The 113,277-nt window shown below is 61.7% G+C and carries 104 protein-coding genes (2 of these 104 running past the window's edge); 43 read left to right on the top strand and 61 right to left on the bottom strand.

The genetic code is table 11. The features are described 5' to 3' along the window. The 4 genes from AB4Z25_RS24120 to AB4Z25_RS24105 all read right to left on the bottom strand — a co-directional run. On the bottom strand, window positions 1-1,245 hold the 5' portion of the coding sequence (locus tag AB4Z25_RS24120) for a sugar ABC transporter ATP-binding protein (RefSeq protein ID WP_442209556.1). 306 nt of this gene lie to the left of the window's left edge; the window shows 1,245 of its 1,551 coding nt (coding positions 1-1,245); it begins with the start codon at window positions 1,243-1,245; its stop codon lies beyond the left edge, outside the window. Between the two features lie 62 nt (window positions 1,246-1,307). Further along, window positions 1,308-2,318, bottom strand: coding sequence for a sugar ABC transporter substrate-binding protein (locus AB4Z25_RS24115; protein ID WP_442209554.1), 1,011 nt, complete (start codon window positions 2,316-2,318; stop codon window positions 1,308-1,310). Between the two features lie 116 nt (window positions 2,319-2,434). Beyond that, window positions 2,435-3,493: an ABC transporter permease gene (locus AB4Z25_RS24110; protein ID WP_442209552.1), complete on the bottom strand. Its 1,059-nt coding sequence runs from the start codon at window positions 3,491-3,493 to the stop codon at window positions 2,435-2,437. After that, window positions 3,490-4,962 carry a sugar ABC transporter ATP-binding protein gene (locus AB4Z25_RS24105; RefSeq protein WP_442209663.1) on the bottom strand — a complete coding sequence of 491 codons (1,473 nt, stop codon included), beginning with the start codon at window positions 4,960-4,962 and terminating at the stop codon, window positions 3,490-3,492. Before AB4Z25_RS24105 ends, AB4Z25_RS24110 begins: the two co-directional genes overlap by 4 nt. A 231-nt stretch (window positions 4,963-5,193) precedes the next feature. Here AB4Z25_RS24105 and AB4Z25_RS24100 point away from each other — a divergent pair, with 231 nt between their 5' ends. Both AB4Z25_RS24100 and AB4Z25_RS24095 read left to right on the top strand, forming a co-directional pair. Further along, entirely contained in the window at window positions 5,194-6,240 is a 1,047-nt protein-coding gene (locus tag AB4Z25_RS24100; protein ID WP_442209550.1) for a substrate-binding domain-containing protein, read from the top strand. 75 nt (window positions 6,241-6,315) lie between these two features. Next, entirely contained in the window at window positions 6,316-7,524 is a 1,209-nt protein-coding gene (locus AB4Z25_RS24095; RefSeq protein ID WP_442209549.1) for an acyl-CoA dehydrogenase family protein, read from the top strand. 63 nt (window positions 7,525-7,587) lie between these two features. Here the strand turns inward: AB4Z25_RS24095 and AB4Z25_RS24090 are convergent, their stop codons facing one another. The 4 genes from AB4Z25_RS24090 to AB4Z25_RS24075 form a co-directional block, all read right to left on the bottom strand. Further along, window positions 7,588-8,805 (bottom strand): SfnB family sulfur acquisition oxidoreductase, encoded by a 1,218-nt coding sequence (locus AB4Z25_RS24090; protein WP_442209662.1) that lies wholly within the window; start codon window positions 8,803-8,805, stop codon window positions 7,588-7,590. Between the two features lie 340 nt (window positions 8,806-9,145). Next, window positions 9,146-9,994: a serine O-acetyltransferase gene (cysE, locus tag AB4Z25_RS24085; protein WP_112598988.1), complete on the bottom strand. Its 849-nt coding sequence runs from the start codon at window positions 9,992-9,994 to the stop codon at window positions 9,146-9,148. A gap of 181 nt (window positions 9,995-10,175) precedes the next feature. After that, window positions 10,176-10,484, bottom strand: a complete 309-nt coding sequence (locus AB4Z25_RS24080; protein ID WP_442209547.1) for a BA14K family protein — start codon at window positions 10,482-10,484, stop codon at window positions 10,176-10,178. 97 nt (window positions 10,485-10,581) lie between these two features. Further along, entirely contained in the window at window positions 10,582-11,196 is a 615-nt protein-coding gene (locus tag AB4Z25_RS24075; RefSeq protein WP_442209660.1) for an HAD-IA family hydrolase, read from the bottom strand. Between the two features lie 268 nt (window positions 11,197-11,464). On the opposite strand from AB4Z25_RS24075, the gene AB4Z25_RS24070 reads away from it, so the two are divergent. Together AB4Z25_RS24070 and AB4Z25_RS24065 are read left to right on the top strand one after the other, a co-directional pair. Further along, window positions 11,465-11,677: a hypothetical protein gene (locus AB4Z25_RS24070; RefSeq protein WP_442209545.1), complete on the top strand. Its 213-nt coding sequence runs from the start codon at window positions 11,465-11,467 to the stop codon at window positions 11,675-11,677. Then, window positions 11,667-12,017: a hypothetical protein gene (locus AB4Z25_RS24065; protein WP_442209543.1), complete on the top strand. Its 351-nt coding sequence runs from the start codon at window positions 11,667-11,669 to the stop codon at window positions 12,015-12,017. The genes AB4Z25_RS24070 and AB4Z25_RS24065 overlap by 11 nt, the downstream gene beginning before the upstream one ends. Before the next feature lie 25 nt (window positions 12,018-12,042). On the opposite strand, the gene AB4Z25_RS24060 is transcribed toward AB4Z25_RS24065, so the two are convergent. The 4 genes from AB4Z25_RS24060 to AB4Z25_RS24045 all read right to left on the bottom strand — a co-directional run bounded on the left by AB4Z25_RS24060 (window position 12,043) and on the right by AB4Z25_RS24045 (window position 14,556). Next, entirely contained in the window at window positions 12,043-12,312 is a 270-nt protein-coding gene (locus tag AB4Z25_RS24060) for a hypothetical protein (protein WP_112390002.1), read from the bottom strand. Window positions 12,313-12,512: 200 nt separating this feature from the next. Further along, complete coding sequence (locus AB4Z25_RS24055) at window positions 12,513-12,689, bottom strand: hypothetical protein (protein ID WP_162702836.1); 177 nt, start codon at window positions 12,687-12,689, stop codon at window positions 12,513-12,515. 122 nt (window positions 12,690-12,811) lie between these two features. Further along, window positions 12,812-13,762 (bottom strand): hypothetical protein, encoded by a 951-nt coding sequence (locus tag AB4Z25_RS24050; protein WP_442209658.1) that lies wholly within the window; start codon window positions 13,760-13,762, stop codon window positions 12,812-12,814. 134 nt (window positions 13,763-13,896) lie between these two features. After that, window positions 13,897-14,556, bottom strand: coding sequence for a DUF1007 family protein (locus tag AB4Z25_RS24045; protein ID WP_442209541.1), 660 nt, complete (start codon window positions 14,554-14,556; stop codon window positions 13,897-13,899). 178 nt (window positions 14,557-14,734) lie between these two features. Between AB4Z25_RS24045 and AB4Z25_RS24040 the strand changes: the two genes are divergently transcribed. Beyond that, window positions 14,735-14,947: a hypothetical protein gene (locus tag AB4Z25_RS24040; protein ID WP_112599070.1), complete on the top strand. Its 213-nt coding sequence runs from the start codon at window positions 14,735-14,737 to the stop codon at window positions 14,945-14,947. Window positions 14,948-14,968: 21 nt separating this feature from the next. On the opposite strand, the gene AB4Z25_RS24035 is transcribed toward AB4Z25_RS24040, so the two are convergent. Genes AB4Z25_RS24035 through bioB form a run of 5 tightly spaced genes read right to left on the bottom strand, consistent with a single transcriptional unit; the run spans window position 14,969 to window position 20,001 of the window. Beyond that, the gene (locus AB4Z25_RS24035; protein ID WP_442209539.1) at window positions 14,969-15,958 is read right to left on the bottom strand and encodes a beta-ketoacyl-ACP synthase III; all 990 of its coding nucleotides are present in this window, start codon (window positions 15,956-15,958) and stop codon (window positions 14,969-14,971) included. Then, the gene (locus AB4Z25_RS24030) at window positions 15,955-17,226 is read right to left on the bottom strand and encodes an adenosylmethionine--8-amino-7-oxononanoate transaminase (RefSeq protein ID WP_442209537.1); all 1,272 of its coding nucleotides are present in this window, start codon (window positions 17,224-17,226) and stop codon (window positions 15,955-15,957) included. The genes AB4Z25_RS24035 and AB4Z25_RS24030 overlap by 4 nt, the downstream gene beginning before the upstream one ends. Then, entirely contained in the window at window positions 17,223-17,861 is a 639-nt protein-coding gene (gene bioD, locus AB4Z25_RS24025) for a dethiobiotin synthase (RefSeq protein WP_442209536.1), read from the bottom strand. Before bioD ends, AB4Z25_RS24030 begins: the two co-directional genes overlap by 4 nt. Further along, complete coding sequence (locus AB4Z25_RS24020; protein WP_442209534.1) at window positions 17,858-19,003, bottom strand: 8-amino-7-oxononanoate synthase; 1,146 nt, start codon at window positions 19,001-19,003, stop codon at window positions 17,858-17,860. Before AB4Z25_RS24020 ends, bioD begins: the two co-directional genes overlap by 4 nt. Next, entirely contained in the window at window positions 19,000-20,001 is a 1,002-nt protein-coding gene (bioB, locus tag AB4Z25_RS24015) for a biotin synthase BioB (protein ID WP_442209532.1), read from the bottom strand. The genes AB4Z25_RS24020 and bioB overlap by 4 nt, the downstream gene beginning before the upstream one ends. 196 nt (window positions 20,002-20,197) lie before the next feature. Here bioB and AB4Z25_RS24010 point away from each other — a divergent pair, with 196 nt between their 5' ends. The 5 genes from AB4Z25_RS24010 (at window position 20,198) to AB4Z25_RS23990 (ending at window position 26,331) form a co-directional block, all read left to right on the top strand. Continuing rightward, entirely contained in the window at window positions 20,198-20,758 is a 561-nt protein-coding gene (locus AB4Z25_RS24010) for a helix-turn-helix domain-containing protein (RefSeq protein ID WP_442209530.1), read from the top strand. Window positions 20,759-20,962: 204 nt separating this feature from the next. Further along, window positions 20,963-22,333, top strand: a complete 1,371-nt coding sequence (locus AB4Z25_RS24005) for an LLM class flavin-dependent oxidoreductase (protein ID WP_442209528.1) — start codon at window positions 20,963-20,965, stop codon at window positions 22,331-22,333. Window positions 22,334-22,364: 31 nt separating this feature from the next. After that, window positions 22,365-22,877, top strand: coding sequence for a flavin reductase (locus AB4Z25_RS24000; RefSeq protein WP_442209527.1), 513 nt, complete (start codon window positions 22,365-22,367; stop codon window positions 22,875-22,877). Window positions 22,878-22,905: 28 nt separating this feature from the next. After that, entirely contained in the window at window positions 22,906-24,132 is a 1,227-nt protein-coding gene (locus AB4Z25_RS23995) for an MFS transporter (protein WP_442209525.1), read from the top strand. Window positions 24,133-24,264: 132 nt separating this feature from the next. Continuing rightward, a complete protein-coding gene (locus AB4Z25_RS23990; RefSeq protein WP_442209523.1) occupies window positions 24,265-26,331 on the top strand; it encodes a carboxy terminal-processing peptidase in 2,067 nt (688 codons plus the stop codon). A gap of 58 nt (window positions 26,332-26,389) precedes the next feature. Here the strand turns inward: AB4Z25_RS23990 and AB4Z25_RS23985 are convergent, their stop codons facing one another. The 4 genes from AB4Z25_RS23985 to AB4Z25_RS23970 form a co-directional block, all read right to left on the bottom strand. After that, on the bottom strand, window positions 26,390-26,881 hold the full coding sequence (locus AB4Z25_RS23985) for a hypothetical protein (protein WP_442209521.1): 492 nt from the start codon (window positions 26,879-26,881) through the stop codon (window positions 26,390-26,392). Between the two features lie 103 nt (window positions 26,882-26,984). Continuing rightward, on the bottom strand, window positions 26,985-27,779 hold the full coding sequence (locus AB4Z25_RS23980) for a transporter (protein ID WP_442209520.1): 795 nt from the start codon (window positions 27,777-27,779) through the stop codon (window positions 26,985-26,987). Window positions 27,780-27,819: 40 nt separating this feature from the next. Then, window positions 27,820-28,608 carry a hypothetical protein gene (locus AB4Z25_RS23975; RefSeq protein ID WP_442209518.1) on the bottom strand — a complete coding sequence of 263 codons (789 nt, stop codon included), beginning with the start codon at window positions 28,606-28,608 and terminating at the stop codon, window positions 27,820-27,822. Between the two features lie 27 nt (window positions 28,609-28,635). Continuing rightward, the gene (locus AB4Z25_RS23970) at window positions 28,636-30,564 is read right to left on the bottom strand and encodes a mechanosensitive ion channel family protein (RefSeq protein WP_442209656.1); all 1,929 of its coding nucleotides are present in this window, start codon (window positions 30,562-30,564) and stop codon (window positions 28,636-28,638) included. 305 nt (window positions 30,565-30,869) lie between these two features. On the opposite strand from AB4Z25_RS23970, the gene AB4Z25_RS23965 reads away from it, so the two are divergent. Together AB4Z25_RS23965 and AB4Z25_RS23960 are read left to right on the top strand one after the other, a co-directional pair. Continuing rightward, complete coding sequence (locus tag AB4Z25_RS23965; protein WP_112515068.1) at window positions 30,870-31,169, top strand: hypothetical protein; 300 nt, start codon at window positions 30,870-30,872, stop codon at window positions 31,167-31,169. A 127-nt stretch (window positions 31,170-31,296) separates the two neighbouring features. Continuing rightward, the gene (locus AB4Z25_RS23960) at window positions 31,297-33,036 is read left to right on the top strand and encodes a tetratricopeptide repeat protein (RefSeq protein ID WP_442209517.1); all 1,740 of its coding nucleotides are present in this window, start codon (window positions 31,297-31,299) and stop codon (window positions 33,034-33,036) included. 25 nt (window positions 33,037-33,061) lie between these two features. Here AB4Z25_RS23960 and AB4Z25_RS23955 read toward each other — a convergent pair whose 3' ends face one another. From AB4Z25_RS23955 to AB4Z25_RS23905, 11 genes are all read right to left on the bottom strand, one after another. Continuing rightward, complete coding sequence (locus AB4Z25_RS23955) at window positions 33,062-33,325, bottom strand: DUF982 domain-containing protein (protein WP_442209516.1); 264 nt, start codon at window positions 33,323-33,325, stop codon at window positions 33,062-33,064. Window positions 33,326-33,438: 113 nt separating this feature from the next. Continuing rightward, window positions 33,439-34,449 carry an HAD family hydrolase gene (locus AB4Z25_RS23950; protein WP_442209514.1) on the bottom strand — a complete coding sequence of 337 codons (1,011 nt, stop codon included), beginning with the start codon at window positions 34,447-34,449 and terminating at the stop codon, window positions 33,439-33,441. 11 nt (window positions 34,450-34,460) lie between these two features. Beyond that, window positions 34,461-35,414, bottom strand: coding sequence for a formylglycine-generating enzyme family protein (locus AB4Z25_RS23945; protein WP_442209513.1), 954 nt, complete (start codon window positions 35,412-35,414; stop codon window positions 34,461-34,463). A gap of 80 nt (window positions 35,415-35,494) precedes the next feature. Continuing rightward, window positions 35,495-36,820, bottom strand: coding sequence for a BatD family protein (locus AB4Z25_RS23940; protein ID WP_442209511.1), 1,326 nt, complete (start codon window positions 36,818-36,820; stop codon window positions 35,495-35,497). Next, window positions 36,817-38,370, bottom strand: coding sequence for a VWA domain-containing protein (locus AB4Z25_RS23935; RefSeq protein WP_442209509.1), 1,554 nt, complete (start codon window positions 38,368-38,370; stop codon window positions 36,817-36,819). The genes AB4Z25_RS23940 and AB4Z25_RS23935 overlap by 4 nt, the downstream gene beginning before the upstream one ends. Further along, complete coding sequence (locus AB4Z25_RS23930) at window positions 38,367-39,356, bottom strand: vWA domain-containing protein (protein WP_442209507.1); 990 nt, start codon at window positions 39,354-39,356, stop codon at window positions 38,367-38,369. Before AB4Z25_RS23930 ends, AB4Z25_RS23935 begins: the two co-directional genes overlap by 4 nt. Beyond that, a complete protein-coding gene (locus tag AB4Z25_RS23925) occupies window positions 39,343-39,855 on the bottom strand; it encodes a DUF4381 domain-containing protein (protein WP_442209506.1) in 513 nt (170 codons plus the stop codon). The genes AB4Z25_RS23930 and AB4Z25_RS23925 overlap by 14 nt, the downstream gene beginning before the upstream one ends. Then, window positions 39,855-40,808: a DUF58 domain-containing protein gene (locus AB4Z25_RS23920; RefSeq protein ID WP_442209504.1), complete on the bottom strand. Its 954-nt coding sequence runs from the start codon at window positions 40,806-40,808 to the stop codon at window positions 39,855-39,857. The genes AB4Z25_RS23925 and AB4Z25_RS23920 overlap by 1 nt, the downstream gene beginning before the upstream one ends. Beyond that, window positions 40,805-41,782 carry an AAA family ATPase gene (locus AB4Z25_RS23915; protein WP_442209502.1) on the bottom strand — a complete coding sequence of 326 codons (978 nt, stop codon included), beginning with the start codon at window positions 41,780-41,782 and terminating at the stop codon, window positions 40,805-40,807. The genes AB4Z25_RS23920 and AB4Z25_RS23915 overlap by 4 nt, the downstream gene beginning before the upstream one ends. Window positions 41,783-41,845: 63 nt before the next feature. Continuing rightward, window positions 41,846-43,477 (bottom strand): arylsulfatase, encoded by a 1,632-nt coding sequence (locus AB4Z25_RS23910; protein WP_442209500.1) that lies wholly within the window; start codon window positions 43,475-43,477, stop codon window positions 41,846-41,848. 185 nt (window positions 43,478-43,662) lie between these two features. Then, the gene (locus AB4Z25_RS23905) at window positions 43,663-44,874 is read right to left on the bottom strand and encodes an alpha/beta hydrolase (protein ID WP_112389975.1); all 1,212 of its coding nucleotides are present in this window, start codon (window positions 44,872-44,874) and stop codon (window positions 43,663-43,665) included. Between the two features lie 169 nt (window positions 44,875-45,043). Between AB4Z25_RS23905 and AB4Z25_RS23900 the strand changes: the two genes are divergently transcribed. Continuing rightward, on the top strand, window positions 45,044-46,450 hold the full coding sequence (locus AB4Z25_RS23900) for a DUF1254 domain-containing protein (RefSeq protein ID WP_442209498.1): 1,407 nt from the start codon (window positions 45,044-45,046) through the stop codon (window positions 46,448-46,450). Window positions 46,451-46,485: 35 nt separating this feature from the next. Here the strand turns inward: AB4Z25_RS23900 and AB4Z25_RS23895 are convergent, their stop codons facing one another. Both AB4Z25_RS23895 and AB4Z25_RS23890 read right to left on the bottom strand, forming a co-directional pair. Next, window positions 46,486-47,790 (bottom strand): aspartate aminotransferase family protein, encoded by a 1,305-nt coding sequence (locus AB4Z25_RS23895; protein ID WP_442209496.1) that lies wholly within the window; start codon window positions 47,788-47,790, stop codon window positions 46,486-46,488. After that, window positions 47,787-48,839: a phosphotransferase gene (locus tag AB4Z25_RS23890; RefSeq protein ID WP_442209495.1), complete on the bottom strand. Its 1,053-nt coding sequence runs from the start codon at window positions 48,837-48,839 to the stop codon at window positions 47,787-47,789. The genes AB4Z25_RS23895 and AB4Z25_RS23890 overlap by 4 nt, the downstream gene beginning before the upstream one ends. Before the next feature lie 110 nt (window positions 48,840-48,949). On the opposite strand from AB4Z25_RS23890, the gene AB4Z25_RS23885 reads away from it, so the two are divergent. Then, window positions 48,950-50,167, top strand: coding sequence for an ROK family transcriptional regulator (locus AB4Z25_RS23885; RefSeq protein WP_442209494.1), 1,218 nt, complete (start codon window positions 48,950-48,952; stop codon window positions 50,165-50,167). A 2-nt stretch (window positions 50,168-50,169) separates the two neighbouring features. On the opposite strand, the gene AB4Z25_RS23880 is transcribed toward AB4Z25_RS23885, so the two are convergent. Continuing rightward, window positions 50,170-51,195, bottom strand: a complete 1,026-nt coding sequence (locus tag AB4Z25_RS23880) for an SIS domain-containing protein (protein WP_442209492.1) — start codon at window positions 51,193-51,195, stop codon at window positions 50,170-50,172. A 28-nt stretch (window positions 51,196-51,223) separates the two neighbouring features. Continuing rightward, window positions 51,224-52,114 (bottom strand): N-acetylglucosamine kinase, encoded by an 891-nt coding sequence (locus AB4Z25_RS23875; RefSeq protein ID WP_442209491.1) that lies wholly within the window; start codon window positions 52,112-52,114, stop codon window positions 51,224-51,226. Window positions 52,115-52,253: 139 nt separating this feature from the next. Here AB4Z25_RS23875 and AB4Z25_RS23870 point away from each other — a divergent pair, with 139 nt between their 5' ends. From AB4Z25_RS23870 to AB4Z25_RS23840, 7 genes are all read left to right on the top strand, one after another. Continuing rightward, a complete protein-coding gene (locus AB4Z25_RS23870) occupies window positions 52,254-53,504 on the top strand; it encodes an extracellular solute-binding protein (RefSeq protein WP_442209490.1) in 1,251 nt (416 codons plus the stop codon). 1 nt (window position 53,505) lies between these two features. Then, window positions 53,506-54,441: a carbohydrate ABC transporter permease gene (locus AB4Z25_RS23865; RefSeq protein ID WP_442209488.1), complete on the top strand. Its 936-nt coding sequence runs from the start codon at window positions 53,506-53,508 to the stop codon at window positions 54,439-54,441. Between the two features lie 29 nt (window positions 54,442-54,470). Next, window positions 54,471-55,301 carry a carbohydrate ABC transporter permease gene (locus AB4Z25_RS23860; protein WP_112389966.1) on the top strand — a complete coding sequence of 277 codons (831 nt, stop codon included), beginning with the start codon at window positions 54,471-54,473 and terminating at the stop codon, window positions 55,299-55,301. A 20-nt stretch (window positions 55,302-55,321) separates the two neighbouring features. Then, window positions 55,322-56,374 carry an ABC transporter ATP-binding protein gene (locus tag AB4Z25_RS23855; protein WP_442209487.1) on the top strand — a complete coding sequence of 351 codons (1,053 nt, stop codon included), beginning with the start codon at window positions 55,322-55,324 and terminating at the stop codon, window positions 56,372-56,374. 9 nt (window positions 56,375-56,383) lie between these two features. After that, entirely contained in the window at window positions 56,384-57,148 is a 765-nt protein-coding gene (locus AB4Z25_RS23850; RefSeq protein ID WP_442209485.1) for an SDR family NAD(P)-dependent oxidoreductase, read from the top strand. A 112-nt stretch (window positions 57,149-57,260) separates the two neighbouring features. Next, window positions 57,261-58,265 carry a GlxA family transcriptional regulator gene (locus AB4Z25_RS23845; RefSeq protein ID WP_442209484.1) on the top strand — a complete coding sequence of 335 codons (1,005 nt, stop codon included), beginning with the start codon at window positions 57,261-57,263 and terminating at the stop codon, window positions 58,263-58,265. 110 nt (window positions 58,266-58,375) lie between these two features. Next, window positions 58,376-59,341: a diguanylate cyclase domain-containing protein gene (locus AB4Z25_RS23840; protein WP_442209482.1), complete on the top strand. Its 966-nt coding sequence runs from the start codon at window positions 58,376-58,378 to the stop codon at window positions 59,339-59,341. Between the two features lie 4 nt (window positions 59,342-59,345). Here the strand turns inward: AB4Z25_RS23840 and AB4Z25_RS23835 are convergent, their stop codons facing one another. Then, on the bottom strand, window positions 59,346-60,359 hold the full coding sequence (locus tag AB4Z25_RS23835; protein WP_442209480.1) for a LacI family DNA-binding transcriptional regulator: 1,014 nt from the start codon (window positions 60,357-60,359) through the stop codon (window positions 59,346-59,348). 221 nt (window positions 60,360-60,580) lie between these two features. On the opposite strand from AB4Z25_RS23835, the gene AB4Z25_RS23830 reads away from it, so the two are divergent. The 5 genes from AB4Z25_RS23830 to AB4Z25_RS23810 all read left to right on the top strand — a co-directional run bounded on the left by AB4Z25_RS23830 (window position 60,581) and on the right by AB4Z25_RS23810 (window position 66,041). After that, window positions 60,581-61,720, top strand: coding sequence for a sugar ABC transporter substrate-binding protein (locus AB4Z25_RS23830; protein ID WP_112389961.1), 1,140 nt, complete (start codon window positions 60,581-60,583; stop codon window positions 61,718-61,720). Between the two features lie 78 nt (window positions 61,721-61,798). Further along, window positions 61,799-63,337: a sugar ABC transporter ATP-binding protein gene (locus tag AB4Z25_RS23825; RefSeq protein ID WP_442209478.1), complete on the top strand. Its 1,539-nt coding sequence runs from the start codon at window positions 61,799-61,801 to the stop codon at window positions 63,335-63,337. Then, window positions 63,334-64,329, top strand: coding sequence for an ABC transporter permease (locus AB4Z25_RS23820; RefSeq protein WP_112389959.1), 996 nt, complete (start codon window positions 63,334-63,336; stop codon window positions 64,327-64,329). Before AB4Z25_RS23825 ends, AB4Z25_RS23820 begins: the two co-directional genes overlap by 4 nt. Then, window positions 64,326-65,309, top strand: coding sequence for an ABC transporter permease (locus tag AB4Z25_RS23815; RefSeq protein ID WP_442209476.1), 984 nt, complete (start codon window positions 64,326-64,328; stop codon window positions 65,307-65,309). The genes AB4Z25_RS23820 and AB4Z25_RS23815 overlap by 4 nt, the downstream gene beginning before the upstream one ends. Window positions 65,310-65,684: 375 nt before the next feature. Continuing rightward, window positions 65,685-66,041, top strand: coding sequence for a hypothetical protein (locus AB4Z25_RS23810; RefSeq protein ID WP_112389957.1), 357 nt, complete (start codon window positions 65,685-65,687; stop codon window positions 66,039-66,041). Here AB4Z25_RS23810 and AB4Z25_RS23805 read toward each other — a convergent pair. Next, window positions 66,025-66,576, bottom strand: coding sequence for a ribonuclease H family protein (locus AB4Z25_RS23805; protein WP_442209474.1), 552 nt, complete (start codon window positions 66,574-66,576; stop codon window positions 66,025-66,027). The two genes, AB4Z25_RS23810 and AB4Z25_RS23805, sit on opposite strands and share 17 nt — an antisense overlap. 139 nt (window positions 66,577-66,715) lie before the next feature. On the opposite strand from AB4Z25_RS23805, the gene AB4Z25_RS23800 reads away from it, so the two are divergent. From AB4Z25_RS23800 to AB4Z25_RS23785, 4 genes are all read left to right on the top strand, one after another. Then, window positions 66,716-66,985, top strand: a complete 270-nt coding sequence (locus AB4Z25_RS23800; protein WP_442209472.1) for a hypothetical protein — start codon at window positions 66,716-66,718, stop codon at window positions 66,983-66,985. A 152-nt stretch (window positions 66,986-67,137) separates the two neighbouring features. Beyond that, entirely contained in the window at window positions 67,138-70,110 is a 2,973-nt protein-coding gene (locus AB4Z25_RS23795; RefSeq protein ID WP_442209471.1) for an autotransporter outer membrane beta-barrel domain-containing protein, read from the top strand. Window positions 70,111-70,226: 116 nt separating this feature from the next. Continuing rightward, window positions 70,227-71,048 (top strand): bifunctional allantoicase/(S)-ureidoglycine aminohydrolase, encoded by an 822-nt coding sequence (locus tag AB4Z25_RS23790; RefSeq protein ID WP_112389954.1) that lies wholly within the window; start codon window positions 70,227-70,229, stop codon window positions 71,046-71,048. Window positions 71,049-71,122: 74 nt separating this feature from the next. Further along, a complete protein-coding gene (locus AB4Z25_RS23785) occupies window positions 71,123-73,117 on the top strand; it encodes an ABC transporter ATP-binding protein/permease (RefSeq protein WP_442209469.1) in 1,995 nt (664 codons plus the stop codon). A gap of 63 nt (window positions 73,118-73,180) precedes the next feature. Here AB4Z25_RS23785 and AB4Z25_RS23780 read toward each other — a convergent pair whose 3' ends face one another. The 5 genes from AB4Z25_RS23780 to AB4Z25_RS23760 all read right to left on the bottom strand — a co-directional run bounded on the left by AB4Z25_RS23780 (window position 73,181) and on the right by AB4Z25_RS23760 (window position 78,987). Continuing rightward, a complete protein-coding gene (locus AB4Z25_RS23780; protein WP_442209468.1) occupies window positions 73,181-74,575 on the bottom strand; it encodes an amidohydrolase family protein in 1,395 nt (464 codons plus the stop codon). Window positions 74,576-74,681: 106 nt separating this feature from the next. Then, a complete protein-coding gene (locus tag AB4Z25_RS23775; RefSeq protein WP_442209467.1) occupies window positions 74,682-75,542 on the bottom strand; it encodes a LysR family transcriptional regulator in 861 nt (286 codons plus the stop codon). A 70-nt stretch (window positions 75,543-75,612) separates the two neighbouring features. After that, window positions 75,613-75,897 (bottom strand): hypothetical protein, encoded by a 285-nt coding sequence (locus tag AB4Z25_RS23770; RefSeq protein ID WP_112389950.1) that lies wholly within the window; start codon window positions 75,895-75,897, stop codon window positions 75,613-75,615. A gap of 76 nt (window positions 75,898-75,973) precedes the next feature. Next, window positions 75,974-77,800 carry a bifunctional diguanylate cyclase/phosphodiesterase gene (locus AB4Z25_RS23765; protein ID WP_442209464.1) on the bottom strand — a complete coding sequence of 609 codons (1,827 nt, stop codon included), beginning with the start codon at window positions 77,798-77,800 and terminating at the stop codon, window positions 75,974-75,976. 164 nt (window positions 77,801-77,964) lie between these two features. Further along, window positions 77,965-78,987 carry an NADP-dependent oxidoreductase gene (locus tag AB4Z25_RS23760; protein WP_442209463.1) on the bottom strand — a complete coding sequence of 341 codons (1,023 nt, stop codon included), beginning with the start codon at window positions 78,985-78,987 and terminating at the stop codon, window positions 77,965-77,967. Between the two features lie 174 nt (window positions 78,988-79,161). Here AB4Z25_RS23760 and AB4Z25_RS23755 point away from each other — a divergent pair, with 174 nt between their 5' ends. From AB4Z25_RS23755 to AB4Z25_RS23705, 11 genes are all read left to right on the top strand, one after another. After that, window positions 79,162-80,154, top strand: coding sequence for an MsnO8 family LLM class oxidoreductase (locus tag AB4Z25_RS23755; protein WP_442209461.1), 993 nt, complete (start codon window positions 79,162-79,164; stop codon window positions 80,152-80,154). 20 nt (window positions 80,155-80,174) lie between these two features. After that, the gene (locus AB4Z25_RS23750) at window positions 80,175-81,524 is read left to right on the top strand and encodes an LLM class flavin-dependent oxidoreductase (RefSeq protein ID WP_442209460.1); all 1,350 of its coding nucleotides are present in this window, start codon (window positions 80,175-80,177) and stop codon (window positions 81,522-81,524) included. Between the two features lie 18 nt (window positions 81,525-81,542). Next, window positions 81,543-82,742 (top strand): M20 aminoacylase family protein, encoded by a 1,200-nt coding sequence (locus AB4Z25_RS23745; protein ID WP_442209458.1) that lies wholly within the window; start codon window positions 81,543-81,545, stop codon window positions 82,740-82,742. A gap of 7 nt (window positions 82,743-82,749) precedes the next feature. Further along, window positions 82,750-83,295, top strand: a complete 546-nt coding sequence (locus tag AB4Z25_RS23740; RefSeq protein WP_442209457.1) for a GNAT family N-acetyltransferase — start codon at window positions 82,750-82,752, stop codon at window positions 83,293-83,295. Between the two features lie 18 nt (window positions 83,296-83,313). Continuing rightward, window positions 83,314-85,092 carry an amino acid ABC transporter permease/ATP-binding protein gene (locus AB4Z25_RS23735; protein ID WP_442209455.1) on the top strand — a complete coding sequence of 593 codons (1,779 nt, stop codon included), beginning with the start codon at window positions 83,314-83,316 and terminating at the stop codon, window positions 85,090-85,092. Between the two features lie 89 nt (window positions 85,093-85,181). Next, window positions 85,182-86,126, top strand: coding sequence for an ABC transporter substrate-binding protein (locus AB4Z25_RS23730; RefSeq protein WP_442209453.1), 945 nt, complete (start codon window positions 85,182-85,184; stop codon window positions 86,124-86,126). A gap of 112 nt (window positions 86,127-86,238) precedes the next feature. Then, entirely contained in the window at window positions 86,239-87,129 is an 891-nt protein-coding gene (locus AB4Z25_RS23725; protein ID WP_442209655.1) for an ABC transporter substrate-binding protein, read from the top strand. Window positions 87,130-87,138: 9 nt separating this feature from the next. Further along, entirely contained in the window at window positions 87,139-88,212 is a 1,074-nt protein-coding gene (locus tag AB4Z25_RS23720; RefSeq protein WP_442209451.1) for an LLM class flavin-dependent oxidoreductase, read from the top strand. 2 nt (window positions 88,213-88,214) lie between these two features. Beyond that, a complete protein-coding gene (locus AB4Z25_RS23715; RefSeq protein ID WP_442209449.1) occupies window positions 88,215-88,811 on the top strand; it encodes a 2-hydroxychromene-2-carboxylate isomerase in 597 nt (198 codons plus the stop codon). Between the two features lie 141 nt (window positions 88,812-88,952). Beyond that, window positions 88,953-90,272, top strand: coding sequence for an LLM class flavin-dependent oxidoreductase (locus AB4Z25_RS23710; RefSeq protein WP_442209447.1), 1,320 nt, complete (start codon window positions 88,953-88,955; stop codon window positions 90,270-90,272). Between the two features lie 79 nt (window positions 90,273-90,351). Next, window positions 90,352-91,740 (top strand): FAD/NAD(P)-binding protein, encoded by a 1,389-nt coding sequence (locus tag AB4Z25_RS23705; RefSeq protein WP_442209445.1) that lies wholly within the window; start codon window positions 90,352-90,354, stop codon window positions 91,738-91,740. Here AB4Z25_RS23705 and AB4Z25_RS23700 read toward each other — a convergent pair. From AB4Z25_RS23700 to AB4Z25_RS23690, 3 genes are read right to left on the bottom strand one after another with little or no spacing between them, the layout of a single operon-like run. After that, window positions 91,726-92,217 (bottom strand): Lrp/AsnC family transcriptional regulator, encoded by a 492-nt coding sequence (locus AB4Z25_RS23700; RefSeq protein WP_112389936.1) that lies wholly within the window; start codon window positions 92,215-92,217, stop codon window positions 91,726-91,728. The genes AB4Z25_RS23705 and AB4Z25_RS23700 overlap by 15 nt on opposite strands. 46 nt (window positions 92,218-92,263) lie before the next feature. Next, window positions 92,264-93,334 carry an LLM class flavin-dependent oxidoreductase gene (locus tag AB4Z25_RS23695; protein ID WP_442209444.1) on the bottom strand — a complete coding sequence of 357 codons (1,071 nt, stop codon included), beginning with the start codon at window positions 93,332-93,334 and terminating at the stop codon, window positions 92,264-92,266. A 54-nt stretch (window positions 93,335-93,388) separates the two neighbouring features. After that, complete coding sequence (locus AB4Z25_RS23690) at window positions 93,389-94,234, bottom strand: NADPH-dependent oxidoreductase (protein ID WP_442209442.1); 846 nt, start codon at window positions 94,232-94,234, stop codon at window positions 93,389-93,391. Between the two features lie 386 nt (window positions 94,235-94,620). Between AB4Z25_RS23690 and AB4Z25_RS23685 the strand changes: the two genes are divergently transcribed. Further along, a complete protein-coding gene (locus tag AB4Z25_RS23685) occupies window positions 94,621-95,517 on the top strand; it encodes a fructose bisphosphate aldolase (RefSeq protein WP_442209440.1) in 897 nt (298 codons plus the stop codon). 68 nt (window positions 95,518-95,585) lie between these two features. Here AB4Z25_RS23685 and AB4Z25_RS23680 read toward each other — a convergent pair whose 3' ends face one another. The 6 genes from AB4Z25_RS23680 to AB4Z25_RS23655 all read right to left on the bottom strand — a co-directional run bounded on the left by AB4Z25_RS23680 (window position 95,586) and on the right by AB4Z25_RS23655 (window position 101,525). Continuing rightward, window positions 95,586-96,407 carry a carbohydrate ABC transporter permease gene (locus tag AB4Z25_RS23680; protein ID WP_442209439.1) on the bottom strand — a complete coding sequence of 274 codons (822 nt, stop codon included), beginning with the start codon at window positions 96,405-96,407 and terminating at the stop codon, window positions 95,586-95,588. Then, complete coding sequence (locus AB4Z25_RS23675) at window positions 96,404-97,276, bottom strand: carbohydrate ABC transporter permease (RefSeq protein WP_442209437.1); 873 nt, start codon at window positions 97,274-97,276, stop codon at window positions 96,404-96,406. Before AB4Z25_RS23675 ends, AB4Z25_RS23680 begins: the two co-directional genes overlap by 4 nt. A gap of 53 nt (window positions 97,277-97,329) precedes the next feature. Continuing rightward, window positions 97,330-98,655: an extracellular solute-binding protein gene (locus AB4Z25_RS23670; protein WP_442209435.1), complete on the bottom strand. Its 1,326-nt coding sequence runs from the start codon at window positions 98,653-98,655 to the stop codon at window positions 97,330-97,332. A 42-nt stretch (window positions 98,656-98,697) separates the two neighbouring features. Then, on the bottom strand, window positions 98,698-100,242 hold the full coding sequence (locus AB4Z25_RS23665; RefSeq protein WP_442209433.1) for a putative N-acetylmannosamine-6-phosphate 2-epimerase: 1,545 nt from the start codon (window positions 100,240-100,242) through the stop codon (window positions 98,698-98,700). A gap of 46 nt (window positions 100,243-100,288) precedes the next feature. Continuing rightward, complete coding sequence (locus tag AB4Z25_RS23660) at window positions 100,289-101,038, bottom strand: GntR family transcriptional regulator (RefSeq protein ID WP_442209431.1); 750 nt, start codon at window positions 101,036-101,038, stop codon at window positions 100,289-100,291. Window positions 101,039-101,171: 133 nt separating this feature from the next. After that, on the bottom strand, window positions 101,172-101,525 hold the full coding sequence (locus tag AB4Z25_RS23655) for a hypothetical protein (RefSeq protein ID WP_112389927.1): 354 nt from the start codon (window positions 101,523-101,525) through the stop codon (window positions 101,172-101,174). A 415-nt stretch (window positions 101,526-101,940) separates the two neighbouring features. Between AB4Z25_RS23655 and AB4Z25_RS23650 the strand changes: the two genes are divergently transcribed. Then, window positions 101,941-103,077 carry a calcium:proton antiporter gene (locus tag AB4Z25_RS23650; protein ID WP_442209429.1) on the top strand — a complete coding sequence of 379 codons (1,137 nt, stop codon included), beginning with the start codon at window positions 101,941-101,943 and terminating at the stop codon, window positions 103,075-103,077. Between the two features lie 32 nt (window positions 103,078-103,109). On the opposite strand, the gene AB4Z25_RS23645 is transcribed toward AB4Z25_RS23650, so the two are convergent. The 9 genes from AB4Z25_RS23645 to AB4Z25_RS23605 all read right to left on the bottom strand — a co-directional run. Further along, entirely contained in the window at window positions 103,110-103,811 is a 702-nt protein-coding gene (locus AB4Z25_RS23645; protein WP_442209427.1) for an SDR family NAD(P)-dependent oxidoreductase, read from the bottom strand. 170 nt (window positions 103,812-103,981) lie between these two features. Further along, window positions 103,982-105,166 carry a M20 metallopeptidase family protein gene (locus tag AB4Z25_RS23640; RefSeq protein WP_442209426.1) on the bottom strand — a complete coding sequence of 395 codons (1,185 nt, stop codon included), beginning with the start codon at window positions 105,164-105,166 and terminating at the stop codon, window positions 103,982-103,984. After that, complete coding sequence (locus AB4Z25_RS23635) at window positions 105,153-106,334, bottom strand: M24 family metallopeptidase (RefSeq protein ID WP_442209425.1); 1,182 nt, start codon at window positions 106,332-106,334, stop codon at window positions 105,153-105,155. The genes AB4Z25_RS23640 and AB4Z25_RS23635 overlap by 14 nt, the downstream gene beginning before the upstream one ends. Before the next feature lie 336 nt (window positions 106,335-106,670). After that, the gene (locus tag AB4Z25_RS23630) at window positions 106,671-108,032 is read right to left on the bottom strand and encodes an NAD-dependent succinate-semialdehyde dehydrogenase (RefSeq protein ID WP_442209423.1); all 1,362 of its coding nucleotides are present in this window, start codon (window positions 108,030-108,032) and stop codon (window positions 106,671-106,673) included. Window positions 108,033-108,080: 48 nt separating this feature from the next. Beyond that, a complete protein-coding gene (locus AB4Z25_RS23625; protein ID WP_112596557.1) occupies window positions 108,081-108,749 on the bottom strand; it encodes a copper chaperone in 669 nt (222 codons plus the stop codon). Between the two features lie 42 nt (window positions 108,750-108,791). Further along, a complete protein-coding gene (locus tag AB4Z25_RS23620) occupies window positions 108,792-110,765 on the bottom strand; it encodes a primary-amine oxidase (protein ID WP_442209422.1) in 1,974 nt (657 codons plus the stop codon). A gap of 94 nt (window positions 110,766-110,859) precedes the next feature. Next, window positions 110,860-111,897 (bottom strand): extracellular solute-binding protein, encoded by a 1,038-nt coding sequence (locus tag AB4Z25_RS23615; protein WP_442209420.1) that lies wholly within the window; start codon window positions 111,895-111,897, stop codon window positions 110,860-110,862. A 21-nt stretch (window positions 111,898-111,918) separates the two neighbouring features. After that, window positions 111,919-112,725, bottom strand: a complete 807-nt coding sequence (locus AB4Z25_RS23610) for an ABC transporter permease (protein WP_112388185.1) — start codon at window positions 112,723-112,725, stop codon at window positions 111,919-111,921. Next, window positions 112,722-113,277, bottom strand: partial view of an ABC transporter permease gene (locus tag AB4Z25_RS23605; RefSeq protein WP_442209418.1) — the 3' portion only. The gene runs 314 nt beyond the window's last position; the window shows 556 of its 870 coding nt (coding positions 315-870); the start codon falls outside the window, past its right edge — the gene reads right to left on this strand; the stop codon is at window positions 112,722-112,724. The genes AB4Z25_RS23610 and AB4Z25_RS23605 overlap by 4 nt, the downstream gene beginning before the upstream one ends.

Genomic DNA, 113,277 nt, shown 5'->3' with positions numbered 1-113,277 from the left:
CTGGTTTCCGCCTGACAGGGTGCGTACCAGCGCATTCCCGCCGGCCGTCTTGATCTGCAGGCGCCGGATCAGGTCATCCGTGTCTCGCCGTTCGCCGGCCAGCTTGAGGAAACCGAAGCGGCTGTAGTGCGACAGGCTTGGAAGCGTGATGTTTTCGGTGACGCTGAGGTCGAGGCTGACGCCGTTTCCGCGCCGGTCCTCGGGAACGAGCGCGATATGGCTCTCGACCGCTGCCGAAGGGCTCTTCGGGTCGATGGTCCGTCTGCCCGTCTCGATCGTGCCGTCTGCGGCGCGCTGGAGGCCGAAGAGCGACCGCAGCACGTCCTTGGCGCCGGAGCCGAGAAGCCCGGTGATGCCGAGCACCTCGCCGCGGCGCAGGGTGAAGCTGACATTGTCGAAGCGGCCGGGCGCCGATAGGCCGCGAACGTCTAGAATTGCGTCTCCGAGTTCGACCTTGCGCTTGGGGAACATCTCGCCGATATCGCGTTCGATCATCAGGCCTGCGATCGTCGTGGCAGGTGCCTCGCTGATCGGCAGGGAAGCGACGCTGAGCCCGTTGCGCAGCACCGTCACATGATCGCAGAGGTCTTCGATCTCGTTGAGATAGTGCGAGATGTAGATGATGGTCACACCTTCGTCGCGAAGGCGGCGGATCAGCCGGAAGAGGATGTCGGCTTCGCGCCGGACGAGGGCAGCAGTCGGCTCATCGAAGACGAGAACCTTCGGCTTATGGAGCAGCGCCCGCGTGATCTGCACGATCTGCCGTTCGGCGGTCGATAGCTGGCTGATCAGTGCATTTCTCGGCAGATTGATGCCGAAATAATTCGCAAGCAGTTCCTCGGCGCGCTTCTGCATCGCGCGGCGATTGAGAAACGGAGTTCGCGCGATGCGCTTCTCGTGACCGAGAAACAACGCCTCGCCGACCGTGAAGGTTGGAACCAGCAGCCGGTCCTGGTGGATGAAATGGATGCCGAGTTCGTCGCAGAGATGCGGCGTGAGCCTCTCGTACGGCTTGCCATCGACCTCGATCGACCCCCCGTCCGGCAGATGGAAGCCGGCAAGAAGCTTGATCAACGTCGATTTTCCGGCGCCGTTCTGGCCGACAAGGCCGTGTACCGTGCCGCGCCGGACAGCGAGCGATGTTCCGGCCAGCGCCTGCGCACCGCCGAAGCGTTTCACGACCCGGTCGAAGCGAATGATGATATCGCCGGTTTCAGCTGTGGGCGCCACTGCGGATGCACTCATGTTGGATTGTTCCAGAATTCGGAGCGCGGCCCCTCCCGCAATCGAAAGGGTCCGCCTCAAGATCAGCCGATGCCGAGCTTCTTGATGATGTCGGAGACATTCTCCTTGTTGGCGAGCAGCGCCGGGACATAGCTTTCGCGCGGCAGCGTCTGGCCCGACAACAGTTTCGCGACGTTGCGGATGGCGACGCGGCCGATCTCGGCCGGTTGCTGCGCCGCGTCGGCGCCGGCGGGCGACTTCGGATCGGCAACGAGCTGTAGAACCTCGGGGCTGCCATCGACACCATAGGTGCGGATTTCATTGCGTCCGGCGGCTGCGATCGCCTGCGTGGCGCCGAGCTGCGGGATATCCCATGCAGACCAGACCGCCTTGATCGAACCCTTTTCCGGATACTTGTTCAGGATCGCGGTGATCTGTGTGAAGGCGTCCTGCACAGTGTTGGGGATGACGTCCCGCAGTTCCGGCTGGATGATCTTCACCTTCGGGAAGTACTTGACGACGTTGACGAGCTGGTCGTAGCGGATGGCGCAGGGTGTCACGCCGTAGAAGCCGTTGAAGACGACGATATTGCCTTCGCCGCCGATATCGGAAACCAGCTGCAGCGCCAGGTCCTTGCCGATACCCCAGTTATCCGAAGTCGTGTTGTTCAGCGAATTCGTCGAGCCGACATCGACGGTCAGGACGGGGATCCCGGCATCGCGCGCCTTCTTAAGCCACGGATCGATGACGCTCAACGTCCCCAGGATCTGCACGAGCGCGTCGGGCTTCTGTGCCACGAGCGTCTGCAGTTGGGCGATCAACTTGCCGTCGTTGCGGCCCGCGTCGACGGCGATCGGCTCGCCGCCGAGGCGTTTCACCTCTTCGATCTGGGCATTGTAGACCTGCAGATCGAAGTAGTGGTCGGTGCCAGTCGCGCTGATGGCAACCCGCTTGCCCTTCAGCGAGAGCGCCGCATCACCGGCGCGCGCTACCGGCGCCGTCAGCAGGCTGCTACCTGCAAAGGTCGCTCCTGCGACCGCTGCAAACTTCAAGATTTCGCGGCGTCCAAGGCCGTCCCCAATTTCCTTAGTCATGGTCATATCCCTCAATTTCAATAGTTTATAAAATATATGGAAATAAACGACAAAGGAGGTACGTTATTCCAAAAGTTCAGAGTGTTGACGAAAATTTCGCGGGCCGGGCAGGGCCGTTAGCGATCAGCATTGCGGCCCAAGCCGAAGGTCAGTGCTAGCGCGCCGACCAGGACGGCGCCCTTGACGAAGTCCTGCGTATAGTAGGGCGCATTGAGCATCGTCAGCCCGTTAAGCAGCACGCCCACGAAGACTGCACCTGCAACGGTTCCAAGCACATTCGGGCGGCGCAGGTTGAGCACGGCAAAGCCGATCAGGGACGCGGCGACGGCATCCATTAGCAGTGAACCGCCCGATGAGACATCGCCGCGCCCGACACGTGCGGCAATGACGATGCCGCCCAATGCGGCGAGTGCTCCCGATATGACGTAGGCAAGCGTCTTCAGCCGTGTCGTTGAAGCACCGGCGAGCCGCGTCGCCAGTTCATTGCCGCCGGTGGCAAAAAGCAGGCGGCCTATGCGCGTGTGTTCCGTCAGCAGGTATAATGTGACGGCTGCGGCTACCATCAGCACGACCGAGACCGGCAATGTGGCGAACAGGCTGTATCGGCCGATCATCAGGAATGCCGGATCGAAGGCGCCTGATGCCTTCGATCCGTCGGGCAGGATGAGCCCGGGAGAGATCGAGCGGCCAGCAGTCGGAATAAGCTGCAGGCCAGACAGCAGAAACATCATGGCGAGCGTCGCCAGGAGATCAGGCACCCGCAATCTGACGATCAGCAGGGCGTTGATCAGCCCGACCGTTGCGCCAAACATCAGCACCAGCGGCACCGTGACGAAGGCATCGAGTTGCCAGACGATCATCGCGTAGCTTGCCGCCATGACGCTGGAGGCGGCGATGGCACCGATCGAAAGGTCGAAGCCGCCGACGGCCAGCGTCACCGTGACGCCCGCGCCGAGAATCGCGACGACCGAGACGGCCTGGAGGATGCTCATCAGATTGGCGACGTTCACAAAGGCCGGTTCGGCAATGCCGAAGCCGATCACCATCAATCCAAGCAGGATGAAGACGGCGCCGGAACGCAGCGAGCGGCCTAGCGCGGTGGCACGGTCTGCAACGTCTTGGCGTGCACTCTCCTTGCTCTGCGTTGCAAAGGCGTCATCGTCGATGCTCGTCATATCGTTGGTCCATATAAGGTGAGGGTTTCGCTGGCCGGAAGGAGCGTATGGCTGTCGATCGTCACTATGCGATCGGCCACCTCGAGCGCTTCTTCCGGATCCGACGTGGCAATCAAAGTGGCGCGGTCCCGGCGCGATCGGATCGCCTTGATGATGTCGTGCCGCGCGCCGACGTCGACGCCCTGGAAGGGCTCGTCGAGCAGCAGCAGCCGGCTCGGCTCGGCCTCCCAGCGGGCAAGAACCGCCTTTTGCTGGTTGCCGCCGGAAAGGGTCCAGACCGAAGCAAAGGGACCGGCAGCCTTGATGCCGATCCGGGAAATGGCGATCGTCGCTTCCCGCGTTTCGCGCCCGCCCGCGATCAGGCCGAACGGATACCATTTCTTCAGATGGGGAAGGCTGATGGTGGCGGCCAGCGAGTTTCCCGGCCAGGCGGCAGGCATGAGAGAAGAGCGATGCCGGTCTTCACCCGCCATCGCAACGCCTGCCGCAATCCCATCCGCTGGTGACCTCGGGCGATAGACTTTGCCCTCGAGTTCCATCGTCCCGCTTGCGAGGGAGGCCGCGCCGAAGATCGCCGACAGAAGCCGGCTCTTGCCGGCGCCGAGCACGCCGGTAAGAGCCACGACCTCGCCTTCGGCGATCTCGAGATCGAACGGTACGCTCGACGGCAGTAGCCTGATATCGCGCATCGCCAGAACGGCTGGGCCAACAGCCTCTCGCGCCGCGGGCCGTGCCAGTTCGAGCTTGCGGCCGATCATGGTCTCAAGCGCACGGGAGAAGTCGATCGGCTGCGAGAAACTCTCGACGACCCGCCCGCCGCGCATGACGACGGCGCGGTCGGCAATGGCCTTCAGATCGGCGGTTCTATGAGAGATATAGAGGATCGCGAGACCCTTTGCGCGCAAGCGGCGCAGAACATCGAACAGGCGCTGGCTTTCGTCTCCCGAAAGACTTGAGGTCGGCTCGTCGAGGATCAGCAGCTCCGCATTGTTTGCAAGCGCGCGTGCGATGGCGACGAGCTGACGGTCGGCGGTGCTGAGATCTGCAAAATCCCGGTCGAGCGGCAGGTCGAAGCTGGCAGTATCGAGAATTGCGCGCGCCTGCCTGCGCACGCTCCGTCGCGAGATGAAGAACGGCGCCGAGCCCTCGGCGAAACGGTTCAGAAGCAGGGTATCTGCGACCGTCAGCCCGGCCGCTCCGGCGAGATCGGTCGATTGATGCACGGTCACCACCCCGGCTCGCGCCGCTTCCGATGGCGTCTTCGGGGCGAACGGCCGGCCGTTCAGTTCAATCAGGCCACTGTCTGCGGGAAATAGGCCGGAAACGATTTTCACCAGGGTCGATTTGCCCGCGCCATTGGCGCCCATCAGCGCAACGATCTCGCCGCGCTCGATCGACAGGCTCGCGTCGGCGAGCGCAACTGTCGATCCAAATCTGTGGGTGATGTTTTCGACGCGAAGAAGCGGCATCATTCATATCCGGGCTTTCGAGCCGGCATATTGGACCGGCGGGGGCGTCCCGTTCCAGGCAAGCGATTGCCCGTGCGGCCTGTGTTGCGAAACAAAGAATCTCCCGGAGCTCCGAAAATCGGATGATTTAATCTACTAAAAACATAGAGTTTATATCTAATAATTTCATGCGCCGCCGGGATCGTTCTGCCCGTCAGACGGTGCCTGCCATCGATCACAAGGACAGCGACGATGAAATCTCTTGCACGGCTTGCTTTTTCTGCAGCCGCCCTCTCCGCATCTCTCTCCTCCGCAGCCTTTGCCGGTGGCCTGAGCGGCGCCCCGGCTCCCTTCGACAAGGGCGGGGTCAAGGTGGCGCTGATCAGCTACATCTCCGCTGGCGATTTCTTCCAGGCCTATCAGGCCGGTGCCGAGGCGCAGGCGAAGGCACTCGATATCGATCTTCGCGTCTTCCCGGGGAGGCAGGACGCAGCCCAGCAGCGCGAGCAGATTCTGCAGGCGATCAATCTCGGCGTGGCCGGTATCGTCGTCGATCACGGCTTGCCGGAATCGCTGAGCGACGTCGTCCAGCAGGCAGTGGACAAGGGCATCAAGGTCGTTGCCTTCGACGTCAATCTCAACAACCCAAAGATCCCGCAGGTCGAACAAAGCGACCATGAGCTTGCCGAACTTGCCCTGAAACAGGCAGTCAAGGACAATGGCACCAGCTTCAAGGCGGGCTATGTCTACGTCGCGGGCTTCGCGCCGCTCGACCGCCGCAACGAGGTTTGGGACAAGTTCAAGGCCGAGAATTCAGGCGTCACCGAGAAGGCCCGGTTCGGCAATGTCAGCGACACAACGGCGACCTCGACGGCCGACCAGGCAAAGGCGGCGCTGACCGCCAATCCCGACATCAATGTGGTCTTCGCGCCCTATGACGAGTTCGCCCGCGGCGTGAAGCTTGCGGCCGGTGACCTCGGCATCTCCGGCAAGCTGAAGATCTATTCGGCCGACGTTTCGACCGCCGACATCCAGGAAATCACCGAAGAGGGCAGCCCGTGGGTTGCAACGGTTGCGACCAATCCGGCCGTCGTCGGTGCCGTGTCGGTTCGCGCAGCAGCCCTGCAGATCGCCGGGCAGGACGTTCCCCACCAGATCACCGTCAGGCCTGTGCTCCTGACGCAGGAGGGCCTGCGCGCCGCCGGTGTCAAGACGATCGAGGACCTCGCCCAGAAGATCCCGGAATTCAGCGCCAGCGATGCGGTGACCGCGAACTGGATCCCGGCAAAGCTTTTCTAGGCTGACATTCTCGATCTCCCGGCGGGGACCACGAGGCGCCGCCGGCTTCAATTTCATAGAACCGGAGTTTTCATCATGAGCCAGTCCAATGTCGTCTTTGCGGCCAATCGCAGCACGACGCGCGAGGACCTTTTTACCCGTGCGGAGGAGATCTCGGCTGATCTTTCCGCCCGCGCAGGCGAACTTGACCGCGATGGCCGTCCGCCGATCGGCGAGATCGTCAAGCTGAAGAACGCCGGCCTCCTAAACGCACTCCACGATATCAAGATCGGCGGAGGCGGGCTCGATTGGGTGGATGGTCTGCGGCTGGTGCGTATCCTCGCGCGCGGCGAAAGCTCCATCGGCCAGCTGCTCGGCTACCACTACGTCAACAGCCAATATATCAACTGGGCATTCGACGAGCCCCGGGCGCAGGCACTGAGTTCCGAGACGGTGGCAAAGAGCCTCTATTGGGGAGCAGCGGTCAATCCGCGCGATCCGGGCCTCGTGCTGACGCGGCGCGGCAACGGCTATGTGCTGAACGGTCGCAAGTCCTTCTCCACGGCAGCGCACGTGTCAGACTATATCAATGCCAATGCCGCGCTTGATGACAAGATTGCCGGTTTTGCAGTGCCGACAAGCCGGCCGGGATACAAGGCGAATGATGACTGGGACAATTTCGGCCAGCGTCTTTCCGACAGCGGCAGCGTCGAGTTTCATGATTTCCCCGTATATGAGGACGATTTCGTCGCCGCACCCGCGCCGGCAGATGAGGCTCCGCCGGTGCTCTCGACCTTCAACACGCCGCTGATCCAGCTGGTCTTTGTCAATTTCTATCTGGGAACGGCAGAGGGCGCGCTGAACGCTGCCGTCGACTATGTCCGCACGACGACCCGCCCCTGGGTGACGTCGAATGCGGCCCGCGCTGCCGACGATCCCTATATTCTTGAAAGGGTCGGCGAGCTCACAGCGGCGGTCAAGGCATCGGCAGCACTTGCCGATGTCGCAGCCGCGGTGGTGCAGGAGGGGCTGGCGAAGGGGCATGCGGTGACGGCGCGCGAGCGCGGCGAAGCTGCCGCCGAAGCCTATGCCGCCAAGGTGCATGCGACCCATGTGTCGCTGGATGTCACCTCGCGGGTCTTCGAGCTGATGGGCGCCCGTGCGACAGCGGAGAAATACCGCTTCGACCGCTTCTGGCGCAATGTGCGAACGCACACGCTGCACGACCCGGTCTTCTACAAGGCTAAGGAAGTCGGAGAGTTCGTGCTGAACGGCCGGATACCCGAGGTCAGCCTCTATAGCTGAGGCCTGTATCGCGCAAACAAGAAAACCCCTTCGCAACCTTGCGGAGGGGTTTCCTTTTGTTCGTCAGAGCGCACCGTTTTTCGGTGGAATGACGCCGTTCAGATGGTAATTGCCGACGACGTGATATTTCCACCGGATGGGGTCATGAAGTGTATGGGTGCGGGCATTGCGCCAGTGCCGGTCGAGATTCAGCCCCGTCTTCACCGAGCCAGTTCCCGCCAGTTCGAACAACGTCGTGCTTGCTTCAAGCGCGATCTCCGTGGTCAGCACTTTTGCCGCTGCGACAGCGAGGCTCGCCTCGACGACCTTCTCTTCGCTTGTGTCGGCCTGCGCGGCATCGACCTTGCGCCCGGCACGTTCGAGAAGCGCGCTGGCGGCTTCCAGCCTGATAGCGATCTGGCCGGCCTTGGCGATCGTCAGCGGATCGTCGCTGGCGCGCTCGGCGCCGCTGTTCATCCAGGGGCGTGCCTTGTGCGAGACGAAATCGACCATCTCCTTGAAGGCAGCCCGGGCGATACCGAGATCGACGCCGGCGTGAATGATCTGCCCGACAGAACCGATGGTCGAGGGCCGCTCGAAACCGCGGTGATGCGACACGACCGCGGCGCGCTCGACGAAGACGTTGTTCAGGATCGTGGTGCCGCTGCCCGTGGTGCGTTGGCCGAACCCATCCCAGTCATCGACGATGTCGATACCCTCGGTTCCCTTGGGCAGAAAGGCCATGACCAGGTGATCGTCTTCATCCAGTGCAAAGACGGTGATCCAGTCCGCAAAGATCACTCCAGTCGAATAGTATTTCGTGCCGTTGATCCGGTAGCCGCCGCCATCGCGGGTAATGCGGGTCTCATAGTGCCCAACCGTCTTGGTGCCGCGTTCGGACAGCGCGTTGCCGAACCGGCGCCCGGCCAGGGCTTCGGCGAAGAAGGTTTTCTTCTGGTCTTCGCTGCCGTCGGTCCGCAGCGCCTCCAGAATGTAGAAATGGTTCTGGGGGATCTGGCCGAGCGAACCGTCCGCTTCCGAAATGATGGCGGTGATCTCAGCGAGAACTGCGTTGGAAATGCCAAGACCGCCGAAGTCTTTCGGCACGGTGATTGCCAGAAGACCGGAGGACGAAAGCCGGTCGAGCTCTTCGAAGGGCAATATCCTTTCGGCATCCCGCTGCGACGCAGTTTGCGCGAAGCGCTCTGCAAGCTCACGGGCGGTCCGGATGGCCTCGTCTTCCGTTGCAATGCGGTGCGCGGCAGGTCTTGCCGCGGGAGGTGAAAAGGGCGCGTTCATCATCGCTTCCTGTGGAATATGCCGTAGCACCGTGCGTGGTGGGCCGGGGTTGATTGTCCCGCGCATCTAGGCACCAAAGCATAGGGCCTCACAACAATATAAATTCCATAAAAATTATGGAGAATAGAATTGCATTTCTCCCCGGCAGCCGGGCTCCGGCATAGTGTCTATCGATTGCAGGCTGGCGCCGGTCGAGACAAGACGGGACCGGTGGTGTTTTAGCCGGGCGCTTTGGAGGGCATGACGGATATGATGGGCGCGAAGACGGAAAAGACGATCGTCCTGCTGCTCTGCGCCGGAACTGTTGCCTCGCTGTTTCTGGCCTTCAGCTAGGGGAGCGCTTTCAGATCACGTAATCCGGTTCGGAAAGGCTCTGGTCCATAGTGACGCCGGGCAGGCCGGAATGGGGCTTGCCGACCACCCGTGCCGGGACACCGGCAACGGATGTGTAGGGAGCCACCGATGCGATTACTACGCTGCCAGCGCCAACCTTTGCGCCCACGCCGATCTCGATATTTCCCAGAATCTTGGCACCCGCGCCGATCAGGGCGCCCCTTCGGACTTTGGGATGCCGGTCGCCATCCTGCTTGCCGGTTCCGCCGAGCGTGACGTTCTGGAGAATGGAAACCTCATCTTCCACCACGGCGGTTTCGCCGATAACCAGCCCGCTGCCGTGGTCGAGCATGATGCTCTTGCCCATCTGTGCTGCCGGGTGGATATCGACGCCGAAAATTTCCGAAACCCGGCTCTGCAGATGCCTTGCCATATGCAACCGCTTCTCGTGCCAAAGCCAGTGGGCGACGCGATGCGCCTGCAGGGCGGCGAAACCCTTGAAATACAGAAATGGCGTCAGGATCTCGGCGTTTGATGGATCGCGCTCGCGCACGGCGATCAGGTCGGCAACGGCTTGCTCAATGATATCCGGCTCCGAGACGAAGGCTTGCGCGACCGCGGCCAGAAGTTCGTGCTGATCCAGATCGTGATCGGCAAGTTTGTGAGCGATGCGGTTTGCAAGCGCCTCGGCAAAACTGGAATGATAGAGGATCGCCGCATTCATTGGGCGTACGAGCGCCCGGTCCTTCGCCGCCGCGTCGGTTGCCTCCCGGCACAGCGCGCTCCAGATCTCGGCTCTCGCGAGCGACAAGGGCGCAAAATTCGAGAGCTCGTTCAACATGGCATGCGGACTTGCCATGCCTTTTCCTCCAGCCGGCCACTCAGGACTTCAGATTAGGGCCGCCGCGTCGGGGACAGAACGCATAGAGTTCGCGCATTGCAGACCAGAGGATAATTTTCGTCCCGGATTGGCGCGAAGCGCGCAAAAAACAATCCCGATATCGCCGCCTTGTCGACAGCGGGCGGTAGCGTCTTCACGCTTAACGCGGTGAACGGCACTCCGCCTGCCCGCCCTTGCCAGTGGCGTAGGTGTTGTCGGTCGGATTGTAGGACGGGAATTTCTTGGCGCACCACTTGATGTGGGCAATCTCCGCGGGAGACAAAAGCCAGTTTTCAGCTGCCGCCGCCTTACCGGTTTCGGCGGAATAGGCGGCAACGGATGCGTTGGTTTCGGAATTGCCGGCGACGGCCGGGGGATCAATGCGGAAGGCAAAGGCGGAGGATGCGCCGGACATCACAATCGCGGCGGTTACCGCGCATGCTGCCAGAGATTTCGCCACCGTAGACATTTGCCAACTCCAATCGTCGATCTGCACATCAACGGAGAGACCAGCGGTTTTGTTCCGGAACTGCTGCTGGGCAGGCAAACGGGGCCGGGCAGGGATGTTACTTTTCGACGACCGAGATCTTGCCGTCTTCGGAGATCAGCGGGAACACGCCGGTATAGTCCCCGATCGAGGGATGATCTGGAAACACCGCCTTGTGGCCGGCGGCGGTGATCACCATGACTTCGGCTCCGGCAGCCTCTCCAGCCTTCACCCCGGCTTCGACATCTTCGAACACGAGGCAGCTTTCCGGCGGCACGCCGAGCTTTCTGGCGCCAAGAAGATAGCATTGCGGATCGGGCTTTCCGGAGGTCACGTCATCGCCGGTCACGATCTGCTGCGGGACAGGGAGCCCGGCGGCTTCCAGCCTGCGGATCGCCAGCGCCTTCGTGGACGAGGTAACGATCGCCCAGCGTTGTGGCGGCAGCGCCGCCAGAAATTCGGCGGCTCCGGGAATGGCGACGATACCATCGACATCCTCGATTTCGGCCTGTGTGATCTTTGCGGCCTCAACCTCGGGATCGACACCAGGAAGGTTCAATTGGCGGATCGTATCGACGCTCCGCTTTCCGTGCATGGTCGGCAAGAATTCGACGGGATTCAGTCCGTGACGTTCGGCCCAGGCGCCCCAGACCCTTTCGGCGGCAGCCGTAGAGCTGAGGATGGTTCCGTCCATATCGAAGAGAAAACCGGAAAAGCGTCTTTTGCTGTCGAGAGGCACGTGCAGACCCTCCAATCGGTTTTGGGCGTTCCACCTTATCGCCCGCCGAAGGTGTATTGAACAGCGCAGGATCGGAGAATCTTCCGCTGCACCAGAGTGAACCAGCGCATTGCGTATTTACGGCTGGTTCACCATGACCGCCGCATCTGCCTTCGCAGACCCCGAATGCCGGTTAAGTGTTTCCTGAAACTCGCTCCCGAGTCGCCTCAAGAATAGGAACGTGATGAGCTATCTGACATTCGACGTTCAATCGCTTCTGCGCGAGCTCGACCAGTTCGCGTCGGAGCTTTCGAGCCTTGCGAAATCGGTCGAAGTGACGGCCCTCGAACTCCGGTTCGCCATGCTGCGCGCGATGATCGAAGACTGCATGGGCATCAGCTCTTCAAACGACAATCTTGCCCGCGAAAGCCTGGATGGAGCCGGACATGCGAGCTGACACCGCGGTGCTCCGCACCTCGCTTGCGCGCATTCGGGCCGAAGCGCAGCAGATACAAGCCGCCGACCTGCCGGCGAAGGCCACGGCTTTCATTACCGAGCTGGAGCGCCTTGCCGTGTCATTGCCTGAGATGACCGATATCGCCAAGCGCAACGAGCTGGTCAGGATCGGGGAATTGGCGACGGCGCTTTCCAGCTGGATCGACGATCGCGATCCGGGTGCCTCCGCCGCCTTCGAAGAGGCGGCCCTTTCGCTAGGCATGACCCAGTCCAGCGAAAGCGAGCTGCTGGAAGCCATCGTCGGCGTGGCGCGATCGGCGCTCGCGCTTCTTCGCAGGTAAGCGATCCAACGGTACGGCAGCGGGCTCAATGCCCGCCGCGGGATTCGGGATTGATGGTCAGGACGGTTGCCGCCAGCGCATCCCTGACATTGTAGCCGATGTCGCCCTCGGCCTTGATCAGAACATAGAAAACCCGCACCGCCTTCAATTTGGCATCGACGGCATCCGTTTCGGCATCGCTGACGAGCGTGACGATATGGGCCCTGTCGGTCTCGGCTGTGCCGAGAGCCTTGAGCTGGGGCAACACTTTCACCCAGTCCTGAAGTTCGGGAAGATAGACTAAAAAGCGATTCACAGTGTGCTCCTTCAATAAGGAGCAACGTCCTATCACTATGGCCCGTGACGCCAGCGTGACACCACCAAAGGTCTTCGCTGAGCCGCCGGACGGAGCCTGGCGGCTACCGGGGATATGCAAGCCGGGATGCAGGAGCGATCAGCGCTGCCGTTCGGGCGAATCGATCAGCTATGTCCGTCCGTCTTCCCGATACGCTGGCGCTAGGCGGCCAGCGCATCCTCATCGTCTGCCAGATAGTCCAGCAGATCGTACAGCACCTCCGTCTCGTCCTCGGTCTCAGGACGTTTCGTCGGCGGAACATTCTTGACGGGCGCCTTGGCCCGTTGCCGGAAGGTTGCCCGGGGAACCCGGACTGTATTTGCGCGTCTGTTTGCCATCTGCTGCCTCACGCGTAACAAGGAGGATCAAAAGCTTAAGGCCTCACTTAATCACCAAACGCTTGAATAGTCGCGTGACGCCGGCGTGACATGGGGATGCTGGAGACGGGCGGACGCCGCCGTCAGTTCACGTTGCCTTCGCACATCGGCACCGGCCGCGCCGGCTGAGGGGGATGATCCGCCTTGTACTGGGCGATGACCGGCTCGAGCTTTTCCTTCGGCCAGAATGCCGGCGTGCCGATCGCCTTGAGGCAGGAGGCATTCCAGTAGGGGCCGTTCGGCGCCAGTGTGCGCCCACCGCCGACGGACTGCGCGACGGCTTTGATATCCTTGGATTCCGGGTAGATATAGAGCGTCGTCGGATTGCCATCGATCATCGAAAGCACCTTCGGCGCGTCCGATGGCGACCAGCTGGTGCAGCCGTCGCTCCGTCCGCCTGCATAGGTGACGAGCTTTCCGAGCGGAACATAGCCCGTGCTGTTCGCATAGGTGCTCTCAGGCTTCTTCTGCATGCAGATCCCTGAGACCAGGGCCGCAGCATGGCCGCCGATGGCGCGTTGCCTTGCATTGGCCGTCTCTCCGATACCGTCGAACTGCACGAAGGAGCGGATGAAGGCGGCTTCGCGATCGGCACTCGTGCGGTAATAGCCCTTGAAAGACGTCTTGATCTCGCTGGTCAGATAGGCGCCGCCGGCGGTCAGATTGGAATCGAGGGCGTTGCCAAAGTTTTTGGCGCATTCCCGGCCGTTGGAAAAGTTCGCCACGCCCTGGAGATTGCGGCCGCCGCCATGGCCGGCGGAAATGACGCGAAACGATCTGTCGGCCTCGCAGATCACATAAAACCGGCCATCCGATAGGTCACCCGGGTCATTCGGCCGTGTCGCGTCCATAGCGAAATAGCACTCGTTTCGAACCTTGCCTTCGGCGACTTTAGAGAGATAGAGGCGGCGTGCCCGCTCCAGCACCGGCAGGGCGATCTGGCTATTGGCCTCGCCGACATAGGTCATGAGCCAGTCCGGAATCGGCAGACGCCCGTCGGCCCCGGATGCCTGTACTGCCGTCGTGGCCGACATGAGCAGGCTCGCAAAGCCAAGGAGCAGGGATCTTTTAGGCACGGCGCATTCTCCCGGATAGTCTCTCGGCGCATTCGGCCGCCGAACGGTTTGATAGATCTGACCCACGCTCATCCATCAGGGTTGAAGAAGTCTTAACACCGCACTTCCAGTCTTGTCGCGACGATCTGCGAGTAGTCGCTGCCCATAGGGTCGTTGAAGAACAGCGTGGTCAGCATTGCCTGGTTTTCAGCCAGAATCTGCTTTGAATCGGGCCGGACGACCTTTCGCGTGCAGCGGTTGAAACCGTCGCCGGATGTTTTCAGATCCGCGTCACTTCCGAAATCGAGCGCCGTGTAGAGCGACGGATCGTAAACGCCGAATACCATCAGGCCCTTCAGCGGTGTCCGTTCCGCGGGCTTCTGCGTGAACGACAGGATCAGCGATCCATCCTCATAGGTCGCATGCATCACATCGGGCTCGGCAAGTTTGATCGCTTTGCCGTTGATGGTAATCTTGGTGTAATAGTCGTATTGCGCCAGTGACTTGCGCACCGTCTTTGCGACAGCCGTCAGTTCGGCAGGTTCCAGCTTCGAATTGCCGTTCTTGTCGAAATCCAGCAGCACAGAGGAAGAGAAGACCTCGTCGAAGCGCCAGGTATCGCGCAATTCGCCGAGGCTGCCATCGGCGCCCGCTACTGCTTCGAACTTGGCATCGACGAAGATGTGTGGGTGGGCAAGCGCACCCGTCGGCATCCCGCCAATAACAAGCAGGGTTGCAGCAGCAATTCGGCGTCGAAACGATCGGGAGCTCATATGACGTGACTGCGCGGAGATTGTGCCCGATTTAAGTTGAACCGATCCCGATAACGGTCTGTTTTTTCTCGCCACGCTAACGGATGGCGGACACGGCTTCAGGAAACACTGTTCCATCGCCATAAGTCTTGGTAATGAGGCGCCCTATATCATTCAGCCGGCTCAATCAGGTGCTATCATGGACGAAAACAAATTCCTTTCACTGTGCAAGGGCGGAAAGTTCAAGGAAGCGCTGGCGCTGGCGATCGAAGGCGGCGAGAAGCAGAAATACACCCCCAGCCGCTTTTCCATGGACAAGAAGACCGGAAAGCCGATTTTCTATCGCGGTAACAAGCGCGTCGAGATGGATGAAAACGGCGAGTGGCTGATCTCAAAGAACACGCAGGTTTGATGCGGGCTGCGGGAAGGCCGGTCACGTCGCAAGAACGACTGCCCCGCCAGCCAGACCCGCGCCTGCCGCGGTCATCAGAAGATTCTCTCCTGGCGCGAGCGGCCGTCTGCTGTTCTCGACCGAGAGTGAAAGCGGTATGGTTGCAGCGGAAGAATTGCCGTATTCGGCGATCGTGCTGACGGCCCTGCTTTCCTCGATCGCTAGATTGCGGCGAATGGCATCCGAAAGACGCGCATTCGCCTGATGCGGAATGAAGCGGTCGATGGCTGAGACGGTCCCGACCGACTGGGCGACGGCTTGAAGCGACGTTCTTGTCATCAGATCGACGGCACGGGAGAAGACCTCGCGCCCGTCGCGCATCGACATCAGCACTTCGTCGCCCGGCGTCTGCCGCGTGAACGGTTTGGAGCTCCCGCCCGCCGGAATGCCGATCAGATCATAGCCGCTGCCATCGGACGCCAGCACGGCTGCCTTTAGGCCGCTTCGGCCATCACTGCAGGGCGCGAGCACGATGGCTCCCGCTCCGTCGGCGAAGAGCACAGCGCTGGCGCGTTCGGCAGGATTGATCCGGCGGCTGAGAATGTTGGCAGCGACGACAAGAACCGGCCGCCCCTGGGCGCGCACGAAACCATCCGCCAGCGTCAGCGCATAGAGAAAGCCGGAACAGGCGCCGGCAAGGTCGATCGCGCCGGAATTCCCGAGTCCGAGCTTGTGTGCCAGAAGCGGCGCAGACGGCGGCAGCAGATGATCCGGGGTCGAGGTCGCAAGCAGGGTGAGGGCCACATCGTCAGCTGCAAGACCGGAATTGCCGATCGCCATCCGGCCGGCTGCCGCGGCAAGGCCAGTCAGCGTGTCACCCTCGCTTGCCCAGTAGCGCGATCGGATGCCGGTGCGCCGTTCGATCCAGCCGTCCTCCAGGCGGAGCCGGTTTTCGATCTCCGCATTATGGACAATGCGCGACGGGACGGCGTGGCCGAAGCCTGCGAGCCTGGAGGAAAGAAGCGCCGTCACAACCCCACCTTTGCCAGCGCGAGCGAAGCCACCTCGTCGATGGCGTCATGGGCGGCAGCAAGGTCGGCCGCAGTCGTGCAATAGGGCGGCATCAGGTAGATGACATTGCCAAGCGGCCGCACGAGCAACCCGCGCTCGCGGAATAGCCGCCGCAGATGCGGGCCGGCCTCGGCAAGATAGCCGCCCGCGGGGACCACCAGATCCAGAGCTGCGATCGTTCCGCATTGCCTGACGCCCGTAAATCGCGGGTCGTTTTCGAAGCGTTTCAGGTGGGCCGAATGCTGCGCGGCCAGCGCGTCGATCCTTTCGTTGACAGGCTCGTCGCGCCAGATCTTCAGGTTGGCCACAGCCGCGGCACAGGCGATCGGGTTTGCCGTGTAGGAGCTCGAGTGAAAGAAGGTCTTGCGCCGGTCTGAGGACAGATGCGCCTCGAAAATATCCGGCGTGCAGAGCGTTGCCGCCAGCGGCAGGGCGCCACCGGTCAGGCCCTTCGAGGTGCAGAGGATATCCGGGCTGACGCCTGCCTGCTCGCAGGCGAAGCGGGTTCCAGTCCGGCCCCAGCCGGTCATCACCTCGTCGGCGATAAACAGCACGCCATACCGCCCGGCGATTTCCTTCAGAGAGGCGAGAACGCCGCTTGCATAGAATTTCATGCCGCCTGCGCCAAGCACCAGCGGCTCGATGAGAATGGCGGCGGTCCTTTCGGCGCGGCAGAAGCGTTCGAAAGCATCGAGTGTTTCCTGCTCGCGGCCGGCTTCGGGAAAAGGCAGGCGATCGACGCCGAAAAGCAGCGGTTCGAACGGGGCGTTGAAAACGCCGCGTTCTCCCGCCGACATCGTGCCGATCGTGTCGCCGTGATAGGCGTGTTCCATCACCACGACGCGGTCGCGTGCGATACCGCGATTGTGAAAGGTGCCAAGCGCCATCTTGATCGCGACTTCCACGGCGGTCGAGCCGCTGTCGGAATAGAAGACGTGCTGCAAACCGGGTGGAGCGAAGGCGAGCAAGCCTTCCGCCAGCGCTTCAGCTGGCTCGTGCGTGAATTCAGCAAAGATCACCTGGTCGTAGACCTCTGTCGCCTCGCGGATCGCGGCCATGATGGCCGGGTGGCGATGGCCATGGGTGATGACCCACCAGGAAGAGATCGCATCCAGAATACGATTGCCATCCTCGTCGTAAAGGTAGCTACCTTCTGTTTTGGCGACGCGCTTCATCGCTGGTTCGAGGGCGTGCTGGGTGAATGGGTGCCAGACGGGAGAGGGGCTCATGCGCAGTTCTCCAGCATCAGCCGTGCGTTGAAATTTTCTCGAAATGCCTGAGCGAGGCTTTCAGGCGTCAGATTGTCCAGCGTCGGCAGCCGCCCGAGAATCTCGACCTGCCCGATCGTCGCGATCGTCGCCTGCGTCTCGGCGTTCTCGGGCCCGATGAAGGCGACGCCGCAAATCGGGATGGCGCGGCGGCGCAGCGCCTCGAGAGAGAGCAGCGTGTGATTGATGGTGCCAAGTGCCGTTCGTGCGCAGAGAATGACGGGAATGCGCCACTGCGCGAAGACATCGGCAAAGACAGTGGTAGCCGTCAGCGGCACTAGCAGGCCACCCGCGCCCTCGATGACCAGCGGCCCTTTGCATTCGGGTGGCAGAAGCTTGCCGGTATCGATCTCGATCCCATCAAGCCGCGCGGAAAGATGCGGCGATAAGGGCGCTGTGAGACGATAGGCTTCGGGTACGATATGGCCTGATGGCAATTCGCTGAGCCGGGCGACGGTCTGGCTATCAGTCTCATCCTCGAGGCCGGATTGCACCGGCTTCCAGTAGTGCGCGCCGAGCGCACCGGCTAGGCCCGCCGCAAAGACGGTCTTGCCGATGCCGGTATCCGTGCCGGAGACCACGAAACGCGGTGTCATCTATTGTTTTCCTCCATGACGGCGGCGAGGCAATCGACCATGCGGGCGATCTGATCGCGGTCCGTATTCAGCGTGATCGACAGGCGCAGCCGCGCCGTGCCATCGGGTACCGTGGGCGGGCGAATGGCGCGGATGTCGAAACCATGATCCTGCAGACAGTCCGCAATTCGGACCGCCTGCGAATTGCCACCGATGATCACGGGCTGGATCTGCGATCCACTCGGCTGGACGCCAAGCCGACTCTTCAGTTCGTCGCCGGCGAAGGAAACCAGTTGCTGAAGGCTGATGCGCCGCTCCGGTTCATCCTCGACCATCCGCAGCGCCTCGCGCACGCCGGTCGCCATGAGCGGTGAGGGCGCCGTCGAATAGATGAAGGCGCGGGCGCGGTTGACGAGGTAGTCGGCAAGCGCCCGGGGAGCGGCAAGCAAAGCGCCGGAAACGCCGAGCGCCTTGCCGCAGGTATGAAGCGCCAGCACATTCTCCCGGCCCTCAAGCCCGGCCGCCAGCCCCCGTCCGCCTGGACCGAGCACGCCGGTCGCGTGCGCCTCGTCGATGACAAGAAAGCCGTCGTGACGTTCGGCAATGTCAGCAAGGGCCGCGAGCGGTGCGTGGTCGCCATCCATGGAATAGAGGCTTTCGACGGCAATCCAGGGATGGCCCCGGCCACCCTGTCTGCGCCATTTCCCGATCGCGTCGTTGAAGGCATCGGCATCGTTGTGGGCGACGGCGGTCGAAGCCGCCTTGCTGGCTTCGATGCCTTCATGCGCGCTCGCATGGATCAGCGCATCATGGACGATCAGATCCTCGCGCTTCGGAAGCGTCGAGAAAAGAGCGGAATTGGCGGCATAGCCGCTGCCAAAATAGAGCACGCGCTCCGCCCCGAAGAAGGCTGCTGCTTCGGTCTCCAGCGCCTCGTGTTCGGGATGATTGCCGCGTAGCAGCCGAGATCCCCCGGCGCCAACGGGAATGCCCCGCTCCATGGCCGCAGCGATCGCCGCCTTGAGACGTGGCGCACCGGCCAGAGCGAGAAAGTCGTTGGAGGTGAAATCGGCGCCGCGCTGCGGGGCCAGACGGCGCAGGCGTGTCTTTCGCTGCAGGCCATCCAGTGTCGCAATATAGCCGGCGAGTATCGCTGCGGTCACAGCGTCGGCTCCAGTTGCATTGGCGACAGGCCGAGGCGTCGGAAGAGCGCCGTGTCGTGGTCTTCGCCGGGATTATCCGTCGTCAGCAGCGTATCGCCGACGAAGATCGAATTGGCGCCGGCGAAGAAACAGAGTGCCTGCATTTCGTCGCTCATCTCCGTCCGTCCGGCCGAGAGCCGCAGGTGGGACGTGGGCATCAGAATGCGGGCGAGTGCTATCGTGCGGATGAAATCGATCGGGTCGACAGGGGCGGCATGTTCCAGCTTCGAGCCGGGGATCGCGATCAGCTGATTGATCGGAACGCTCTCCGGCGCCACCGGCAGGTTTGCGAGCGTCAGCAGCATGGAAATCCGGTCATCGACCGTTTCGCCCATTCCAAGAATCCCACCGGCACAGACCTTGATGCCGGCAGCCCTGACGGTCTCCAGCGTATCGAGCCGGTCTTCGAAGCTCCGTGTCGTGATGATTTCGGAGTAGAAGCGCTCGGACGTATCGATGTTGTGATTGTAGTAGTCGAGGCCCGCTTCTGCGAGCCTGTCTGCCTGCGTGGCCGAGAGCATGCCGAGCGTCATGCAGCTTTCCATGCCAAGCGCCTTCACGCCCTCGACCATGGCGGTCAGCGTGTCCAGATCGCGATCCTTCGGGCTGCGCCAGGCGGCCCCCATGCAATAGCGAGTCGCCCCGGCATTCCTTGCCTTGCGCGCCTCCGCGAGAACGCGCTCGACCTCCATCAGCTTCGACGCCTTCAGCCCGGTCGGATTATGCGCCGACTGACTGCAGTATCCGCAATCCTCCGCACATCCCCCCGTCTTGATCGAGAGGAGCCGGCTCATCTGCACGGCATTGGGATCGAAATTGGCGCGATGAACGGTTTGCGCCCGGAAGAGCAGATCATTGAAAGGCAAATTATAGATAATTTTTGCATCGTCTAACGTTTTGGTCGGTTTACGCGGAGCGTGGCGTGCTTCAAAGTCGGTATTCCGAACGATTTCTGGCATTAATCTCGCCTCAAGATTCAAATTGTGGATAGAAAATATATTTTATCGATAATTTGGCAAGCCGTAATTCCGGAGTGTGATTTCTGGCCGGTTGAGACGGAAGCTTGCCCGCTGGCTTTACTATCGTTAGCGCGGCTGCAGCCCCGCGGAACCCGAGTTGTTGCGGCGGCCGGTGGCACGCGTTAGTGATGTCGTCATGCTGGATAAAGTCGATGAGCGCCTCGGCGCGCGGGTGCGTATTGAACGGGAAATTCGCGGCTGGTCGCTGACCGAGCTCGCGAAACGTTCAGGTGTTTCCCGCGCGATGATCCACAAGGTCGAGCGCGGCGAGGCAAGCCCGACGGCAATGCTTTTGGCCCGTTTGTCTGGCGCTTTCGAGATCAGCATGTCGACACTGATGGTGCGTGCCGAGATGCAGGAAGGGCTGTTGCTGCGCAAGGACGACCAGCCGGTCTGGATCGATCCGGTTACCGGTTATGCGCGCCGCCATGTCTCGCCGCGATCGGTGACGCCGATCGATGTGATCGATGTCGATTTCCCGCCGGGCAAGGAATCGGGCTTTCCCGCCTCGTCCTATGCCAATCGCAAGCACCTCGTCTGGGTGCTAGCGGGCGAACTTGTCTTTATCGAAGGCGGCGTCCGCCATGGGATGCGGGAAGGGGATTGCCTCGAACTCGGCCCTCCCAGCGATTGCATCTTCCGGAATGAAACGGCCGAACCCTGCCGTTATGCGGTGATCGTTCTTCGTGAGGCCTGACCGAGCGGATCGTGCTACTATAGTGGTACGATCAGCATAGCGGAAAACGACGCCTGCTGCACTGGACAGCTTGCAGCGCCGGCTTCCTTCAGTCCCGTGTGCACGGAAATGCCGCCTTGACACAGATCGAATGTCCATCATATTGACATCAATAATCCACGATAGTGGACAACTGCGTGCCGTGATCAAGATAGGGAATCGATTATGCCTCGCCAGATCCATCTGAATGCCTTCGATATGGTCTGCCCGGGCCACATCCAGCAGGGCATGTGGACGCATCCGCGGGACCAGTCCGACCGCGTCAACGATCTGCAATATTGGATGGAATACGCGAAGAAGCTCGAATCCGGTCTGTTCGACGGCATCTTCTTTGCCGATGTCCTCGGTGTGTATGACGTCTATGGCGGCAGTCCGGATGCGGCGGTGCGCGGCGGGGTGCAGATCCCCGCCAATGATCCGACAATCGTCATTCCGGCTATGGCGGCGGTCACCAGGCATCTCGGTTTCGGCGTTACCTGCAATCTCACCTATGAGCAGCCGTTTCTGTTCGCCCGGCGGATGTCGACGCTCGATCACATGACCGGCGGCCGCATCGGCTGGAACATCGTCACCGGCTATCTCGACAGCGCCGCCCGCGCCATCGGCCTCAAGGGGCAGACCGCGCATGACGACCGCTATGATCTTGCCGACGAATATATGTCGCTGGTCTACAAGCTCTGGGAAGGATCCTGGGACGACGACGCTGTTATCGCCGATCGCCGGAATGCGATGTTTGCCGATCCGTCAAAGGTTCGCGTGATCCACCACGAAGGACCGCAATACAAGGTCGATGCGATGCATCTCTGCTCGCCGTCGCCGCAGCGCACGCCGGTGCTTTACCAGGCGGGGTCTTCGCCGCGCGGGCGCGAATTTGCAGCGACCCATGCGGAATGCGTCTTCGTCAACGGCCAGAAGAAAGAGGATGTCCGCGGTATCACCGCCGACATCAAGGCGCGGGCGCAAGCGAAAGGCCGGTCGGCCGAGGACGTCAAGGTGTTCCTGGGCGCCAGCCTCGTTCTCGGCAGGACCAATGCCGAAGCGAAGGAAAAGTTCGAGGAATACAAGCGCTACGTCAGTTCCGAAGCGGCGCTGGTGCATGCGGCCGCATCGCTCGGTATCGATTTTTCGAAATACGATATCGATGAGCCGATCGAGACGGGCAAGAGCCAGGCGATCGTCTCCAATGTCGAGATCATCAATAAGGCGGCGGGTCCGCAATGGACGCGCCGCAAACTTCTCGAGCAGATGGTGCTGGGCAGCCGCCAGACCCCATGGGTGGGCTCGGCCGAAGAGATTGCCGATATGCTGATCGGCTGGGGCGGCGAGACCGGCGTGGCGGGCTTCAATCTGTCGCGTACCGTTGCGCCTGAGAGCATCGAGGATGTCATCGATCTGCTGATCCCGGTTCTTCAGGAGAAGGGCGCCTACAAGACGTCCTATGCAGAAGGAACCTACCGCGAGAAGCTGTTCGGCACGGCACGCCTGCCATCGACCCATTCGGCCGCGCAATATCGCGGCGGAGCCGGCTCCCGGTAGCAGCTCTCAGCATCATCAGGAAGGATTGAACGTGGTCGAGAAAACTGCGTATCGCGATGCCATGGCCGGGCTTGCGGCTGCGGTGAATATCATCACCTCGGATGGAGCCGCAGGCCCTGCCGGCTGCACGGTCTCGGCCGTCTGTTCGGTGACCGACGAGCCGCCGACGCTGCTGGTCTGCATCAATCGCTCCAGCGCCAATAACGAGATCATCCGCCGGAACGGCAATCTCTGCGTCAATATTGTCTCCGCCGAGCAGAAAGAGATCGCGATGCAATTCGCGACGAAGGGATTATCGGTTAGCGAGCGCCTTGCCAATGCCAACTGGAGCACACTTGAAACCGGAGCGCTGGTGCTTGATGGCGCAGTCTCCGCCATCGATTGCGAGGTCGATTCCGTGTCAGAGGTCGGCACTCATACGGTTTTCTATTGCCGTGCGAGGGCGGTCCGCAATCAGCCGGGCCGCGATGGATTGATCTATTTCGGACGCGATTTTCATCGGGTGGCGACCAGGCCGGTCAATGCGGCCGGACCTGCGGCCTGACGCGATGCGCGGACTAACGACATCTGCCGTGGGCAATCCGTCGGCCAAGCCAGCCGGCCGCAAGGCCGTTTCGCTGGCGATCATCCTCGCGGCGCAGGTGGCGGCGATGAGCGTGTGGTTCTCGTCGAGCGCTGCAGTCGCCAGCATCAAGCAGCAATATGCGATCGGCGCTTCGCAGGAGGCGATGCTGACCACGGCCGTGCAGATCGGCTTCGTGGCCGGAACGGTCGTCTCGGCGCTTCTGTCGCTGGCGGACCGTTTCGATCCGCGGCGGCTGTTTGCGCTGTGCGCCGCGATTGCCGCCATTGCCACGGGCTGTCTCGTCTTCATGGCACCTGTCGGCCCCGGCGCGATCGCGCTGCGTTTCCTGACCGGCATCTGCATGGCGGGCGTCTATCCGGTTGGCATGCGCATGGCGGCTACCTGGGCAAACCGCGATCTCGGCCTGCTGATCGGTCTTCTGGTCGGCGCCCTGACGCTCGGCTCGGCCAGCCCGCATCTTCTGGCGGCGGCCGGCGATGTCGAATGGCGCGCAATCTACGGCGTGGCTTCGGGATCGGCGCTTGTGGCCGCTCTGCTGATCACCTTCGCCAAGCTTGGCCCCGGCATCCGCCGTGCGCCATCGGTCGATCTATCGAAGATCGCCGAAAGCTGGCGCCGGACGTCGTTGCGGCGCGTGAACCTCGGCTATCTCGGGCATATGTGGGAACTCTACGCCATGTGGGCCTGGCTGCCGGTCTTCCTGCATCAGTCGTTTGCGGCGCGCGGTCTTCAGAACGCCGACACCAAGGCGGCCTGGCTGACCTTCGCCGCGATTGCGGCCGGGGCGGCCGGCTCCTGGCTCGGCGGGATCGTCGCCGACAGGCGAGGCCGGACCTTCGTGACCACAACTGCGATGAGTGCCAGCGGCATATGCGCGCTGCTGATCGGCTGGCTCTATTCCGCGCCGCTGTTCCTGCTGGTGCCCGTGGCCATCATCTGGGGCATCACCGTGATTGCCGACTCCGCCCAGTTTTCGGCCTCGGTCGCGGAGCTTGCGGAGCCCGGCTCAGTCGGGACATTGCTGACGGCGCACACATGCGCGGGCTTTCTCTTGACAATGGTCAGCATTCACCTTGTTCCCGAGGTCCAGGCGTTGCTCGGCTGGCCGGGCGCCTTCACGATGCTTGCGCTGGGTCCCTTCGCGGGATGTGCCGCGATGTTGAGGTTGCGGCGCGACCCGGAAGCACGGTTTCTGGCCGGCGGCAGGCGTTAGCCGGCCTCCAGGTCACCGCCGTTTTCGATAGGAAACATCCGCAGAGACGATCCGCCCGGTTGCCAAAAAGCCATAATTGTTCCACCTACATCGGTCATTGATACGCGGCACAAAGAATTGGAACAGAGCTGAATGCGCATACAATACGGTTTATTCGGATTATTCCTTGCAATCGCGCCGTCCGCATATGCCCTGGAAGCTGCCTCGCCGCCTGTATTGGAGCCGCTAAAGCAGCAGGCCCAGGCTGCGCAAATGAGCGCGCAATTTCTGACCCGTTACAGCTACAGGCCCGTCGCACTCGATGATGCGCTGTCGGCCAAGATCATGGACCACTTCATCAAGTCGCTGGATCCGGACAGGATGATCTTCCTGAAGGCCGACATCGACAAGTTCATGGCTGACAAGAGCAAGATCGATGACGCGATCGAGAAGCAGAACCTGCAGATCCCGTTCACGATCTTCAACGTCTATGAGCAGCGCGTCGTCGATCGCATGAATTATTCGCGCGGCCTGCTGAAGCAGGGATTCGATTTCAGCGTAAAGGAAGACTATTCCGTACTGCGCGACAACGCCCCATGGCCGCAGTCCGAAGCCGAGTCCGACGATCTCTGGCGCAAGCGCGTCAAGAGCGACTGGCTGCGGCTGAAGCTTGGCGGCAAGGCGGACGATGCCATTCGCGATACGCTCGACAAGCGTTACGAAAACGCTCTGGAGCGCGCCTACAAATACAAGAGTGACGACGTCTTCCAGTCGTTCATGGACGCCTATACCAATTCCGTCGATCCGCACACGGACTATTTCGGCGCCTCGGCCTCTGCTGATTTCGACATTTCCATGAAGCTGTCCCTGGTCGGCATCGGCGCGGTCCTGCAGGAACGCGACGACTACACGACGATCCGCGAACTCGTGCCCGGCGGCCCGGCGCAGCTCTCCGGCAAGCTCGCCGTCGGCGACCGCATCATCGGCGTCGGCCAGGGCGAAAATGGCGCGATCAAGGAAGTGCTCGGCACGCGTCTCGACGAAGTCGTGCAGATGATCCGCGGCGAGAAGGACTCTGTCGTGCGTCTCGACATTCTGCCGGCTGAAGCCAGTGCCGACGGCAGCCATCACATCATCAGCCTGGTGCGCGACAAGATCAGCCTCGAAAAACAGGCGGCCCGCAAGGATATCCTCTCGGTCAAGGAAGGCGATGCCACGCGCAAGATCGGCGTGATTACGCTGCCGGCATTCTACGAGGATTTCGAGGCGCGTCGGAAGGGTGACCAGGACTACAAGAGCGCCAGCCGCGATGTCGCCAAGCTGCTCGAAGAACTGAAGCAGGACAATGTCGACAGCGTTCTGATCGATATCCGCAACAATGGTGGCGGCTCACTGTCCGAGGCGATCGACCTGACCGGCCTGTTCATCGGCAATGGCCCGGTCGTTCAGCAGCGCGGCACCGATGGCAAGGTCGTGGTCCAGAGCGCTGACTTCCAGGAGCCCCTGTGGACTGGTCCGGTGGGCGTGCTCATCAACCGCGGCTCGGCTTCGGCGTCGGAGATTTTCGCCGCGGCGATCCAGGATTACGGACGTGGTGTGATCATCGGCGAGCCGAGCTTCGGCAAGGGCACCGTCCAGACCGTCGTCGATCTCGACGAGATGGCGCATAACAGCAAGCCCAAATTCGGCGAGCTGAAGGTGACGATCGCCCAGTTCTTCCGCGTCAACGGCGGGACGACGCAGCTACGCGGCGTGACCCCGGATATCGCCTTCCCGGGTCTTTCCGACCCGAAAACCTTCGGCGAGACGAGCTATGATAACGCCCTGCCATGGACCGAAATCAAGCCTGCAAAATATAAGCCTTTCGGCGACATCAAAAGCGTGCTGCCACAGCTGCAGAGCCGCCATGATGCGCGCGTCAAGACCGATCCGGGCTACCAGAGCCTGATTGAGGACATTGCCGACCTGAAGGCGCAGCGCGACAAGGGGCTTATCTCCCTCAATGAGGCCGAGCGGCGCAAGGAACAGGCCGCCCGCGAGGCGCGCCTGAAGGCGCGCGCCGATGTCAGCGGCGAAGACACGGGTCCGGATGACGGCCTGCAGTCAAACGAGCGCAGCCTCAGTGCGGATATTGCGATCGAGAATGCCCGCAAGAAGGCGAAGGACGTGCTACTCGACGAAGCCGGCGCCATTCTTGCCGACGAGACGACCCTGAAATAGGCCTTTCAGGAGTCGAAGACACAATCGCGGGCGCGGCGAAAGCCGCTGCCCGCGCCTGTTATTTCCACTCCCACAGCTTCTTCGAACTGTGTGGGCGCGCCGAAACAATCGCGGCAGGATTGCCGGCGGCCGTGACATAGCGGGCAGCGTCCTCGGCATCGTTGACGCCGGCAAAGATCATCTTCATCGATTTCTTGAGGGCCGCACCTTTGACCCGGTGCTCAAAGCTGATCACCGCATGAGGATATTCCTCGTTGATGCTGATCATCGGATCGCCCGTCAGCGCGATGTGTTCCTGCATCGCCAGGAACGACAGGACACGATCCCTTGCCATGTCAGGCGCAACCGGCTTGTTGCCTGCTGGCGTTCGGGCATAGGCCATGGTGTCGATCTGGCCCTTGCGTTTGCGCGTCTCGTAAACCAGAAGGTTCGCCCCCATCGCCAGTTCGGCGTGGAGATCGAAGGTCTGGTACCGGTCGCTATTGCCGTGCAGATCGTCCAGGGCTGCCTTCAGATCCTGGATGTAATCGGTGTATCGCGATGCTGTCATGGGTCGTCCGCCTTCGATATTTGACCGCGCAATCGCATAGCGCCATCAGGCATGCAATAGGCGATGTCGATCAGGCAGGTGACAGACCGCTTCTCCTGCCCGCCTATTGCGGGAACAGGAACGTTATCCCGGCGCGGAAGCCCCAGCCGTTCGGTCCGTTCTCGGGCGCTTCGGCCCAGTAGCGGGCACCGACCTGGAAGCTCACCGGTTGTTCGCCGAACTTCAGGAGCTTTGCCACCGAAAAATTGATCGGCACGGCCCACTGGTCGTTCTTCCAGTCATAGGTGCTTTCGGTGTTAAGCGAGAAAGTCCAGGCGTCAGGGGTGGTGTAGGATATGAAGGGCTGCAGGAAGGTGGAGCTGATATCAGGGCGATCGCTGTTGCCTGCGACGGACCAGATGTGATTGGCGAGCGCGCCGTAGGTCCAGGGGCCATCCTGCTTCAGAACGACGGCGGTCGGGCCGAGCCCCCACTTGCCGCTGCCGAGCATCGTGTCCGTTGCGGTCGGCAGCAGAAAGACCGGGCCGGCGCCCCAGACGATGCCGCCCGGTCCCGGTTCCTTCGGCGAAAAGAAGAAGCTTTGGGTGATGTCGCCAAGGCCGAACTGGCTACCGGAATTGCCGGCAATATCGTTTTGCCAGATGACCGGCAGGATGGTTCGGGAAATGACGTTCCAGTCGTCGTTGATCGAAATGGGAATGACCGGCTGGATGTTCAGCACGGCCCTGTCGCCGTCGAGCGGGCCGTAACCACTGTCATAGTTGAATTGAAACGGCACGCTGATCAGCGAGGCGACCGGATTGGAAAGCTTCTTGGCGAGATCGGCATCCTGCGCCACAGCCGGTAGCGGGAGTGCCGCCGCAGCGGCCGCTGCGGCAAAGAGAATTCCTGGCTTCATGCGTTGGTCTCCGATTGGGATCTGCACTTCGCCGCAAGTTTCAGAACCGGATCGTCATGCCGATGATCGGGCCGTGCTGGATCATGTCGTAGGTGAAGCCGTCACTGCTGTAATCGACGCCCTGGGCGCGGTATCCGAGCACGGCTGACATGGTGTCGTTGAACTTGTAGCCTAGGCCGGCCAGCACATCCCAGTCGAGGTCGGCGCCGCCCGCACCAATCATCGCCCAGCCGGTCATGTAGACATTGTCGGTGAAGGAGTAGCTGCCCTTGAAACCAACAAGACCATCAACCCAGTTGGCGCTGTCGGTTCCCTCGAGATTACCGATCAGGCCGCCACTCAGGCGGATGGTGGTTTCGGCATGCCAGAAACGGGCACCCGCCAGGATGTCGAGGCGCGCCTGCGGGTCTTCGTAGATCGTATAGGCGGCGCCGAGCAGTGCCGTGAAGGTCACAGTCTTCAGATCAACGTCGTCGGCGATGATGCCGCGCGGCGTGGCAGAGTCGGTGGTTACCCTCGCATAGCTGATATCGGTGAAGATGCTGAAACGGTCGTAGCGGGCATCGCCTGCTCCCATGAACGCGAAATCCAGGGTCGAGATGATGTCGCCGAAATCCTGGCTGACATCCACGGTCGGCAAGCCGAACACCTGACTTTCTCCATCGAGACCGGCAATCCAGAAATAGGGAGAGAACGAGAAACTCCAGCCGTCGGGCCGCTCGGGTGATGGTTGCGGCGCTGTTACCGGCAGCAGATCGGCAGCACCCGCAGGCGCGGCGAAGGCGGCCAGTGCCGCAACACCAATGATAAATCGAATCTTGCTGTGCATGTGTCGTCCCCTCGGCCTTGGCCCTTGTCACACTTCTGCTGCCGCAGCCGCTTTCGCCTGCTGCGCTTTGATGGTGGCGGCGGCCGCGGCCGCTCCACCATCCCGCTCGTCGCCACCGACATTGACGGTCGGCTGCGCGAATTCGATGCCATTTGCCCTGAAGGCTTCCCGGATCCGCAGCTGTGCCTTGCGGCGTATGTAGGTCTGCATGCCGGGTACCGTGGTCATGCCGAAACCCAGCACGATGCCGTAGTCGCCGAATTCCTCGACGCCCTTCATCTTCAGGGGTTCGATGAAGAGCGGTCCGAGTTCGGGATCTTCGAGCAGTTCGGCGCCGATCTTCTTGGTCAGCTTGCGGGCCTTTTCGACATCGGTGTCGAAGCCGACGGAAATCCGGAATTTGTCGATCACCCAGTCGCGGCTCATGTTTTCGACCGCGCCGAGCTCGCCGAACGGGACGGTGAACACGGGGCCGCGGTGGTGTCTGAGCCGGACCGATCGCAGGCTGAAGCCCTCGACCGTTCCCTTGTAATTCTTGGCCTGGATGTACTCGCCGACCCGGAAGGCATCGTCGAGCATGTAGAAGACGCCGCTGATGATGTCCTTGACCAGCGTCTGCGATCCGAAGCCGAGTGCCACGCCGAATATGCCGGCACCAGCGATCAGCGGCCCGATCTCCACACCGAGCTGGGCGAGGATGATCAACGCCGCCATGACGGCAATCATGACGGCAAGCGCATTGCGCAGGATCGGCAGCAGCGTCCGGAAGCGGGCGCGCCGCGCTGTGTCGGCTGGCGTGGACGCAGCAGGCGCGGATGCCACAAGGTTTCCGTCGATCCAGCTCTTGGCCAGATGCCAGATCAGATCGGCGGCAAGCAGAACGACGACACTGCGCAGCAGGCCATAGAAGATCGCCGATACGATCGGATCGCGGTGGCCAATGGTTTCCGGGTTCATCTGCCAGACGATTGCCAGCCAGCCGGCGGCGATTGCGATGACGATCGCCCGGGCTCCGCGGACGACCAGCACATTTCGCAGACCAGCCCCGGTCGAGGTGAAGTGTTCGGCGACATTTCCTGCACCCCGCAGAATGCCGGGCAGGATGAGAGCGTAGAGGCCGAGCCAGAACAGGCCTTTCAGATCGAGACACCAGAGGATCCACATCGCAACCATCACGCCGGTGACGATCGCCTTTGCGGGTTTCGGCCGGCTCCATGCGGACCAGACGGCCTCAATTCCGAGCGCGAGAACGATGATCGAAAACACATAGGAGATCGCGTCCGTGACGGCGGGATCCGTGCCGAGCGGCGGGCCGAGCGCTGCCGTGGCGATGGCGAGCACGGTGATGCCGAGAAGGGTCCTGGCGCGCCGCCGCAGCCCTTCCGGCGCCGCGAGCGTGATCAGCACCGATCCGGTGCGATAGACGACGAACGCGCTGAGATAGACAAGCAGGGTGATGCGGGCAAGCGGCGGCCACTCGATTGCAAAGAAGATCACTGCCATGGCGCCGGCAAAGACTGCGATCGGGATCAGTGCGGCCGCTGCTCCCTCCCGCTGTCCGCGCATCCTGCGATAGAGCCATTCGGCGGCAAGGCCAATAGCGATGAGACCACCGAAAATAATGAAGACGGGGGCGTATCCGTGCGAGATCGCATCGGCACGCGTCCTGGCAGCCGTTGCGGCAATTTCAGACGGAATACGCGGGACGGCGGCGATGACCGTATCGATCCGCGCCCGCGTCTCGGACTCCCAGCTTGTGATGGGGGAGGCTGCAGTTGCCGATGGCGCCGGCGGGGCTGCGGCCGTCTTGCGGCTTTCGAGCCAGGCCTGGATATCGGGATCCTGGAGAAGTGCGACCAGATCGTTGATCTTCTTTTCGCTCGCCGGAATGGGCGTTTGTGCCTGCGCGGTGACGGAAAGGATCAGGAATACAAACAGCGCTGCCAGGCATTTGATCATGCTGCGGACGTCCCGTAGCAGACGCGGAAAATGCAGGCGGCAGGCGGCCGGGAAAGTCTGCCGCACTCCGGTCGAATCAGGGAAGCTGAGCTGGCATCCGTGAACCGCATCTGCACTCTCCTTGAACAAGACGTGCATCTAGCCAGCCGGTTCTCCGGCGCGGAAGTACGTTACTGTAAATGCGGGCGTAAATTCCGCGATCCGGGCGTAAACGCGGAGCGGTTTACGGTAACGTACTTCCGCGGCTTCTCAGACGGCGCATAATCCTCCCGTCAAGGTTGGCCCGGAGGCTGGATGGTGTGATGGACAAGAGCAGCGGCACCGGCATCAACGGTTCCGGAACCGCCCAGAGGGGTCTGTGGCGGCTGATGCTGAAGCTGCCTGCGATGCGCGGAAGGCTCCAGATTCTCGCTGCGACGTCACCGTCCATCACCGACCTGTTCGAGGCCTACGAAGAGGCCAGCCTCACCCTGGAACGGATGTCGAAGGACCGGCCCCGATCGCAATGTCCCCTCCGCGAAGAATACGAAACCGTGTGCGCTGAGATCGAATCCGATGTGATCCATTATGTTCTCGGGCACCCTTCCGGCGTGTCGGACTGACACAGGGTTCGCGTCAAAATCGATCAAGTTTCGGTTTCATTAGCGTTCGGCCTTGCAACTTCTTGCCATCTCGGCGATAAATTACTCTGTTCTACTTTAGCTTTGACAAGGTGTGCGAGGGGCAGCCATGAATGCTGAAGTACACGACTTGAAGGCTTGCGAGGTTTCCAAGGACGAAGCAAAGGTCGAACTTGAGCGTCTGCTCGCCGACCAGCGCTTCCGGGTCACCGAGCGTCAGAAAGACATTCTCAGATATCTGGCGGAGCGCCGCTTCAACGATTGCGACGAAGGGGTCAAGGCCTATTCGGTGGCGCTTGACGTGCTGGGGCGGCCGAGCGGTTTCGACGCCTCGACCGATCCGATTGTGCGCATCGAGATCAGCCGTCTGAGATCGGCGCTCGACGCCTATTATCAGGCCTTCGGCACCGCCAGTGGCGCCACGATCCATATTCCAAAAGGCATGTATATTGCTCTTTTCCCGGCGACACTCGTGCCGCACGAGCCGGATGACGAGCTGCATCCCGGGTTCGAGCCAGCCGGCGAAAGCGAACCGGCGGCGACGATTTCCGAGGCTATGGTGCAGGCAGTGCGCTCCCGCAGGTCGGTGCGTCTCGGAGGAGCCGCAGCTGCCGCGGTAATTGTCGCGGCGCTTGGTGGTGCGGCGAGCTTCGAGCTGCTGGCCGGGCAGCCTGCGATGACGGCAAAGCCGACCGTCTATATCCTGATGGAGGCCGCCGAAGGCCGCATGCAGGGCGAGGCCAGCCAGACGCGCGACACGCTGATGACGGCGCTGACCCAGTTTACGACGCTGACCGTCGCCAAAGCCAGCTATTCCGAGGTGCGGTCGGCGGGCCGCGCCGGCCGGAATTACGAGATCGACATCAAGTATTACGGCGATGCGGATGATCGCAGCGTCTGGTGGCAGATCGCCGACAGCGCCACGGGCGACCTGCTCCGGTCCGGCCTCGAACGGGTGGATATCAGCGGCAAGAGCCCGGCTGCCGTCCGCGAGGAGATGGCGGGCGCGCTGGCGCAGCGTTTTGCGGCTACGCGCGGCGTGATCAACAATATCGAAATCCATGAAACGCCCGATGATGCCCTTGGCAATGCCTGCGTGCTGCGGGCGGAATATGCGCTTGATGAAGGCGGCGCCGACCGCGTGTTGCGCAGCCGCGACTGCCTGGAAAGCAGCCTGTCTGCAGTTCCCGCCGACCCGGATGCAACGGCGCTGCTGGCGCGGATTCTGCTTGCAGGCAGGGGTGTCGCGTCCGACCCGTCTGTCCGATTGCGCGCGCTGGAGCTCGCGAAGGGTGCAGTCTCCTCGGCGCCGCTATCGGACAGGGCGCAGGTGGCTCTGATGACGGCGCAGTTCGCCGCAGGCCGGACCGAAGCGGCCGTCCGGGCCGGAAACCGTGCGGTGGAGCTCAACCCGAACAATGGCGATGCGGCGGCAAAGCTGGCGCTTGTCCTCTATCTCTCGGGTTTCAAGGACGCAGGTGTGGCGATGGCGCATGATGCCAGCCACGCCGTCGATGCAGCCCCGCGCGACGCCACCCTGGTGCTGGCGCTCGATGCCTACAAGACCGGGCGCTATTCGGAGGCGTCGCTTTTGTCCGAGCAGATCAACTGCACCGACTTCCTGGTCTCGGCGCTCCGGACCGCCGCCCTCGGCCAGCTTCATTCACCAGAGGCCCGCGAGCGCATGGCGGAGATCAGGGGGAAGGATTCTGATTTCGAGCGGAACTTCGCTGACAGGGTTGCCGTCTGGCGCCTTCCGCCAGACATTGCAGCGGAACTTGAGGCCGGTCTTGTGAAGGCGGGCGCCGATGTCGATCCGAATGCCGTGGCGAGTGTCGCCAAGCCCTAGGCAGGGCCATCGGCATTGCCGTTCGCTAGCTGGACACACGTTCATGAACGAAAAGATCGGCTGCATGCGCTGCGCGTAGAAACGCATCCCGCGCCTTCTCCGGTTCCTCGCCATTTTCGTAGACTTCCAGACAGAGGCGCAAGGCTTCGTCGCGCTCCGGCCCGAAATCCGGTTCGGGCCATTTGTCGATCAGGCAGTCGGCGGCTTCTTGCGTGGTCCGCACGACCTGCATGCCATGTGGCCGCGGCATCTCGATCGCGATCGGCTGTTTCCAGGGAGCGTTGTACATGGGCTCGTCCTCTCCGGCTGACCAAGCTTTACGAGAGGATGCGGCACTCGGATTAGTCGCCGGATCAAAATTCGGCGATTGGCCACACAGCAAAGGCATGGCCAATCGGATTGCTAAGGTGCGGATCCAAAGACTGTCTTCCAATCGGCTTTCATATCGACGACGAGCCAGTTGCGCCGCTCTGCCTCATCGAGCGCCTTGTCCAGCTTGCCGAAGGGTGATTGCCGGTCATAGGCATATTCGCGGTCGGCGTCGGTGTGGTGGACGATCATCGCGAAGCCCGGGCCTTTGGCAGCGGTCGTCCAGCGCATCATCTCGTAGTCGCCATCCGAATTGCCTGCAACGAAGATTGGCTTGCGGCCGATGAACTTGTTGATGCCGGCCGGCTTGCCCGCGCCGTCATCGACAAAATCGATCTTCGGAAGCCGCTTGAGGACAGGCACGTCGCCGACGATCGCATATTCCGTGGAGATGGTGCTGCCGACCACTTGCTGTGGCGGTATGCCATAGAGCTTCTCCGTGACCGGCCGCATGAATTCGACCCCGCCGCCAGAGACGATGTAGGTCGTAAAACCGTTGCTGCGCAGGTAATCCAGAAGCTCGCGCATCGGCAGAAAGGTCATATCGGTATAGAGCTTGCCGGTTTTCGGGTGCTTCGCGTTCGCAAACCAGTCGGTAACGATCTTGTTGAACTGATCTGTCGTCATGCCGGCATGCGTTGCCATCACAAGCTCGACGAGGCCGAGTTCGCCGCCTTTGGCGATGCCTTTCAAATCGCCATCGAGCACGCTCTTGAAGGGTTCCTTGGTTTTCCATTCGGGGTGCTGCGGCGCGAGCGTCTTCACGCGGTCGAGCGCAAAGCCGAGCTGGATATAATAGGGCTGCTCAGACCATAGCGTGCCGTCATTGTCGAACACCGCGATGCGGTCATCCGGCGCGACGTAGCCATCGTCGCCTTCCGTCACCGTTGCCTTCACGAAACTCATGATGCGGTTCTTGGCTGCCGTATCATTCCATGAGGCAAGTGGCTCCTGCGCGAAAACAGGCAGAACGCCGGCGATCGTCAGAATGAATGCGGCTAGCAGGGAAAAGAGGGTGGTATCGGCGTGACGCGTGCGGCTCATGCGGCTTCTCCTCACATGTGAACTCTCTTGATGCAGCGAAAGCCGACATGGCTGGTGGACGTATCCTCGGGTTCGGCATGGCGGGCCGCGGGCCGGTAGCGCCGGCAGTAGTTTGGCGCGCAGAGATGCGACCCGCCCTTGAGGACTCGCCGGGCTATGCGGATTGCCGGAAGCCGCGGGTCATAGCTCGCCCCGGCCTCGCCGCCTCTCGGGTTCTTCGGAATGCAGCAGGTCTTGCCAGCGGGCTCCGGATGCCGTGTGCTCCAGTAATCTGCAGTCCATTCCCAGACATTGCCGATCATGTCGTAAACGCCGTAGCCGTTTGCCGGAAACGACTGCACGCGTGAGGTGCGCTCCTCGCCCTTCCGCTTGTTCGATTGCGTCGGAAACGTTCCCTGCCAGGTGTTGGCCATCGGTTTTCCGCCGGGCATCAGCTCGTCGCCCCAGGCAAATTCCACGTCGTCGAGGCCGCCGCGCGCTGCAAATTCCCATTCTGCCTCTGTCGGCAGGTCGAGCCCGGCCCAGTCGGCATAGGCCTTGGCATCAGACCAGGCGACGTGGACAACGGGATGATCGAGCTTGCCGCGCAAATCGCTCAGGCCGCCGAGCGGACGCCGCCAGTCGGCACCGAACTTGAACGTCCACCACTGCGAGATATCGGGACCACTAACGCCTTTCGGCTGAACGAAAAGCAGCGAGCCGGGGCGCAGCATCTCCGGAAGGGCGCCCGGATAATCCTTTGGATCAGGCGCTTTCTCGGCCATCGTCACATGGCCCGTCGCCTTGACGAATGCCATGAATTTCCGGTTCGTCACCGGCGTGTCGTCGATCCAGAAACCATCGACCCTGACGGGGTGCGCAGGGGCTTCTTCGGGATAGTGGTCGTTGGACCCCATGGTGAAGCTGCCGCCGGGAATCCAGGTCATGCCCTCTGGTGCCGCAAGGCCGTCGAATGCCAAAGCCATCATCGCCTCCGCTTTCATCGGCTGCATGTTTGCGCGCGGCTTGGCCCGGCGTAAGTACGCAACGGTAAATGCCGCCGCATTTACGTCCGGTGCAGCGTAAATGCTGACCTTCGCAGTGCTGCAGGGGTGTCTGCGCCCGGGTTGAGCGCGGGCAATACCATCCGTGGGTGTGTGCCCGCCCGGTGACCGCCGGCCGATGTCACGAGCCGCGCCAGCCGCTGCCGGTCGAACGCGCTGCTGCGGCCTCCATAAAGCGTGCTCTCAAGACCAGTGATCTCATCTGCCAGATCGGGATGACCGCTTGCCGCCCAATCATGCAACGTGCGAAAGCCTTCCTCACGGCTCCATGCCTGAAGGGCGGCATAGACTCCAGCTAGGTCCGCGGACAGGATGGATTTTTGCAGACCGCGCAGCAGGTAGCGGCGCGATGTCTTAAACCGCAGTTCGGCAGCCGACAGATATCGCACGAGCGCGCGCGGCAGGCGCCCCATTGCCCATGCTGCGGCGCCAGCGGCCAGCCCAAGCAGGATAACAAGCATCAGATGCCGCCGCTGTTCGAAGGGAGCAGCCATCTTAGGTCCTTGCACGTCGGGCGCAATGCCGGTCCTTGCAGGCGCTGCTGCGACAAGGACTGTAGTCGAAGGCAGACGAGCGACGGTTATCCCGCCACTGTCCAGATCGAACCAGGAATAGTCGATCGGAGGTATCGCGAACCGGCCCTCGGCCGTAGTCGTGTACACGAGGGTTTCGGTCCTCCGGCTTGCGGTATCGCGACCGATCGCAATGCCGTCTTCCGTCTTCGCCGGTTTCGCATATTGCGTCAGCCCAGGAGCGGCACCGGCCGCGACCGGCGGGATCATGATGGCCTGGGTATTCCCGGCGGTAATGGTGATCGTGCGCGTCAGGGCATCACCCGCCTTCAGCGCCGCAGGATCCCGGTCAAAGGCCTGCGCGATCGTCAGGCCCCGGGCGGCAAAACCTGCTCCCGCGGTCGCGTTCCCGTGGGTCTCGAAACTCAGCGGATTGGTTTGCACCGTTACGCGAAGCGGTTTCCCATCGACCGCGTAGCCGAGTTCGATATCGATTGCAGGCACCGCATAAGTACCCGGCACCTCCGGAACGATGGCATAGCGCGTGCGAATGCCGGCATACTGAATTCCGTCTGCCGTCTCGGTCAGGTGTTGAGACCGCTCGCCGGGCAATGTGACGAGGGCATCCTGAATGCCGAACAGCGGGAATTGCGGCGGCGAGGTGAAGAAATCGGGCACGAAGACATCCACCGTCACATAGACCTGCTGCCCGGGCACGATCTTGCCGTCATCCTCCACTGAGGCCCTGGCATAAGGCCCGGCTGCGAATGCCTGCAGCGGGCAGAGCATCAGCATGATGAGCCAAAGGTATCTCACGGCTTCTTCTCCTGAAGCTCCATTGCAAATTTCCGGGCCATCAGGTCGGCGGGGCTGACCTCGATGTTCTTCATCCACATTTCCGAAGTCTGCTCAGCAACCGCGACGGTTCCGGCCTTGCCCTGCTTGCCCTTGTCGTCGAACTGGACGCTATCCGGCTTCTCGTTGGGATCCTGCGGCTGGTCAGCCTGTTCGTCCTGCTTCAGCTTGAGCAGCCGTCGAGCGATGGCCAGATCGGCATCCGCTTCCGGCCAATTGGGCCGCTTTTCAAGCGCCTTGCCGTAGGCGGCGACCGCCTCCTCCAGCTTGCCGAGATGCAGCAGCGCATTTCCCTGATTGAACCAGCTGGCGGCGCTGCCGTCAGAAGCAAAGGCATCGACCGCATCCTGGAACCGTCCGGCGCGGTAGAAGGCCGTACCCTTCCACATGGGGTCCCGGAAATGCGCCGATGCCGACGCGAAGTCCCCGCGTTCGAACGCGAGCTGGCCCTGCTGGTCAGGCGTCAGCCACATATTTGCAAGATCCGCCGCTTCCGCCGTCGCCGGCGCTGCGAGCTTCAGCAAGGCAAGCAATACGGCGACCTTTACGACCCATCCGCGCCGGAAGGAGAGGGCGAGCAGCAGGGCTGCGGGCGGCAGCAACCACCAGCCCGCATCATGCCAGCGATCGCCCTCACTGGCGGACTGCTGCGCAAAGCTGGTGCGAATATGCTGGCCAACCCACCGGACATCGGCATCGTCGGCGGTGAGAGTGGCGACGGATGCGCCAGATGCACTTCCAAACGCCTTGAGCGCGTCGAGGTCGAGCTTGGCGACGACCCGGCTTCCGCTCGCTGCGGTGAGGAAGCTGCCGTCCGCCTGCTTGACCAGACCGCCTTCGGCGGTGCCGATGCCAAGGACGATCACAGGGCTGCCGGTATTCCCGGCAGCGCCGGCAGCCGTCTCTTCTATGCCGTCGGTCATCAGCAGGATCGTGCCGGGACTGCCATCCGCGCGAAGCAGACTGCCAGACAGCGCCAGAGCGGCGGCAGTATCCTTGCCGGGTTTCGGCATGATGCGTGTCGCCAGCGCATCGGTATAGGTTTCGATGAGCGCTTGGTCCTCCGTCAGCGGTACGACGAGATGCGCCGTCCCGGCATAGGCGACCACCGCGGTGCGGGCACCGGCGCGGGCCGTCAGGATGTCGTGGATCTTGAGTTTGGCGCGTTCCAGCCGGCTTGGCGTGATGTCGACGGCGTCCATCGTCGGTGAGAGATCGACGGCTATGACGAGGGCGGCCGAATCCGAGACGAAGGGAGGCGCTTCACGCTGCCAGGTTGGTCCGGCACCGGCGAGGATGGTCAACGCGGCCAGAGCCGCGACCATCCAGGCCGGCCGCAGATGGCGGCGCCGATCGGGCTCGATAACCAGGCTGTCGAGGAGGTGCAGGGCAATCATGTCGCTCCAGCGGGTCCTGCTGTCTCCGGCGCGATGTGCCAGCCAGACGATCACAGGGGGCAGAGCCAGTGCAAGCAGCCACCACGGCCGCAGGAAATGGAAATCGGCGGTCATCCGGGCGCCCTCCGCCTGATGAGGCCGGCACCGCCGGAGATCAGATAGTAGCCGCCGAGCAGGACAGCTGCGGCTGCAGTCGGCCAATGGAAAAGCTCCGTGCGCGGCCGCCAGGTCAGAACTTTCTGGTCTTCAGGCGTCATACGGTCGAGCGTGTCGTAGATGGTCGCGAGTTCCTGCTGATTGCCGCCGAAGAAATACTGGCCACCGCTGCTGGCGGCGATCTGCTTCAGGGTTGCCAGATCGAGCTTGTCTTCGCCGGTGGCATCAGGGTCGCCGATGCCAATCGTGTGGATCGTGACGTTCTTCGCCTTGGCCACTTCAACGGCTTTGAGGGGCGGCATCTTGCTTGCAGTGTCGTTGCCGTCAGTCAGCAGGATCAGGACCTTCTCAGGCACCGTGGTCTTTTCGAACATGCGGATGGCAAGGCCGAGAGAGTCGCCCAGTGCCGTTCGCGGTCCGGCGATCCCTGGCATCAGGTCTTCGACCATCGTGCGGACGAGGGCATGATCCATGGTGAACGGGGCGAGCGGATAGGGCGCATCACCGAAGGCGATCAGCCCGATCCTGTCGCCGCCGCGCTTGCCGATGAAACCGGCCACGACCTGGCGGACGGCATCGATACGGGATTCGAGCGCGCCCTGGGGCGTGCGGAAGTCTTTCGCCTCCATCGATTGCGACAGATCGAGCGCCAACAGGATGTCGCGCTGCGGCTCCTTCTTCTCGATCGGGGGGTCGACATATTGCGGGCGCGCCAGCGCGATGACGATGAGGCACCATGCAAGCGCGAGAACGGCGGTCTGCACCCATCCTCGCCGCGCGACGACCGAACCCTCGCTCGGTGTCACACCGGCTGCCCGCGCGACCTGGTCGAAGAAGGGCAGGCGGATCGATGTGGAGGTCTCGCGTTTCGGCGGCAGAAGCCACCAGACGAGTAGCGGTACCGGCAGGAGAAGAAGCAGCCAGGGAAGATCAAGCTGATACATGATGCTTCTCGATCCAGCGGCGGGCGCCGAGAGCTGCATCTTCGACGGTGCCCGGTGCAAGGGCAGAGAGCGCGGCATCCGGCCGGTATTCCAGATCGTCGAGAACGCCATTCAGCGCCTTACCGGTACCTCCTGACGTGCTTAGAAACTGGACCCAGTCCGCGCCATCAATCGCCGCCACGTCCTTTCGCGGCCAGGCGGCGAGGGCAGTGCGCTTCACGAGTTCGGCGATTTCGCGCAGCGCAACGGCCGGCTTTGTTTTCGCGGTGCTGCTTTCGATCTGATCAAGCTGCCGTATAGCCTCCCGGCGGTAGGCATTTCGGTGGTACCGGAGAGCCGCAAGGATGACCCAAGCGAGAGCAAGCGCACATGTGATCATCGCGAGGACGGCCCAGCCCCAGGTTTGCGGCATCCAGGATACCGGCGGCGGGACGGCAATGTCGTGCAGCGAGCGCAGCGCCGTTTCCGTCATCGGATCGAGTTTCGCGGCCGGTTCCATCAGCGCCTCCGTTGGCGCCAGGCCGATTGTTCCAGCATTTTGCGCAGCTGCGGCGCCGTTTCTTCCGCCGCGGAAATCGGCAGCATCGGAAGGCCAAGTTCTTTCTGCCAGGCACGCAATTCGTTGCCGCGATCGGTGGCGAATTTGCCGATGGCGGCGCGAACGGCGCCGCGGCCAAGGCTGAGTTCCGCCTGCAATGCTCCGCCGCTGACGACGATCTCGCCGCTGTTGGGCAGTTCCAGCAGAAACGGATCGTAGATCAGCAGGCATATCACGTCATTGGCGGCGGAAAGCTGCAGCAGCAGGTCGCGTGTCACGGCGCCGTGGCCGTCGAAGTCGCTGACGATCACCACAAGATGATCGTGGCGGGCGATGCTGGCTGTCTGGCGCAACGCATCGTCAAGCGCGGTTGACGCAGGCGCATCCGCATAGGCTGCCGAAAGCCGCGCGTTCTTCTCGGCAATGCGATCGGCAAGAGCAATGACCGCATTGCGGCTGCGATGCGGACGGACTTCGCCGATGCCGGTATCGCCGAAGACGAAACCGCCGACCCGGTCGCCGGAGCCGAGGATGCGCCAGGCGCAGAGCATCGCGGCTTCGGCCGCCGTCACCGATTTCATCGACCGGCGGCTCCCGAAGAACATGTTGATGCGCTGATCGACGACGAGAATGGCGGGGCGTTCCTTCTCTTCGCCGTAGATCCTGACCACCGGCCGCGATGTCCGCGCCGTCACCCGCCAGTCGATGGAGCGAATGTCATCTCCGGGCAGATATTCGCGCAGTTCTTCGAAGATCAGACCGCGGCCGCGCAGAGCCGATTGCATGCGCCCGGCCATCTGCTGGTGGCTTCTGGCTTTCTGCACGAAAGTCAGGTCGCGGGCCCGGGCTTCGAGCGCGACAAGCTGGTCGGTCGAGACATGAACGCCATCGTTTGCCGCCGCCGCTTGTTTCATGAGACGGCCACCAGTTCGGTGATGCGGTCGATTACCTGATCGGCAGGCGTGTTGGAGGCATGGGCTTCATATGAGAGGATCAGCCGGTGACGGAACACGTCGTTAACGACGGCCTTCACGTCATCGGGCGTCACGTAGTCACGGCCCCGGAGCCAGGCGTAGGATCGCGAAACCTTGTCGAGGCCGATGCCGCCGCGCGGGCTGACACCGACCTGCAGGAGAGCGGCAAGATCCTTGTTGTAGCGGTCTGGATAGCGCGTCGCGAATACCAGGGCGACGATATATTTCTCGACGGGATCGGACAGTGTAACCGCGCCTATTTCCCTGCGGGCATCGAAGATCGACTGCTCGCTGAGACGTTCCAGCACCGGCGGTTTGGCTGTCGTCTGGGCAGCGTTCTCTTCGCTCCGGTTGAGCTGCATGATCAGCGCTTCCGACTTTTCGCAGGGGTAGCCGACCTCGATATGCATCAGGAAGCGGTCGAGCTGCGCTTCAGGAAGCGGGTAGGTGCCCTCCTGCTCGATCGGGTTCTGTGTCGCCATCACCATGAAGAGATCGGGCAGCGGATAGCTCTTGCCGCCGACCGTTACCTGCCGCTCCTCCATGGCCTCCAGCAGGGCGGATTGCACTTTCGCTGGCGCCCGGTTGATTTCGTCGGCGAGGATCAGATTGGCGAAAATCGGTCCCTGCTGAAACTTGAATTCGCCCTTTCCGCCTTCGGAAAAATAGATCTCCGACCCGGTAATGTCGGCGGGCAACAGGTCGGGCGTGAATTGAACGCGTGAGAGATCGGCGGCGAGGTTCTTCGCAAGGCTCTTGATCGCCCGCGTCTTGGCGAGCCCTGGCAGCCCCTCGACGAGCAGATGACCGTTGGCGAGCAGCCCGAGCAGCAGCCGTTCGACCATGGCGTCCTGACCGATGATGGATTGGCCGATGCGTTTGCCGAGCGCAATAATATCGTCGCGTGCCGTCATGAAACCCTCGAGGAATAACGGGAAATGGGAGACGCGCACAGATACGCGCCTCCTTCGTCGTTGTTATTTCTCGATGCCGCGATCCTTGAAGGACTGGTCGATCGCCTTGTCCACCTGGGCGCGGACGCCCTCGATGTTGAAGCTGGCGACCCGCTGGCTCGGCGGATATTTCACGAAGGTCTCCAGAAAATTGGCGGCTTTCAGCTGACCTTTGACCAGCAGATAGTCGTTGCGAGTCAGCCAGTCGTTATACTGGTCGGAAACCGTATCGGCGCGTTCATACGGGTCCATTCGCAGGTTGAACAGTTTGGGAATGCGCCAGGTGATCAAAGGCGTACGCCACACTGCAAAGCCACCGGACGCAGGCTGCTCCTTGAAGACAACTTTCCAGTCGTCGTAGCGTATGCAGACCAGATCGCCATCGTCGTCGAAGTAGTAGAAGTCGCTACGTGCGCTCTTGTCGGACTTGCCGGTGATGTAGTCCAGCTGGTTATAGCCATCGAGATGATTCTTGAACGTCGTGGTGCTGCCCTGTGGCTGCCAGCCATCAAGGAGGCGTTTCTTGACGTCGGGATCGCCTGCTGCCGCGAGCAGTGTCGGGAACCAGTCGAGGCCGGATATCATGCCGTTCGAGATCTGGCCCGGCTGGATGTGCCCGGGCCATTTCACCATGGCGGGCACGCGGAACGCGCCTTCCCAGTTGGTATCCTTCTCGCTGCGGAAGGGCGTTGTCGCCGCATCCGGCCACGAGAATTGATTGGGCCCGTTATCCGTGGTGTAGACAACGATGGTGTTGTCGGCGATGCCGAGATCGTCGAGTGCCTTCAGGAGCTTACCGACGTCGCCGTCGTGCTCCACCATGCCATCGCCATATTCGTTGCCCGGCATGCCGCTTTGACCACGCATGGATTCACGCACATGGGTGAAGAGATGCATGCGGGTGGTGTTCATCCAAGTGAAGAACGGCTTGTTCTGCTTGACTTGACGGCCCATGAAATCGATTGCGGCAGCGGTCGTCTCGTCGTCGATGGTCTCCATGCGCTTCTTGTTCAATGCGCCGGTATCCTCGACTTTACCATCGGCAGAAGCCTTAATGACGCCACGCGGATTGTACGCCTTGAGGAACTCCTGATCGTCCTTCGGCCAGTACGGCGCTTCGGGCTCTTCCTCGGCATTGAGATGGTAGAGATTGCCGAAAAATTCGTCGAAGCCATGATTGGTCGGCAAATACTCGTCGCGGTCGCCCAGATGGTTCTTGCCGAACTGTCCCGTGGCATAGCCGAGCGGCTTCAGCGCCTGGGCGATCGTCATGTCGCCGGCCTGCAAGCCTACAGGGGCGCCTGGCGCGCCGACCTTGCAGAGGCCGGTGCGCAGGCAGGTCTGCCCGGTGATGAATGTCGAGCGGCCTGCCGTGCAGCTGTTTTCGGCATAATAGTCCGTGAACATTATGCCCGCTTTCGCGATGCTGTCGATATTCGGCGTCTTATATCCGACGACGCCGAAGGAGTATGCGCTGATATTGGTTTGGCCGATGTCGTCGCCAAAAATGACGAGGATATTGGGCTTGGCCGCAGCCGTGCTGGCGGCAGGCGCTGCCTGCTGAGCGTTTGCCGGCGAAAGGAAGGTCGTCGATGTCAGCGTCATGGCGACGGCAACCGCCGCCGAGAACAGCTTCTTCTGAAGAGATACCGTCATGACGCTCTCCTCGCTGATGGATCGTTCAACATTGCAGTCTCCCTTGTGCCGGGCGGCCGCGCCTCCGGCTTCTGATCGTCGTCAGGCGACGCCGCAGGAGACTTGTTCCTTTCAGTAGCGGGCGGAAGTACGTAACAGTAAATCCCGGCGTAACTGAGCGTAAATGCTGGAGTAAACCGGCCGGCTCATTGCGTCAGTGGCTTGGATTGCTGGTCTTCCCGCAAGGTCGCTCCGACGTCCGAGTCCGCGGGCCTGTGCGCCGGTTGTTCAACGATCGTCAGTGGTGCCGCCACCGCTGTGCCCGCCACCGTCCCGACCGTGCGCACCGTGCCGCCGACGACGGCCGCCACGCCTTGGCCGAGCGTGATGTTGGAGTCCGTCAGGGTCTGCCCGGTCATCAGCCGCTGACCGATCAGCTGGACGATCTCCGGGCTCTCGGCGAACTTGCCATGATTGAGCCGGTCGCCGGATTTGACCTGGGTGAGGTCGATGGCAGTGATGGAGGCCTCAGCGAGCTTCGATCGATAGGGCTCCTTGGACGGGTCGATGGCGCCGAGGCGTGAAACACGCCCGGTAATGAAGCTCGATAGCGCCAGCGCCCGGTCGTCCTGCGACACGAAGATGGTGAACTTCGGCCGCGGTTCGCCCATCTCGACGAATTGCTTGGCGAAGACCTGAATATCGATATCGGGCGATGCCAGAATGACGTTGTGGATCTTGCGGTTCACGTGGCCGTCGCGAATGCCCATCTGCCGGAGAGACTCCATCGCCAGCCATGTTCCCATGGAATGGGCGAGCACCGTGATGTCTTTCACCTCAGGGTCTTGCGCCAGCACGCGAAGCGTCTGTTCGAGCGCGGTCCGCGAATAATTGGTGCTTTCCTTGTCGTATTCATAGCCCGTCACTTCGGCACGAGACGGCCAGGTGAAGAGGATCGGCGTGGCATGCATGCCGCTGTCATGGACGATCTGCGCCAGCCGGAAGACGGAATCCTCGTATTTGTTGTTGAAGCCGTGGATGAAGACCAGCGCATGGCCGCCTTGGATATGCTGCTTGAACCAGACGCGCCCTTCGGGGACCGTAGCGATCGGCTGGACGTGGGTCACCGCGAAGTCGGTTGCCGGATTCGGCGGCAGGCGTTTCGGCCATTGCACCTCGCCGGATTTCCTGCCTGGCGGAAGCGATACCGAAATGTCGGTGAGATAGGGCTTCGGGCTGCGCTCGCCGTTGAAAAGCGTGGCAGGGTCGCCGGATGGCTGGCGCGTCGTGGCAACGAGCATATCGACCTGCGCGGTCTTCGGCGTTGCCGCCGTCAGCACCACAGGGGTCATGACGCCGCTCGGATGTCCGCAGGATGCAAGCAGCAGCACAATGGCGAAAACAGCTGATATCTTCATTCCGGCTCCATCGATCCCCAACGCCGGCACAATAGGCATCGCGCCCGCACGCGTAAGTACGCAACGGTAAACCGCTGTAAATTTACGGTCCGGTCAGAGGCGTTTACCGTTGCGTACTTATGTTCCCTCTTCGGAGCGCTATCGTCGGTGCAAAGTGGAGGGCAATCCCATGAAGCTGCTACCGGCGCTATGCCTGCTGTTGTTGACGAGCCTGCCAGCGATGGCGGCAGACAAGACGAGAAGCGAGATTGCCGATCGCGAGATCGAGCGAAAGGCAGTCCAGGCCGTCGTCTGGGGCATGCCTGCCGTCAACTACGATCTGATGCGGCAGGAAATGCTGAACAAGACACCGGGCAAGGTTGGGCACGTTATCTATTGGGGCAAACCGCTTGACTGGAAGAACCAGACGCTGACGCCAAATCCCGATGCGCTCTACTTTATGGCGTTCTTCGACACGAAGGACGGGCCTGTCGTTCTCGATCTTCCTGCAGCAGAGGCGAAGGGTTCCTTCAACGGCAATATTGTTACGGTTTGGCAGCAGCCGCTTGAAGATGCCGGTCTGCTCGGCGCGGACAAGGGAAAGGGCGGAAAATTCCTCATCCTACCGCCTGATTACAAGGAAACACCGCATGACGGATACATCCCGCTGAAATCCAATGTCTACGGCGGCTATATACTGTTCCGCTCCAATATGGCGAGCCATGACACCGCCGATGTTGAGGCCTCCATCGAATATGGAAAAAAGATGAAGGTCTATCCGCTCTCGGCAGCGGCCAATCCCCCTCAGACCGTGTTCAGCGATGTGAAGGACATCGTTTTCGATTCGACGATCCAATGGGACGCGCGCTTCTTCGACAATCTCAATCGCGTCGTCCAGGAGGAGCCGTGGATCGCGCGTGACCGGGTCATGATCGATCAGCTGAAGTCGCTCGGCATCGAGAAAGGCAAGCCCTTCAAACCGGATAGTCACGTCAAATCGTTGCTGGCAAAGGCCATGAAGGAAGCGCAAGCCCTGCTTCAAGCAAAATACGATGACGGTTTTGCGCCGTTTTTCAGCGAGACCAGCCGTTGGACCTTTCCAGGCTATGCCGACGTCGTCACGGCCGCCCAAAGGGATTTCGACGAGGCGGATTCCTATCCTGTCGATCATCGCGGGGTGATCTACACGATGGCCTATATCGGCATCAAAAGACTGGGCGCCGGTCAGTTCTACTCGATCTCCATCCGCGACAAGGACGGCCGCGCCTTCGACGGGCGCCACACCTACAAACTGAACGTGCCGGCAAATGTGCCTGTTCAGCAATATTGGTCGGTGACCGCCTATGACCGCAAAACCCATGCGCTGATCAAGAACGTTTCGCGCGCCAGCCGATCCTCGCAGATTCCGGATCTCGCAAAGAATGCCGATGGTTCCATCGATCTCTATTTTGCTCCAAAGCCGCCGAAGGGCAAGCATGCCAATTGGGTCCCCACCAATCCGAAAAGGCACTTTGAATTGATGTTCCGCGCCTATGGGCCAACCAAGGATTTCTTCGACAAGAAATGGGTACTGTCCGATGCCGTCAGACTTCAGTAGGCCGCCGCCTTGCCTTCGTGCCGTAGCGGGCCTGTTCACATCGCGCTTAGCGTCTGCTCCAATGCGTCCAGAAACTGATCGGCATGATCGCGGGTGAAGACCAGCGGCGGTCGGATTTTCAGGACGTTGGCGTCAGGGCCGCTGGCGCTGATCAGCACCTGTCTTTCCCGAAGACCGTTGACGATGCGCGCTGCAAGCGATGCCGACGGCCTGCCGCTCTCGACGATATCAGCCCCGATGAAAAGCCCTGCGCCGCGGATATCGCCGATCCCCTGAAAGCGGGTCTTCAGCGCTTCGAGTCCGCGCAGGAAATGGGTGCCGACGTCGCGGGTATGGGCAATGAGATCCTGATCCTTGATGAAACGCAGCACGGCCATGCCTGCGGCGGCGGCGACAGGATTTCCGCCGAACGTGTTGAAGTAGCGCGAGTTCTTGCCGAATTCGGCGATCATCTCGGGTCTGGCGATCAGTCCGGCGACGGGATAGCCGTTGCCCATCGGCTTGCCCGTCGTGACCAGATCGGGCACGACGCCGTGGCGCTGGAATCCCCACATCGCCTCGCCGGTTCGCCCGAAGCCCGGTTGCACTTCGTCGGCGACGAAAATGCCGCCCGCCGTCCGGATCGCCTCGACAGCCGGCTTGAGGAAGCCGGCATGGCCGGGGATGACACCGTCGCTGGAGAAGATCGTATCGACAATCAGCATCGCCGGCTTGATGCCGTGGCGTTTGAGATCGGCAATTGCGGCCTTCACGCCGTCGGCAAAGGCGGCTTCCATCTGTTCAGCCGGAAGCGAAGGATCGGGTGCGGCGACGGTGCGCACATGCGTTCCGAGATCGACATTGGGGCCGAGCGAGGGCGAGAAGGCGGCGACTGTCGCCGTGACGCCGTGATAGGCATGCGCCGTCACGATGATGCCGGTTCCGCCGGTATGGCTGCGGGCGATCCGCACGGCCAGATCGTTGGCCTCGCTGCCGGTGCAGGTGAACATAACTTGGCTCAGTTCATCCGGGCATGTCGCGGTGAGAGCCTCGGCGTAATCGAGGATGTTTTCGTGCAGGTAGCGCGTATGCGTGTTCAGCGTTTCGGCCTGGCGGGCGATCGCCTCCAGCACCGCCGGATTGCCGTGGCCGATGGAGGCAACGTTGTTATAGGCGTCGAGATAGGCGCGTCCTTCTGCGTCGTAGAGCCAGACGCCTTCGCCGCGCACGAAATGCAAGGGCCGCTCATAGAACAGCCGGTAGGCCGGTCCGAGTACGCGTTCGCGCCGCGTGATCATCGATTGCTCGGCAGCGCTCAGGCGCTCGAAATCGCCGACTCCGAATGCGTTGGCCATGGTCATGCTAAGTCTCCGATAGTCTGCCGGAAGAAGGCGGCAAGCGCTTCGTCGCTATGATCCGCCAGGCGAATGAGCCCGGCAAGGGCTGCCGGGTGGTTGCGCAGGATGTAGTCGCGGTTTTCAGGGTAGAGGCTGGCACGCCATTCCGGGATGAGAACGGTCATCGCCAGCCGCGTCCGCAGAAGGCAGGGCAGTGCCGAAAGCTCGTCTGCGGAGAGCGGACGGACCGCATGATAGGCCTGAAGCATCGCAACGATAGCCTCCATCCCCTCGTCACCGCCCGCCTGATAGGACAGCGCCACGGCGAGATCGTTGATCAGCGGCGCCTCGACGAGATCGCCGAAGTCGATGACCCCGGTGATCTCCGCAGGGTCGTCTGCCGCTACGAGAATGTTGTGCGGATTGAAATCGTTGTGGATCACTTGCCGTGGGAGCCCGGAAAATCCGCTGGAAGCGAGACGCTCGAAGCCGTCGAGCGCTGAAACGACGAGGCTGCGCCGCTCTTCGCCAACGTGAGAGGTGAGGGGCCGCAAAGCGGCGGCGTTGCGGATGTCCCAGAGCAGGTTCTGCAGCAGCGGCTCAGGTCTGAAATCCGCCAGAGCATGACCGAGCTGCGCCAGGCTGCGCCCCAGCGCTTGTATCTGCGGCACGGAGCGCGGTGCCTTGTAGAGCTGAACGCCATCCAGAAATGTCAGCATGCGTACGAAGCGCTGGTCGCTTCCGAAACCCAGCTTGAGGAGAAAATTGCCGTTATAGGCCGGGATCGGCTTGGGGAGGGGAAGCGCCAGCGGTTTGCGCTCGAGGTGGCGCAAGGCATCGGTCTGGAAGGTCAGCACATCGGCGCGCTCGGCCGTATTGGCGATCTTCAGGATCGCGCGCTGGCCATGCGCGGCCTGGATCAGGAAGGTCTCGTCGCGTTCGCTTGAGAGTACCGAAGCGCGGCCGGCGATGCAGAAATACTGGGCAGCAATGGCTTCGACGCGCGCAAGCGGCGTCCTCTCCAGTTTTGCCGTCAGGGCGTCGTTGGTATCGGGCTCGGAGGTTTGGGTCATCAAGCTGGCCTTTATTGACACCGGGTCACGGACGATGTTTGAAATTCGATGCTGCGCGATTTGAACGATGCGTTGCACGCAACCGGCCAATGCCGGACGAAAGAGAAGCAATGCCGCCAGCCACCATTCCGCCGCTTACCGAAAGCTCCCGCTCCGTTCTGCGCGTCGTTGCGTCTTCCGGCCCGATCACCCGGCCGCGGCTCGGCGCGATGCTCAATCTGTCCAAGCCGACGATGACCGCGGTCATGAACGAGCTCGGCGCATTGGGACTGGTGGCGCCGATCGGTTCGCAGCAAGGGGCGATGGGGCGTTCGGCCACGGTTTATGCCCTGGGGCCGGAAGCCGGTTATGTGCTCGGGATCGATGTCGGTGTCGCGCAGGTGCGCGCTGTCGCGCAGGGGCTCGACGGAACGCCGCTTGCGACTGCCGAACTCAAAATAGCCAAGCAGCAGCGCGCCACGACGGAAGAGGTGGCCGAGATCGTCGATGAAGCGGCGCGAACCGCGATCCTGGCGGTCGGCAAGCGCAGCAAGAACCTGCGCAGCATCGCCGTCGCTGTCCCGCGCATCGTCTCGCGCAACCGGCTGGGGCTGAGCCGCCGCAAGGGGCCGGAAGCGGTTCTGCAGCGGTTGCGGCAATCCGTCGAAGCGCCGATCCTGCTGGAGAACAACGTCAACTGCGCGGCCTTCGGCGAGCTTCGCGACGGCGCGGCGCAGGGCCGCGAGATCTTTCTGTTTCTGCAGATCGGCGTACGCATCGGCCTTGGCATCGTCATCGGCGGCAAGCTCTTCCGCGGCTTCAATGGTGCCGCGGGTGAGGCCGGCCGCCTGCCGTTTCCGTGGTCGGCCGGACATGTGCCGGAGCGCGAGGGCCTGGAACATCATTTGGGCTCCGATGCGCTGATGGAACGTTGCATCGCCGGATGGCCCGCCACCGCCGGGGAACCCCCGGCGACGGCACGTGAACTCTTCGACCGGGCGCATGCGGGCGAAAAAGAAGCTCTGCTCTGGGTCAACAGACATGGGGCCGATATCGGGAGAATGGTCGCTGGCTGCATCGGCTTCTTCGATCCGGGTCTCGTTGTTCTGGGCGGCGGCGTCGGTCAGAATCCGCTGATGCTCGATGAGGTCCGTCATGTCGCCCGCGACCTGACCTGGGCGACGGAGATTGCGGTGAGCAGCCTTGGCGTCAATGGCACCGTGCTCGGGGCTACCCGGCTTGCCGCCGATTATGCGCTGGCCGATATTCTCGGCGAAGCGCCGGATGCAACGCTGGTGCTGTCCGCCGGACCGGCCCCGGACGAGGGGCCGGAAGCGGCTTTCGGCTGATCTTACACTTCCGTCGGCGACCACGGCTTGAGCTTGGTATCGGTCTGGCGATAGCGGAAGGTGATGTTGGTCAGCCCGGCGGCGTCCTGCATGTCGCCTGTTATCATCTGCAGGGCGACGATCTCGATGATCGCATCGGCGATCGGGTGGTTGAGGCCGGGCACGGCGATCACCACCAGATTGTCACGCTGGGCAATGTCGTGGCGGTTAGTGATCAGAACAGAGGGGCAGCCGAAGCCGGCCATGTCCTCGGCGATCTTCGTCTCCCGGCCGTTGCCGAAGGCGATGACACCGGTTCTCCGATCCTGCGATTCCATCGGCCCGTGCAGATAGTTCATCGTGTCCCATCCGGCGGCGGGAATACGCACCGCCTCGCGGATCAACATCGCACCTTCGCCGGCATTGGCATAGCCGGTCCCGCCGCCGACGAGATCGATCGAGCTGCAGGCACCGAGCATTTTTGCGGCTTCGGACGCTTGTCCCGAGGCGGATTGCAATGTCTTCGAAACAGCGGCTGGCAGGCGGTTCCACTCGGGAGAAGAGCGTCCGCCCGCCAGCCTCTCACAGAGCAGCCCGATGGCGAGCAGCATGCCGGTATAACCCGTCGAGCTCGCGCCATTGTCGGAACCGGACCCCGTCGGAAGGACGGCGCCGGTGAGTTCGGCAAGCGGATTCTCGCTGCCTCTGCAGATCGCAATCTTCGGCGTGGAGGGCCTGAGCCGCATCACGTCTGAGATTTCACGGCTCTGACCCGATGCCGACAGTGCCACGAAGGCGCCGGCGGCGCTATCTAGCGCTTCGTAGAGATCGGTCGGGCAATAGGGAAAGGATGGGATGCCCAGCGCGCGAAGGTAAACGGCGCCCGCCATGGCGGCCTGATAGCTGGCGCCGATACCGGCAAAGCCTACTGTCTTGCCGGCGAATCCGCTGATATCGAGCCTGGCGAGCGCCTCGCGCACGACGCTCAGGCCTTCCGCCAGGCTTTCCGGCTGGCGGGCAACCGCGTTTTTGTAACCAATGCGTTCCATTTCCGCTTCCTCTGTCTATCCAATCGGTTCAGCCGAGCAGGCGGCGCGCGAGCGCCAGCGCGCCATTGACCGGGGCTGCGCGCAGCAGGGTGATTTCGCTCTTCGGAGAGACTTCCGCCATCGCTCGGCGAAAGGCCTCGAACAGGCTTGGCTGCTCGACAACGACACCGCCACCGATCACGACGTGACTGGCATCCGCACCGCGGCTGATCAGAATGCCGACGAGCCGGGCGAGGGCGGCGGCACCGTCCTCGATCACCCTGGATGCGAGTGGCGATTTCTTCGAGGCAGCGTCGAATACGGCATCGGCATAGCTGCCCCAGACCGCCGCGCCGCGCGTCTCGTTGAGCAGGCGGCCGATCTTCGTCGCGTCGTCGGTCTGCAGCTTCGACATCAGACCGGCGACCAGCGGATCGCCGCTCTCGCCGAGATCGATCGACTTGCGGATCGCCCGGGCGGCTTCCCTGACGATCGCTGCGGCACTGCCTTCGTCGCCGAGGATCCAGCCCCAACCACCAGCAACCAGCATCTCGCCTTCGCCGTTGCGTGCAACGGCGATCGACCCGGTGCCGGAGACGACTCCGATACCTGCCTCGAAGCCTGCCGCGGGAACCAGCAGTTCGGAATCGTTGACGACCTTGATCTTGCCGGTGAGGTGAGCGCCGAGGTCGCTTTCCATCTGCGTGCAATGCGGACCGGTGTCGCAGCCATGGGCACCGACAGCGATAGCAGCAGGTTCCGCCTTCGCCGTTTCCGTGATTAGCGCTGCGAGCGCGGCAGCATCGGCGGCCCGGTCCCATGTTCGCCAGTCGGAGGTGGGCACAACCGTATCAGCAACCACATTGCCGTCTTCGCTGACGAGCAGATGCGTCTTTGTGCCGCCGATATCGATGCCTGCGATCAGGCCGCTTTTCGCCATAGAATATATGCCTTCTGCATGAAGTTCGGTGGGCTAAAAAATATAGTTAGGCAGCTTTACAAACTATCTAGCCAAAAGGCAAGAACTATGATTTGTTAATGATCGTGAACACGCCCTAGAAAACGAAAAGGGGAGCGTAATGAGAGTGAGATCGATAGCAGGGCTGCTGACCGCAGCGACAATTGCCTGGGGGCTTTCGGCTCCCTTTACCTATGCCACGGACATTTCCTTCTGGACCTGGCGCCAGGAAGACAAGGCGGCCTACAACGAGCTGTTTGCCGACTTCACCAAGGAAAATCCGGATATTCACGTGAAGTTCGAATCCTTCCCGGACGAGAACTATCCGACGATCGTCTCGACGGCGCTGGCCGGCGGCAAGGGCGGCGATGTCATCCACACGCATGCGTATGGCTGGCTCGAGCAGTTCGTGAAATCCGGCTACTTCGTCAAGCAGGACAGCTCCAACATGCCGTCGCTGGCAAACATGTCGGCGGACGCGCTGCTGTCCGGCACATACCGTGCCGACGGCCAGGTCTATTCGTTGCCCTTCGCCTCACAGACCCTCGGCCTCTTCATCAACAAAGACGTCTTCGAAAAGACCGGTCTCAAGGCGCCCACCACCTGGGATGAGTTCATTACCGTTTCCAAGGCACTGAAGGAAAAGGGCATCATTCCGCTCGCCAACGGCCTTGGCACCAGCTGGTTCAACGAAATGTTCGTTGCTTCCTTCACCGGCCCGCTGCTCGGCCAGGACTTCGTCGCCGACCTGAAGACCGGCAAGGCGACCTTCAAGGATCCGCGCTACATCGCTGCGCTCAACAAGCTGCTCGAACTGCGCGACTACATGTCGCCAGGCTTCGAAGGCATCGATTATGATACCGCGGGCCAGCTCTTCGCCAGCGGCCGTGCGGCCATGCTTGCGGGCGGCAGCTTCGATATCGCTACTTACAAGGGCGAAAACCCGCAGATCAACATGGACTTCATTGCACCGCCGGCTGCAAAGGCAGGCGATGTTCCCCAGGCAACGAAGTTCTATGACGGCGGCTATGCGGTCAACGCAGCATCGCCGAACAAGGAAGCCGCTCTCAAGCTGGTCGCCTGGATGGGCACCAAGGAATTCGGCGACAAGTTCACCGCGCTCCTCGGCAACATCTCGCCGATCAAGGGCGTCGTCGTGAAGGACCCGCTGCTGGCAGAAGTCGCCAAGCTCAACGAGACCGCGATGCCGCACATCAACGTCGTCTATTTCCGCTTCCAGAAGCCCACGGGTTCCGAGTTGCTGCAGAACGACATTACGAAGATGATGTCCGGCAGCATGACGCCCGATCAGCTTGGCGCCGATCTGACTGATGGTCTCGCCAAGTGGTACAAGCCTTTCCAGGGGAAATGACATGAACAACGACCGGCGCCGCACGACGACTTTTCTGCCGCAGCGCCGGTCCTTGTGGATCTGCTTTCTGCTCTTCCCGGCGATGGCCGTGATGACGCTCTTCGTCGTCTGGCCATTGCTCTCCGCCCTGCGTTTTGCCTTCTATGATTTCAACGGCTTGCTGCCGTCGAACTTCATCGGCCTGGAGAACTTCCGCAAAGTCCTCTTCGAGGAGCCCTATAGCGACTGGACCTACAATGCCTTCTGGCACAATGTTATCGTCTTCGTCTCTCTGATGATCTTCGAAAACGGCACGGCTTTCCTCATCGCCTTCGGGCTGTTGAAGGGGTTGCCCGGCCATCGCATCCACCAAGTCATCGTCTTTCTTCCTGTGGTGCTGTCTTCCGTCATCGTCGGCTTTCTCTGGAAGCTGTTCCTGCATCCGCTTTTCGGTATCGTGAACGGCGCGCTGGCGCTGATCCACATCCAGGGACCGGCATGGCTCGGCAATGAGAACACGGCACTCGGCAGCATTATCTTTGCCAATATCTGGCATTGGCTGGGTTTCCCGACGCTGGTGCTGCTGGCCGGCATGCAGCGGATTTCCGCCGAGGTGATTGAGGCGGCGCGGCTCGATGGGGCAGGGGATTATGTTCTCCTGCGCCGCATCATCTGGCCGCTGATCGCCCCCAGCGTCACGATCGTCTGCATCCTGACCTTCATCGGCAGCTTCAACTGGTTCGAGATCCCCTATGTCATGGCGGGGCTGACAGGATCGCCCGGCGGATCGACCGATGTGCTGGGCCTCTATTTCTATCGCACGGCCTTCGGCAGCGTCACCAACGGTATCCAGGATTTCGGCCAGGGCAGCGCGCTCGCCGTCCTGATGTTCCTCTTCGTCGCCGGCTTCTCCTTCGTGGCGCTGCGCTTCCTGCGCCGCCGTGAAATCCAGCTCTAGGCAGCCCTTTGCCAGTTTCGGGAAACGACATGAAGAATTCCAACGAGTGGATCAAGAACGGCTTCATTCAGGCGGTGCTGGTGCTGAACGCACTCATCATGCTCTACCCGCTTGTCGTCATGGTACTTTCCTCATTCAAGAAGAATGCGGAGATCTTCACCTCACCCTTTGCCCTGCCGCAGAGCTTCGGCTTCGACAATCTGCAGAAGGTCTGGGATCAGACGAATTTCATTCGCTACATGCTGAATTCCTTTGGCGTCACGGCGGCCTCGATCATCCTGATCCTGACTTTTGGCACGATGGCCGCCTATGCGATCGCCCGCTATGAATTTCGCCTCGGCAGCGCCGTGCTGATGTTCTTCATCAGCGGCATGACGGTGCCATTGAAGCTGGCGATCATCCCGCTCTTCATCCAGCTCGATACGCTGCATCTGGTCGATACCTATGCTGGCCTCGTCCTCGTCTATGTCGCCATGGGCCTGCCGTCGGCGGTGTTCATCATGACGGGCTTCCTGCGCACGCTGCCGCGCGAGCTGGAAGAGTCGGCACGTATCGATGGCGCCAGTGAATTGCGGATCATGCTGAAGATCATGCTGCCGCTCGCGCGCCCAGCCATGGTGATCGTGGCAATCCAGAATGCGGTGCCGATTTGGAACGACTTCTTCTTCCCGCTGATCCTGATCACCTCGGACAATCTGAAGACATTGCCGCAGGGCCTTACGGTCTTCATCGGCGAGTTCACCACCGATTGGGGCGTGATGTTCACCGGTCTGACGCTGGCCGCATTGCCGATCACGCTTCTCTACATCGTGCTTTCCAAGCAATTCATTGCCGGCATCACCCAGGGCGCCGTCAAGTAATTCCAGGAGATTGGACCCGAATGAGCTCCGTGCAAATCCGCAGCGTCAGCAAGAGCTACGCCCAGACCAGCGTTATCAAGGATGTATCCGTCGATATTCCGGACGGCGAGTTCGTCATCCTCGTCGGCCCCTCCGGCTGCGGAAAATCGACGCTTCTGCGGATGATCGCAGGACTTGAGGATATCAGCGGCGGCGAGATCGCCATCGGCGGCAATGTCATCAACGACGTCGCACCTAAGTCCCGGGACATCGCCATGGTGTTTCAGAACTATGCGCTCTATCCGCATATGACGATCCGGGAAAACATGGAGTTTGCGCTTCAGCTGAAGAAGGTCCCGAAGGCCGAGATCGACGGCAAGGTGATGCGCGCCGCCGAAATCCTCGGGCTCCAGGATCTCCTGGCGCGCTACCCGCGCCAGCTCTCCGGCGGCCAGCGCCAGCGCGTTGCCATGGGCCGCGCCATCGTTCGCGATCCCAAGGTGTTTCTGTTCGACGAGCCGCTTTCGAACCTCGATGCCAAGCTCCGCGTCCAGATGCGCGCCGAAATCAAGGCGCTGCATCAGCGGTTGAAAACCACCACAGTCTACGTCACCCATGATCAGGTCGAGGCGATGACCATGGCAGACCGCATCGTGGTGATGCGCGCCGGTATCGTCGAGCAGGCCGGAACGCCGCTGGAGCTCTACGACAATCCCGCCAACATCTTCGTGGCGCAGTTTATCGGCTCTCCGGCGATGAATATCATCGAAGGAACGGTTGTTGGCGGCGCGTTCGAAAGCCTCGACGGCATCAGCTTTCCCCTGCCTGCGAATGCGCCAGCCGAGGGAAGCACGATCCACTATGGCATCCGGCCGGAGCATATCGTCCTGTCGGACAAGGGCGTGGCCGGTATCGTCCATCTCGTTGAGCCGACAGGCGCCAGCACCGAGGTGATCGTCAGCGTCGCCAAGCATCAGGTCGTCGTCCAGGCGCATGAGCGGCTGGTCGTGCAGCCCGGTCAGCAGGTCCATCTGGCCTACGATCCTGCAAAGGTCTGCCTGTTCGACGAGAGCGAGCAGCGCATCCGGATCTAGGAGCAGGCCATGAGCAGCAGGAAAAGTGTCATCATCACCGGCGCCGGATCCGGTATCGGCGCGGCAACGGCAATCGCCTTTGCCCGCAGCGGCTATGACGTTGCCGTCAATTACAGCCGCAACAGGACAGGCGCGGAAGACGTGGTCCGCCAATGCCTGGAAGCGGGAGCCGACGCGATCGCCATCCCCGGTGATATTGCCGGGGATGAGGATTGCCGGCGGATCGCGGACGAGACGATCCGCCGCTTCGGCAGGATCGACGCGCTCGTCAACAATGCCGGCGTTACGCGCCAGGCCCCAGCCGGAGATCTCGATGCCTCCAACGCTGCAGATTTCGAGGCGATCTTCCGCGTCAATGTCAGCGGCACCTATCAGATGATCCGCGCCGCCGTCCCCTATCTGCAGAAGGCGCCGCTGGGGTCGATCGTCAACGTCTCGTCGGACTCGGCCATCTCGGGCTCTGGTTCGTCGCTGGCCTATGCGGCCTCGAAAGGCGCCGTCAACACGATGACCCGCGGTCTTGCGCGGACGCTGGCGCCGCATATCCGCGTCAACGCCGTCTGCCCCGGCTTCGTCGATACTTCGTGGGCGCTCTCCTGGCTCAGCGAAGATGCCTACCGTGAGTTCAAGGCCGGGCTGATTGCCGCAGCACCGCTGAAGAGCATTCCTGAGGCATCAGATATTGCCGATGCGATCCTCTGGCTGACGGACCGCGCCTCGCGGATGACCGGGCAGTGCCTTGTCATCGATAGCGGGGCGAGCCTCGTAGAGTAAGTTCGGCAGATCAGACGCCGCGGACAGTCTGCGTGAATGTCGCCAACACTTGTGCACGCAATCTTGTTTCCGCATATGCTCGCGACAAACTTGCTGCCGGATGGATCTGCATATGCGTGGCGACAGAGCCAACTCACTGAAGTTGAAGATCGGCTTCCTGCTGGCGCGAAATTTTACGCTGAGCGCCTTTTCCCTGTTCGTCGATACGCTGCGGCTGGGCAGCGATCAGCGCGACAATTCCGGGAGAATTGCCTGCGATTGGCTGGTCATGAGCGCCGACAAGCATTTCGTGACGTCGAGCTCGGGCGTCCCCGTGCCACCAAACGCGTCGCTGAAACCACCCGCCGAGTTCGACTATATCGTGGTCGTCGGCGGCCGGATCAACGAGAAGGTCGAGGCGCTCGATAGCGCGGCTGTCTCCTATGTCGTCAACGCCGCGCGTGCGGGCGTGCCGGTGATCGGCCTCTGCACGGGCAGTTTCATTCTGGCGGAGGCGGGTCTTCTCCAGGGAAAGAAGGCCTGTGTCAGCTGGCTGCACCATGGCGAGTTTCGTGAGCGCTTCCCGGACATCTCCGTGACGTCGCACGAGCTGTTCGTCGAGGACGGAAATGTCATCACCTGTGCGGGCGGCAGCAGCGCGGCGGATCTGGCGGCGTTTCTGCTCAACCGGCATGTCGGCGAGTTCGCCGAGAAGAACGCGCTCGAAATCCTGCAGATCGCCAGACGGCGGGATGCCAACGAGATGCAGCCCCGCAATCCGATCGGGCAGGGCAGTATCGACGATGCGAGGGTCGAGAAAGCGCTGCTGACGATGGAGCAGCATATCGAAGATCTGCTCGATATCGAGGATATCGCATCGCAGAGCGGGCTATCGCGCCGCCAGCTCGAGCGCTCGTTCCGGGCGGCGATCGGCACTTCTCCGGCCTCCGCCTACCTGATCGTCCGGCTGGACGCGGCGATGCGCCTGGTGAAAACCACGAAGATTCCGCTCGCCGAGATCGCCATTCGCGCCGGCTTTCAGAATTCCTCGCATTTCATCAGAAAGTTCAGGGAGCGTTTCGAGGCACCTCCGGCCACCGTCCGGAAAAATATCAAGCTGCGCGGACTGAGCGGCTGAGACTGCGGCAATAAAGCCTGAGAAACAGAGTGTATCTTCGATGGCTGATAAACCGCCCGTCAATAAATCCATGTCAGATTTCCTCCATCCCATAGCCGGGATGGAGGAACATGATGCCGTCGTCGTCCCCGGTCAGGAAACGATCAAACCGAACGGACACTGTTGAGGTCGATCGCATCGATCTCGCGAGCGACGTCTACCATCTCAAGAAGGTCTTCGACAGCTGCTCCAAGGCTGCCCGCATCGGCGCCTGGGAATGCAGCCTTGCCGATGAGCGCCTGTGGTGGACCGACATGGTCTACGAGCTCTTCGATGTCGATCCGGGAACACCTTTGGTGCGCGATGAGATCGTCACCATGTATTCCGCCGAGACACTCAGCGAATTGAAGCGACTTCGCAGTGCCGCGATCGAGCAGCTCGGCAGCTTTTCGCTCGACGCCGAGGTGATCACCCGAAAGGGAAACCGCCGCTGGATCAGGATCACGGCGCGGGTCGAATCCGAAAACGGCAAGGCGGTGCGGATCTTCGGGCTGAAGCAGGACGTGACGCTGGAGATCATGATGCTGAAGGAAATCCGCCGTCGTGCCGATTTCGATCATCTGACGGGACTGGCGAACCGCTTCAGGTTCCATGAGCGCCTCGATACCCTCGTCGGGTCCGGGCTGGCGACCGACTGCGCGCTGCTGCTGGTTGACCTCGACGGCTTCAAACGCGTCAACGACAGCCTCGGCCACCGAGTCGGCGATTCCTGCCTGATCGAGGCGGCGCGCCGGCTGAATTTTGCCGCCGAAGGTGCTGACCTCGTATCCCGAATTGGCGGCGACGAATTCGCCGTCATTTACAGGAGCGCCTCGATCCAGCAGGTGGAGACCGCGGCAAATCGCATCGTCGCCGCCATGCAATGGAATGCGGGGGACGATATCGCACTCGGCGCCTCGATCGGCGTCGCATGGGCCGGATCGGGATCGACCTCTGCCTCGCTGTACGAAGAAGCGGACCGAGCGATGTATCGCGCCAAGGCGTCGGGGCGAAACCGCTTCGTCGTTCACCAGCCGCCCAGTCTCGACGCCGCCTGATCGCCTAAGATCGCTGTCCGCCCGTGCTCTCGCGCACGATCAGCTTGAAGCCGAGATCGATCTGCTCGGCGCCATGTGCAGCGCTGGCGTTGACGGCCGCCAGGACTTTTTCAGCGGCGAGCCTGCCGGTCTCGTAGCGTCTCGATGCGATGGACGATAGCGAAGGGGAGGCGCAGGCGGCAAATTCCAGGTCGTGGAAGCCGATGATCGAGATGTCGCTCGGTATCCGGATATTGTGTTTCCGGCATTCCTGCATGGCGCCAAGCGCAAGGTTGTCGTCGGTGCAGAAGATCGCCTCGGGAATGTTGCCCCGCTCGAACATCTCGGCGCAGAGTGCCGAACCAAGCGCGATGGAGCTGTGGCGGGGTTTCTGCGTCACGAGCTCGAGGCTTTGATAGTCCGCCTCCTTCATCGCCAGATGGTATCCATCGAAACGCGACTGGGAACGATGATCGAGATTGCCGCTGAGGAATGCAATGCGCTGGAAACCGCGCTCGATGAGGTGGCGCGTCGCCGCCCAACCGGCTTTCTCCTGCGACATCCCGATATTGATGTCGATCGGATCGTCGGAGAGCTCGAACGTCTCGACGACCGGCATATTGGCATGGGCAAGCAGCTGCCGCGCATGTGCCGTATGGTGAATGCCGGCCATGATGATCGCCTCGACCCGCTGGCCGAGCAGCGCCTTGACGGCATTTTCCTCCTCGAGTTCCGAATAGCGGCTGTTGACGACAATGACCTGAAAACCGGCGCCGACGAGCACTTCATGCAAGGCAAACAGATACTCGGCAAAAATCACGTTGTAGAGCGTCGGCACGATGACGCCGATCGCATGGGTGCGGGCAGAGGCGAGCCGGCTTGCGGCGATATTCGGCACGTAGCCGAGCTCCTTCACCGCGGCGTTGACACGCATGCGCAGGCCCTCGGAGACTGCATCAGGCTTGCGCAGTACCCGTGACACGGTAATCGGGCTGACGCCCGCGAGACTTGCAACATCGTCCAATGTCACGCGTCGCATGAAGTAATTCTCCGGTATGATATATTTCTCTATGTGAAGTCAGAATATCTATAGTTATGCCATAGTTGACAGCGCTAGCAAATAGAATTTGACAGCGCTGTCAACTATGTTACCTTTTTGCCGTTCCGGATATGGATGGGAATGGAGCCTTCCGGATCAAGCATGCCAATCAGATCATACTGGAGAGGCGGCTTCGATCCGCCTCGTGGAGGAGGACATTCATGCCCAAGTCGTTGAAAGCGAAGTCCATCCGGCTCGCTGGCCTTGCCGCGCCCATGCTGGCTCTTTTGTGCAGTGCTGCCTATGCGGAGCCGAAAGTCGTCTCCGGCCCGGCCGCCGATCCGCAATGCATGACGCCATGGGCGTCCGATACGCAATTCCTGCAGTTCCCCAAGAAAGAAGGCCCGTACCGCATCGCGCTGGCGAACGGCTATATCGCCAATACCTGGCGCATTCAGATGGTGCAGACGGCGAAGGCCTATGCCGCACAGCCTGACGTCAAGGCAAAGCTCAAGGAGTTCAAGGTCGTCTCCACCGGCGAGGACGTGCCGGCACAGATCTCGGCGATCAACAACTTCATTGACGCCGGATATGACGCCGTCGTCGTCGATGCGCAGAACCCGACAGCCTTTGGCCCGGTCATCAAGCGCGCCAAGGAGGCCGGTGTCGTCTTGGTTGCCTTCGACAACACGCTCGACAGCAAGGACGCGATCAACGTCAACGTCGACCAGAAAGGTCTCGGGGTCATCTGGGGCGATTGGCTGGTCAAGCATATGCCTCAGGGCGGCAAGGTTCTCGAAGTTCGCGGCGTAGCCGGCACATCCGTCGATACCGACCGCCACGATGGCATCAAGGAAACGCTCGCCGCATCCGGCAAGAAGTTTGACGTGACCGAAGTCGTCGGCAAATGGGACGACGGCGTCGCGCAGAAGGCCACGGCCGACGCAATTGCCACCAACGGCCCGTTCGACGGGATTACCGCCCAGGGCGGTGATACCGGCGTCGTCCAGGCGATGATCGATGCCAAGCATCCCTTCGTGCCGTTTGGTGGCGAAACCGAAAACGGCTTCCGCAAGCTCTGCGCTGCCCATGCAGGCGATGGCCTGAAATGCACGTCGGCCGGCACCGGTCCGGCCCAGGTCGCCGTCGCCATCAAGACGGCGATTGCAGCTCTTGAGGGGCAGGTGATCCCGCAGGCGATCAAGCTGCCGACGGCGCTCGTGTCCGATCCTGATTTCAAGGAAGGCCAGGATTACTATCCGAAGGAATCCGACAATTTCTTCGTCGGTAATGCCTTCCCCACCTGCGGCATCAATTTCACCGCCCAGGAAATCATGGGGCAGAGCAAGGAAAACCAGTAAGCGGTCCAATTTGCCATATTGACTGCGGGCGTTCGCGCCCGCAGCCTTGCTGTTGCTGCGACCGCGGGAGGTGGACGCATGAATTTGCCTGAACCGTTTTTCCGGATGGACGGCATATCGAAGCGATATGGCGGTGTGATCGCGCTGAAGGATGCGAGCATCGCCATCCGGCCCGGCGGCATCCATGCCGTCCTTGGCGAAAACGGGGCCGGAAAATCGACGCTTATCAAGATCATGGCAGGTGCCGTCGCCCCCGACGAGGGGCGTATGCTGCTCGATGGCGGCGAGGTCTCCTTCGCCAGTCCGGCTGCAGCAACGGCTGCCGGTATCGTCTGCGTCTTTCAAGAGCTATCGCTGATCCCGGACCTTTCGGTTGCCGACAACATTGTCATCAGTAACCCTCCCTTGCGCTTCGGCCTGATTGACCGGCGCCGGCAAAGGGCGATCGCCGAAGAAGCGTTGGCACGCGCCGGTGCATCCGACATTCATCCCTCGTCGCTGGTCAAGGACCTGCCGCTGTCGCGCCGCCAGATGGTCGAGATTGCCAAGGCGCTGGCCCGCAAGCCCAGGCTGATGATCCTGGACGAAGCGACGTCGGCCCTGACCCAATCGGATGTCGAGAAGGTTTTCGGCGTGTTGAAGCGGTTGCGGTCGGAAGGCATGGCACTCGTTTACATCTCCCATCGCATGCACGAGATCGCAGCGCTCGCCGACGATTGCACGGTGTTTCGCAATGGCCGCAGCATCGAATCCTATCCGGCCGGCACCAAGACCGATCAGCAGGTGGTCGAACTGATGATCGGCCGCGAATACACCAATGTCTTTCCACCGAAGCCCGCAAGACCGGCCGATCGCGCCCCGGTGCTCTCCTGCCGCGGGCTTTCCTGGGGAGACAGGTTGTCAAATATCAGCTTCGACATTCGCCCCGGCGAGATCATCGGCTTCGGCGGGTTGGACGGGCAGGGGCAGCGCGAGCTGCTGCTGGCGCTGTTCGGCGTGCTTCGCGACACCAAAGGCAGTATCGAGGTTGCCGGTCAGCCGGTGGCATTGAGGAGCCCGAAACAGGCAAAGTCGGGCGGCACGTCGATTGCGCTGATCCCTGAGGATCGCAAGACGGAAGGACTGATGCTGCCGATGACCGTGCGCGAAAACCTGTCGATTGCCGCACTCGGCAGCGTCTCCAGGCATGGCGTCATTGATCGCAGTGCCGAGCAGGCGAGGATCGACGAACTCCTGAAGCTCCTTGCAATCAAGGCCGCAACGATCGACATGCCGGTGGGGGCACTGTCCGGCGGCAACCAGCAGAAGGTTGTCATCGCCAAATGGCTGATGAACCGCCCGAAGATTATCCTGCTCAACGATCCGACGCGCGGCATCGACGTCGGCACCAAGCAGGAAATCTATGCGCTGCTGCGCAAGCTTGCCGATGATGGCGCGGCGATCATCTTCTACTCGACCGACTACGATGAGCTGATCGGCTGCTGTGACCGTGTTCTGGTCATGTATGACGGCAGCGTCATCCGCTCGCTCGAAGGTGAAGAAATCAACGAGCACGAACTGATCGCCAGTGCACTCAACATCAATCCGCAGGCTGTCGAACAAAGGATCGGGCAATGAGCGCGAAGTCTCCAAGCGACTGGCGGTTCTGGTATGTTCAGCACAAGGGCACGTTGCTGGCCGCGGCGCTGTTCCTCGTCATGTTCGTGATCTATGTCAGCAACCATCCCGCGGGCTTCACGCCGAATGTCGTTCAGACGGCGTCGAACAAGGCAACGCTGCTTGCTTTTGTCGCCATGGCGCAGTGCTTCGTGGTCATCACCGCGGGCATCGATCTCTCGGCCGGCATGATCCTGATCCTTTGCAATTGCCTTGCGTCGTGGCTGGTCGTCGGCACACCGCTGCAAACAGGTCTTGGCATTGTCGCGGTGCTGCTGACCGGCCTTGCCTGCGGCCTGCTCAATGGCCTGATCATCATTTTCGGCAGGCTGCAGCCGATCGTCACGACGATCGCGACGAGTGCCATCTTCTTCGGCCTCGCCTTGCTGCTGCGGCCGACGCCGGGAGGATCGGTGAACGAGGATCTGGCCGATGCCTTCACCTCCAAGCTGTTCGGCATCTTCCCAACCAGCCTGATTGTCCTGGCATTGACGATCCTGATCATCTGGGTACCGTTCAGCCGGTCGGTGCTTGGCCGCGCGGCCTACGCCGCGGGTTCGTCCGAAAACGCCGCCTATATGTCGGGCATGCCGATCAAGCGGGCCAAATTGGCAGCCTATGCTCTGGCCGGCCTGTTGTCGGCGATCGGCGGCCTATACCTGACCTTTTTCTCCTATACCGGCGAGGCGGCGTTTGCGAGCGGCAACGCCTATACGCTCTATTCGATTGCCGCCGTGGTGCTTGGCGGCGTGTCGCTGGCCGGCGGCAAGGGCAGCGCCATCGGCGCGGTGTTCGGTGCCCTGGCTTTCCGCACGATCGGCGACCTGCTGTTCGTCTTCGACCTCGATCCGCTTTGGCAGCCCCTTTTCCAGGGGATCGTGCTGATGGCGGCGATCAGCATCGGCTGCATCGGGCTCGCGCGTGTTCGCAACCGGCTGGAGTGGTTCCAATGAGTGAGGATGCATCCTACATGCGCCAGTCGATCATTCCGGTCCGTCTTCGCAGCGTCGATCCGGCCGTCGCCATCGCCTTCGGCTGTATCATTCTGCTGCTGCTCGGCGGCTCGATCTACTCGTCGAATTTCCTGTCTCCCGACTACCTGTTGCAGCAGCTGAAGGTCGCCTCGTTTCTTGGGGTGATCGCGACGGGAATGATGATGGTGATCCTGCTCGGCCAGATCGACCTCTCCGTGCCATGGGTGGTGACGGCGGGCGCGATGATGGCCTGTGCGGCAACGGCCTATGGTACGGCGGGCTCGATCGTTGCGATCCCGTTCGGGATACTCTATGGCGCGGCGATCGGCGCCTTCAACGGTGCAGCTGTTGCCTATCTGCGTATTCCATCGATGATCATCACGCTCGCGACCAATGCCGTCGTCCAGGGTCTGATGGTCGTCTATACCGGCGGTTTCGCGCCGCAGGACGCGGCCTCTCCGGCGATGCGCTTTCTTGCAACCGGCTACCTCATTCCGGCCATTCCGAACGGCGTCCTCGTCTGGCTCGTCACTGGCATTCTCACCGTCTTCCTCTTGACGCGGACGACGTTCGGCCGCTCGCTCTACGCCATAGGCAACCGTGAACGGGCCGCCTACATGTCCGGCATCGATACCCGCCGGATCACGCTCCTCGCCTTTGTCATATCGGGCGCACTGAGCGCGCTCGGCGGCGTGCTGCTTGCCGGATATGCATCGAAGGCCTCGCAATCGATGGGAGATGCCTATCTGCTTCCGTCGATCGCCGCTGTCGTTCTTGGCGGAACCCATGTGCTGGGCGGCAAGGGCTCCTATCTCGGGACGGTTGCAGGCGTGATCCTGATTACCCTGTTGCAATCGATCCTCTCCGTCATGCAGATCGAGGAAGCCGGACGGCAGCTGATTTACGGCGCGGTCATCGTCTGCATGCTGCTGCTCTATGGACGCCAGAAGCTTGCCTGAAGCAGCGCGGGCCGCGATCCTAACCGAATTTGGTATCAAACCGTGCTTGCAAATCCATGCAGGCGGAATAGACTAACCCCATGACATCGCTCAGACAGTGACCACGGATGTACTGGCACAAAGCTGAAGCGATAAAGGAAGGTCGGTGCGATTGTTCGCCCGGCCTTTTCTTTTGGACGCGAGTGATCCGCATCTCAGATGGCTGACCGCCGACAGGTGGTGAGCAGGCATCTGAAACAGGTCGCGGCAGACTCAAAAATGCCATGTTGAATGGCAAGACCGGAGACAGGCGCGCTCGACTCATCCTTGCGCCTCGTTGCGGTGAAGATTGCGTGCAATCGGCGCCAGGCCCCATCAACGCTCAGAAAGTCACTGATGTCCAAGAAATCCTCCGGCGGGTTGTTCGCCGCTGCTGCCGTCGCAATTACCATGCTTTCGGCACCCGGCGCTTATGCTGCCGAGTCTCTGGCGCGCGTGGTTGCCGACGGCAATCCCTGGGAAATGTATGTCGTCAAGCGCCGGGTATCGAACATCCTGGTTTTTAAACCGGATGGCGGCGGAACGATCAGCGACAGCATGGTCAGCATTCACCCGACCTGGAAAGCCGTGGCGGATGGGATATGCATCAGGACCGAGCCGCAGGCGGCGGAAAAATGCCTGATGCTGAAGCGAACCAAAGAGGGCATCGAGGCGTCTCAAGGCGGCAAGGCGGTCTTCATATTGAAGCGCTGATATCTTCACCCGTCTTCGCCAGACGCGCTTGTGTCGCCAGCGCGTCGGCGCGAACATTGCCGGCGATACCGGAATGCGCCTTGCACCAGTTGACGGTGATCTGGTCGTGCTGCTGAAGCTCGGTATCAAGGGATTGCCATAGCGCGCGATCGGCAATCGCCCGCTTTCTGCGGCGGCTGTCAGGCTCGATCTTCTTCCAGCCGTTGCTTCTCCAGATGAAGCGCCATCGATTGCAACCCTCCAGCACATAGCGGGAGTCGGTCAGGATGACGGCCTGCCGGTTAGCGGCATGGGCGTTGAGCCATCGAGCGGCGTTCAGGATTGCGGTCAGTTCGACTGCATTATTCCCTGGAGCAGCCGGGAAGCGCCCGGCGCTTGCAAGCACCTCGACCTCATCCGCATAGACGACGAAGGCCCATCCCGCGTGGGCAGAACCGGGCTCGAAGGAGCCATCCGTGAAGATCATCAGCGGTTCGTGACTCTGGGGAATATCCAGCTGGCTGTTCTCCGGTCCGCTCATAAGGTTCGTCGTCATGGCTGCCAGCCTTGATGCCTTTCCGGCAAGCGGTCAACTGGCCGCTGTTGAGGGAAGCGCCGGTTGACACCGGCCAGCACGACACCTAGCTACGTTTGAAAGTGTCCCGAACATGCGCCGGATGGCGCAGGAGATTAAAGTGGCGAAAAAGGCCAAGGAACCGAAGCTTGAACATTCGGAGTTGTCAGGTGAATTCACCGAAGATGGTGTCACCGTGCTTGTAGACATCTTCCGGACCCAGGGCAGCCAGGAAGACTGGACGATGGAAGTCGTGACCCAGTCGGAAGACCTGATCCGCTGGGACGAACCGTTCGAGACCGACCGCGATGCGTTCGACGAATTCCTGGCGACCATCGCCCGCGATGGGATCGCGTCCTTCCTTGAGGACTCGGAGCCGGCCGTCCACTAACGAGCCGGTTTCAGCGTTTCCCGTCCGGTCGATCAGGATTCGGGAAAGGGCTTTCAACCCGACGATGTAAGACTTCATTAACCAGGCTCGGATAGGAATTGTTAACCGTCCCGCCGGCGAATGGCGGGTGCTCGCTAGCGTCGGCCGACCTGATGAAACCACTGCTTCCGGCATTCTCCCGCCGTCTAGGCCTGTTCACGGCGCTGGCTTCCGTGGCGTTGCCTGTGCACGGCTTTGCCCAATCGGCGTGGTCGGGCAGCTCGGATAACGAATTCAGTAATGGTTCGAACTGGACGCCTGCCGCGCCCGGAGCAGCCGACACCGCTGTCGTCAACACCGGATCTCCGCAGGTCACCAATGGCGTTTCTGTTGGAACGCTTGATGTCGGCGGCGGCAACGTCACCATTACCAATACGGGCGTGCTGAATACGACGAACGGCACCACGATCAGCTCGGGTAGCGTCAGCATCAATGCGGGCGGGGTGCTGAACTCGAATGTCAGCCTGGACGGCAGCGCGCTTTCGGTCGATGGCGACCTCAACGGCCGCCTGATGCTCAACAATGGCAATGTGACGGTCAACGGCACGCTCGACAGCGCCGTGGTCGGAACGGCGACCGCATTGACCAACAATGGCGGGATGGATGCCGTCGATGTTTCCGCGGGCGGGACGTTCGTCAACAACAATGGCGCCACCACCCAGACGGTCACCAATGCCGGGACGGCTTCCAATGCCGGGACGATCGGCACTCTGACGAATACGGCGGGCAATTTCACCAACAACACTGGCGGCACGGTGACCGGGAAAACTACGGTTTCCGGCGGCACGCTCACCAACAATTTCGTCATCACAGACGCGGACGTTGCCGCCGTTGCGGCCTTCGTCAACAACAATGGAGCCACGGCCGGTGCGATCCGGAATTCCGGCACGCTCACCAATGCCGGAACGATCGGCTCCGTTCAGAACGACGCCGGGTCGTTCACCAACAATTTCGGCGGCGTCGTTACCGGCGGCACCAACGTCTCGGGTGGCACGGTGACAAACAATGCCACCCTTCACAACGTCAATGTCGGTGCAGATGGCACATTCACAAATGCCAGCGGCGCGGCGGCCGGCGCCGTCACCAATGCCGGCAACACATCGAATGCCGGCACGATCGATGCCCTGACCAACACCGGCGGCACTTTCACCAACAATGCCGGCGGGACGGTGACCGGTAAGACGACTGTTACAGGCGGGACTGTCACCAACAATTTTGTCATCACCGATGCGGATGTCGCTGCGGTCGCCGCCTTCGTCAACAACCGCGGTGCAACTGCCGGTGCGATCAAGAATTCAGGCACTGTGACCAATGCAGGCACGGTCGCTTCGCTTCAGAACGACGGCGGCATGTTCACGAACAACGGCGGTGGCGCAGTCACGGGGGCGACGACCGTCAACGGCGGCAGCGTCGTCAACAACGCAATGCTCGATGACGTCGCCGTTGGGGCGGCAGGCAGTTTCACCAACAATAGCGGCGCGGTCGCAGGCACCGTCACGAACGCCGGCAACGCCTCGAACGACGGTACCATCGCGTCACTCGTCAACAGCGGAGGCACGTTTGCCAACACCGGGATGATCAGCGGGCCGGCAACGGTGTCCGGCGGCTCGCTGGTCAATGACGGAACGATATCCGGCGCGGTCGATATTTTCGGCGGCGGCCTTCTGTCCGGCAGCGGCATTGTCGGTGGCCTGACGGTGAATTCGGGTGGCATCCTTTCGCCTGGCCCGGGGATTGCAACGCTTGCGGTAACGGGGGGGCTGACGTTTCGCGCGGGCTCGACCTATCAGGTGGATATCGAGGCCAGTGGTGCTGCCGACAAGGTGGACGCGACAGGCGCTGTTACTATCCAGGGCGGCACGCTGGATATAAGGGCGGCGAGCGGCAATTACGGGCTGGCGACCAATTACACGATCCTCAGCGCCGGCAACATCACCGGCGCCTTCGATGACGTCACGAGCAACTTCGCCTTCCTGTCGCCGACGTTGACCTACGGCACGACCGCCATCGACATGCAGCTCGATCGCAACAGCGTGCAGTTCGCCGATGTCGCGGAGACGGCGAACGGCCGTTCCACAGCGGCTGCTGTCGAAGCCCTGGGTTCGGGAAATGGTGTCTATGACGCCGTTCTGCCGCTGGATATAAGCACCGCCAACAGCGCCTTCTCACAGCTAAGCGGCGAGGTTCACGCCTCGCTCAAAAGCGCTTTGCTGTGGGAAAGCCGGTTTGCCCGCGATGCAATTATCGAGGAAGTGGCATCGCGCGCCGATCAGCAGCATGACCAGGCGACATTCTGGAGCGCGGGCTTTCTGTCTTCAAACAGCTGGCAGGGCGATGGCAATGCCGCCGGTCTCGACACCACGACATCAGGCATCATCGCAGGCGGCGACGTGCCGGTTTCGGACCACTGGCGTCTCGGCGGGATGGCCGGTTACAGCCACGACGCCCTCGATCAGGCGGATACGGATTCCTATCACGGCGGTCTTTATGCCGCGGGCGATTTCGGACCCCTCGACCTCGTCGGTGGGGCTATCTATTCTCACAACGACGTATCGACCCAGCGCGACATCGCCTTCGGCACCTTTGCTAATCAGCTGACCGCCGACTATGGCAGCGCCACGAGCCAGGTCTTCGCCGGCATCTCCTGGACGCATGAGCTGGATGCCATCAAGCTGCAGCCCTTCGCCAACCTTGCGTACGTCAATCTGGATAGCGATGGATTCCGCGAGAGCGGCGGTGCGGCGGCCTTGTCGGCTACGGACGGCAACGACGCGATCGTCGCCTCGACGATCGGCCTGCGCTGGTCGGCCGACTGGCCGCAGAGCGATCTTCCGGTGACGGTCTCCGGCATGTTCGGCTGGCGGCATCTCGCCGGCGACCTGACGCCCTATTCGAGCCTGACCTTTGCCGGCGGCTCGCCGTTCGTCATCGAAGGTGTCGAGATGCCTCAGGATTCCCTGCTGGTGAGGCTTGGCCTCTCCGCAGCACTCACCAAATCCACTTGGCTGACGCTCAGCTATTCCGGCGAGTTCGGCAAGGGCCTGCAATCCAGTAGGGCACAGGCGAGACTGGTTGCGAATTTCTAGGAGGGGCCGCATCTCCTGATGCACCCGATAAAATCTGCCTGATAGCAAAACCGGCCTTGAGCCACCGCGCGCCGAAGACTACCGTCCGAACCGTCGAAAACGCTGAGAGAATGACCATGGCAAACCGCTCGTATTACTCCCCTCCCGGTGGCCTTCCGCCGCAGACCGATCTCCTCTCCGGCAAGGCGGTTTTTACCACGGCATATGCGGTCATCCCGCGGGGCGTGATGACGGATATCGTCACCAGCTACCTGCCACACTGGTCAAAGACCCGTGCCTGGATCATCGCGCGGCCGATGACCGGTTTCTCCGAGACCTTCTCGCAATATATCATGGAAGTGGCGCCCGGCGGCGGCAGCACCAAGCCGGAAGGGGAGCCACGGGCCGAGACGGCAATCTTCGTCGTGTCGGGGACATTGGCGATCGGACACGAAGGACGCGTCCATCAGCTTCGCGCCGGATCCTTCGCCTATCTGCCTGCCGGCAGTGCATGGACGCTGCAAAATGACGGCGCGGAGCTTGCGACTTTCCACTGGATCAGAAAGGCATTCCAGCCTGTCGAGGGACTGGAGGCGCCGCCTGCCATCTTCACCCATGAGGACCAGCACGAACCGGGCGCGATGCCCGGCACGGACGGCAAATGGGCGACGACGCGCTTCATCGATCCCGCCGACATCCGCTACGACATGCATGTGACCATCGTCACCTTCGAACCGGGCGCCGTGATCCCCTTCATGGAAACCCATGTCATGGAGCATGGTCTCTATGTTCTCGAAGGCCGGGCCGTCTACCGCCTCAATCAGGATTGGGTGGAAGTCGAGGCCGGCGATTTCATGTGGCTGCGCGCATTTTGTCCGCAGGCCTGCTATGCGGGCGGCCCCGGTCGCTTCCGCTACCTGCTCTACAAGGACGTCAACCGGCACGCACCGCTGTTCTAGAGCAGGTCTTGCGGGCGCGGCCCAAATTGTCCCGCCGGCGTGAAACCTTTTGATTTTTGCGCCGTTGTCGGCTCATGACCGAAGCAGAACTGAAACCGAAATCGGTCGACGGTGCCAAACCGGATGGCGCCGCGAAATCGCCTCAGGGCGTGGGGCGGGTTGTCGAGGCTCCACCGCCGCCGGATGCCGTTGAACCCGATCCGGGACTGACGCCCGAAGAAGCCGAGCATGCGCGTAAGCGCTATCTGCTGCGGCGGTTCTGGATCAGCGCCCGCGGCTATTGGGGCCGTCACGGCGACCGGTCGTCATGGCCGTGTTCTATCGGCCTCTTGGCGATGATCATCCTCAATGTCGGCCTCCAGTACGGGATCAACCTCTGGAACCGGCATATTTTCGACGCGATCGAGAAGCGCGATGCGGGGACCATCTATTATCTGAGCGCTGTGTTCCTGCCGCTGGTACTTGCAAGTGTCACACTCGTCACGGCGCAGGTCTCCGTTCGCATGATGATGCAACGGCGTTGGCGCTCCTGGCTGACATCGGCTGTCATCCAGCGCTGGCTGGCGAATGGCCGTTATTACCAACTGAACCTGATCGGCGGCGATCACGCAAATCCGGAAGCCCGCATTTCCGAGGATCTGCGGATCGCGACGGAATCGCCGGTCGATTTCGTTGCCGGCGTGCTCGTGGCATTTCTGTCCGCCTCGACCTTCATCGTGGTGCTGTGGACCATCGGCGGTGCGCTGACGCTTCCGGTTGCAGGCTCGACGGTCACCATCCCGGGCTTTCTGGTCATTGCTGCCGTGCTCTATGCCGGCATCACCTCCACGTCGATCGTCATTATCGGCCGCAGTTTCGTCGCCGTCTCCGAGGTCAAGAACCAGGCCGAAGCCGAGTTTCGCTATCTGCTGACGCATGTGCGGGAAAACGGGGAAAGCATCGCTTTGCTCGGCGGCGAAGAAGAGGAGCGTAACGACGTCGACCGCACCTTTGGAAAGGTGTTGAAGCAGTGGGCGCTGCTTGCGGGCCAGCATATGCGCACGACACTGGTATCGCAGGGATCGAGCCTCATCGCACCCGTCGTTCCTATCCTGCTCTGCGCTCCGAAATTTCTCGACGGCAGCATGACGCTTGGCGAGGTGATGCAGGCGGCCTCGGCCTTCACCATCGTGCAGGCGGCATTCGGCTGGCTGGTCGACAACTATCCGCGGCTGGCGGACTGGAATGCCAGCGCCCGGCGTATCGCCTCGCTGATGATGTCGCTCGACGGGCTCGAGCGCGCCGAGAACAACGATTCGATCGGCCGCATCCAGCGCGGGGAGACGGAAGGGGATGCTATTCTGAGCCTGAACGAGCTTTCGGTGTCGCTCGATGACGGGACGTCCGTCGTTAAGGAAACCCAGGTCGATATCGAACCCGGCGAGCGCGTTCTGATTGCCGGGGAATCCGGCTCGGGCAAGAGCACGCTCGTCAGGGCGATTGCGGGCCTCTGGCCGTGGGGGCGCGGCAGCGTCAATTTTCGCGCCGGCAGCCGGTTGTTCATGTTGCCGCAGCGGCCCTACATCCCCTCCGGGACGCTGCGCCGGGCAACGGCCTATCCCCGTGCCGCCGATGACTGGACGGTGGAGGAAGTATTGGCGGCACTGGAGGCGGTCGGGCTCGGCTATCTCGGCGAGAAGATCGAGGAAGATGCGCCCTGGGACCAGACCTTGTCGGGTGGCGAGAAGCAGAGGCTGGCCTTCGCGCGCCTGCTGCTGCACAATCCCGATATCATCGTGCTGGACGAGGCGACGTCGGCTCTGGACGAGAAAAGCCAGGAGCAGATGATGGAAACGGTGATCCGCGAATTGCCGAAGGTCACCATCGTCAGCGTCGCGCACCGGGTCGAGCTGGAAGCATTTCACAGCCGCAAGATCACCCTGGAACGCCGCGACGGCGGCGCCAAGCTTGTCAGTGATATCGATCTGATCCCGCGGAAGAAGAGGCCGAAATCGCTGCTGCGGCGCAGCGCCTCGGCACTGCTCAATACGAAGCGGCACTCCGGCCACAAGAACGGCGGCCGGAACTAAACTTGCTGGAGCAAGCCATGACGCGCTGCGGCTATCTGCGGGCAGCGCGTCATGCATCGATTATCAGGATGACGCCTTGGCGACGCCGCCGTAAACGAGGCGTCCTTTGTGGAACGTTGCGCTGCGCGGTGACACGCGGGCGACGGCCTCTGCGGAGCAGCTGGCGCTGGCAAGCGTAAAGCCCGCTTCGTCGCCGGCCTTCGGCCAGGCGCGCTTTCCATCGGCATCGAGCGGCAGGATGCCGCCGGTCGAAATGGCAAGCGACCGCGACAGGTGATACTCGTCGGAACCGCGATACAGCTGGGCGTAGAGATAGGCCTTTTCCAGCATGTCGCCACTGCCGAATGGCGACCAGTGGTCGATGACGCTGTCGGTTCCGGTCATGACGAAGACGCCGGCCTTGCTGAGCTGCGGCAAGGGCATCATCAATCCGCCGATCGGCACTGTGGAGGCGATGGTCATGCCGTTTGCGGCCAGCCGCGCAGCAGTTTCGTCAAGCGCTTCCGGGGAAAGCGTCGTCAGCGCGAAGGCATGGCTGATGGTCACCTTGTCCTTCAGAGCGGGGTTCTTCTCGACTGTGTCGATCATGTAGTTGATCGCGGCGACACCGGCCGGGCTCGTTTCGTGCAGGTGGATATCGACGCCCTTGCCGCTGTCGATCGCAATCTGGAACATCGCATCGAGCGACTTTTCCATGGCGCTGTCGACATTCGTCGGGTCGAGACCGCCGACATAGGCGGCGCCCATCTGCATCGCCTCGCGCATGAGGCCATCGACCTTCGAGTGCAGCAGGCCATGCTGGGGGAAGGCAACGATCTCGCAATCGAAGCTGTCCTTGTGCTTTTCCAGCGCGAGCTTCAGGTGTTCCAGGCTCTTCAGGCCGCTGACCGGATCGATATTGCAGTGGCTGCGGGCGACCGTGCTACCCTTGGATTGGATCAGTGCAATCAGACCCTCGGCACGCTGCTCGGATGTCGGCAGCAATTGCGGCAGCAGCTTTTCTTCGAGCGCGATCATGTCCATGATCGTCTTGCCCTGCCGAGGTAGAGGCGCCTTCCACGGACCGCCGTAGAAGGTCTTGTCGAGATGGATATGCATGTCGCGCATCTTCGGCAGCGCAAGCTGGCCATTGGCCTGATAGACAGGGACGCCAGCGGGAAGCGTAGGACCGGCTGCATGCAGGGCGGCAATCTTGCCGTCCTTGATTTCAAGCGTATTCAGAGATGTGCGGGTTCCGGTGACGATATCGCCGTCGCGTTCGAAACCGTCTTCGAGGCGAACATCCGTCAGCAGGTAGTGGTTCTCGGTGATGGCTGTGACATCGGCTTCGCTGGCGCAATCGGCAGCAGCGGCCTCGCGGCCAATGCCGCCTGTCAGGCCTGCAAGCGCTGCTGCTGTCGTTACCTGTCCGGTGCGGCTCAGGAAGGCCCGGCGGCTTTGCGATACGGCATTGTGCATGATCGTCTCCTCATCGTCGTGCATGAAATGGATGAGGCACTTTAGGAAATGACGCGGCGCGATGGCAGCGACATATGACAATGGTGACTATTCGATTTGTGAATGATCAGCCGCGCTTCAGGCCGCAAAAGGAAATGAGACGCTCGGCGAGATCGAGGGCGAGCGGCGAGGCGGTGTCGCGGTAAAACAGCGCGAGCTCGAAATTCTCGATCGGCGGCAGACCCTCGGTGGTACCCAGCACGCGATGCCCCTGAAGCCGGCAGGTTGCCGGCAGGAGACTGACGCCAAGGCCAGCGGCAGAGGCTGCCGCAAGCGCCGCGAGGCCGCCGCTGCTATAGCCGACGCGCCACCTGAGGCCGAGGCCTTCAAGCGTCTCGCACAGTTCTTCGCGGTAAAGGCCATTCACCGGAAAGACAGCGATCGGCACCGGGGATTGTTCGATCGCCGGATACTTTTCGCTGTCGAACCAGAGCAGCGGCTCGGCACGCGCGGCCCGGGGCAGATGCACGCGCACCTGCTTGACGAGCACCAGATCCAATTCCTCCAGCAGATAGGCCCGGTGAAGTTCGCGGCTGAGGCCGCTTGAGACATCCAGCCGCAGATGCGGATGCTCGCGCTTGAATTCGGCGAGAAGGTCGATGGTCGGTACGGTCAGATCCTCCGGCATGCCGAGCCGCAAGACGCCATCTCTCCATGGCCCCGTCAACGCGTCATGCGCCTCTTCGTTGAGCGCGATGATGCGGCGCGCATAGCTCAGCAGCTTGATGCCTTCTTCGGTCAGCCGCACCTCATGCGAGGTCCGCTCGAGCAGCGCTTTTCCCAGCAGCTCCTCCAGCCGCCGGATCTGCTGGCTGATGGTCGATTGCGACAGCGAGACGCGATCGGCGGCGCGGGTGAAACTGCTGGTCTCGCAAACCGCGACAAAGCTGATCAGCAATTGCGGGCTGAACATCGGATAGCGTGTCATTTTCTCGCTGTCTCAACCATCGCCGACTCCTGTCTGCCGGCAATTATATACGGGAATGCGGATGATCGGGTCAGTGCAGGCGGGATCCGGCAGGCCGCCGGTTGACTGCAAGCCGGAGGACGCTGATCAAACGCGCCGCCGATCTCATGACTTCGAACGCGATATCGGGGTCGCCGCCGGCGATATCGTCGGCCAGGCGCCGCAGCGTCTGCGATACATCAGTGATGAGCGCACCCATCTGGGCGCGGTCTTCGTCCCGGAGGCCGGCAAGCAGGCTGAGGAGCGTATCGGCAAAGTTCAGCAACGCCGTGGTCGCCTGCGCCGGGGTGAGTGTCGAATGAGATATCTGCGTCATGGGCTCGCTTTCACGGGTTAGGTGTCGCGAGCTAGAGCGATTTCAAGGTTGTAACGTGACGAAGGCGCCCCCTGCTTCAAAGTGCCCGGCTAAGGCGGTCGTGGCGCAGTGGAGGCCGGTTGTTCTCACCGGCGTCGTCGGGCTTTTGACCCCTGGTTCTCAGGAGTTCGGTGGCGGCATCAAACCCGACAGCACGGGAATAGACGAAACCCTGGCCGAGAATGCATCCCATGGCGAGAAGATGCGATGCCTGCTCTTCGGTCTCGATACCCTCGGCAACGACCTTGATGCCAAGTCTGTGAGCAATGCCGATCAATCCTTCAACGATGGCGGCACCCGGTTCTTCGCTGATCAGACGATCGACGAAGGACTTGTCGATCTTGATGATATCGACCGGAACGGTCAGCAGATGGGTGAGCGACGCATAGCCGGTGCCGAAGTCGTCGAGCGCGACGCGCAAGCCCTGCTCGCGAAGCGCCCGGATCTCGTCGCCGACCGTATGATCGCGCGGGCCGAGATAGACGGATTCCGTCACCTCCAGGATCACATGGTCCAGCGGCACGCCTTTGCCGATGAGATGTTCGTCCAGTTTCGCTCGGATATTGCCGGTATGAAAATCGGCAGCCGACAGGTTGATGCCGACGTGCTGAAGGGGGAGGCCGAGATCAAGCCACCGGCGCATGTCCGATGTCACCATGTCGAGCATACGTTCGGTCAGTTGCAGGGCGATTTCGCCGTCGAGCATCGCCTCATGGAAATGGGCCGCAGCGACCGTCTCGCCGGCCGACGTGCGCATACGGCACAGCGCTTCAAAGCCGACGACCTCGCCCGTGTCCAGCCGGACGATCGGCTGGTAGTGCGCTTCGATACGCCGCTCCGCCAGCGCGATGCCGACATCGCGAATGGCCCGGAAACGCCGCGTCAGCGCGGTGCCCATGCCGGGATAATAGGCGGTGAACTGGCCGCGGTGCCGGGACTTGCCGTGATAAAGCGCGACATCGGCATTCTGGCGGGGATCACCGTCTCCGGCAACGGCGCCGCCCGCCGTCATCGATGGGAAGACCACATGCTTGTCGCACTGGGCGGGCCGCTTGACGGCGCGAAGGATCGCATCGCCGCAGGCTGCCAGCTCCTCCATGCCGCCGCCATCGAGGATCACCGCGAACTCATCACCACCCAGCCTGAAAGTCCGCTCCGGCGGAACGACCGATGCGATGCGCCTGGCGATCGTCCGGATCAGCGCATCGCCTGCACCATGCCCGAAGGTATCATTGACCAGTTTGAGATTGTCGATATCAGCAAGCAGCAGCCCGAACGCGCGATTGGCATTCTGCAGTTCTTCCAGCACTTCGTTGAACCGTGCGCGGTTGGCTTCGCCGGTCAGCGCGTCCGTGTAGGTCAGACGTTCGCGTTCGCGGACCCGTTCATCGCGCTCGATGGCGATGGCGCAGAGATGCGTGCAGGTTTCGATGATTTCCTTGTCCCGATCGTCAGGACGCCGGCACTCCTGAAAATAAAGCGCAAAGGTTGCGATGACCCGGCCTGCGCTGATCACCGGGGTGGACCAGCAGGCGAGAAGACCGAGCGGCAGAGCCAGATCGCGATAGGCCGCCCATCGGCCATCGGTTGCGATATCTGTGACGATAACAGGGACACCGTAGAAGGCGGCCGTGCCGCACGACCCGGCAGCCGGTCCGACCTCCAGATTGTCGAGAGCCTGGCTATAGGAATGGGGCAGGGACGGGGCTGCGAGCGGATGGAGTCTGCCGTTTTCAACCCGAAGAACAGAGCATTTGACCCCCGGAAGCCTGATCTCAACCAGCAGGCAAAGCGCCTCCAACGTTGCCGCAAGCGGCTCGCCCTTGGCAATGCGTTCCAGAACCTTGTTTTGCAATTCGAGCATGTCATCGCCACGGGGTTAGCAAAACCTAAAGTAGGCGGATGAACGATCAAATCTCGTTTCAGGAATAGCTAAAATTGACGCGATTGCTGGATTTTTGGCAGCGCGTGGACGGTCTCACAGGTTTTATCGGCCATGGACAGTAGCCCGACGCTTTCGCCGGCCAATTATTCGCTCACACGCACGATCAGTTTCCCGAAATTCTTGCCTTGTAGCAGGCCGATGAAAGCCTCGGGCGCATTGTCCAGACCATCGACGATATCTTCACGGAATTTCAGGCGGCCATCCGCCAGCCATCCGGATGCCTCTTCAAGAAAATCCGGCCGCTGCGCGGCGAACTCGCGCTGAATAAAGCCGCGCACGGTCAGGCTCTTGCGCAAAACGGCGCGCATGAAGCCGGGAAGGCGGTCGAATCCCTCCGCCGCCTCATTGTTGTAATGCGCAATCAGCCCGCAGACGGGCACGCGTGCGAAGTCGTTCAGAAGCGGGAAGACCGCTTCCCAGACATGGCCGCCGACATTCTCGAAATAGACGTCGATTCCATCAGGGCAGGCCAAGGCGAGCTGAGCGGTAAAGTCCTTCGCGCGGTGATCGATGGCGACGTCGAAGCCGAGCTCGCCGCTGACATAGGCACATTTCTCGGCCCCACCGGCAATCCCGACGACCCGGGCTCCGCGTATCCTGGCGATCTGGCCAACCACCGCACCGACAGCGCCGCTGGCGGCCGCGACGACGACGGTCTCGCCGTGCTGTGGCTTGCCGATGTTGCGCAGGCCGGCATAGGCTGTGAACCCGGGCATGCCGAGAACACCGAGCGCGGTTGTCAGCGGCGCCTGCTGCGGATCGAGCTTGCGCAGCCCCTCACCGTTTGACGTCGCATAGGTCTGCCAGCCCGAATGCGACAGGACGAGATCACCGGGCGCGAAATCGCTGTTTCGGCTGCGGATGACGCGGGCAACGGTACCGCCCTCCATGACCTGCCCGATGCCGACGGGCGCGGCATAGGATTTGGCGTCATCCATGCGTCCGCGCATATAGGGATCGAGCGACAGGAACAGGATCTGCAGCAGCACTTCACCTTCCGCCGCCGCGGGGACCGGCTGCCGCTCGATCTGGAAATTCTCCGGCACCGGCGACCCTTTCGGCCGTGACGCCAGGGTGATCCTTACGTTTTCCAGTGCTTCGGGCATGACAATCCTTTCCATGATGAAGACGGTGTTTCGCGCAGGCCGACGCTAACGCCGTCATGCGCGAGCGGCACGGTCGATTTTTCCCTTCTTTCAACTCCAAAGAGAAAGCGGTTCCTTACGATGGCAATTATCTACTGATTTTATAGACAATATAGAAATCAATGAGGCGTCGTGATGACATATCTTCTCAGCCTGCTCGACAAGGCCCCGATCGAAGAGGGCGCCAATGCCGCCGAAGCGCTCGTGGCGGCCGTCAAGCTTGCGACCGCCGCTGAAGAGCTCGGCTATCACCGTTTCTGGGTGGCAGAGCACCATAGCATGAGCAACCTTGCAAGCTCGGCGCCGGAGATCCTGATCGCCCATCTTCTGGCAAGGACGCGCTCGATCCGCATCGGCTCCGGTGGCGTGATGCTGCAGCACTATAGCGCCTACAAGGTTGCCGAGACCTTCAACGTTCTCTCGTCTCTTGCGCCGGGGCGTGTCGATCTCGGCGTTGGAAAGGCGCCGGGCGGCTTTCCGTACTCGACGCGCGCGCTGCAGGTCGCGATCGATCCGGCGCTGAAGCCGAGCTTTGCCGACCAGCTCTCGGACCTGAACGCTTACCTCGCTTTTGAAACGCGTGAGGATCGTGCCGCTGCAACGCCGATCCCGCCGGTCAAGCCCGAACGCTTTCTGCTGGGCGCCAGTGTCGAAAGCGCGCTTCTCGCCGCCGAAAAGGGCTGGCGGCTGGTCTTTGCCGGGCATCTGAACGGCGATCCCGACAATCTCAAGCGTACCTTTGACGCTTACGCCCATGCAACCGGAGGGGATGTTCCAATCCTCGCGCTCGCCGCCTTTGCCGCCGAGAATGCCGAACAGGCCCGTCAGCGGGTCGGCGATCTGCGGATCGTCAAACTGTTCCTGCCGAACGGCCAGACCGTGAATGTCGGCAATGAAGAGCAGGCCGCCGAATATGCCAGACAGGCAGGCGTCGCCGAATTCAGGACCGAGGAGAAGATCCCAAGTGTCCTGCATGGAACGGCACGCCAGGTGCGCGACGCGCTCGACGGCCTCCACTCCCAATATGGCGTCCAGGAATTCGTGCTCGACACGCCGGCTCTGACGCCGAGCGAACGTCTGGCGTCGATCGAGCTCCTCGCCAAAGAACGCCTTTCACTCGCTGCCTAACTGCGCTCCGGAGAACCATCATGGCTCAGAAAAACGTCACTTTCGGTATCATGCTGCAGGGCCCGGGCGGCCATATGAACGCCTGGAAGCATCCAAGCGGCCCGGCCGATGCATCGACCAATCTTCAGTTCTTCATCGATACGGCGCGCAAGGCCGAAAACGTGGGCATCGCGTTCGCCTTCGTTGCCGACGGGCTCTATATCAACGAGCAGTCGATTCCGCATTTTCTGAACCGTTTCGAGCCTCTGACCATCCTGTCGGCGCTGGCCGCATCGACGTCGAAGATCGGTCTGGTCGGTACGGTCTCGACCTCCTATAGCGACCCCTTCACCATCGCCCGCCAGTTCGCGTCGCTCGATCTGATCAGCGGCGGTCGCGCGGGCTGGAATGCCGTAACCTCGCCGCTGGAAGGATCCGGGCGCAATTACGGGCGCGAGCATCCCGAGCATGAGCTGAGATACGAGATCGCCGAGGAATATATCGACGCGACCAAGGGGCTGTGGGATTCCTGGGATGACGATGCTTTCATCCGCGACCGGGACAGCGGGCAATATGCCGATTTCGAAAAGATGCACCGGCTCGATCACAAGGGGCGGTTCTTCCGCATCGAAGGGCCGCTCAATATCCGCCGCTCGAAGCAGGGGCAGCCGGTCGTCTTTCAGGCAGGGGCCTCGGATTCCGGCATAAAGCTTGCCGGAAAGCACGCCGATGCTGTCTTCACCAATGGCGGCCCGATCGAGGATGCGAAGACCTTCTACAAGCAGCTCAAGCAGAGCGCGATCGCTCAGGGCCGAAGCGCCAGGGAGATCGGTATCTATCCCGGAATCGGCCCGATCGTTGGGGCGACGGCGGAGGAGGCGGAAACCAAATATCAGGCAATCCGGGGTCTCGTGACCATCGAGGAGGCCCTGCGCTATCTCGGCCGCTTCTTCGATCACCACGATTTCAGTGTCTATCCGCTGGATGAACAATTCCCGGAACTCGGCGATATCGGCCGCAACAATTTCCGCGCCACCACCGACCGGATCAAGAAGACGGCGCGTGAGAACGGCCTGACACTACGCGAGGTGGCGCTCGATGCGGCAACGCCGCGCACGGCCTTCATCGGAACCGCCGATCATATCGCCGACGAGATCATCCGCTGGATCGACGGCGAGGCTGCCGACGGTTTCATTCTCGGCTTCCCCGTGATCGCCGAGGGCTTCGACGACTTCGCGCATCATGTGCTGCCGATCCTGCAGCGCCGCGGCTATTTCGATCCCAAGCTGAATGGCGAGACGCTTCGCGATCATCTGGGACTGCCTTTTCGCACCAGCCGCTATGCCGAAGGCGACGGCGATGCAGACCAGCGAAAGGCCGCCAGCGCCTGAGCGCTGGGGAAACATCTGATGAACGCAAGAGCTCAAACACCTCTAAAGCATGATCGCGTGGAACTGGGGATAGCCTCATTCCTTAACGAATTCATCGAGCTGCGCCGCGATCTTCACCAATATCCGGAACTGGCCTTTCGTGAACATCGCACGAGCAAACTCATCACCTCGCGTCTTGCCTCATGGGGCTATGACGTCGAACACGGCATCGCCGGGACCGGTGTCGTTGCGACGTTGAGGAAGGGAAGCGGTGGCAGGAAGCTTGCCATTCGCGCCGATATGGATGCGCTGCCGATCGAGGAGGCGACGGGCCTTGCCTATTCGAGCAGCAATCCCGGTGTCATGCATGCCTGCGGACATGATGGGCACACAACCATCCTGCTGGCCGCCGCGCGCTATCTCGCCGAGAGCGGCCGCTTCGATGGCACGCTTCGCCTGATCTTCCAGCCGGCCGAGGAGATCGGCGCCGGGGCGCGCAAGATGATCGCCGAAGGTCTGTTCGATCGCTTTCCTGTCGATGCGGTCTTCGGGCTCCACAATTGGCCTGGCGTTCCCGCGGGGCATTTCGGCTTCGTCGCGAATGCAGCCATGGCTTCGGTCGACCAGGCAGTGATCAGGATCGTCGGCAAGGGTGGCCACGGTGCCGAGCCGCATCGCGGCGTCGATCCGGTGCTCGCATCCGCGTCCCTCATCACGGCACTGCAGAGCGTCGTCTCGCGCAATGTCGATCCGCAGGACATGGCCGTCGTCACCGTAGGCTCGATCCATGGCGGATCGGCCTCCAACGTCATCCCCGAAAGCGTCGAGGTGAAGCTTACCATGCGCGCCTACAGCGAGAGCGTTCGCGAAAGGCTGGAGACCCGCATTCCGGCATTGGCTCGCGCACAGGCGGAAAGCTTCGGCGCGACGGCTGAAGTCGATTACCGGCGCGGTTTCCCGGCGCTCGTCAACCATCCCGATGAAACGGCATTCGCGAAAGGCGTGGCACTGAAGGCATTCGATCGCAGCGTAACCGAGGACGATTTTCGCCCGCGAACGGCAAGCGAGGACTTCGCCTTCATGCTGCAGGAAAAGCCGGGAAGCTACCTCTTCATCGGCAACGGCGACAGCGCACCGCTGCACAGCGCCCACTACGATTTCAATGACGCCATCATAGCGCCTGCTGCCCGTTACTGGGTGCAGCTCGCCGAAACCTTCCTTTCCGAAGACAACGGGTAACGACGACATGAGCGACACGTTTCTCTACACAACGCCGCTGGATCCGCAGGCCAAACCGCTGATCGACGAGCTCATTCATGAATATGACAGCCGCTACGGCAGCTACTTCGATGAGAAGGGTGCGGCGGCCGAGCTCAACCGCTATCCGCCGGAAGCCTTCGCGCCGCCGGACGGTAACTTCGTGCTCTTGATCCGCGATGGTGTGACGATCGGCGGCGGCGCCTTCAAGCGCTACGACGAGCGGACCGCTGAGTTCAAGCGCATCTGGACCCGCTCCGACCTGCGCCGCCAGGGGCTGGCGCGAAAGGTTCTCGTCGAGCTTGAGCTGCAGGCGGCCCGCCAGGGCTACCGGCGCGTCTATCTGACGACCGGGTTCAGACAGCCGGAAGCCGTCGGTCTCTATCTGAGCAACGGCTACACGGCGCTGTTCGACATCAATGTCGATCCCGAATTCTACAAGACGCTGCCTTTCGAAAAGGCGATCGCTTCAGGCGTCGCAGCGCCGGCAGCAGATATCGACGCAACGCCGCTTCGTGCGGTCGCCAATCTTTGATTTGAGAAGGAGCAGGGCATGGCGCTGACAAGCGAATTTGCGGGTATCGCAAAGCACGAGCACAGAGCGGCGGAAACCTCCGACTATGCGCGCTACAGGATCGTTCCGGCGCGCCACCCGGCGCGTTTTGCGGGCACGGTCTTTGCCGCCGTCGTCATCGCGGCCATCATCTATTCGACATCCACGAACCCGCGCTGGGGCTGGAACGTCTTTGCCGAATGGTTCTTCGCAGAACCGGTGCTGGCCGGCCTCGGCCGCACCCTGCTTCTGACGGCGCTCGCCACCATCTCCGGCTCCATCCTCGGAACGGCACTTGCGCTGGCGCGTGTTTCCCGGTCGCCGCTGCTGTCCGGTCTCTCCTGGGGCTATATCTGGCTGCTGCGCTCGATCCCCGTCATCGTCCTGCTGCTGGTTCTCAATAACCTCGGCTATCTCTATGAAACTATTACGATCGGCATTCCCTTTACCGACACGGTCTTTGCGAGCTATCCGACGACGCAGCTTCTGACGCCGTTCGCCGCAGCCTTTCTTGGGTTGACGCTGAACCAGTCGGCTTTCTTCGCTGAAATTGTGCGCGGCGGCATTCTCTCGGTGGACCAGGGGCAGCTCGAGGCGGCCGCTTCTCTCGGCCTCTCGCATCGCCGCCAGGCCTTCCGCATCATCCTGCCGCAGGCCATGCGCTCGATCCTGCCGACAGGCTTCAACGAGGTGATCGGTCTCGCGAAGGCCACCTCGATGGTCTACGTGCTCGCCCTGCCGGAACTCTTCTACACGGTGCAAGTCATCTACCGGCGCAATCTGGAAGTCATTCCGCTGCTGATGGTCGCCACCGCATGGTATCTAGTCATCATGACCGTGCTGTCGATCGCTCAGCACTATATCGAACGGCATTATTCGAAGGGCGCCCTGCGCAATCCGAAGCCCTTGCCCTTCCAGGCCTTTTTCTCCCGCTTCACCCACCAGCCGGCGGCCGCTGAATTTATATCTGAAACGACGGTTGCCCATGCGGGGTTGGCCGATGCTGCGGTTCTGCGCGCCGGCGGGGCAATCAGCATCCAGAAAATTTCGAAAAGCTTCGGCTCGCTGAAGGTGCTGGACGGCGTCGATCTCAATCTGCCAGCCGGCAGCGTGACGGCAATCCTTGGACCCTCAGGTTCCGGTAAATCGACGCTGTTGCGCTCGATCAATCATCTGGAGCGCGTCGATGCGGGCTTCATTGCCGTCGATGGCGAACTCGTCGGCTACGAGCAGAAGGGCAACCTGCTCTATGAGCTGAAGGAAAAGGAGATCCTGAGGCGGCGCGCCGATATCGGCATGGTGTTCCAGAGCTTCAATCTCTTCCCGCATCTGACCGTGCTTGAGAATCTGATCGAGGCGCCGATCCAGGTGCGCGGTGCCAAGCGCGAGGAAGCCGTTCAGCTTGCTCAGGAGCTGCTCGCCAGGGTCGGGCTTGCTGACAAGATCAATGCCTATCCCCGCCAGCTCTCGGGCGGCCAGCAACAGCGCGTGGCGATTGCCCGGGCGCTGGCACTACGGCCCAAGGTTCTGCTGTTCGACGAGCCGACATCGGCGCTCGATCCGGAACTGGTCGGTGAAGTGCTCGATGTCATCAAGGAGCTTGCCCGGACTGGGACGACGCTTGTCGTGGTGACGCACGAGGTCGGCTTTGCCCGCGAGATTGCCGATACTGTCGTCTTCATGGACGGCGGCAGGATCCTCGAATCTGGCCCACCGTCGAAGATCTTCACCCGGGCCGAACATTCCCGCACCAGAGAGTTTCTCGCCAAGGTGCTTTGAGCTTTCAGCAGGAAAAGAAATTCCGGCCGCGACGGGCGTCCGGATCGCATGCCAACACCCGCAATCTAAAGAAGAAATGGAGTAGGGTCATGACATTCAGAAATAGTGCAATCCGCCTGCTAGCCGGCGCCGTTGCGGCGGCGACCTTGGGGCTCGGCTCGGCACAGGCGGCCGAGAAGTTCAACTTGAGCCCGGATACCTCGAACCGCATCCGCGCCGAAAAGGACGAAGCCGCGATCAAGGCGATCTCTCCGTCCTTCAAGTTCGTCCAGAAGGGCAAGTTCACCGTCGCCATCAACCCCTGGGATCCGCCGGTCGCGACCTACGCAACGGATGCGAAGACCGTCGTCGGTACCGATCCCGAGATCGCCCAGCTTCTCGCCGATTCCTTCGGCCTCGAGCTCGATCTCGTCCCTGTCGCCTGGGAGGACTGGCCGCTCGGCGTCTCCTCCGGCAAATATGATGCCGTCATCTCCAATGTCACGGTGACGGAGGAACGCAAGGAGAAGTTCGACTTCTCCACCTACCGCAATGACGTGCTCGGCTTCTACGTGAAGGCCGACAGCAAGATCAGCGCGATCAAGGAGCCGAAGGATGTCGCAGGCCTGAAGGTCATCACCGGTGCTGGTACCAACCAGGAGAAGATCATCCTCGAATGGGATCGTGAAAACGTCGCGGCTGGTCTGAAGCCGATCGAGGTGCAGTACTACGACGACCGCGCCGCCGCCGACCTCGCTATCCAGTCCGGCCGCGCCGATGTCGAGTTCAACCCGAATGCCACGCTTGCCTACAGCGCCTCCATCAACGGCTCGACCAAGCTGGTCGGTACCGTGAGCGGTGGCTGGCCCGTCGCGGCCGAGATCGCGGTGACGACGAAGAAGGGCGCCGGCTTGGCCGATGCGGTGACACTCGCTCTCAACGACCTAATCAAGAACGGAAAATACGGCGAAGTGCTGAAGCGCTGGAACCTGACATCCGAGGCGACGGCGGAATCGAAGACCAACCCGCCAGGCCTGCCGAAGAGCGGTTCCTAAGGCTGGTTGAGCGGACCGGCGCGAGGGATGCGAGCCGGTCCGCACGTTTGATTTCAGGAGATTTGAAATGATGTCTTTTGCTTCCTGGCGCCCGGCGCTGCTCTTGAGCGCAATGATGCTGTCAGGCTTCGCCACTGCGCATGCCGGCGACGAATTCGATCTAAGCCCCGAGCAACCGGCCCGCGTTCATGCGGTGAAGAACGAGGCCGCGATCGCCTCGATCCCGAAGAATTTTCCCTTCGTGACGCCAGGCAAATTTACCGTTGCGATCAGCCCCGGTGGACCGCCGCTCGCGACTTATGCCACCGATGCGAAAACGGTCGTCGGCGCCGATCCTGAATATGCCGGTGCCATTGCCGAAAGCCTCGGGCTGGAACTGGAGATCGTTCCGGTTGCCTGGATCGACTGGCCGCTCGGCCTCGTCTCGGGAAAATATGATGCGGTGATTTCCAATGTCGGGGTTACCGAGCAGCGAAAGGAGAAGTTCGATTTCTCCACCTACCGCAAGGGGCTGCACGGCTTCTTCGTCAAGGGCGACAGCGCCATCACCTCCATCAAGGAGCCGAAGGACGCTGCGGGTCTCCGGATCATCGTTGGTGCCGGCACCAACCAGGAGCGGATACTGCTGAAATGGAGCGACGAGGACACCGCTGCCGGTCTGAAGCCGATCGAGCTTCTCTATTTCGATGATGAGGCGGCAAGTCTGCTGGCGCTGCAGTCCGGCCGGGCCGACGTCATCGTTCAGCCACATGCGCAGCTCGTGTTCATCGCGGCGCGCGACAAGAACATCAAGCGGGTGGGAACGCTGAGCGCCGGCTGGCCCGATCGCTCCGATGTCGCGATCACCACGCGCAAGGGCAGCGGTATCGCCGACACGCTGACGATCTCCACGAACGGTCTGATCAAGGATGGCACCTATGCCAAGATCCTCGATCACTGGCATCTGTCGGAGGAAGCATTGCCCGCATCCGAGACGAACCCGCCCGGCTTGCCGAAATTCTGAGTTCCAGAGATGACCAGCAATTCCATCGCGATAAAACATGTCGGTTTCCTGACGCCCGGAAACTACCCCGAAGACGATCCCCATCGCGGGCTCGAAGAGACCCTTCAGCTTCTCAAGCATGGCGAAGAACTCGGCTTCAACAGCGCCTGGGTCAGGCAGAGACACCTGGAGCCGGGAATTTCCTCGGCAACCGCCTTTCTCGCTGCGGCCACCCAGCGCACCAGCCGAATAGAGCTCGGCACGGCCGTCATCCCGATCGGCTACGAAAGTCCCTACCGGCTGGCCGAAGATCTCTCGACCGTCGATGTGCTCTCCAGGGGGCGGCTCAATGTCGGCCTGAGCGCCGGACGGCCGCTTCATGCCGATCTGATCGGGCCTCTTGCCTTCGACGGTGACTGGGAAAGCCACGATTTCTCGCATGCCCGCGTATTGAGGTTCGCTGACAATCTGAAGGGCAGCTATCTCGGGGACGAAGAGACGCGCATCAAGACGCCGTTCGGTCCGCAGCGTCCGCGGCTCAATCCCCATGCGAAGGGACTGATCGACCGCATCTGGTATGGTGGAGGGTCGCTTCGCTCGGCAGCCTGGGCGGCGCAGAACGGCTTCAACCTTCTGATCGGCAATGTGACGACGGGGGAGGAGGCCGATGCGTTCTTCGTCGCTCAGGGACGGCAGCTTGAGCGCTACAAAACGTCCGGCGGCGCCGGCCGACGGGTGGCGCTCGGAAGGGTGATCGTTCCCTTCGACAGTGCCAGCGCGGCGACGCGCAAGCGCTACGCCGCCTATGCCGCGGGCCGTCACGAACGGACGCTCTCGCCGCAAGGAGAACGGCGCACTCTCTTTGCCCGCGATCTTGTCGGGGCTGCGGACCAAATTCTGGAGGCGCTGCACGCCGATCCTATCCTGCCGCATGTGGAGGAATTCCGTCTGGAACTTCCTTATGAATTCATCGACGAGGATTACCGGCAGATCCTACACGACTTCGTGACGGTGATCGGTCCCGAACTCGGTTGGCGCGCCCCTGCGCTTCGGCCATTATCGCCGCCCGCCGATGACGTGAGATCTTTGAAATCAGGATATTAGCAATGACCAAATCCCTCGAGTATTTCTTCTCCATCGGTTCTCCCTGGTCCTATATCGGCCTCGATGCCTTCATCGATATCGCCAAGCGGCATGAGGTCGAGATCGAGCCATTCCTGACCACTGTCATCGAAGAAAACGGCGGCATCTTCTCGCGCAACCGGCCGGAAATCCGCCGCGCCTACTGGATGAGAGACCTGAAGCGCTGGGCAACGGTGCGCGGCAAGGAGATCTGGCTGGACAAGCGCCCGGAACTCGGCGATCCCACACCTGCCTCCTTTCTGGTGATCGCTGCCTATCTCGACGGGAAGGACTGGGTCGGCGTCACCCGCGCCCTGCAGGCGGCCTATTGGGCCGACGCACGCGATATCGGCAAACCTGAGGTCCGCGCCGAAGTGGTCACCAGAGTCGGCTTTGACGGCGAGGCACTGTTGAAGCGCCAAGGCGATGACGACGTTCAGAAGAAATGGAGCCGCGACCGGGAGCGCGCCCGAAACAGCGGCGTCTTCGGCTTCCCGACATTCATCTATGACGGCGAGACCTATTGGGGTCAGGACAATCTGCCGTTCCTTGAAAGGCATTTCGAGGGTGAAAGACCCTGACGGCTGGCGTTCTGAGCGCATTTGCGTTGCCATCCGATAGAAGGGGAAGCGGTGCGAAACGCCTCTTGAACCAGCCTCGCGCCGTCGCCAAATTCTTCTAGCCGCAACCCGTTCAGCCGTCCGCAATCATGGTCAGGTTCATTGACTGAGAAACAGCTTCACCTCGGCGCCTTCATGCGCCCCGTCAGCCTCCACACCGGAGCCTGGCGTTATCCGGGCTCCTATCCGGACGCCAATTTCAACTTCGGGCATATCGTCTCCTTCGCCCAGAAGCTCGAGGCCGCGAAGTTCGATGCGTTTTTCATGGCCGACCACCTCGCGGTCTTGAATATGCCCGAGGAGGCTTTGAAACGCAGCCATACGGTGACGTCCTTCGAGCCTTTCACCTTGCTCTCGGCGCTTGCGGCGCTGACGAGCCGCATCGGCCTTGTCGCCACCGCCTCGACGACATTCGACGAGCCCTATCACGTGGCGCGACGCTTCGCCTCGCTTGATCATATCAGTGCCGGCCGCGCCGGCTGGAACATCGTCACGACGGCCAATCCGGATGCCGCCCTCAATTTCGGGCTCGAGGAGCACGTCGCCCATGGTGAGCGCTATGAACGCGCCCGCGAGTTCTACGACGTCGTTACCGGCTTGTGGGACAGTTTCGAGGACGATGCCTTCATTCGCGACGTCAAAAGCGGCGAATATTTCGATCTCGCCAAAATGCATGTCCTCAATCACAAAGGCCCCGAACTTTCGGTGCGAGGCCCGCTCAACATCGCTAGGCCGCCGCAGGGCTGGCCTGTGATCGTCCAGGCCGGACAATCCGAGCCCGGCCGCCAGCTTGCCGCTGAGACCGCCGAAGTGGTTTTCTGCGCGCCGCGCGATCTTGCCACCGGACAGGCGCTCTATGCCGATATCAAAGGGCGGATGGCCACGCTTGGGCGCGACCCGGGGCACCTGAAGATCCTGCCGGCGGCATTCGTGGTGATCGCGGACACGATCGAAGAGGCGAAGGCGAAACGGGCGGATCTCGACAGCCTGGTTCACTACGACAGCGCGATCGCCTCGCTTTCCATCGCCCTTGGTCATGACGCGTCGAAATTCGATCCCGACCAGCCGCTTCCGGATGTGCCGGAAACGAATGCCAGCAAGAGCGGCCGCGAGCAGGTGATCAGGCTCGCCCGCCAGGAGCAGCTGACCGTTCGCCAGCTGGCGCAGCGCTACGGCGGCTATTCAGGCCTCGCCTTTGTCGGAACGCCGGCGACAATCGCAGACGAGATGGCGGAATGGTTGCAAAGCCGCGGATCCGACGGTTTCAATGTCGTCTTCCCCTATCTGCCGCAGGGGCTCGATGACGTTGTCGAGCGCCTCGTTCCCGAGTTGCAGCGCCGCGGGCTATTCCGCTCGGAATATGAAGGCGCTACGCTGCGCGATCATCTCGGGCTGCCGCGGCCGAAAAGCCGTTACCTTTGATCCTGGGCCGGCTGCGCCCAATTCTACCGGAACCCGATCTGCACCGGATGCGTTTGCTCTTGGCATTTGAGGGATTTGAATGATCTACGACGCGGTACTGGTGGGATCCGGTTTTTCGGCCATAGCAACGCTCTGCAACCTCATCGAGCTTCTTCCAGTAACGGCGACGGTTGCCGTTATCGGCGATGATCCGGGTTTCGGCCGCGGAACGGCCTATCGCTCCGAACTCTATCTTCACCGGTTGAACGTGCCTGCGGGCCGCATGAGCCTGTTTCCCGACAGGCCGGACGGGTTCGTCGAATGGCTTACGGAGCGAAAGCGGCCGCTCCGGGAAGGCGACTTTGCCTCCCGTCAGGACTATGGCCTCTATGTTCGCGACAGTCTTGCGGCCCTGCTGCGCAGCAAGCACTCGCGATGCAAGGTCGATTTCATCAGGGCCAAGGCGACGGGTTGCGTCGAGCGCTACAATGCGACGCTCGGCTTTCTGCTCGACAATGGCGGCGAGATTGCCGGGCGCAACGTTGTGCTGTGTCTTGGTGTCGGCAATGCACCGCTGCCCGTGAAGATTTCCGGCTTGTCCGGAGAGGCGAAGGAAAGGGTGATCGAGAATCCGTGGCGGCTGTCCTGGCTGAGGCGGGTCGGCCTTAATGACCGTGTGTGCATACTTGGCTCCGGGCTGACGATGATCGACCAGGTTCTAGCCCTCCACGCCCGCGGTTTCCGCGGCAAGATCGACGTTCTATCAAGACGCGGCGTCGTTCCGCACGGCCACGCGAAAACGCCGAAGCCGCCGGCCGATTTCGATCCCGCGACCCTGCCTGCAACGATGAGCGCGCTTCTCCATCGTCTGCGCAGGGAAAGCCGGGTTGCTGGTGATTGGCGCTCGGTCATGGACCGGTTGCGCCCACACACCCAGGCTCTGTGGGCTCGCTTGCCGGCCTCCGAGCGCAGCCGTTTCCTCCGTCACGCGCTGCCATGGTGGAACATTCACCGCCATCGCGTGGCGCCCGATGTCCATGCGAGGTTCCAACAGTTGCTCACGAGCGGTCAAGTCGCCGTCCATGCCGGGTTTCTTTCGGGTGTGACCGAGCGCGAAGGCGGCCTTGCTGTCAGCTACCGGCCGAAGGGGACTCAGAATATCGAGAGCCTCGACACCGGTTGGCTGATCAATTGCACCGGCGTCGAGAGGGCAGGGATCTCGCATTCTCCCCTGCTTGCGGAGATGAAGCGCCAGGGCCTCATCAAAGCCGATCCGCAGGGACTCGGCATCGCCGTCGACCATGGTTCGAAGGTGATCGGAGACGTCGCCGTCAATGCGCAAGTCTATGCTGTCGGCGCGTTGACGGCCGGGCAGTTCTGGGAAATCACCGCCGTTCCCGATATCCGCGTCCAAGCACGCGCGGTTGCGTCCGAAGTTGCCGCGGCAGTCGCATCTCCTGCTACGGGCGCCCACTCAGCGCCCGCGTGATGCCTTCGGATTGGCAACCGGCAGGTAGGACAATGGAAGCTCGGTGGTGAATTTCAGTTCCTGCATGGCAAAGCGCGAGCTGACATCGCCGATCTCGACCTTGGCCACCAGCCGCTTGTAGAAGGCGTCATAGCCCGCCACATCGGGCACGACGACGCGCATCAGATAATCGACATCGCCGCTCATGCGGTAGAATTCGACCACTTCCGGGAAACTCGCCACCACCTCGGAAAACCGGCGCAGCCACTCGGGAGAGTGGCTCCTGACGCGAATGGAGACGAAGACCGTCACCGCAGCGTTGATCTTTGCCGCATCGAGAAGCGCCACCCTGCGGCGGATGATCTTTTCTTCCTCGAGCTTCTGCACCCGGCGCCAGCAGGGCGTGGTCGATATGCCGACGGCCTTTGCCAGCTCCGGGCCGGGAATGTCTGCATTGTTCTGCAGCTGCGCCAAAATCTTGCGGTCGACTCTATCCATATTGTCCTCTGGCCTTGCCTGCTCGCCGTTCGCAATTGGACTGCTTCTACCGCTTCAGCAGCGGCAGAAGCTTGTCTCCCTGGCGCTTGATCTCTCCGAGATAAGGTGTGTCCGAGAGCACGAAATGCGTGATGCCGAGTGCCTCGTATTTGCGTAGCGAGGCGGCGACGTCTTCGGCTGAGCCGACGAGCCAGGTCGTACCCGCGCCGCCGCCGCCGAATTTGCCCGGCGCGGTGTAGAGATTGTCATCGAGCACATCGCCACGTTCATGGAGCTCTAGCAGGCGGCGCTGGCCGACGGCGATGGTGCGGCGATGGTCCTGCCAGTTGCCGCTCTGGCCGGCCGCCATTTCGGCAACCTTCTTTTCGGCATCCGCCCAGGCTTCCTCCCGCGTATCCCTGACGAGGGTCGTGATCCTCAGGCCGAATTCCAGCGGTGCGAGATCGCGGTCGAGGCCGCGGCTCAGCGCCTTCAGCCTTTCGATGCGCTCCTTCACGCCGTCGAGCGGTTCGCCCCAGAAAAGCTGGACGTCGGCCTCGGTCGCCGCTACCTTTTCGGCGGCCTCGGAGGCGCCGCCGAAATAGAGCTTGGGATGGCGGCGCCCGGCGCGCTCTGCAATGCGCGGCTGAACGGTCGAGCCATCGACACTGAAATGTTCGCCGGAAGAGGTGACGTTCTCTTCGGTCCACAGGCGGCGGACGAGGCGCATGAATTCCTTCGTGCGGGCATAGCGGTGCGTCTGATCGCCCTCGCTGTCGCCGTAGGCCGCAAGATTGTCCTGGCCGGAGACGATATTGACGCGGACGCGCCCGCCGCTCAGGTGATCGAGCGTTGCGGCAGCCGAGGCGAAATTCGCCGGGCGCCAGTAGCCGGGGCGGATGGCGATCAGCGGTTCGAAGGTCGCCGTGCGTGCCGTCAGCGCCGCGGCGACGGTGAACGTGTCCGGCCGCCCCCAGCCGGTACCGATCAGCGCACCCTTCCAGCCGCGATCTTCAAGCGCGCGGGCGTGTTCCGTCAGCGTCTCCAGACTGTTGTGATTGACGGTCGCGCTGTCGCCGCGGTGACCGGCTGTGACATCGTTGGGGATGTACCAGAGGAATTCGGAACTATCGGTCATGCGTCTGCCTGCTTGTCGATCTGAGTGATTGTATCGGATGCCGGGGGGCGCGGCTTATTTGAGCGGAAAGCCGAGCTTGCGAATGACGCCCTTCAGCACGTGCCTGCCATTGAGCGCAGCGACAGTGCCGATGCGCTTTCCGACCTGCTCGGTCCAGTCGATCCTCGGCATGGACTGTTCCGCCTGGAATGTTGAGAGCGCCTGATTGTAGTCGCCAAGAAGGGCCCGATGCGCGGACGGGTCGTAGCGGTTGCGATGAACGACCGCCGCCTGGGCGAGACGTGGTTTGACATCCGCAGGACGGGCGGGATCAGGATAGCCGACGGTCAGGCCGAAAACCGGGAACACCCCGTCAGGCAGTCCGAGCGCCTGTGATACGGCTTCGGGATCGTTGCGGATGGCGCCGATATAACAGGTGCCGAAGCCGAGAGATTCCAACGCCACGACGGCATTTTGTGCGGCGAGGGCGGCATCGATGACCCCGAGCAGAAAACTTTCGACATAGTCGAGACCTTCGGCGGGGCCGTCCTGCTCTTCCGCGATGCTGCGCGGCCGGGCAAGATCGGCAAGCCAGACCAGGAGAAGTGGCGCTTGCGTAATCTGCCGCTGATTGCCGGCGACGGCGTTCAGCTTTTCCTTGATATCCTTGTCCTCGACGGCAATCACGCTCCAGGCCTGCAGGTTCGAGGAACTGGCCGCCGATTGCGCCGCCGCGACGGCGATATCGATGACATCAGCTGGAACCGCCTGCGGACGATAGTCGCGGACGCTGCGGTGAGACAGGATGGCCTCGAGCGCTTCGTTCCACGGGCCGGACAGCGTCTGGCCGTTGCGATAGCGGCTGGCGGCCAGCGTGGTCAGCCTGTTGTGATCCGGCGTGACGGGCGCGGACAAAGTCATTCAGATCTCCTCAAGCGGTGCGGCGGTCGCACGGACGTGACGGGACCATGCCCGCTCGGGCGCGGGCTTTCCAATTACAAAAGTTCCTTCAATGCGCCGGAAATAGAATATAATTTCTATAGATTATTCTGATCTGATCGCGCTGAGCACGCATGACGGCATTCGCGATGCGCTGGGGGATCTAATCGAGACCGGACGCGCCGCTTCGCGTCATCCGGCATTCCGTATCGGCGCGATCGTTTATCATCTTTTCGAGAGATATGATTGCACTCGCTGCGAAATATGCGACGTTGTCTCATTGGGACGGTTCGGCCGTCTCGATGACAATAGCCGTTTGAAATCGAGCAAAAAGCGCGCGTGAAACGCAGCGCGATGGGGAGAGAACAATGGCAGATGCAGAAATGATGTCGCAGATGACCGGCAAGGCAGGTTTCATCGCTGCTCTCGACCAGAGCGGCGGATCGACGCCCGGCGCCCTGCGTCTCTACGGCATTGCCGACAGCGATTATGGCAGTGAGGAGGAGATGTTCCGCCTCATGCACGAGATGCGCGTCCGGATCATGACCGCTCCCGCCTTCTCCGGCGATAAGGTGATCGGCGCTATCCTCTTCGAGAAGACCATGGATGGGGAAGCCAGAGGAAAGGCGGTTCCTTCGTTTCTCTGGGAGGAGCGGGGCGTGGTGCCGTTTCTCAAGGTCGACAAAGGCCTTGCTGCCGAAGAAAACGGTGTGCAGGTAATGAAGCCGATGCCCGATCTGGATGCGCTGCTCGAGCGCGCCGTGAAGAAGGGGATATTCGGCACGAAGATGCGCTCGGTGATCGCCGATGCCGACCGCGCCGGCATCGCCGCCGTCGTCAAGCAGCAATTCGCGATCGGCCGGCAGATCCTCGGCTATGGCCTAGTGCCGATTATCGAGCCTGAGGTCTCTATCAAGAGCCCGACCAAGCAGGAAGCCGAAGCTATTCTGCTCGACGAAATCAGCCGCGAGCTGGATGCGCTGCCGTCCGGCGAGCGGGTCATGATCAAGCTGACCATCCCGACGGTTGCGGATATCTACAAGCCGCTCATCGACCACAAGTCGGTCGCCAGGGTCGTGGCGCTTTCGGGCGGATACAGCCGTGCCGACGCCTGCGCAAAACTCAGCCGCAACCACGGCATGATCGCCAGTTTCTCCCGCGCCCTGACGGAAGATCTGCGGGTAACGATGAGCGACGCGGAGTTCGATTCCAGTCTCGCCAGGACAATCGACCAGATCTACACAGCGAGCGCTACGAAAATCTAGGCGCGTGCACAAATCTTGGTATGGGCTGCGCTGCTTCAAAATAGAAGCGGCGCGGATCTGCCGTCAATCTATCCCTTCACAGCGCCTGCAGTCATTGAGCCGGAGATTTGCCGGTACATGAGAAGGCCGAGCAGGGCGGGCGGGAGCGCGCCAAGCGCCATGACGGCCGAGGCCACGCCCCATTGCACGCCGCCGCCGCTGGCGGCGAAGAAAAAGGAGGCGCCGACCGTCATCGGCACGGCCTTGTTGGTCGTCAGCATCAGGCCGAACAGGAATTCGTTCCAGGCGGTGATGAACCCGAAGATGAATGCGGTGACGAGCGCTGGACGGATCACCGGCGCGATGACGCTGACCATCGCCTGAAACGACGAGGCGCCGTCGATCCGTGCCGCCTCGTCGAGTTCCAGCGGCACGTCATTGATAGCGTTGACCAGCATGACAAGCGCAAGCGGGATGTTGACGATCGTCAGGATCAGGCCAAGGCCGATCTGGGTGTCGAGGAGACCCAGCCACTGATACATCATGTAGAGCGGGATCGCGAAGATGATTAGCGGAACGGCGCGCAGGTTGATCACCAGCGGCATCAGCACCCGCCGTCCCACCTCGCTGCGGGCAATCGCATAGGCTGCCGGCAAGCAGAGAAGGATCGCAAGCCCGGTTCCGAGCACAGCGGCGATCGTGCTGTTCAGCAGGTAGGAATAGATGTTGAAGCGATCCGTCTGCGTCAGGATGCTTGCATAGTTTGCAAGCGTCGGCTCGCTGATCCACAGGCCGGCATTGCTGGAAAGCTCGCGGGCGCTCTTGAACGAGGTGACGAGGGTTACGATGATCGGGAAGTTCATCGCCGCCGCGGCAATGGCGAAGACGGTCCAGCGAAGAGCATTGATCATGTTGCTTTCCTCCGGCGCCCGGCGAGCCAGTTCAGGCCGTGAAGCACGGCAAGCGACGCGACGAAAAGCACGACCGAAGCGGCCACGGCCTTGCCGATCGAGCCATCCTTGAAGAAGGACTGATAGATATAGATGGATAGCGACGTGGTGGAGCCGCCGGCGCCGCTTCCGGTCAGCGCGTAGACATTGTCGAACACGCGGAAACCGTCGATGAAACGGATGAAGAAGGCGATGACCAGCGTCGGCATCATCAGCGGCAGGTCGATCCACCACAGGATGCGCCAGGCCGATGCACCGTCGAGCGCGGCGGCCTCGCGGACATCGAGCGGAATGGCCGAATAGGCGACGTAGAAGAGCAGAAAGGCGAATGGCGTCCACTGCAGCGTTTCGATGACGACAAGCGTCTTGAAGGCATTGCTGACGTCGAGAAAGGCAGGGCTGTCGCCGAACCAGAGAAAGAGATAGTAGGGCACCGGCCCAGCGAATTCATGCAGCACGAGCCGGTACATCAGGCCGATCATCGCAGGCGCGACCATTAGAGGCAGCATCAGCGGGGCCATCAGAGCCGAGCGCTTCGCCAGCAGCGGCGCGAGGAAGATCGCCAGAAACAGGCCGATCACACATTCTGCAATTGCCGTCAGCATGCCGAAGCGGAAGGAAAAGAAGGTCGCCTGCCAGAAGCCGCGATCCTGGATGACTGCAAGATAGTTCCCGAAGCCCGTGATCGTGGGGCTGCGCAGGTTCTGGAAGCTGACGGTCGAGACCGAATAGACCAGATTGACGAGGGCCGGAAAGCCCAGGAAGAGCAGCAGGAAGCCGATCAGCGGCGCCAGATAAGCCCTGCCTTCGGCACGTGATACGATAGCCATTGCGGTCCGCCGGATGGGAGGGATGCCGGGCTCACCCGGCATCCGGTACAAGGTTACTTCTTGAGGAGATCCTGCATGCCGGCCTTTGTATGGGCAAGCGCGTCCTCAAGGCTTTGCTGGCCCGACCAGTAGCCGGTGAATTCCTTGGCCTGCAGCTCATAGACGGAGAGTGCATTGGCCGAGGTGGCGCCGTTCATCACATAGCCGTATTTGCTGGCAAATTCGCCAAGCTTGACGAGATCTGGCCGCTCCGAAGCGATCTTCGCCACGACCTCGGGCGTCAATGCCGGCGAACCGCCGCCGCGGGCATAGGTCAACGCCGCATCTTCTGTTGCCAGCCACTTCAGGAACTTGACGGCGCCTTCCTTGTTCTTGGCATTCTTGTTGATGCCAAGACCAAGGCCGTGGATATGATCGGCGCGGCCGTTCGGGCCGGCCGGCGGCGCGACGATGCCGGTAACGCCGGCCACAGCCGGAGACTTCTCGGCATTGGTCAGGTCGGCGGCCGCGGCGTTCCACTGCAGCGCAGTGGCTGCCTGACCGGCGGCAAAGGCTGCGTTGGTTTCCGGATATTCGTAGCTTAGCGAATCCTTCGGCGAGGCACCGGCATCATAGAGCGTCTTGTAGAGCTGCAATCCGGTCTTGTAGGCGTCGGAATCGACCGTCACATTGCCGCTGGCATCCATCCAGTCTCCACCATAGGATCGCGGCAGGGACTGGAAGACCATCATGTTGAAGAGCAGGTTCTTCATCTGCAGCACGGTGCCATAGCGAACCGGGCTATCGGGATTGGCCTGCTTCGAGAAGTAGAGTGCGGTCGCCGCCCAGTCGTCCCAGGTCCAGCTGTCTGGATCCTTCGGCTGCAGATCCTTGCCGAGAACCTTCTTGGCGAGCTCGGAATAGGTCTTCTTCGCCGCATCGTCCTTTAGCAGCGCGTCGATCAGGTCCTTGCGGTAGTACATGAAGTGAAGCGAAAGGTCGGTCGGCACGCCATACTGCTTGCCGTCGAACTGCATCGTCTTGAGAACGGAATCACCGAAGACCTTGGCGGCATCCGGTCCGAGATCGACCGGCTCCATGTAGGGCGCGTAACGGCCGATCGAATAGGTGGCGACGAGGTTGATGTCGAAGGCGCTCGAACCGGCTGCCATATCGGCCTGCAGCTTGTCGTAGAAGCCATCGCGGTTGAAGAACAGCAGTTCGACCTTGTCGGCATCGGCAGCGGTCTTGTTATAGGCGTCGACGGTCCCGCGCAGCGCCGTTTCTTCCGATCCGCCGGGCCATCCGAGCACGGTCACCGTTGCATTGGCGAGACCTGGCAGGGCGGCACTCGCAAGAAGCGCGGCGAGAGCCGGAGCGATTATCTTTTGCAGTTTCATCGTTGTTCCCTTTCTTTGTTTGGTTTGTTCATTCGGTGGTCTTCAGCGGTGCTGCCGCGCAAGGTCGGCAACGCCGATAATGCCTGCGTGACTGCCGAGTTCAGCGGCGGCGAGCTCGGGCCTGATCCTTGATCTGAGGTCAGCGACGTGACCGCGCACCCGATCGAGATAGCCGGGAGCGAGGCCAATGCCGCCGCCGATCACAATGCGCCGGGGGTCGAACATCAGCTTGATATCCCGGCAGAGCAGCGCGACCTGGGCGGCGGATTCTTCGACGATGGCTGTCGCCCATGCCGATCCGGCCGCGGCTTCGGTAAAGACCGTGACGGCGTCCGCCTCATGTCCGGCGCGCTTCGCCTGTCCGGCGATCCAGAGGCCCGAGGTCGTATCTTCAAGAGGCTCGGCCCCATGCGAGGCGATGCGGGTCAAGCCGAAATGACCGGCAAGGCCCGGCAGAAGCTTGCCATTGGCGACGATACCGCCGCCGATGCCGGTGGAGATAGTCAGGAAGACGATATCCTCTCCCTTGCCCGCACCGAACTGGTACTCCCCCCAGGCGGCCGCCTGGGCATCGTTAATGGCTGAAACCGGCGTGCCGAGCCGGGCGGCGGAGAGTTCAATCAGCGGATAATTGTCCGGAATTCCGAGCGTCACCGGGTTCATCGCCGACCAGCAGCCATCCTCGACGAAACCGGTGACGGCAATGCCTGCATGCGAGAATTGGCCGCGCCATCCGTCAATCTCGGCGGCAATGGCGTCAAGCCAGGCGTCGGGTCCTTGATCGCGCAGCGTCGGGACCACGCGTTGGTCTATAACCTCTCGGCCCTGGACCAGAGCTGCGATGGTCTTGGTGCCGCCGATGTCGATGGCAAGCACTGGCCTGCTATTAGCCTCGCGAGCGGAAAATGCGGCCGCTACGGCCTCATGGAACCAAGCTGTCGCATGTTCCGTGCGGGTGATCGCCGAGCCGACCACGACGGCAAGGGCGCCGGCGGCAGCGGCCTGTTCAGCCTGTTCCGGCGTGCGGATGCGGCCCTCCGCGATCACGAAGGGGGTGAGTGCGCGCATGGCAGCAATCAGCGCGATATCGGGTTCGATTGGCTCCGGTCCGCCGACATAGCCCGACAGGGTCGTCCCGACGAAATCGACACCGGCGGCGAGCGCCCGTCTGGCATCCTCGAGCGAGGAACAGTCGGCCATCGTCAGCTTGCCCCTGGTCTTGGCCGCAGCAATCAGGGCATCGATCGAAGCGGGGCGGATACGGTCCGTGGCGTCGAACGCGATGATATCGGCACCGGCATCGGCAAGCGCCTCGACATCGGCAATGAAGGGCGTGATGCGCACCGGGCTGCCATCGAGATCGCGCTTGACGATGCCGATAATCGGCACGGCGACATGCGGGCGGGCAGCCTTCACATAATCGACGGATTCGATGCGCACTGCCGCAGCACCCGCGGCTGCAGCCGCATTTGCAAAACCGATGACAAACCGGGCATCATCCATCGGGCCATCGGGAACCGGCTGGCAGGAAACGATGAGGCTGTTCTTGAGGTCTTCGCGCTGCACGGGATGCTCCATTTCGGGCATCACGATATCGCTAAAATACCAGATGGCAACCAGTTTATAACTGGTATTATCGCTGCAATTCGAAGACGAAGTCGTAGACCTCGCCCTTGTACCGCGTCTCGCAGAGCTCGACGATCTGGCCGTCTGCCAGGAAGCACCGGCGCTCGGTGACAAGAAGGGGCGCGCCGGGATCGCAATTCAGGTGAATTGCATCGTCGGCTGACGCGGCACGCGACCGCATGCGCTGGACCGCGCGCTCGGGCATGAAACCACGGTCCTGGAGAACGGTATAGAGCGATTGGTCGATCAAATCGGGAGAGGGAACGAAGCGCACCGGGACGACCGACGTTTCCACAGCGATCGGAAGTCCGTTAGCCGTTCGAACCCGTTTCATCCGGATGACATTGGCGTTTCCGGCAATGCCGAGCGCCATCATCTCGGTGGAGGACGCGCGGCTGATCTGCTTCGATATCCAAATACATCCAGGCACTTGCCCGCGGGCGCTGATATCTTCCGAGAAGCTCGTCAGCGTCGACATCGACTTTTCGACACGCGATCCGATTTCCGTCTTCGAGCCGTGCCGGCGGCTGAGCAGTCCTTCCTGTTCGAGAAGGGAGAGGGCTTTGCGGACGGTAACCCGTGAGAGCGACAGGGAACCGGCAATCACACGTTCGCCGGGCAGCACGCTCCCGGATTGAAAGGCCTGCGTCTGGATGGCCTGTTCGATCGCCAGCTTCAGCCGCTTGTATAAGGGAATATCAAGGGGGATTTGCGCCAGAGATTTCTCGATGGCGGTGACGACCTGGTTCTCGGGCATAAAAATTCCGCCAACTTCCCTGTAAAAAATCCTCTGGACTTATACTGGTATTATCTTCCGGGCACGAAGGAATGGCAAGAGCGCAATGGCGGCGGGGAGAGCTGACGCCGCGAAGGGCGTCAGCTCGGTTATCTTAACGGCGAAGAGCCGGGCAGCCGCGCGCATTGGCAAAGCTGATTTCATCCGGGCCGCGGCGCGTCCAGCCCTGAACGACGACGCGGCGCGGCGTGATGTCGACGACATGCGCGCGCCGGAAACCAAAGTCCCGGGCGCGGTCTTCAGCCAAGCGTGGATCGCAGCCACGCGACGGGCGGCCATAGCCGGGTGGCGGCGGGGGCGGCCTGTTCCAATCCTGTTGGGGAGCGAAGCGCGGAGGCGGTGCCCGGCCGTATTCGTCGTAATACTGCGCCGAGGCGAAGCCGGCCGTTGAAATGAAAGCGCTCACCGCAAGCAGTGCGCCAAGGGCAATTTTGGTGCGTTTGATCATGAATGGGTCTCGAATCCTGTCTTTTGCGCGGGCACGATAAAACGGCATTCGTGGCGAACTCATGGCTGGGATTGGGTGAGCGAAACGTGGGCTTGAATCAAAGCCTCTGCGGTCGCTAACAGCGCATTATACCCTCTTGTCATCGACCGGCCCGTCATTGTCTTGGATGCTGACCTTGCAATTGGATAGTCGACCGCGAGTTCCATAAGATAGATTATGCAATTTTGATGTGCTTCGCCGGACGTGCTGCGCCTCTCGCAAAGAGTTCCCTCAAAGCAAAAAAGATGATGAATTAGACTGCCGCGGCAGACGGTCCGGTCCAGAACGTTCGGCGTGCATTTGATGGTCTCCTCGATTATAGATTGCCTCTGTCGCTACACGTATGATCAAGCACCGCCGGAAGTCAGGAACAGCCATGAACCAAGCTTCGATTGCCGCCACCGAAACACATCACGCGGCAATTCCGGCCTGGACCTGGGTGGCTCCGCTTCTTGCCTCGATCCTATTGGCCCTGAAGTTTCTCCATGTCGTGCCATCGGACGCGGCACTGGTGCTGGTTTTTGCGGCCGTCTTCCTTGGTGCTTCCGTCTTCAGCGCCGTCCATCACGCCGAGGTCCTGGCACTCAAGCTTGGCGAACCGTTCGGCTCGATCCTGCTGGCGATCGCCGTGACTGTCATTGAAGTTGCGCTGATCGTCTCCATCATGGCCTCAGGAGCAGAAGGCAGCGGTTCGGTGGCGCGTGATACGGTATTCGCGGCCGTGATGATCGTGCTCAACGGCGTTGTCGGGCTTTGCCTGATCGTGGGTGGCCGGCGGCACTTCGAGCAGACGTTCCAGCTTCAGGGCGCGTCGTCCGCCCTGGCCGTGCTCGGCACTCTAGCCGCGCTGGCGCTGATCCTGCCGAACCACACGCTGACAGTCCTTGGGCCGTCATACTCGCCGCTGCAAGCAATGTTCGTCGGGTTGGTTTCCCTTATGCTTTGGGCCGTGTTCGTCTTCGTGCAGACCGTCAAGCATCGCGCCTATTTCCTGGATGCGCCAGCTGACAATGTGGAAAGCGATAGCACGGCGGCAGAGCACCACGCGAAGCCGTCCGACCGGGAATCGCTGGCATGCCTCGGTTTGCTGCTGGTATCTCTCGCCGCTGTCGTCCTGCTTGCCAAGACCCTTTCCCCCTCTCTCGACAGGGCGATCGATCTGGCAGGCCTGCCCCACACGTTCGTCGGCGTGGTGATCGCCGCGATCGTACTTTTGCCGGAAGGCATTGCGGCGGCGAAGTCCGCGCTGAAGAACCAGCTTCAAAACAGCATCAACCTCGCTCTCGGATCGGCGATTGCGAGTATCGGCCTCACCATCCCGGCCGTCGCCGTCGTCTCGCTCGTTCTCGATCAGCAACTGTCGCTGGGGATCTCAGCAGCAAACACGACGTTGCTGGTGCTGACCCTCTTCGTCAGCACCCTGACTTTAGGCACCGGTAGAACGACGGTGCTGCAGGGGGCGATCCATCTGGTGATATTTGCGGTGTTTCTGCTGGTTTCGGCAATCCCCTAAGGACCGCCTTCGCCCATGCTGAACCGTGACCGTCAGAACCGCTCGACCCATGGCCTGACTTCGATCTCCCATGACCAGGCGCTTCGATGCTGGCGCAGGAGATCGACGTAGGTTTGTGCGATTGCGTCAGGGTCGAGCGTGCTATCCGGCGCCTCCGCGGGATCGCCGCGAAGCTCGCTCCGGACACCCCCGTCAACCACCACATGGGCGACATGAATTCCCTTCGGAGCCAGTTCTCTCGCAGCACTTTGTGCCAGCCCGCGCAGCGCGAATTTCCCCATGGCGAACGGTGCAGAGTTGGCGAAGCCCTTTACGCCGGCCGTAGCACCCGTCAGCAGGATCGCGCCCTTGCCGGCCGCAAGCATGCGCCTGGCGGCTTGCTGTACCGAGTAGAATGCACCCAACGCGGAAACGGCCACCGCCCTTTCGACCTCCGAGGGATCAAGATCGGTGAGTGGTCCGCGCACGCGGCCGCTAGCGTTATAGATGACGACCTCAGGCGGTCCGATATGCGCGTCCGTTTGCGCGAAAAGTCTCTCGACCTGGCTCGGGTCGCTGGCGTCGACCTCAAGAGCGATGGCACCGGTCTGCTCTGCCAGCGATTTGAGTTTGCCGGTGTCGCGAGCAGCGATGACAACGGAGAGGCCTGCCAAGCGAAAGCTTCTCGTCAGTGAGGCGCTGATGCCTGGGCCCGCTCCGATGATGAGCGCGCTGCGATAGGGAATGGTCGACATGTCTCTTCTCCGATGTGGCCGCTGAAGATACAGATCGGATCGATGCTGCCGCCACGCAATGGCGGGAAAGCAGGAACTGGTTCGGAGGGTGTGATTTTTTCTTGATGCCGCTATGCGGCTTCAAAACCGGATCCATCCAGACTTCGGCAATGACTAGCGGTCGGGCAGCCTCATAGCCCCTCGCCTAGGGCGTCACACGCGATTTTTACGACGAGTTCGGCACCCACTCTCAAGGCTGTCTCATCGATCTTGAACTGCGGATGATGAAGGGGATAGATACAGCCCTCCGCCTCATTGCGGATGCCAAGCCTGAAATAGACTGAGGGCCGTTTTTCGCTGTAGAAGCCGAAGTCATCGGCGGCTGTCCATCCGGCTGCCGCAACTGCTGTTCCGGCACCGAACATGGTGTCCGCCGCCAATGCGACAACGCGGGCCAGTGCCGGATCGTTGACGACAGGTGGCTCGCCCTCGACAAGGCTGAATTCGACTGTTGCCCTATGCGCGAGCGCAAGCCCCTTCAATATGTCCTGGACACGTTCGCGGGCGCGGAGACGCGTCGCCGGGCTGCCGCTGCGGATGGTTCCCTTCAAACGGACGGTATCGGCAACGACATTGTAGGAACTGCCGCCTTCGATGCTGGTCACGGAGATGACCAGAGGATCGTAGGCATCGCGCTCCCTGGAAACGATTTTTTGCAGTTCCGAGACCATGGCGCATGCCACGGCAATGGCATCAACGCCTTCCTCCGGCTTGGCCGCATGTGCCGACGAGCCGCGGATCACCGCATCGAAAATGTCGCTGGCAAGCGTGAAGGGGCCTTGGGCGACGGCAATCTTGCCTGCCTGCGTGTAGGGATCGACATGAATACCGATCGCCGCGTCAATATCGTCGAGGAGCCCTTCTTCCACAATGCGGCGGCCGCCGAGAGGCTCGGCTTCCTCTGCGGGCTGGAATATGAAGCGGACTGTTCCGGTAAAGGTCTCGCGATGTCGGTGAAGATGCATCGCCGCGGCAAGCACCATAGCCGCGTGCGCATCATGGCCGCATGCATGCATGACGCCCTTCGCCGTCGAAGAGAATGCAACGCCGGAGTGTTCCTCGATCGGCAAGGCATCGATGTCGGCGCGAACTGCAACCTTCCGGTTGGAAAGGCCGGCTGTTCCCTCGATATCGACGGCAAGCCCGAAGCCCGCAACATCGCGGACTGCTGTCAATCCTCCGGTCTCCAGTTGGCCGCGCAGATAGGCTTGCGTCCGCCTCTCCTGATTTGACAGCTCGGGATGGGCATGCAGGTGCCTTCGCACCTCCAGCATGTGCTTGATCTGGCCCGGCGACAGGGTGTCAGGTCTTGGCATGGATCTCTCTTGGAAAATTGGTCAGGGTTTCACAACCGGTCTCCGTCACCAGAATGGTTTCGCTCACCTCGATGCCCCACCCGTCCATCCACATGCCCAGGATCGAATGCAGGACATTGCCCGGCCGCAGGACCGACTTGTCTCCAGGACGCAGGCTGATCGTGTGCTCACCCCAGTCGGGCGGATAAGCAACGCCGATCGAGTATCCGATCCGGGATTCCTTCTTGAGCCCATGGCGCTCGATCACCTTGCGCCATGCGAGTTCCACATCCTCGGCAAGCACACCCGGCCTGATCGCCGAGAGCACAGCCTCCATTCCCTCAAGAACGGCGTTGGCGGTGTTGGTGACCTGTTGCGGTGCTTTCCCCAACTGCATCGTCCGCGCCAGACCGGACGTGTACCGGCGGCAGACGCCGGCGAGTTCGAGAGCGATCGTCTCGTTTGCGCCAAATCGGCGGTTGCTCCACATGATGTGAGGGGCCGAGGCGTTTTCACCCGCGAGAATGGTGGGCGGCAATGCGGTGATGTCGCCGGCAAAGTCGGGACTTCCGGCGATCTGCGCGGCCTGGATCTTCGCGATGGCATCGCATTCGCGAACCCCTGGCGCGATAACGTCATAGGCGGCCGAAACCGCCGCCTCTGCGAGCCGGGACGCCTTGCGGAGATAGTCAATCTCGGCCGGGCTCTTGACCGACCTTATCCAATTGACCAACAGATCAGCGTCGACAAAGGTTGCATTCGGAAGCCCTGCCGTCAGGCGGGCATGTGCTTTGGGTGAGTAATAGTAGGCTTCGAGCTCGATGCCGATCCGCCGGCTGCCCCATCCCTTTGCAGTGATCCACTGCGCGATCCAGTCCATCGGGTGACGGTCGGATTGCTGGACGTAGCCCTCGGGAAATCCGACGATGTTGTCCGGGCGCATCCACGCCGTCAGCAAGCCGCCGGCCGCATCCATGGCACGGCCGAGCCAGACCGGCTCCGCGCTTTCCTCGATCGGCAGCAAGACGGTCTGTGGCGTATAGAATGACCAGCCGTCGTAGCCCGTAATATAATGCTGGTTCGCGACGTCGTTGATCACAAGAAGCTCGAGATCGCGCCTGCCCATCTCCGCACGTATCCGGCTGAGACGCTCCTGGTATTCGCGTCTGTCAAACGGCAGCTCGATCATTCTTGCCCCTCACCTGCATGTACTCTGATCAAAGGGTTTCATGTCGCGCAGCCCGGCGCAACATGCCCTTAAGTACCGAGTGTGGCATCACCTCCTGATATTTTTGGTCTAAAGTTTCCCCCTTCGCTAGACGATTTCTCTCTTTGCCAAGTTGAGCGAAGCTTTGGCCCGGGCCATCATCGGTGGCATTGCTACCATCGATGCTGAAGCGCAGAGCGACGATCGATCCCTACCGTTTCGGTTCGCGAGGGCGCACTGAACAGTGCGGCGCTAGATAATCAAACGGGCGTTGAGCCGAGAAGCCAACCGGAGGACCCGGTTGGCTTTGTTCTTTGATCAAGCACCTCTCCAGACGAGCTTGGCATTGGCGAGCTCACGCGCGCCGAGACCGCCAAGCTCCCGGCCGAAGCCCGAGCCCTTGATCCCGCCGAAGGGCGCGCGGGGATCGGAACGGACGAAATCGTTGATGAAGACGGCTCCCGCCTCGATGCGGGAGGCGACGCGTTCGGCGCGTTCCGGATTGCTGCTCCACACGGCGGCGCCGAGGCCGTATTCCGTGTCATTTGCCAGTGCCACGGCCTCGTCTTCATCCTTGAAAGTGAAAAGCATTGCGACGGGGCCGAAAAACTCCTCGCGTGCCACCGCCGCATCGCGGGGCAATCCGGCAATCACCGTCGGCTCGTAGAAATAGCCGTCGCCGGGGATTGATTTGCCACCGGTCAGAACGCGCGCGCCTGCCTTCACGGCGTCATCGACCTGACGCTGGACATTGTCGCGGATATCGGCTCGGGCCAGCGGACCGAGCTTTGTTTCCGCCTTCATCGGATCACCGACCGGAATGCGCTTGACGGCATCGACAAAGGCTGCGGCGAAGCGCTCGGCAATCGGCGCGTGGACGAAAATCCGCTTGGCGGCGATGCAGCTCTGCGCGTTGTTCGAATAGCGCGAGACCACTGCCATCTGCACCGCTTTATCGAAATCGGCATCGTCGAAGACGACGAAGGGATCCGAGCCGCCGAGTTCCAGCACCACTTTCTTGCCGAGAGAACCCGCCTGCTTCGCAACCGTGCGGCCCGCAGCCGTGCTGCCCGTCACCGTGACGGCGGCGATGCGTGGATCGGCAATCACGGCAGGAGCACGTTTGCGATCGATCACGAGATTGGAATAGAGCCCCTGCGGCGCGCCGGCATCGAGGATCAGCTTCTCGATCGCCGCCGCCGACCCCTGGACCGTTTCGGCATGCTTGACGATCACGGTGTTGCCGATAAGGGCGGCCGGGATGAAGAAGCGCAACACCTGCCAGAAGGGAAGATTCCACGGCATGATCCCGAAAATCGGCCCGATCGACTGATAGACGATCTTGGCGGGCGTTCCGGGGATCGGCTCGTCGGCGATATAGGCCAATCCGTCACCGGCGAAATGACGGGCGCCGAAGGCTGATTTCTTGATTTCGCCCTGCGCTTCGGCGAATGGCTTGCCCATTTCCGAAACGATCAGCGCGGAGTATTCGTCGACACGCGCCTCCAGCAGATCCGCAAGGCGGTTCAGAAAAGCAGCGCGCTCGCTGAGCGGTGCGGCGGACCAGGTCTTCCAGGTCTTGTGCGACTGATCGAGGATCCGTTCGACCTCGGCTCCGGTGTGTTCTTCGTAGCGGCCGATCAATTGTCCATCGGTTGGATTGTAGGAAAGGAAGCCCATCTAAATCTCCTCTTGTTTTAGCAGGCAGGCATCGAAGTGCAGGAAGCGTCAGCTGCTTCCCTGCAGCAGAGAAAAACTGGCGGCGAGACCGAGCGTCAGGCCACCAAGAACGGCAAATTCGCGCCGCCACGGAACGAGGCTCTCCAGCACCATCCAACCGGAAATTACCGCCATCCAGAGTATGTTGGAGACCCCGCCAGCGAATTGCAGCAGAACCATGCTGGCGCAGCAGGCGGCACGGCAGAGCACCTCCCTGCCCTGTTCATTCCGGCCTCGGATCAACACCAGGACGGCGGCGGCAAACATGGCGGGGGCAAAAAGCGGCGCAGCGAAACGGCCATCACTATCGACGAGCCCGACCGGGCGCATCAGCCACTCGGCCACGGCGCCGGTAGTGACGGTGGCAAGAAGCATCGGTCCCGGCTGTGGCGCTGCCCTGCCGCTCAGACGAAACAGCCCGCGCGACAGGAGCAGCGACGGAGCGGCCATCGCCGTCATCATGACGAGCCAGGATGCGATTGCCTGCACTAATCCGAGGGGCGCCGTGGTGGACACGCCAGCTGACCGGCAGATAACATCGCCGACCGCCTGTGGAGCGCAGTAGAGCGCAAGCCACGCCGCGAGACCGACCGCCAGCATGCCGCAATCGGTGGCACCGCTGCTGATATTCCGTCGTGCTATCGCCGTGACCATGCCCTTGTCCCAAAGCTTCATCATCAAGTGATCGGTGGCGGTTCGCCACCGGTCACTGTCCTCAGATCAGCTGCAGCAGCTTGCCTTGTTCTCTCCAGCGAGAACGCTTGCCCTGTTGATCACCGGCGGCAGATTGTTCGACGGATTGACCTCGAAGAAACCGGCCGGCGCGAGCGAGAAGCCGCAGGAAATGCAAGGCTGAACCGGAAAGTCTTCGGCGCGCACGACATGGTGGAGACCAAAGGAATGCCAGAGCACGATGTCGGTGTTCTCGACATTGCGGTCCTGTTTGACGAGCTCTGCGAGACCATCTCTGCCATCGGAATTGGCAACGAATTCTCCTGCAGGATAGCGTTCATTCTCATTGAACGGCGTGACCCAGATGTGATTGCGGATGAAGTTGGAGCGGATACCTGAAGGACCGTCGTCCTGGATCATCGGTGTGACGCAGTTCGGGGCATGGAGCTTGTAGGCGACCGGTTTGCCGACCTGGTTCAGCTTGTTCGGATTGACGACCTTCCAGCTGCGATGGGTGGAGAGATCGGCGCGCCGCGCCGCCGCAAGCTCGGTCTTCAGCACCGTATCGACAGCATGGAAGGCGTTGCCATACGGATTGCTGTCGCTGAAGGGCTCCATGTAGGAGTTGGTTTCGACAACGCTATTGCCACCACCATCCACCGCCATATCGAGGCGCGCGCAGAAGATGTGCTGATGGATCGGAGCGCCGAGGCCCGGCTGAATCTCCGTCGAGTATTTGTCCGCCTGCCCGGGATGGCATGCATTGGTATTGACGATGCCGGTCGCCTTCATCTCGAATTCGATTTCACCGGCCTGATCGAGATACCAGTACTGGGCATATTCATAGTTACCCACGGTGCAGATGCTCGAGATAACGAGCTTGCGGCCGCGGTGCAGCACCGTCCGCCCTGTTCGGAAATCCCAGTGTTTCCAGAGGATTCCGGCGTCTTCCTCATGGATGCAGACCGCCTTTTCGATGGTGACGACCTCGCCTTTCAATCCGTTCACATGTGCGTCGAGATACTGGATCTGGCCGAGGCAATCGCAGCCGAGCTTCAGCGAATTGGTCAGCTTGCCGAAGCCGTACTCGCCGACATCGAAGATGTTCTGGCGGGCGTGGCCGTAGAGCGGTGATCCGTAGGGAACGACGAGCTCGGCAACAGCCGCACGCCGCACGACGGAGCGGCCGTCAAACCGGATATCGTGAAGCACGAGACCTTCGCGTGGCGTGAAGCCGATCGCGAGCGTCCACTTGTCCCAGGAAATCGCATGGTCCTTGATCGTGAAGCTGACGCCATCCGGCTGAACGACATCGAGCGGCTTCAGCGGCGCATCCGGCGGCGGCAGGAACTCCGGGTCGTAGTCGTAGCGCGTCATCGGGATCGGCGGATGATCGGGATAATCGTCGACCCGCAGCACTTCGCCGGTCTTCACGTCGATCACTGCGTTCAGCCCCTCGATTGGGTGGGCATAGTAGTTGCCGAACTCATGAACGCGCAGCCAGGAAAAGGTGTGCGAGATCAGCCTCCCCTCTTCATCCTCGTGGCCGAAATTGCCGCCCGACCAGGAATCGACGATCACACCCGTCATGTCGGAGATGCCGCGCTTGCGGCAGGCCTCGATGAAGCGCGGGTCGTTCTTGACGTTGACCTCGACGCTTATCATCTGCTCGACCATGAAGCCGGCACGCGCGGCCGGGAAATGCGTGCGACGGATGATTGCCTTGTCGGCAACAGAAATAATGAGCTGCCAGACGCCCGGGACATCGAGATGGTTGACGTTGATACGCGCCTCGCGCGGCAGTTTTCCGCCGTCAAGAAAAGCACGGTATTCGGCAGGCGATGGCTCGCGCAGGTCTATATTCTCGAACAGAACGCCGACCCCAAGTTCCGGATCCGCCTTGACGACCGCGACGGCGATGTTGATTTCGTCCGGGGTGAGTGGCGCCAGTGCCTGCAAATGCTTCGGCGGCGGAGGTGCCGCAGCAGGTTTGAGGGTGGCAGGTTTGACGGCTTCATTCATGGTTCTGTCCTCAAATTCATGGCCGGAAGCTACGCGCCGCCTGCCGTCTTATGCGTGGAATGGCAGGGCATTCTCGCCCCGCCTCTTTGGCTGATCACTGGCGGAGCGACGTCCAGATGCGGTCATAGGCGCGGGTTGCCTTTTCTTCGCAGGCCGGCGCAAAGACGATCTTCATATCTTTCGGCGGATTGAATTCGGGCGATTCACCCGTTTCCTTTGGCAGGAACTTGTCGGAACCTGTGACTGCGCTCTGATAGCCGGTCGATTTCTGCTGGAGGGCGATGTTCTCAGGATCCATCAGGAAGTTCAGGAACTTCTTGGCATTCTCGGGATTTGGAGCGCCTTTCGGAACCGCGACATTGTCCATCCAGCCGACCGCCCCTTCCTTCGGGAAGACATACTTGATCGTCGGCTTCTGCAGGCGCGAGGCAAGCGCCTTGCCTGACCACTGCTCGTGCATCACGGTTTCGCCGGAGACCTGGCGCTCTGTCGTGCCGTCCGAATTGTAGACCTTGACGAAAGGCTTCTGGGCTTCGAGCAGTGCGTTCAGCGCCTTGAGATCAGCCGGATTGCTGTTGCACTGGTCCTTGCCGAGATAGAGGAGACCGAGTGACATCACCTCCGACGGCGAGCCGAACATGCCGATCTTGCCCTTGAGATCATCGGACGGCTCGAACAGCGCCTTCAGGCTGTTGGTCGGTCCCTTATAGACAGCGGTATCGACCGAATAGGAGGTCGTCCCCCAGACCCATGGAACCGTGTATTCGGCCTTCGGATCCCAGCTGCGCTTCTGCCATTTCGGATCCAGGTTCTTGAAGTTCGGCATGGAGGCCACGCCGACCTTCTCGAGCAATCCCTGCTTGACGAAGATCGGCACGAAATCGTTGCTGATGATCATGAGGTCGTAGCCGGCGGCGCCCGAGCTGATCTTCGCCAGCGCCGTTTCATTGGAGTCATAGGTGTCGATCGTCACCTTGATGCCAGTTTCGGCCTCGAATTTCTTGACCATCTCCTCAGAGGTATAGTCGGTCCAATTGTAGATATGCAGGACGCCAGCATCGGCATGCGCGATGCATGGAGCGACGATGGCAAGCAGACTGGCGGTTGCCAGCATCCTCTTTGCGGTCTTCATGTTCACCCTCTTCTTTTTTGGTTATTCGTTGCCTTGGCTCTTGCGCCCGAGCAGCAGCGCGCCGGTGACGAGCACAAGCGAGATGCCGAGCAGGATGGTGGAAATGGCATTGACTTCCGGCGTGACGCCGAGGCGCATCATGCCGTAGACATAGACGGGCAAGGTGGTCGATCCGGCACCTGAGACCATCAGGCTGATCAGGAAATCGTCGAGCGAGACGACGAAAGCCATCAGCGCACCGGCAAAGATCGCAGGCAGCAGCAGAGGAAACGTTACGCAGCGGAACAGCTGCCATTCGCTGGCATAAAGATCGCGGGCTGCCTCTTCCAGATTGGTGCCGAGATCGCGCAATCTGGCCTGGATCGGCAAGAGCGCGAAGGGGATGCAGAATACCGTGTGAGCAATCATCAGGTTGACCAGCCCGTTGGTCATCCCGAGCGCCGAAAAGAAGATCAGCGTCATGATCGCAACGATGATTTCCGGAACGATCAGGGGGAGCGCGATCAAGGAGGTGAGTGCCCCGCGCCCCCCCTTCAAGTCACCGCGCTCGAGAGCGATGGCCCCGGCCGTGGCAATCACTGTGGAGGAGATTGTCGCGACAATGGCGATGACAATGCTGTTGAAAGCCGCGCGGCGGATATCCTCGTTGGCCGCCACTTCGCCAAACCAGCGCAGGCTGAAGCCGGACCAGATGGTCACCAGCTGATTGGCGTTGAATGCGTAGACGACCAGAATGGCCAGCGGCAGGTAGAGAAAGATCAGAATGGCGGCCGTGAAAGGGCCGAAACCCGGCGTATGACGCCAGTCGAATGGACGCTGCGTCTTCATAGCCGCGCCTCCTCGGCCTTTCTGGACCGCACAAGGAAGATTGCCAGAACAGCGATCGTCACCAGGATCGAAAGGGCAGCGCCGAATGGCCAGTTGCGCGACGAGGTGAACTGCATCTGCACCAGGCTGCCGACAAGGAGCTTCTTCCCGCCGCCGAGAAGATCAGGGGCCAGGAACGAACCGAGCGACGGTGCAAAGACAAGGCTGGCGCCAACGAGAACACCGGGCTTTGCCAGCGGCCAGACAACCCGGTGAAAAACGGCGATCCGGCTGGCATAGAGATCATAGGCTGCCTCGATCAGCCGCGGGTCGATCCGCTCCAGCGTCGAATAGACCGGCAGAACCATGAAGGGCAGAAAGGTATAGACGAGCCCGAGCAGGATCGAGCCGTCATTATAGAGTAGCGGCAAGGGCGTCGAGATAACGCCGGCAGCCTTGAGAAGGCCATTTGCCAGGCCTTCATCCCGCAGGATCAGCACCCAGCAATAGGTCCTGATCAGCGTGTTGATCCAGAATGGCAAGGTGACGAGAAAAAGCAGCGTCCGGCGGCGG

The sequence above is a fragment of the Rhizobium sp. RAF36 genome, assembly GCF_052114105.1.
Taxonomy (GTDB): Bacteria; Pseudomonadota; Alphaproteobacteria; order Rhizobiales; family Rhizobiaceae; genus Rhizobium.
This window is presented reverse-complemented; position numbering and strand designations above follow the sequence as displayed.

What these genes read in the sequence shown, in the direction of transcription:
- AB4Z25_RS24045 (WP_442209541.1), bottom strand. Translation starts at nt 14,556, where the DNA reads ATGAGCTCCCGATCGTTTCGACGCCGAATTGCTGCTGCAACCCTGCTT.
- AB4Z25_RS24070 (WP_442209545.1), top strand. Translation starts at nt 11,465, where the DNA reads ATGAGCTATCTGACATTCGACGTTCAATCGCTTCTGCGCGAGCTCGAC.
- AB4Z25_RS23925 (WP_442209506.1), bottom strand. Translation starts at nt 39,855, where the DNA reads ATGGAACCGGCCGCGAAACTCGATCCGATGACGGAAACGGCGCTGCGC.
- AB4Z25_RS23670 (WP_442209435.1), bottom strand. Translation starts at nt 98,655, where the DNA reads ATGAAACTGCAAAAGATAATCGCTCCGGCTCTCGCCGCGCTTCTTGCG.
- AB4Z25_RS23685 (WP_442209440.1), top strand. Translation starts at nt 94,621, where the DNA reads ATGGCAGATGCAGAAATGATGTCGCAGATGACCGGCAAGGCAGGTTTC.
- AB4Z25_RS23765 (WP_442209464.1), bottom strand. Translation starts at nt 77,800, where the DNA reads ATGCTCGAATTGCAAAACAAGGTTCTGGAACGCATTGCCAAGGGCGAG.
- AB4Z25_RS23855 (WP_442209487.1), top strand. Translation starts at nt 55,322, where the DNA reads ATGAGCTCCGTGCAAATCCGCAGCGTCAGCAAGAGCTACGCCCAGACC.
- AB4Z25_RS23945 (WP_442209513.1), bottom strand. Translation starts at nt 35,414, where the DNA reads ATGGCTTTGGCATTCGACGGCCTTGCGGCACCAGAGGGCATGACCTGG.
- AB4Z25_RS23950 (WP_442209514.1), bottom strand. Translation starts at nt 34,449, where the DNA reads ATGAGCCGCACGCGTCACGCCGATACCACCCTCTTTTCCCTGCTAGCC.
- AB4Z25_RS23990 (WP_442209523.1), top strand. Translation starts at nt 24,265, where the DNA reads ATGCGCATACAATACGGTTTATTCGGATTATTCCTTGCAATCGCGCCG.
- AB4Z25_RS23790 (WP_112389954.1), top strand. Translation starts at nt 70,227, where the DNA reads ATGGCAAACCGCTCGTATTACTCCCCTCCCGGTGGCCTTCCGCCGCAG.
- AB4Z25_RS23650 (WP_442209429.1), top strand. Translation starts at nt 101,941, where the DNA reads ATGAACCAAGCTTCGATTGCCGCCACCGAAACACATCACGCGGCAATT.
- AB4Z25_RS23770 (WP_112389950.1), bottom strand. Translation starts at nt 75,897, where the DNA reads ATGACGCAGATATCTCATTCGACACTCACCCCGGCGCAGGCGACCACG.
- AB4Z25_RS23905 (WP_112389975.1), bottom strand. Translation starts at nt 44,874, where the DNA reads ATGAAGATATCAGCTGTTTTCGCCATTGTGCTGCTGCTTGCATCCTGC.
- AB4Z25_RS23630 (WP_442209423.1), bottom strand. Translation starts at nt 108,032, where the DNA reads ATGGGCTTCCTTTCCTACAATCCAACCGATGGACAATTGATCGGCCGC.
- bioD (WP_442209536.1), bottom strand. Translation starts at nt 17,861, where the DNA reads ATGACACCGCGTTTCGTGGTCTCCGGCACGGATACCGGCATCGGCAAG.
- AB4Z25_RS24100 (WP_442209550.1), top strand. Translation starts at nt 5,194, where the DNA reads ATGAAATCTCTTGCACGGCTTGCTTTTTCTGCAGCCGCCCTCTCCGCA.
- AB4Z25_RS23880 (WP_442209492.1), bottom strand. Translation starts at nt 51,195, where the DNA reads ATGGAACGCATTGGTTACAAAAACGCGGTTGCCCGCCAGCCGGAAAGC.
- AB4Z25_RS24090 (WP_442209662.1), bottom strand. Translation starts at nt 8,805, where the DNA reads ATGATGAACGCGCCCTTTTCACCTCCCGCGGCAAGACCTGCCGCGCAC.
- AB4Z25_RS23750 (WP_442209460.1), top strand. Translation starts at nt 80,175, where the DNA reads ATGGCTCAGAAAAACGTCACTTTCGGTATCATGCTGCAGGGCCCGGGC.
- AB4Z25_RS24010 (WP_442209530.1), top strand. Translation starts at nt 20,198, where the DNA reads ATGCTGGATAAAGTCGATGAGCGCCTCGGCGCGCGGGTGCGTATTGAA.
- AB4Z25_RS23720 (WP_442209451.1), top strand. Translation starts at nt 87,139, where the DNA reads ATGACCAGCAATTCCATCGCGATAAAACATGTCGGTTTCCTGACGCCC.
- AB4Z25_RS23660 (WP_442209431.1), bottom strand. Translation starts at nt 101,038, where the DNA reads ATGCCCGAGAACCAGGTCGTCACCGCCATCGAGAAATCTCTGGCGCAA.
- AB4Z25_RS23850 (WP_442209485.1), top strand. Translation starts at nt 56,384, where the DNA reads ATGAGCAGCAGGAAAAGTGTCATCATCACCGGCGCCGGATCCGGTATC.
- AB4Z25_RS23930 (WP_442209507.1), bottom strand. Translation starts at nt 39,356, where the DNA reads ATGTATCAGCTTGATCTTCCCTGGCTGCTTCTTCTCCTGCCGGTACCG.
- AB4Z25_RS23715 (WP_442209449.1), top strand. Translation starts at nt 88,215, where the DNA reads ATGACCAAATCCCTCGAGTATTTCTTCTCCATCGGTTCTCCCTGGTCC.
- AB4Z25_RS23900 (WP_442209498.1), top strand. Translation starts at nt 45,044, where the DNA reads ATGAAGCTGCTACCGGCGCTATGCCTGCTGTTGTTGACGAGCCTGCCA.
- cysE (WP_112598988.1), bottom strand. Translation starts at nt 9,994, where the DNA reads ATGGCAAGTCCGCATGCCATGTTGAACGAGCTCTCGAATTTTGCGCCC.
- AB4Z25_RS23825 (WP_442209478.1), top strand. Translation starts at nt 61,799, where the DNA reads ATGAATTTGCCTGAACCGTTTTTCCGGATGGACGGCATATCGAAGCGA.
- AB4Z25_RS23820 (WP_112389959.1), top strand. Translation starts at nt 63,334, where the DNA reads ATGAGCGCGAAGTCTCCAAGCGACTGGCGGTTCTGGTATGTTCAGCAC.
- AB4Z25_RS23895 (WP_442209496.1), bottom strand. Translation starts at nt 47,790, where the DNA reads ATGACCATGGCCAACGCATTCGGAGTCGGCGATTTCGAGCGCCTGAGC.
- AB4Z25_RS24040 (WP_112599070.1), top strand. Translation starts at nt 14,735, where the DNA reads ATGGACGAAAACAAATTCCTTTCACTGTGCAAGGGCGGAAAGTTCAAG.
- AB4Z25_RS23735 (WP_442209455.1), top strand. Translation starts at nt 83,314, where the DNA reads ATGGCGCTGACAAGCGAATTTGCGGGTATCGCAAAGCACGAGCACAGA.
- AB4Z25_RS23745 (WP_442209458.1), top strand. Translation starts at nt 81,543, where the DNA reads ATGAACGCAAGAGCTCAAACACCTCTAAAGCATGATCGCGTGGAACTG.
- AB4Z25_RS23645 (WP_442209427.1), bottom strand. Translation starts at nt 103,811, where the DNA reads ATGTCGACCATTCCCTATCGCAGCGCGCTCATCATCGGAGCGGGCCCA.
- AB4Z25_RS23680 (WP_442209439.1), bottom strand. Translation starts at nt 96,407, where the DNA reads ATGATCAATGCTCTTCGCTGGACCGTCTTCGCCATTGCCGCGGCGGCG.
- AB4Z25_RS24105 (WP_442209663.1), bottom strand. Translation starts at nt 4,962, where the DNA reads ATGCCGCTTCTTCGCGTCGAAAACATCACCCACAGATTTGGATCGACA.
- AB4Z25_RS24110 (WP_442209552.1), bottom strand. Translation starts at nt 3,493, where the DNA reads ATGACGAGCATCGACGATGACGCCTTTGCAACGCAGAGCAAGGAGAGT.
- AB4Z25_RS23865 (WP_442209488.1), top strand. Translation starts at nt 53,506, where the DNA reads ATGAACAACGACCGGCGCCGCACGACGACTTTTCTGCCGCAGCGCCGG.
- AB4Z25_RS24115 (WP_442209554.1), bottom strand. Translation starts at nt 2,318, where the DNA reads ATGACTAAGGAAATTGGGGACGGCCTTGGACGCCGCGAAATCTTGAAG.
- AB4Z25_RS23980 (WP_442209520.1), bottom strand. Translation starts at nt 27,779, where the DNA reads ATGAAGCCAGGAATTCTCTTTGCCGCAGCGGCCGCTGCGGCGGCACTC.
- AB4Z25_RS24075 (WP_442209660.1), bottom strand. Translation starts at nt 11,196, where the DNA reads ATGGACGGAACCATCCTCAGCTCTACGGCTGCCGCCGAAAGGGTCTGG.
- AB4Z25_RS23690 (WP_442209442.1), bottom strand. Translation starts at nt 94,234, where the DNA reads ATGACTTTGTCCGCGCCCGTCACGCCGGATCACAACAGGCTGACCACG.
- AB4Z25_RS23830 (WP_112389961.1), top strand. Translation starts at nt 60,581, where the DNA reads ATGCCCAAGTCGTTGAAAGCGAAGTCCATCCGGCTCGCTGGCCTTGCC.
- AB4Z25_RS23885 (WP_442209494.1), top strand. Translation starts at nt 48,950, where the DNA reads ATGCCGCCAGCCACCATTCCGCCGCTTACCGAAAGCTCCCGCTCCGTT.
- AB4Z25_RS23700 (WP_112389936.1), bottom strand. Translation starts at nt 92,217, where the DNA reads ATGGATAGAGTCGACCGCAAGATTTTGGCGCAGCTGCAGAACAATGCA.
- AB4Z25_RS23665 (WP_442209433.1), bottom strand. Translation starts at nt 100,242, where the DNA reads ATGCCCGAAATGGAGCATCCCGTGCAGCGCGAAGACCTCAAGAACAGC.
- AB4Z25_RS23960 (WP_442209517.1), top strand. Translation starts at nt 31,297, where the DNA reads ATGAATGCTGAAGTACACGACTTGAAGGCTTGCGAGGTTTCCAAGGAC.
- AB4Z25_RS23675 (WP_442209437.1), bottom strand. Translation starts at nt 97,276, where the DNA reads ATGGCTATCGTATCACGTGCCGAAGGCAGGGCTTATCTGGCGCCGCTG.
- bioB (WP_442209532.1), bottom strand. Translation starts at nt 20,001, where the DNA reads ATGCCAGAAATCGTTCGGAATACCGACTTTGAAGCACGCCACGCTCCG.
- AB4Z25_RS24065 (WP_442209543.1), top strand. Translation starts at nt 11,667, where the DNA reads ATGCGAGCTGACACCGCGGTGCTCCGCACCTCGCTTGCGCGCATTCGG.
- AB4Z25_RS23965 (WP_112515068.1), top strand. Translation starts at nt 30,870, where the DNA reads ATGGACAAGAGCAGCGGCACCGGCATCAACGGTTCCGGAACCGCCCAG.
- AB4Z25_RS23610 (WP_112388185.1), bottom strand. Translation starts at nt 112,725, where the DNA reads ATGAAGACGCAGCGTCCATTCGACTGGCGTCATACGCCGGGTTTCGGC.
- AB4Z25_RS23705 (WP_442209445.1), top strand. Translation starts at nt 90,352, where the DNA reads ATGATCTACGACGCGGTACTGGTGGGATCCGGTTTTTCGGCCATAGCA.
- AB4Z25_RS23835 (WP_442209480.1), bottom strand. Translation starts at nt 60,359, where the DNA reads ATGCGACGCGTGACATTGGACGATGTTGCAAGTCTCGCGGGCGTCAGC.
- AB4Z25_RS24005 (WP_442209528.1), top strand. Translation starts at nt 20,963, where the DNA reads ATGCCTCGCCAGATCCATCTGAATGCCTTCGATATGGTCTGCCCGGGC.
- AB4Z25_RS23740 (WP_442209457.1), top strand. Translation starts at nt 82,750, where the DNA reads ATGAGCGACACGTTTCTCTACACAACGCCGCTGGATCCGCAGGCCAAA.
- AB4Z25_RS24080 (WP_442209547.1), bottom strand. Translation starts at nt 10,484, where the DNA reads ATGTCTACGGTGGCGAAATCTCTGGCAGCATGCGCGGTAACCGCCGCG.
- AB4Z25_RS24050 (WP_442209658.1), bottom strand. Translation starts at nt 13,762, where the DNA reads ATGTCGGCCACGACGGCAGTACAGGCATCCGGGGCCGACGGGCGTCTG.
- AB4Z25_RS23775 (WP_442209467.1), bottom strand. Translation starts at nt 75,542, where the DNA reads ATGACACGCTATCCGATGTTCAGCCCGCAATTGCTGATCAGCTTTGTC.
- AB4Z25_RS23815 (WP_442209476.1), top strand. Translation starts at nt 64,326, where the DNA reads ATGAGTGAGGATGCATCCTACATGCGCCAGTCGATCATTCCGGTCCGT.
- AB4Z25_RS24055 (WP_162702836.1), bottom strand. Translation starts at nt 12,689, where the DNA reads ATGGCAAACAGACGCGCAAATACAGTCCGGGTTCCCCGGGCAACCTTC.
- AB4Z25_RS23780 (WP_442209468.1), bottom strand. Translation starts at nt 74,575, where the DNA reads ATGCACAATGCCGTATCGCAAAGCCGCCGGGCCTTCCTGAGCCGCACC.
- AB4Z25_RS23840 (WP_442209482.1), top strand. Translation starts at nt 58,376, where the DNA reads ATGATGCCGTCGTCGTCCCCGGTCAGGAAACGATCAAACCGAACGGAC.
- AB4Z25_RS23695 (WP_442209444.1), bottom strand. Translation starts at nt 93,334, where the DNA reads ATGACCGATAGTTCCGAATTCCTCTGGTACATCCCCAACGATGTCACA.
- AB4Z25_RS23615 (WP_442209420.1), bottom strand. Translation starts at nt 111,897, where the DNA reads ATGAAGACCGCAAAGAGGATGCTGGCAACCGCCAGTCTGCTTGCCATC.
- AB4Z25_RS23985 (WP_442209521.1), bottom strand. Translation starts at nt 26,881, where the DNA reads ATGACAGCATCGCGATACACCGATTACATCCAGGATCTGAAGGCAGCC.
- AB4Z25_RS24095 (WP_442209549.1), top strand. Translation starts at nt 6,316, where the DNA reads ATGAGCCAGTCCAATGTCGTCTTTGCGGCCAATCGCAGCACGACGCGC.
- AB4Z25_RS23875 (WP_442209491.1), bottom strand. Translation starts at nt 52,114, where the DNA reads ATGGCGAAAAGCGGCCTGATCGCAGGCATCGATATCGGCGGCACAAAG.
- AB4Z25_RS23910 (WP_442209500.1), bottom strand. Translation starts at nt 43,477, where the DNA reads ATGACGGTATCTCTTCAGAAGAAGCTGTTCTCGGCGGCGGTTGCCGTC.
- AB4Z25_RS23755 (WP_442209461.1), top strand. Translation starts at nt 79,162, where the DNA reads ATGACATATCTTCTCAGCCTGCTCGACAAGGCCCCGATCGAAGAGGGC.
- AB4Z25_RS24030 (WP_442209537.1), bottom strand. Translation starts at nt 17,226, where the DNA reads ATGAGCCCCTCTCCCGTCTGGCACCCATTCACCCAGCACGCCCTCGAA.
- AB4Z25_RS23795 (WP_442209471.1), top strand. Translation starts at nt 67,138, where the DNA reads ATGAAACCACTGCTTCCGGCATTCTCCCGCCGTCTAGGCCTGTTCACG.
- AB4Z25_RS23730 (WP_442209453.1), top strand. Translation starts at nt 85,182, where the DNA reads ATGACATTCAGAAATAGTGCAATCCGCCTGCTAGCCGGCGCCGTTGCG.
- AB4Z25_RS23655 (WP_112389927.1), bottom strand. Translation starts at nt 101,525, where the DNA reads ATGATCAAACGCACCAAAATTGCCCTTGGCGCACTGCTTGCGGTGAGC.
- AB4Z25_RS23760 (WP_442209463.1), bottom strand. Translation starts at nt 78,987, where the DNA reads ATGCCCGAAGCACTGGAAAACGTAAGGATCACCCTGGCGTCACGGCCG.
- AB4Z25_RS23935 (WP_442209509.1), bottom strand. Translation starts at nt 38,370, where the DNA reads ATGACCGCCGATTTCCATTTCCTGCGGCCGTGGTGGCTGCTTGCACTG.
- AB4Z25_RS23625 (WP_112596557.1), bottom strand. Translation starts at nt 108,749, where the DNA reads ATGATGAAGCTTTGGGACAAGGGCATGGTCACGGCGATAGCACGACGG.
- AB4Z25_RS23785 (WP_442209469.1), top strand. Translation starts at nt 71,123, where the DNA reads ATGACCGAAGCAGAACTGAAACCGAAATCGGTCGACGGTGCCAAACCG.
- AB4Z25_RS23955 (WP_442209516.1), bottom strand. Translation starts at nt 33,325, where the DNA reads ATGTACAACGCTCCCTGGAAACAGCCGATCGCGATCGAGATGCCGCGG.
- AB4Z25_RS23810 (WP_112389957.1), top strand. Translation starts at nt 65,685, where the DNA reads ATGTCCAAGAAATCCTCCGGCGGGTTGTTCGCCGCTGCTGCCGTCGCA.
- AB4Z25_RS23640 (WP_442209426.1), bottom strand. Translation starts at nt 105,166, where the DNA reads ATGCCAAGACCTGACACCCTGTCGCCGGGCCAGATCAAGCACATGCTG.
- AB4Z25_RS23725 (WP_442209655.1), top strand. Translation starts at nt 86,239, where the DNA reads ATGATGCTGTCAGGCTTCGCCACTGCGCATGCCGGCGACGAATTCGAT.
- AB4Z25_RS23860 (WP_112389966.1), top strand. Translation starts at nt 54,471, where the DNA reads ATGAAGAATTCCAACGAGTGGATCAAGAACGGCTTCATTCAGGCGGTG.
- AB4Z25_RS23915 (WP_442209502.1), bottom strand. Translation starts at nt 41,782, where the DNA reads ATGACGGCACGCGACGATATTATTGCGCTCGGCAAACGCATCGGCCAA.
- AB4Z25_RS23890 (WP_442209495.1), bottom strand. Translation starts at nt 48,839, where the DNA reads ATGACCCAAACCTCCGAGCCCGATACCAACGACGCCCTGACGGCAAAA.
- AB4Z25_RS23805 (WP_442209474.1), bottom strand. Translation starts at nt 66,576, where the DNA reads ATGACGACGAACCTTATGAGCGGACCGGAGAACAGCCAGCTGGATATT.
- AB4Z25_RS23870 (WP_442209490.1), top strand. Translation starts at nt 52,254, where the DNA reads ATGAGAGTGAGATCGATAGCAGGGCTGCTGACCGCAGCGACAATTGCC.
- AB4Z25_RS23620 (WP_442209422.1), bottom strand. Translation starts at nt 110,765, where the DNA reads ATGAATGAAGCCGTCAAACCTGCCACCCTCAAACCTGCTGCGGCACCT.
- AB4Z25_RS23845 (WP_442209484.1), top strand. Translation starts at nt 57,261, where the DNA reads ATGCGTGGCGACAGAGCCAACTCACTGAAGTTGAAGATCGGCTTCCTG.
- AB4Z25_RS23920 (WP_442209504.1), bottom strand. Translation starts at nt 40,808, where the DNA reads ATGAAACAAGCGGCGGCGGCAAACGATGGCGTTCATGTCTCGACCGAC.
- AB4Z25_RS23635 (WP_442209425.1), bottom strand. Translation starts at nt 106,334, where the DNA reads ATGATCGAGCTGCCGTTTGACAGACGCGAATACCAGGAGCGTCTCAGC.
- AB4Z25_RS23975 (WP_442209518.1), bottom strand. Translation starts at nt 28,608, where the DNA reads ATGCACAGCAAGATTCGATTTATCATTGGTGTTGCGGCACTGGCCGCC.